The organism is Candidatus Bathyarchaeota archaeon (assembly GCA_025059045.1).
Classification (GTDB): domain Archaea; phylum Thermoproteota; class Bathyarchaeia; order Bathyarchaeales; family DTEX01; genus JANXEA01.
This window is the reverse complement of record JANXEA010000008.1, coordinates 57,672-173,014: the sequence shown is the minus strand read 5'-3', so window position 1 is coordinate 173,014 and position 115,343 is coordinate 57,672. Positions and strand designations below refer to the sequence as shown.

The 115,343-nt window shown below is 43.4% G+C and carries 107 protein-coding genes, 4 tRNA genes and 1 pseudogene (2 of these 112 cut by a window edge); 64 read left to right on the top strand and 48 right to left on the bottom strand.

All coding sequences use genetic code 11. The features are described 5' to 3' along the window. From NZ952_02945 to NZ952_02930, 4 genes are all read right to left on the bottom strand, one after another. A protein-coding gene (locus NZ952_02945) for a class I SAM-dependent methyltransferase (GenBank protein ID MCS7120144.1) crosses the window boundary here: on the bottom strand, positions 1-319 show its start. The gene continues 410 nt to the left of window position 1, outside the view; only the first 319 of its 729 coding nucleotides appear in the window; it begins with the start codon at positions 317-319; its stop codon lies off the left edge, out of view. Then, entirely contained in the window at positions 297-1,493 is a 1,197-nt protein-coding gene (locus NZ952_02940; GenBank protein MCS7120143.1) for a glycosyltransferase family 4 protein, read from the bottom strand. The genes NZ952_02945 and NZ952_02940 overlap by 23 nt, the downstream gene beginning before the upstream one ends. 28 nt (positions 1,494-1,521) lie before the next feature. Beyond that, the gene (locus NZ952_02935; protein ID MCS7120142.1) at positions 1,522-4,056 is read right to left on the bottom strand and encodes a 6-pyruvoyl-tetrahydropterin synthase-related protein; all 2,535 of its coding nucleotides are present in this window, start codon (positions 4,054-4,056) and stop codon (positions 1,522-1,524) included. Between the two features lie 125 nt (positions 4,057-4,181). After that, positions 4,182-5,219 carry a glycosyltransferase family 4 protein gene (locus tag NZ952_02930; protein MCS7120141.1) on the bottom strand — a complete coding sequence of 346 codons (1,038 nt, stop codon included), beginning with the start codon at positions 5,217-5,219 and terminating at the stop codon, positions 4,182-4,184. 463 nt (positions 5,220-5,682) lie between these two features. Here NZ952_02930 and NZ952_02925 point away from each other — a divergent pair. The 4 genes from NZ952_02925 to NZ952_02910 all read left to right on the top strand — a co-directional run bounded on the left by NZ952_02925 (position 5,683) and on the right by NZ952_02910 (position 8,225). Then, positions 5,683-5,754: transfer RNA gene (locus NZ952_02925), tRNA-Cys, on the top strand. Positions 5,755-5,882: 128 nt separating this feature from the next. Next, positions 5,883-7,142, top strand: a complete 1,260-nt coding sequence (gene pscS, locus NZ952_02920; GenBank protein ID MCS7120140.1) for an O-phospho-L-seryl-tRNA:Cys-tRNA synthase — start codon at positions 5,883-5,885, stop codon at positions 7,140-7,142. 38 nt (positions 7,143-7,180) lie between these two features. Further along, complete coding sequence (gene nadA / locus NZ952_02915) at positions 7,181-8,092, top strand: quinolinate synthase NadA (protein MCS7120139.1); 912 nt, start codon at positions 7,181-7,183, stop codon at positions 8,090-8,092. A 56-nt stretch (positions 8,093-8,148) separates the two neighbouring features. After that, positions 8,149-8,225: transfer RNA gene (locus NZ952_02910), tRNA-Gly, on the top strand. A gap of 84 nt (positions 8,226-8,309) precedes the next feature. Here NZ952_02910 and NZ952_02905 read toward each other — a convergent pair. Next, positions 8,310-9,032, bottom strand: coding sequence for a methyltransferase domain-containing protein (locus tag NZ952_02905; GenBank protein MCS7120138.1), 723 nt, complete (start codon positions 9,030-9,032; stop codon positions 8,310-8,312). Positions 9,033-9,248: 216 nt separating this feature from the next. Here NZ952_02905 and NZ952_02900 point away from each other — a divergent pair, with 216 nt between their 5' ends. After that, positions 9,249-10,706 (top strand): DUF5605 domain-containing protein, encoded by a 1,458-nt coding sequence (locus NZ952_02900; GenBank protein ID MCS7120137.1) that lies wholly within the window; start codon positions 9,249-9,251, stop codon positions 10,704-10,706. A gap of 47 nt (positions 10,707-10,753) precedes the next feature. On the opposite strand, the gene NZ952_02895 is transcribed toward NZ952_02900, so the two are convergent. Continuing rightward, complete coding sequence (locus tag NZ952_02895) at positions 10,754-13,015, bottom strand: alpha-xylosidase (protein ID MCS7120136.1); 2,262 nt, start codon at positions 13,013-13,015, stop codon at positions 10,754-10,756. Between the two features lie 289 nt (positions 13,016-13,304). Here NZ952_02895 and NZ952_02890 point away from each other — a divergent pair, with 289 nt between their 5' ends. Continuing rightward, positions 13,305-14,369, top strand: a complete 1,065-nt coding sequence (locus tag NZ952_02890; protein MCS7120135.1) for a hypothetical protein — start codon at positions 13,305-13,307, stop codon at positions 14,367-14,369. Positions 14,370-14,446: 77 nt separating this feature from the next. Here NZ952_02890 and NZ952_02885 read toward each other — a convergent pair whose 3' ends face one another. Continuing rightward, on the bottom strand, positions 14,447-15,598 hold the full coding sequence (locus NZ952_02885; GenBank protein ID MCS7120134.1) for a hypothetical protein: 1,152 nt from the start codon (positions 15,596-15,598) through the stop codon (positions 14,447-14,449). 199 nt (positions 15,599-15,797) lie between these two features. Between NZ952_02885 and NZ952_02880 the strand changes: the two genes are divergently transcribed. The 4 genes from NZ952_02880 to NZ952_02865 are packed head-to-tail and all read left to right on the top strand — an operon-like array spanning position 15,798 to position 21,900. Then, the gene (locus NZ952_02880) at positions 15,798-18,491 is read left to right on the top strand and encodes a glycoside hydrolase family 78 protein (protein MCS7120133.1); all 2,694 of its coding nucleotides are present in this window, start codon (positions 15,798-15,800) and stop codon (positions 18,489-18,491) included. Between the two features lie 29 nt (positions 18,492-18,520). Then, entirely contained in the window at positions 18,521-19,183 is a 663-nt protein-coding gene (locus NZ952_02875; protein ID MCS7120132.1) for an aspartate/glutamate racemase family protein, read from the top strand. 43 nt (positions 19,184-19,226) lie between these two features. Next, entirely contained in the window at positions 19,227-20,492 is a 1,266-nt protein-coding gene (locus NZ952_02870) for a RuBisCO large subunit C-terminal-like domain-containing protein (GenBank protein MCS7120131.1), read from the top strand. 7 nt (positions 20,493-20,499) lie between these two features. Next, the gene (locus NZ952_02865) at positions 20,500-21,900 is read left to right on the top strand and encodes a four-carbon acid sugar kinase family protein (GenBank protein MCS7120130.1); all 1,401 of its coding nucleotides are present in this window, start codon (positions 20,500-20,502) and stop codon (positions 21,898-21,900) included. 1 nt (position 21,901) lies between these two features. On the opposite strand, the gene NZ952_02860 is transcribed toward NZ952_02865, so the two are convergent. From NZ952_02860 to NZ952_02850, 3 genes are read right to left on the bottom strand one after another with little or no spacing between them, the layout of a single operon-like run. Beyond that, positions 21,902-23,065: a hypothetical protein gene (locus NZ952_02860; GenBank protein ID MCS7120129.1), complete on the bottom strand. Its 1,164-nt coding sequence runs from the start codon at positions 23,063-23,065 to the stop codon at positions 21,902-21,904. Positions 23,066-23,087: 22 nt separating this feature from the next. Next, positions 23,088-24,482 (bottom strand): alpha-L-fucosidase, encoded by a 1,395-nt coding sequence (locus NZ952_02855; GenBank protein ID MCS7120128.1) that lies wholly within the window; start codon positions 24,480-24,482, stop codon positions 23,088-23,090. A gap of 33 nt (positions 24,483-24,515) precedes the next feature. Beyond that, positions 24,516-27,659: a DUF4981 domain-containing protein gene (locus NZ952_02850; GenBank protein ID MCS7120127.1), complete on the bottom strand. Its 3,144-nt coding sequence runs from the start codon at positions 27,657-27,659 to the stop codon at positions 24,516-24,518. Positions 27,660-27,760: 101 nt separating this feature from the next. Here NZ952_02850 and NZ952_02845 point away from each other — a divergent pair, with 101 nt between their 5' ends. The 5 genes from NZ952_02845 (at position 27,761) to NZ952_02825 (ending at position 34,056) form a co-directional block, all read left to right on the top strand. Next, the gene (locus tag NZ952_02845) at positions 27,761-29,749 is read left to right on the top strand and encodes a glycoside hydrolase family 127 protein (protein ID MCS7120126.1); all 1,989 of its coding nucleotides are present in this window, start codon (positions 27,761-27,763) and stop codon (positions 29,747-29,749) included. 77 nt (positions 29,750-29,826) lie between these two features. Next, entirely contained in the window at positions 29,827-31,149 is a 1,323-nt protein-coding gene (locus NZ952_02840; GenBank protein ID MCS7120125.1) for a hypothetical protein, read from the top strand. 74 nt (positions 31,150-31,223) lie between these two features. Further along, on the top strand, positions 31,224-31,868 hold the full coding sequence (locus NZ952_02835) for a hypothetical protein (protein MCS7120124.1): 645 nt from the start codon (positions 31,224-31,226) through the stop codon (positions 31,866-31,868). Then, positions 31,865-32,929 (top strand): aldo/keto reductase, encoded by a 1,065-nt coding sequence (locus NZ952_02830; protein MCS7120123.1) that lies wholly within the window; start codon positions 31,865-31,867, stop codon positions 32,927-32,929. The genes NZ952_02835 and NZ952_02830 overlap by 4 nt, the downstream gene beginning before the upstream one ends. Before the next feature lie 152 nt (positions 32,930-33,081). After that, entirely contained in the window at positions 33,082-34,056 is a 975-nt protein-coding gene (locus NZ952_02825) for a sugar kinase (GenBank protein ID MCS7120122.1), read from the top strand. Between the two features lie 66 nt (positions 34,057-34,122). Here the strand turns inward: NZ952_02825 and NZ952_02820 are convergent, their stop codons facing one another. Continuing rightward, positions 34,123-35,334, bottom strand: coding sequence for a 2-oxo acid dehydrogenase subunit E2 (locus NZ952_02820; GenBank protein ID MCS7120121.1), 1,212 nt, complete (start codon positions 35,332-35,334; stop codon positions 34,123-34,125). Between the two features lie 137 nt (positions 35,335-35,471). On the opposite strand from NZ952_02820, the gene NZ952_02815 reads away from it, so the two are divergent. Beyond that, complete coding sequence (locus NZ952_02815; protein MCS7120120.1) at positions 35,472-36,524, top strand: alcohol dehydrogenase catalytic domain-containing protein; 1,053 nt, start codon at positions 35,472-35,474, stop codon at positions 36,522-36,524. Positions 36,525-36,634: 110 nt separating this feature from the next. Then, complete coding sequence (locus NZ952_02810; protein MCS7120119.1) at positions 36,635-36,835, top strand: DUF6485 family protein; 201 nt, start codon at positions 36,635-36,637, stop codon at positions 36,833-36,835. 111 nt (positions 36,836-36,946) lie between these two features. Here the strand turns inward: NZ952_02810 and NZ952_02805 are convergent, their stop codons facing one another. Together NZ952_02805 and NZ952_02800 are read right to left on the bottom strand one after the other, a co-directional pair. Then, on the bottom strand, positions 36,947-38,392 hold the full coding sequence (locus NZ952_02805; GenBank protein ID MCS7120118.1) for an amidohydrolase: 1,446 nt from the start codon (positions 38,390-38,392) through the stop codon (positions 36,947-36,949). Between the two features lie 323 nt (positions 38,393-38,715). Continuing rightward, positions 38,716-38,822: transfer RNA gene (locus NZ952_02800), tRNA-Ser, on the bottom strand. Between the two features lie 154 nt (positions 38,823-38,976). On the opposite strand from NZ952_02800, the gene NZ952_02795 reads away from it, so the two are divergent. Further along, the gene (locus NZ952_02795) at positions 38,977-39,801 is read left to right on the top strand and encodes a hypothetical protein (protein MCS7120117.1); all 825 of its coding nucleotides are present in this window, start codon (positions 38,977-38,979) and stop codon (positions 39,799-39,801) included. A gap of 52 nt (positions 39,802-39,853) precedes the next feature. Here NZ952_02795 and rpsJ read toward each other — a convergent pair whose 3' ends face one another. The 3 genes from rpsJ to NZ952_02780 all read right to left on the bottom strand — a co-directional run bounded on the left by rpsJ (position 39,854) and on the right by NZ952_02780 (position 40,753). Continuing rightward, positions 39,854-40,159, bottom strand: coding sequence for a 30S ribosomal protein S10 (gene rpsJ / locus NZ952_02790; protein ID MCS7120116.1), 306 nt, complete (start codon positions 40,157-40,159; stop codon positions 39,854-39,856). Between the two features lie 176 nt (positions 40,160-40,335). Further along, the gene (locus tag NZ952_02785; GenBank protein ID MCS7120115.1) at positions 40,336-40,524 is read right to left on the bottom strand and encodes a 50S ribosomal protein L37e; all 189 of its coding nucleotides are present in this window, start codon (positions 40,522-40,524) and stop codon (positions 40,336-40,338) included. A 10-nt stretch (positions 40,525-40,534) separates the two neighbouring features. Next, on the bottom strand, positions 40,535-40,753 hold the full coding sequence (locus NZ952_02780; protein MCS7120114.1) for an LSm family protein: 219 nt from the start codon (positions 40,751-40,753) through the stop codon (positions 40,535-40,537). 86 nt (positions 40,754-40,839) lie between these two features. Here NZ952_02780 and NZ952_02775 point away from each other — a divergent pair, with 86 nt between their 5' ends. Continuing rightward, on the top strand, positions 40,840-41,355 hold the full coding sequence (locus tag NZ952_02775; GenBank protein MCS7120113.1) for a DUF1947 domain-containing protein: 516 nt from the start codon (positions 40,840-40,842) through the stop codon (positions 41,353-41,355). On the opposite strand, the gene NZ952_02770 is transcribed toward NZ952_02775, so the two are convergent. Beyond that, the gene (locus NZ952_02770) at positions 41,348-43,264 is read right to left on the bottom strand and encodes a beta-CASP ribonuclease aCPSF1 (GenBank protein ID MCS7120112.1); all 1,917 of its coding nucleotides are present in this window, start codon (positions 43,262-43,264) and stop codon (positions 41,348-41,350) included. The genes NZ952_02775 and NZ952_02770 overlap by 8 nt on opposite strands. A 319-nt stretch (positions 43,265-43,583) precedes the next feature. On the opposite strand from NZ952_02770, the gene NZ952_02765 reads away from it, so the two are divergent. Then, positions 43,584-44,648: an NAD(P)-dependent glycerol-1-phosphate dehydrogenase gene (locus tag NZ952_02765; protein MCS7120111.1), complete on the top strand. Its 1,065-nt coding sequence runs from the start codon at positions 43,584-43,586 to the stop codon at positions 44,646-44,648. Continuing rightward, positions 44,648-45,115 (top strand): UPF0179 family protein, encoded by a 468-nt coding sequence (locus NZ952_02760; protein ID MCS7120110.1) that lies wholly within the window; start codon positions 44,648-44,650, stop codon positions 45,113-45,115. Before NZ952_02765 ends, NZ952_02760 begins: the two co-directional genes overlap by 1 nt. On the opposite strand, the gene NZ952_02755 is transcribed toward NZ952_02760, so the two are convergent. The 4 genes from NZ952_02755 to thrC (NZ952_02740) all read right to left on the bottom strand — a co-directional run bounded on the left by NZ952_02755 (position 45,042) and on the right by thrC (NZ952_02740) (position 48,979). Further along, a complete protein-coding gene (locus NZ952_02755) occupies positions 45,042-45,788 on the bottom strand; it encodes a peptidylprolyl isomerase (protein MCS7120109.1) in 747 nt (248 codons plus the stop codon). The genes NZ952_02760 and NZ952_02755 overlap by 74 nt on opposite strands. A gap of 47 nt (positions 45,789-45,835) precedes the next feature. Beyond that, positions 45,836-46,516 (bottom strand): metallophosphoesterase family protein, encoded by a 681-nt coding sequence (locus NZ952_02750; protein ID MCS7120108.1) that lies wholly within the window; start codon positions 46,514-46,516, stop codon positions 45,836-45,838. Between the two features lie 197 nt (positions 46,517-46,713). Then, complete coding sequence (locus NZ952_02745) at positions 46,714-47,445, bottom strand: ECF transporter S component (GenBank protein ID MCS7120107.1); 732 nt, start codon at positions 47,443-47,445, stop codon at positions 46,714-46,716. Between the two features lie 109 nt (positions 47,446-47,554). Beyond that, positions 47,555-48,979: a threonine synthase gene (gene thrC / locus NZ952_02740; GenBank protein ID MCS7120106.1), complete on the bottom strand. Its 1,425-nt coding sequence runs from the start codon at positions 48,977-48,979 to the stop codon at positions 47,555-47,557. A gap of 234 nt (positions 48,980-49,213) precedes the next feature. On the opposite strand from thrC (NZ952_02740), the gene thrC (NZ952_02735) reads away from it, so the two are divergent. Next, positions 49,214-50,473, top strand: coding sequence for a threonine synthase (thrC, locus tag NZ952_02735; GenBank protein MCS7120105.1), 1,260 nt, complete (start codon positions 49,214-49,216; stop codon positions 50,471-50,473). Here thrC (NZ952_02735) and NZ952_02730 read toward each other — a convergent pair. Genes NZ952_02730 through ilvD form a run of 3 tightly spaced genes read right to left on the bottom strand, consistent with a single transcriptional unit; the run spans position 50,470 to position 53,644 of the window. Next, on the bottom strand, positions 50,470-51,471 hold the full coding sequence (locus tag NZ952_02730; protein ID MCS7120104.1) for a homoserine dehydrogenase: 1,002 nt from the start codon (positions 51,469-51,471) through the stop codon (positions 50,470-50,472). The genes thrC (NZ952_02735) and NZ952_02730 overlap by 4 nt on opposite strands. Positions 51,472-51,484: 13 nt before the next feature. Beyond that, positions 51,485-51,958, bottom strand: coding sequence for an ACT domain-containing protein (locus NZ952_02725; GenBank protein MCS7120103.1), 474 nt, complete (start codon positions 51,956-51,958; stop codon positions 51,485-51,487). An 18-nt stretch (positions 51,959-51,976) separates the two neighbouring features. After that, a complete protein-coding gene (ilvD, locus tag NZ952_02720; GenBank protein MCS7120102.1) occupies positions 51,977-53,644 on the bottom strand; it encodes a dihydroxy-acid dehydratase in 1,668 nt (555 codons plus the stop codon). Between the two features lie 113 nt (positions 53,645-53,757). Between ilvD and NZ952_02715 the strand changes: the two genes are divergently transcribed. The 10 genes from NZ952_02715 to NZ952_02670 all read left to right on the top strand — a co-directional run bounded on the left by NZ952_02715 (position 53,758) and on the right by NZ952_02670 (position 64,956). Then, the gene (locus NZ952_02715; GenBank protein MCS7120101.1) at positions 53,758-55,308 is read left to right on the top strand and encodes a 2-isopropylmalate synthase; all 1,551 of its coding nucleotides are present in this window, start codon (positions 53,758-53,760) and stop codon (positions 55,306-55,308) included. A 292-nt stretch (positions 55,309-55,600) separates the two neighbouring features. After that, positions 55,601-57,280, top strand: a complete 1,680-nt coding sequence (ilvB, locus tag NZ952_02710; GenBank protein MCS7120100.1) for a biosynthetic-type acetolactate synthase large subunit — start codon at positions 55,601-55,603, stop codon at positions 57,278-57,280. 4 nt (positions 57,281-57,284) lie between these two features. Beyond that, complete coding sequence (ilvN, locus tag NZ952_02705; protein ID MCS7120099.1) at positions 57,285-57,797, top strand: acetolactate synthase small subunit; 513 nt, start codon at positions 57,285-57,287, stop codon at positions 57,795-57,797. Positions 57,798-57,805: 8 nt separating this feature from the next. Then, positions 57,806-58,795, top strand: coding sequence for a ketol-acid reductoisomerase (ilvC, locus tag NZ952_02700; protein MCS7120098.1), 990 nt, complete (start codon positions 57,806-57,808; stop codon positions 58,793-58,795). A 23-nt stretch (positions 58,796-58,818) separates the two neighbouring features. Next, positions 58,819-60,087: a homoaconitase large subunit gene (gene hacA / locus NZ952_02695; GenBank protein MCS7120097.1), complete on the top strand. Its 1,269-nt coding sequence runs from the start codon at positions 58,819-58,821 to the stop codon at positions 60,085-60,087. Then, on the top strand, positions 60,084-60,584 hold the full coding sequence (locus NZ952_02690) for a 3-isopropylmalate dehydratase small subunit (protein ID MCS7120096.1): 501 nt from the start codon (positions 60,084-60,086) through the stop codon (positions 60,582-60,584). The genes hacA (NZ952_02695) and NZ952_02690 overlap by 4 nt, the downstream gene beginning before the upstream one ends. After that, positions 60,581-61,612 (top strand): isocitrate/isopropylmalate dehydrogenase family protein, encoded by a 1,032-nt coding sequence (locus tag NZ952_02685; GenBank protein MCS7120095.1) that lies wholly within the window; start codon positions 60,581-60,583, stop codon positions 61,610-61,612. The genes NZ952_02690 and NZ952_02685 overlap by 4 nt, the downstream gene beginning before the upstream one ends. Before the next feature lie 15 nt (positions 61,613-61,627). Beyond that, positions 61,628-63,130: a 2-isopropylmalate synthase gene (locus NZ952_02680; protein MCS7120094.1), complete on the top strand. Its 1,503-nt coding sequence runs from the start codon at positions 61,628-61,630 to the stop codon at positions 63,128-63,130. Positions 63,131-63,178: 48 nt separating this feature from the next. After that, complete coding sequence (hacA, locus tag NZ952_02675) at positions 63,179-64,450, top strand: homoaconitase large subunit (protein MCS7120093.1); 1,272 nt, start codon at positions 63,179-63,181, stop codon at positions 64,448-64,450. Next, positions 64,447-64,956 (top strand): 3-isopropylmalate dehydratase small subunit, encoded by a 510-nt coding sequence (locus NZ952_02670; GenBank protein MCS7120092.1) that lies wholly within the window; start codon positions 64,447-64,449, stop codon positions 64,954-64,956. Before hacA (NZ952_02675) ends, NZ952_02670 begins: the two co-directional genes overlap by 4 nt. A gap of 81 nt (positions 64,957-65,037) precedes the next feature. Here the strand turns inward: NZ952_02670 and NZ952_02665 are convergent, their stop codons facing one another. Then, the gene (locus NZ952_02665; protein MCS7120091.1) at positions 65,038-65,520 is read right to left on the bottom strand and encodes a hypothetical protein; all 483 of its coding nucleotides are present in this window, start codon (positions 65,518-65,520) and stop codon (positions 65,038-65,040) included. Between the two features lie 120 nt (positions 65,521-65,640). Between NZ952_02665 and NZ952_02660 the strand changes: the two genes are divergently transcribed. From NZ952_02660 to NZ952_02645, 4 genes are all read left to right on the top strand, one after another. Then, positions 65,641-66,030, top strand: a complete 390-nt coding sequence (locus NZ952_02660; protein MCS7120090.1) for a hypothetical protein — start codon at positions 65,641-65,643, stop codon at positions 66,028-66,030. A gap of 45 nt (positions 66,031-66,075) precedes the next feature. Further along, positions 66,076-67,362, top strand: coding sequence for an HD domain-containing protein (locus NZ952_02655; GenBank protein MCS7120089.1), 1,287 nt, complete (start codon positions 66,076-66,078; stop codon positions 67,360-67,362). Between the two features lie 40 nt (positions 67,363-67,402). Next, complete coding sequence (locus NZ952_02650) at positions 67,403-67,804, top strand: DUF126 domain-containing protein (protein MCS7120088.1); 402 nt, start codon at positions 67,403-67,405, stop codon at positions 67,802-67,804. A gap of 108 nt (positions 67,805-67,912) precedes the next feature. Further along, positions 67,913-69,097: an aconitase X catalytic domain-containing protein gene (locus tag NZ952_02645; protein MCS7120087.1), complete on the top strand. Its 1,185-nt coding sequence runs from the start codon at positions 67,913-67,915 to the stop codon at positions 69,095-69,097. On the opposite strand, the gene NZ952_02640 is transcribed toward NZ952_02645, so the two are convergent. The 5 genes from NZ952_02640 to NZ952_02620 all read right to left on the bottom strand — a co-directional run bounded on the left by NZ952_02640 (position 69,098) and on the right by NZ952_02620 (position 73,551). Further along, positions 69,098-70,453 carry a UbiD family decarboxylase gene (locus NZ952_02640; GenBank protein ID MCS7120086.1) on the bottom strand — a complete coding sequence of 452 codons (1,356 nt, stop codon included), beginning with the start codon at positions 70,451-70,453 and terminating at the stop codon, positions 69,098-69,100. Between the two features lies 1 nt (position 70,454). Then, the gene (locus NZ952_02635; GenBank protein ID MCS7120085.1) at positions 70,455-70,805 is read right to left on the bottom strand and encodes a proteasome assembly chaperone 4 family protein; all 351 of its coding nucleotides are present in this window, start codon (positions 70,803-70,805) and stop codon (positions 70,455-70,457) included. A gap of 79 nt (positions 70,806-70,884) precedes the next feature. Beyond that, positions 70,885-71,676, bottom strand: coding sequence for an aldolase/citrate lyase family protein (locus NZ952_02630; protein MCS7120084.1), 792 nt, complete (start codon positions 71,674-71,676; stop codon positions 70,885-70,887). Between the two features lie 86 nt (positions 71,677-71,762). Further along, entirely contained in the window at positions 71,763-72,785 is a 1,023-nt protein-coding gene (locus NZ952_02625; GenBank protein MCS7120083.1) for a Clp1/GlmU family protein, read from the bottom strand. Positions 72,786-72,954: 169 nt separating this feature from the next. Next, positions 72,955-73,551: a hypothetical protein gene (locus NZ952_02620; GenBank protein MCS7120082.1), complete on the bottom strand. Its 597-nt coding sequence runs from the start codon at positions 73,549-73,551 to the stop codon at positions 72,955-72,957. 85 nt (positions 73,552-73,636) lie between these two features. Between NZ952_02620 and NZ952_02615 the strand changes: the two genes are divergently transcribed. The 3 genes from NZ952_02615 (at position 73,637) to NZ952_02605 (ending at position 75,729) form a co-directional block, all read left to right on the top strand. Then, entirely contained in the window at positions 73,637-74,320 is a 684-nt protein-coding gene (locus NZ952_02615; protein MCS7120081.1) for an AAA family ATPase, read from the top strand. A 61-nt stretch (positions 74,321-74,381) separates the two neighbouring features. After that, complete coding sequence (locus tag NZ952_02610; GenBank protein MCS7120080.1) at positions 74,382-75,032, top strand: phage Gp37/Gp68 family protein; 651 nt, start codon at positions 74,382-74,384, stop codon at positions 75,030-75,032. A gap of 190 nt (positions 75,033-75,222) precedes the next feature. Then, positions 75,223-75,729 carry a CDP-2,3-bis-(O-geranylgeranyl)-sn-glycerol synthase gene (locus NZ952_02605; protein ID MCS7120079.1) on the top strand — a complete coding sequence of 169 codons (507 nt, stop codon included), beginning with the start codon at positions 75,223-75,225 and terminating at the stop codon, positions 75,727-75,729. Between the two features lie 14 nt (positions 75,730-75,743). Here NZ952_02605 and NZ952_02600 read toward each other — a convergent pair whose 3' ends face one another. After that, positions 75,744-78,800 (bottom strand): glycosyl hydrolase, encoded by a 3,057-nt coding sequence (locus tag NZ952_02600; protein MCS7120078.1) that lies wholly within the window; start codon positions 78,798-78,800, stop codon positions 75,744-75,746. Positions 78,801-78,986: 186 nt separating this feature from the next. Here NZ952_02600 and NZ952_02595 point away from each other — a divergent pair, with 186 nt between their 5' ends. After that, positions 78,987-79,775 (top strand): radical SAM protein, encoded by a 789-nt coding sequence (locus NZ952_02595; protein ID MCS7120077.1) that lies wholly within the window; start codon positions 78,987-78,989, stop codon positions 79,773-79,775. A gap of 12 nt (positions 79,776-79,787) precedes the next feature. Here the strand turns inward: NZ952_02595 and NZ952_02590 are convergent, their stop codons facing one another. Further along, the gene (locus NZ952_02590) at positions 79,788-81,929 is read right to left on the bottom strand and encodes a GTP-binding protein (protein MCS7120076.1); all 2,142 of its coding nucleotides are present in this window, start codon (positions 81,927-81,929) and stop codon (positions 79,788-79,790) included. Positions 81,930-82,433: 504 nt separating this feature from the next. Here NZ952_02590 and NZ952_02585 point away from each other — a divergent pair. Next, complete coding sequence (locus NZ952_02585) at positions 82,434-83,339, top strand: ARMT1-like domain-containing protein (GenBank protein MCS7120075.1); 906 nt, start codon at positions 82,434-82,436, stop codon at positions 83,337-83,339. Here the strand turns inward: NZ952_02585 and NZ952_02580 are convergent. Further along, entirely contained in the window at positions 83,336-84,097 is a 762-nt protein-coding gene (locus tag NZ952_02580; protein ID MCS7120074.1) for a TatD family hydrolase, read from the bottom strand. The two genes, NZ952_02585 and NZ952_02580, sit on opposite strands and share 4 nt — an antisense overlap. A gap of 124 nt (positions 84,098-84,221) precedes the next feature. Here NZ952_02580 and NZ952_02575 point away from each other — a divergent pair, with 124 nt between their 5' ends. The 8 genes and pseudogenes from NZ952_02575 (at position 84,222) to NZ952_02540 (ending at position 88,938) form a co-directional block, all read left to right on the top strand. Next, positions 84,222-85,226, top strand: coding sequence for a Gfo/Idh/MocA family oxidoreductase (locus tag NZ952_02575; protein ID MCS7120073.1), 1,005 nt, complete (start codon positions 84,222-84,224; stop codon positions 85,224-85,226). A 50-nt stretch (positions 85,227-85,276) separates the two neighbouring features. Further along, a complete protein-coding gene (locus NZ952_02570; GenBank protein ID MCS7120072.1) occupies positions 85,277-86,125 on the top strand; it encodes a F420-dependent methylenetetrahydromethanopterin dehydrogenase in 849 nt (282 codons plus the stop codon). Positions 86,126-86,173: 48 nt separating this feature from the next. Further along, positions 86,174-86,434: a 50S ribosomal protein L14e gene (locus tag NZ952_02565; protein MCS7120071.1), complete on the top strand. Its 261-nt coding sequence runs from the start codon at positions 86,174-86,176 to the stop codon at positions 86,432-86,434. 50 nt (positions 86,435-86,484) lie between these two features. Next, a pseudogene (locus NZ952_02560) lies at positions 86,485-87,525 on the top strand (RNA-guided pseudouridylation complex pseudouridine synthase subunit Cbf5). A gap of 75 nt (positions 87,526-87,600) precedes the next feature. Further along, positions 87,601-87,743 (top strand) — tRNA-Ser (locus NZ952_02555). Positions 87,744-87,855: 112 nt separating this feature from the next. Beyond that, positions 87,856-88,224, top strand: a complete 369-nt coding sequence (locus tag NZ952_02550) for a hypothetical protein (GenBank protein MCS7120070.1) — start codon at positions 87,856-87,858, stop codon at positions 88,222-88,224. Next, the gene (locus NZ952_02545; GenBank protein ID MCS7120069.1) at positions 88,221-88,688 is read left to right on the top strand and encodes a hypothetical protein; all 468 of its coding nucleotides are present in this window, start codon (positions 88,221-88,223) and stop codon (positions 88,686-88,688) included. Before NZ952_02550 ends, NZ952_02545 begins: the two co-directional genes overlap by 4 nt. Before the next feature lie 13 nt (positions 88,689-88,701). Then, positions 88,702-88,938, top strand: coding sequence for a hypothetical protein (locus NZ952_02540; protein ID MCS7120068.1), 237 nt, complete (start codon positions 88,702-88,704; stop codon positions 88,936-88,938). A gap of 48 nt (positions 88,939-88,986) precedes the next feature. Here the strand turns inward: NZ952_02540 and NZ952_02535 are convergent, their stop codons facing one another. Then, complete coding sequence (locus tag NZ952_02535; protein MCS7120067.1) at positions 88,987-89,325, bottom strand: divalent-cation tolerance protein CutA; 339 nt, start codon at positions 89,323-89,325, stop codon at positions 88,987-88,989. 200 nt (positions 89,326-89,525) lie between these two features. Here NZ952_02535 and NZ952_02530 point away from each other — a divergent pair, with 200 nt between their 5' ends. Beyond that, on the top strand, positions 89,526-90,185 hold the full coding sequence (locus NZ952_02530; GenBank protein ID MCS7120066.1) for an adenylate kinase: 660 nt from the start codon (positions 89,526-89,528) through the stop codon (positions 90,183-90,185). Here NZ952_02530 and NZ952_02525 read toward each other — a convergent pair. The 3 genes from NZ952_02525 to NZ952_02515 all read right to left on the bottom strand — a co-directional run bounded on the left by NZ952_02525 (position 90,163) and on the right by NZ952_02515 (position 93,234). Beyond that, the gene (locus tag NZ952_02525) at positions 90,163-91,839 is read right to left on the bottom strand and encodes a beta-propeller domain-containing protein (GenBank protein ID MCS7120065.1); all 1,677 of its coding nucleotides are present in this window, start codon (positions 91,837-91,839) and stop codon (positions 90,163-90,165) included. The two genes, NZ952_02530 and NZ952_02525, sit on opposite strands and share 23 nt — an antisense overlap. A 292-nt stretch (positions 91,840-92,131) precedes the next feature. Continuing rightward, positions 92,132-92,449 (bottom strand): hypothetical protein, encoded by a 318-nt coding sequence (locus tag NZ952_02520; protein ID MCS7120064.1) that lies wholly within the window; start codon positions 92,447-92,449, stop codon positions 92,132-92,134. A gap of 668 nt (positions 92,450-93,117) precedes the next feature. After that, positions 93,118-93,234 (bottom strand): hypothetical protein, encoded by a 117-nt coding sequence (locus NZ952_02515; protein MCS7120063.1) that lies wholly within the window; start codon positions 93,232-93,234, stop codon positions 93,118-93,120. 200 nt (positions 93,235-93,434) lie between these two features. Here NZ952_02515 and NZ952_02510 point away from each other — a divergent pair, with 200 nt between their 5' ends. From NZ952_02510 to NZ952_02495, 4 genes are all read left to right on the top strand, one after another. Then, the gene (locus NZ952_02510; GenBank protein ID MCS7120062.1) at positions 93,435-94,223 is read left to right on the top strand and encodes a prepilin peptidase; all 789 of its coding nucleotides are present in this window, start codon (positions 93,435-93,437) and stop codon (positions 94,221-94,223) included. A gap of 103 nt (positions 94,224-94,326) precedes the next feature. Continuing rightward, positions 94,327-94,599: an elongation factor 1-beta gene (locus NZ952_02505; protein MCS7120061.1), complete on the top strand. Its 273-nt coding sequence runs from the start codon at positions 94,327-94,329 to the stop codon at positions 94,597-94,599. Between the two features lie 83 nt (positions 94,600-94,682). Beyond that, positions 94,683-96,854 carry a CDC48 family AAA ATPase gene (locus NZ952_02500; GenBank protein ID MCS7120060.1) on the top strand — a complete coding sequence of 724 codons (2,172 nt, stop codon included), beginning with the start codon at positions 94,683-94,685 and terminating at the stop codon, positions 96,852-96,854. 37 nt (positions 96,855-96,891) lie between these two features. After that, on the top strand, positions 96,892-97,125 hold the full coding sequence (locus NZ952_02495) for a hypothetical protein (protein ID MCS7120059.1): 234 nt from the start codon (positions 96,892-96,894) through the stop codon (positions 97,123-97,125). A gap of 37 nt (positions 97,126-97,162) precedes the next feature. On the opposite strand, the gene NZ952_02490 is transcribed toward NZ952_02495, so the two are convergent. The 6 genes from NZ952_02490 to NZ952_02465 all read right to left on the bottom strand — a co-directional run bounded on the left by NZ952_02490 (position 97,163) and on the right by NZ952_02465 (position 101,703). After that, complete coding sequence (locus tag NZ952_02490) at positions 97,163-97,870, bottom strand: CTP-dependent riboflavin kinase (protein ID MCS7120058.1); 708 nt, start codon at positions 97,868-97,870, stop codon at positions 97,163-97,165. 51 nt (positions 97,871-97,921) lie between these two features. Then, the gene (locus tag NZ952_02485) at positions 97,922-98,251 is read right to left on the bottom strand and encodes an Rpp14/Pop5 family protein (protein ID MCS7120057.1); all 330 of its coding nucleotides are present in this window, start codon (positions 98,249-98,251) and stop codon (positions 97,922-97,924) included. Next, positions 98,236-98,976: a hypothetical protein gene (locus NZ952_02480; protein MCS7120056.1), complete on the bottom strand. Its 741-nt coding sequence runs from the start codon at positions 98,974-98,976 to the stop codon at positions 98,236-98,238. Before NZ952_02480 ends, NZ952_02485 begins: the two co-directional genes overlap by 16 nt. Then, the gene (locus NZ952_02475) at positions 98,973-99,422 is read right to left on the bottom strand and encodes an exosome protein (protein ID MCS7120055.1); all 450 of its coding nucleotides are present in this window, start codon (positions 99,420-99,422) and stop codon (positions 98,973-98,975) included. The genes NZ952_02480 and NZ952_02475 overlap by 4 nt, the downstream gene beginning before the upstream one ends. Positions 99,423-99,571: 149 nt before the next feature. After that, positions 99,572-100,990, bottom strand: coding sequence for a cysteine--tRNA ligase (gene cysS, locus NZ952_02470; GenBank protein ID MCS7120054.1), 1,419 nt, complete (start codon positions 100,988-100,990; stop codon positions 99,572-99,574). A 62-nt stretch (positions 100,991-101,052) separates the two neighbouring features. Further along, positions 101,053-101,703: a VTT domain-containing protein gene (locus NZ952_02465; GenBank protein ID MCS7120053.1), complete on the bottom strand. Its 651-nt coding sequence runs from the start codon at positions 101,701-101,703 to the stop codon at positions 101,053-101,055. Between the two features lie 167 nt (positions 101,704-101,870). On the opposite strand from NZ952_02465, the gene NZ952_02460 reads away from it, so the two are divergent. Both NZ952_02460 and NZ952_02455 read left to right on the top strand, forming a co-directional pair. Beyond that, positions 101,871-102,521 (top strand): N-glycosylase/DNA lyase, encoded by a 651-nt coding sequence (locus NZ952_02460; protein MCS7120052.1) that lies wholly within the window; start codon positions 101,871-101,873, stop codon positions 102,519-102,521. Positions 102,522-102,551: 30 nt separating this feature from the next. After that, positions 102,552-102,980: a secondary thiamine-phosphate synthase enzyme YjbQ gene (locus NZ952_02455; protein ID MCS7120051.1), complete on the top strand. Its 429-nt coding sequence runs from the start codon at positions 102,552-102,554 to the stop codon at positions 102,978-102,980. Between the two features lie 5 nt (positions 102,981-102,985). Here NZ952_02455 and NZ952_02450 read toward each other — a convergent pair whose 3' ends face one another. Continuing rightward, complete coding sequence (locus NZ952_02450) at positions 102,986-103,684, bottom strand: thymidylate synthase (protein MCS7120050.1); 699 nt, start codon at positions 103,682-103,684, stop codon at positions 102,986-102,988. 198 nt (positions 103,685-103,882) lie between these two features. On the opposite strand from NZ952_02450, the gene NZ952_02445 reads away from it, so the two are divergent. From NZ952_02445 to NZ952_02420, 6 genes are all read left to right on the top strand, one after another. Next, positions 103,883-104,479, top strand: coding sequence for an Hsp20/alpha crystallin family protein (locus NZ952_02445; GenBank protein ID MCS7120049.1), 597 nt, complete (start codon positions 103,883-103,885; stop codon positions 104,477-104,479). 166 nt (positions 104,480-104,645) lie between these two features. Then, the gene (locus NZ952_02440) at positions 104,646-106,013 is read left to right on the top strand and encodes an Nre family DNA repair protein (protein ID MCS7120048.1); all 1,368 of its coding nucleotides are present in this window, start codon (positions 104,646-104,648) and stop codon (positions 106,011-106,013) included. 92 nt (positions 106,014-106,105) lie between these two features. Then, a complete protein-coding gene (locus NZ952_02435; GenBank protein ID MCS7120047.1) occupies positions 106,106-107,497 on the top strand; it encodes a TldD/PmbA family protein in 1,392 nt (463 codons plus the stop codon). Further along, positions 107,494-108,846, top strand: a complete 1,353-nt coding sequence (locus NZ952_02430; GenBank protein ID MCS7120046.1) for a TldD/PmbA family protein — start codon at positions 107,494-107,496, stop codon at positions 108,844-108,846. Before NZ952_02435 ends, NZ952_02430 begins: the two co-directional genes overlap by 4 nt. 150 nt (positions 108,847-108,996) lie before the next feature. Beyond that, a complete protein-coding gene (locus NZ952_02425; GenBank protein MCS7120045.1) occupies positions 108,997-109,194 on the top strand; it encodes a hypothetical protein in 198 nt (65 codons plus the stop codon). Positions 109,195-109,434: 240 nt separating this feature from the next. Continuing rightward, the gene (locus tag NZ952_02420) at positions 109,435-110,103 is read left to right on the top strand and encodes an ABC transporter ATP-binding protein (GenBank protein ID MCS7120044.1); all 669 of its coding nucleotides are present in this window, start codon (positions 109,435-109,437) and stop codon (positions 110,101-110,103) included. Between the two features lie 78 nt (positions 110,104-110,181). Here NZ952_02420 and NZ952_02415 read toward each other — a convergent pair whose 3' ends face one another. After that, entirely contained in the window at positions 110,182-110,814 is a 633-nt protein-coding gene (locus NZ952_02415) for an FtsX-like permease family protein (protein ID MCS7120043.1), read from the bottom strand. Between the two features lie 200 nt (positions 110,815-111,014). Here NZ952_02415 and NZ952_02410 point away from each other — a divergent pair, with 200 nt between their 5' ends. Then, positions 111,015-112,901 (top strand): aldehyde ferredoxin oxidoreductase family protein, encoded by a 1,887-nt coding sequence (locus NZ952_02410; protein MCS7120042.1) that lies wholly within the window; start codon positions 111,015-111,017, stop codon positions 112,899-112,901. Between the two features lie 137 nt (positions 112,902-113,038). Here NZ952_02410 and NZ952_02405 read toward each other — a convergent pair whose 3' ends face one another. Both NZ952_02405 and NZ952_02400 read right to left on the bottom strand, forming a co-directional pair. Further along, entirely contained in the window at positions 113,039-113,365 is a 327-nt protein-coding gene (locus tag NZ952_02405; GenBank protein ID MCS7120041.1) for a hypothetical protein, read from the bottom strand. A gap of 5 nt (positions 113,366-113,370) precedes the next feature. Further along, complete coding sequence (locus NZ952_02400) at positions 113,371-114,105, bottom strand: ABC transporter ATP-binding protein (protein ID MCS7120040.1); 735 nt, start codon at positions 114,103-114,105, stop codon at positions 113,371-113,373. A 284-nt stretch (positions 114,106-114,389) separates the two neighbouring features. On the opposite strand from NZ952_02400, the gene NZ952_02395 reads away from it, so the two are divergent. Continuing rightward, positions 114,390-114,878 carry a CdvA-like protein gene (locus tag NZ952_02395; GenBank protein MCS7120039.1) on the top strand — a complete coding sequence of 163 codons (489 nt, stop codon included), beginning with the start codon at positions 114,390-114,392 and terminating at the stop codon, positions 114,876-114,878. 132 nt (positions 114,879-115,010) lie between these two features. On the opposite strand, the gene moaA is transcribed toward NZ952_02395, so the two are convergent. Then, positions 115,011-115,343: the end of a GTP 3',8-cyclase MoaA gene (gene moaA / locus NZ952_02390; protein MCS7120038.1), read on the bottom strand. 582 nt of this gene lie beyond the right edge of the window; only the last 333 of its 915 coding nucleotides appear in the window; its start codon lies beyond the right edge, outside the window; it ends in the stop codon at positions 115,011-115,013.

Below are 115,343 nucleotides of genomic sequence, written 5' to 3'. Positions count from 1 at the left end.
ATGGAAATGGAAGGTGCTTAGCGTCAGCTATTACGAAGAAACTATTCTGAATTTTTCTCCTTTTAGCCATGGTTAACATCCCGCGTGATATGTCAACTCCATAAACAAAGGCGCACCGGCGGATTATTATCTCAATATTTCTCCCTGTTCCCGTTCCAACATCCAAAACAGTTTTGATGTATGATGGTATCTCTGAAGAGATGAAGCTTCTCTCAATCCAACCTAAATAGCGTAGGCCGATGGTCTCTTTAAACGTTTTTTGTTCATAAATCGATGCATTGTTATCAAATGTCGCTCTAACAATTTTTTCTTTTTTCAACGTTTTTGTTAGTCACCTCTCTGTATATGTTTTCGATTTTTTCTACTACAACTTCCCAATCGAGCGACTTGACTTTTGTTTGGGCGTTGAATCCACATATTTTTGCGAGCGAATCGTCTAGAAGAAATTTTAGTATGGCCGAGGCAAGATCGTCCCTTCGCCCGGCCTTAACTACTAAACCATCCACCTCATTTTTGAAACTAAAGCTTGAGCAAGCAACATCAGTGGCGACAATGGGCTTGCCAGATGCCATAGCCTCTAATAGAACAAATGGTATTCTGAGGGAGTCCTTGAATCTATAAGGGACAACAACAACATCTGAAAGCCAAAAGTAATGCTCAGGATTGTAAACCCATCGCGCTACAATTTTTACCCTATCTGTAAGATTATATTTTCTGATAATTTTTTGAATGTACCCCAAATAAGATGTGGGAGTAACTACTAGTAACAGTTTTGCTTTTGGGGTCTCTTTTTTGATTATGTGGAATGAAGCAATTAAATCGTCCAATCCCCTGCTTGGTGAACAATGCCCAAGGTACAAAACTATCTTGTCGTTTTTGCAGAAACCCATATGAGCTTTTAAACTTTCTGCATATTTGAGGTTGTATTGAGCGAATTTATAATAATCAACCCCATGCGGAACTATTGTGGTCTTCTTTGTGAGAAGTTTTGAATCAACCCTTTTGTCATCTCCAAGAAGTATTATTTTTTCAATTTTTCTCAGATGAATGCTAACAAGATATGAAGGAATTGCAGAATTAAGCAGGGAATGCAGTGTGCTTAGAGAGCTCCAGCACAGGTCTTGCGTTGTTAGATTGAACATGTCATTAATTGTCAAAGGATTGTCATAAATGCCTACGATAGCAGTTCCACTAAAATCGTGGAAGAAATGAGAAAACAATATTGCTCCTGATAAGCTTCCATAAAAGTGGCATAAATCCAAGTTTAAATTTCTGACAATATTTTGGGCATCGGAGAAGAAACCAAATGATGATTTTGAAGCCAATCCATATACTTTGACCCCCAATCTTTCGTATGATGGTACATATGTGTCAGTTATTATTGTTACTTCATGCCCTCTTTTTTTTAGTCTCGAGTTTATCTCCCAAACTGAACGATTACGCGCATCTAATCTGTCCGGATGAAAACCAGAAGTCAAGACTCCAATCTTCATACAACGACTTTCCATTAATTAAATTGAATTATAGTTTTTGTTCACCTAATTGTCGACTCAGACTCGAACCAATATGTCTTGTCTTCGTCCATCCTTTTGGGATTTTCCACTTTGAGGCTAAGAGCGATGCCGGTATCATCAGTAGCCCAATAACGGTGGCTGTTTCTCCAATTTGTTCAAGAAGCGATTTTCCATAAATTAGTTCTATAGTGTAATCGCCGCTTTTCATGGGAAAGATTAACATTGTTCCCGGTCCGGCCTTAATTATTTTGCAACCCACACCATTCATGCTTGCAGTCCATCTGGGATCATAACTTATCTTCACCCAGATACCAGTCTCATTTGTCGCATCTTTTACGTTGACCGTCACCCGTTCGTTTTCGAGAGTAAAAGTAAATTTTGCCCGTTCATTTTTGGGAGATGAGGATACGTATCTAAGTATTTGTGATAACATTTTTGAGGCTTCGATATTGCCTTGCAACATAGCCAGGTATGGGAGGTTCAATCCAGACCATACGACTTTTCCACGACTATAATTCCATCCGACGATAATTGGGCGGTCTTCGTCTCTTAGAATTATGTCTGAGCCTTGCCTTAACTCTTGAGCATAGACAATATGGGCGTCTAATCCAGATTTAGAGAAGGAGGCCAGGTTGATGCCGCTTACAATTTTATTGTTACTGGCTGCTGTTAGATTAAAAGTCGCCTTGATGGTGGATGTTTTGCCGACCGGAAATAATGGTGGGATATCGCCCGGCTCAAGAGATTCTAGTATTATGCCGCCTCCTGAATCAAGGAAATCCTGAAGCATAGATGTGAAAGTTTGTATATTTCTGTAGTTGAGGTCTGATAGATAAATGATGTTGAAGTGACGTAGAATTGCCGAGTCAAAGTCCTCGAGAAACTTCCCCCCGTAAACTAGGAGAACGTCAAGTGATTCTGTCTGAGATATGGCTAAAAAGAAATATTCTGTATAGTATTCTTCTTCTCCAATATATAGTATAAGTAGTTTGCCCTCTGTGGACTCAACGAGAGAGGAATTGATGTTTACGATTTCGTAGATCCCATGGTTAAGCTGCCTGAGATATGGAGTATCAAATGGTTTTCCCCAGAAGTACTTGACGTTAAAGTTTTTTGCGAAGAATGGTAGGCGCTCAGCTGTCTTGTTTATGAACATGAAGTACCAGAACTTGTATGAGAACTCATTATTCGACATTCCGCCGTAAGTTTGCCAAATGTCTGAAAAAACGTTTATCCAATTGTAAGTTGATGTTGCAAGCCTCTCTCCTTTTTTCATTTTTGCAGATAATAAATCGACTAAAGAGCCTCCTGTAGCATTTTTTATCATACTAAATTGCGACACCTCACCAATAGGTTGAACAACAATACAAGTGAGCAGCAAAACCAGTGCGACGAATACTCCGTATCTTGACCTAAATGATTTTTCATAAAAATCCTTGCAAGCCTCAATGAAAAGGCCGCAAAGCAACGCCATTGACTGAGCAAGATATGGACCAAATCTTATTGGGAGACCGATAGGTATCCTCAAATATGGAGAAATCCCTCCAACTACACATATTATAAACCATATAAAGGGTAGCGTCTTGATTTCGCGAATCCTTTGTTTTCTCATAATCCTTATAATTGGGACAGAAAACGACGCCAATGACAAGATCGTGTGTCCTAAACCAGAGTAGTAAATTGAAGGGGTAAACAGGCGTAGAAGATTTAATCCCCCGGTCTCAGGTCCTACACCAATTACCCCCCATCTTGCCTGCGTCTCAAGATAGATCATTAGGTCAGGTAGAAAGGGCAAGTACCACCAAGAAGATATGGCGAGGGCTTCTAGAAGACTTAGAAAGAGCACCTTTGGGAGGCGCATGGTATACCTCGGCGGCTCCATCGGCCCTCTAGATATGTAGAGAAGTTCAGGGTTGATGACTATGAGGAAGAGTCCAGTAAAAATCAATAAGACACCTAATATGAAAGTGTTCATAAGGTGCGACAGAAGCACAGGCGTATAAAGTAAACCGGCTAGAAAAATATCTTGGGCAGTGTTCTTTCTGACCGCTCTCAAGAATCCATATAATGCTAGAGGCGTAAACATAACGGCAGTAATATTTGGAACAGAACCTAACCCAATCCAATCATAGAGGCTATATGAAGCCATGAACAGAACTCCGGAAGAAAAAGAGCCAAATCTCCCAATACTAATCTCCCTTCCTAGTATGTACGTGGAGAATGAGCCAACAAATAATATAAAGATGAGATGAAATTTGCAAGCGTCAAAAAGGTTTATTTTAAATGCCCAAGATGTGAAGGCGATCATAATATGGCTTAATGGAGGATAGGTGTGCATGAAGGGCGATCCAAGACCCATTCTTGGATCCCATCTAGGAAGATTAGGCAGATTATCCGCAATGAGTTTTATGTTAGAGAGATGCGTCGGCCAATCTGATCCTCCTGGTATGACGCCTTCATCATACATGTAGAAGATGATGGTTGTTGACAACGCGAATAGAAGTATGCATGCAAAGATATCATATGCGACCTGTCTACCCAATTCGGACACTCCAATCTTTAAATTCGCGAAAACCTAATATCCTTCTCTATAAGATAAGGTCTTCGTTATTCTCAACTCTTCAAGGCAGATTCTTCGATCTCACTTAACTTGACCCACATAATTATCTAACGTAATGTTGTTAAACTGTTTATCACTTTCCGATATTTGGATGATGTAACATCCCAAGAGAATTTCTCTGCATGCTTTCTGGCACTCGAACCCATCCTACTACGCAAATCTTCATCAATCCATAACAACCTTATGTAACTAACTAGTTCCTTCATATTATTGTACAGGAAGCCTGTCTCCCCATGCCTAACCACCTCAGGTATCGCTGAACAATTCCTTGCGATAACAGGCTTCCCGCATGCCTGAGCCTCCAGCAGATTAAGACCAAAAGCTTCATGAAATGAGCCTGAAACTAGGAATGAACACCGTTGATAAAATTTTATCAGATCATCATCTGATATAACCCCTAAAAACTCTACGTCGGCGCCAATCTTTTCCGCCAATATTTTAGAGTCCTTAGGGCACCCTCCTGTAACCTTTAATGGGACTCTAGCCAACCTTGACGCGATTATTGCGAACTCTAAACCCTTGTGTTTACCGCCAACCCCAGAGAACAAAATGAATCCCTCATCCTCCCATGTAGGATGAAACAGCTCCAGATCGCAGCCATTATATATAGTTAGAGCTCTCCCTCCATATCTCCTAGCCTCTTCGGTAACAAACCTTGAAACGCCTACTATACAGTCCATTTTGGGAAAAGTGATGCTCGCTATAACCCTATATATTTGCATCCGAAAATCACGAATCGTTCTAATACCATGAAATGTGTATAAGATTGGAATGCCCATTTTTCTAATCCTAAGCGCTGATAATGTTGAAGGCACCGAGTGAATCCATATGAGGTCATACTTTGAGAGCTTCGTAGAATTGAGAAGATGTTTTATAGTCAAGGAAACCAGTAAGGAATCATAGCTTTGAAAAATAGGCTTTCTGTAAAGAAAAACACCGATATCTTTAGAGATAGGAAGATCGCACATAAACGTATAAACATCTATCTTGTGCTCTTTGCAGAGGCGCTTCGAGATTTCATAAATTACTCTTCCCACACCAGAACCCTTAATGATGAGTGGATAAACAATAGCAACCTTAGCCATTAAAATCCACCTTGCAATATACTGTTCTACCTTGAAACATTATGGCTTGCACACACTGTAAAACTGTTTGTATTAGAATCTGAAATTATAATTTTCTTATTTTAATATTTAATAGGCATTCATTCTCTTGATGAGACTTGATGGCATTGGTCCCTAGAATTACCCATTTTAGCCTTTAGTATAGCCGCCCATATGTGCTCAACTGTCCCGCCCCTCCATTCTGCTGGTCAGAGATTCTTTAAAAAAGTCAAAGGATAATTTAGTAATATTTAAAAGAGTCATTTTCTACCCTAGATATTCGTCGTGGGATGCATGGTGGCGATGATGAGGGATAACCTTTGTCTACTGGTATGAACTTAATCTCTTAATGACTACTTACAAGCATCAACCTGAAAAAGTCGATTTAATTTTTCATATAACCCTGATAAATTGTTGTTGTCAGCATTATCATCTGGATAATTAGGCCGGGATGGCCGAGTGGCATAGGCAAGCGGCTGCAGACCGCTGCACGAGGGTTCAAATCCCTCTCCCGGCTTCAACAAATCTTCAAAGTTGCTTGCAAAGGGAAGCCATGTCTCATGCTTTGGTTAACCGTCTGCCCGATCACAGAAAGATTAATGATTGTGGAAGAGTTGTTTCATGAAATAAAATTTGGTGGTCTGTTTGGCTAAAGCTCAGAGGTTAGAGAGATATTCTAGGCTGGAAAATCCGTACAAAACAGCAATCATTGTGAATCCCATCATGAGGGGTGGCATCGTACCTGAAGCCGTACAAGAGAGACTCATTGAAGAAGGATGGATGAAGGTAGGCTACTCCATCTGCTTCGACTGTCTGCATGGAAGGTCAAGCTTGGTTTCGAAGCCTCCAGTCGACGAGTTCCTAAAGGATGTAGCAGAGTTCTATGGTGGATCATATGCAGAGCATACTTTTGGCTGCAGGTCGGCCCAATATGCCGTCATGAGGACTATACGCGAGTATGCTAACAGTTCTGGAGAGTACGCGAGTGTAGTTGTGGCGGACCCATTCTGCCATTACACAACGCTCATCGCCGCGGAGCTTGCGGGCCTAAATATAGTCGAAGCCCCCCAAACGGGTCAACCCGAATACCGCGTGGATCCAGATGGCTTCAGATCTAAGATCGAGGAGGTTAAGAAGAGGTTTGGGAAGAAACCTGCACTTCTCTTGGTCACGCATGCTGAGCCATACTATGGGAACCTGAATCCGGTCGAAGAGGTTGGCAAAATATCTGAAGAGTATGGCATACCATATATGGTTAACGCCGCCTACACGGGAGGCGTCATGCCAGTTAACATGAAAAGCATTGGAGCCGACTTCTTAACAATCTCAGCGCACAAGTCAATGGCGTCTCTCGGCCCACTCGGCTTCCTAATCTTTAGTGAAGAATGGGTTGAAAGTGTCTTAAGAGGATCCGAAATCATCGCTGAAGGAAGCGGCAGAAGCTTTAGAGGAAAGTTTCCCAATTTCTTCGGCTGCAGCATTGGCGGTGTTCCCCTCATCTCGGCAATGTACTCATTTCCATATGTTGTGGAGAGGGTTAATAGGTGGGATAGTGAGCTAGAGAAGGTGAACTGGTTTGTAAGAGAAATGGAGAAAATTGGAGGCATATTTCTAGAAGGGGAGAGACCGCATAGGCATCATCTTATGCATTTCGAGGTCCCGATCATCTGGGAGATCTCAAAATACCACAAGAGGCGAGGTTTCTTCCTGGCCGAAGAGATGATGAAGAGAGGGATAGTTGGTCTTCAAAGGGGGATAAGTAGATACATGAAAATATCTTTATATGGGCTGCAATGGGGCGAAGTTGAAAAAGTGAGAGATGCATTACAAGAGATAGTAGAAAAATACATAAAAGAATTCGGAATTGAAACTGGCAAGATTTCAGAAAAATCAGCAGAGAGATGAAGATATTATGGAGTCGTACAGAAAAGTGGGGGATTAACATGGATCAGCAGGTGATGATTGAGAAGATAGAGAAGATGAAGAAGGAAAAAAGAGCGGTGATACTTGCCCACAATTACCAGAGGCCCGAAGTGCAAGACATCGCTGACTTCGTAGGGGATAGCCTAGAACTCTCATTATATGCGACAAAAACGGATGCTAAGATCATCGTGTTTGCAGGGGTCAGTTTCATGGCGGAGACAGCAGCTATCCTGAATCCGGACAAGACAGTCCTTCTTCCAGATAGGAACGCTCTATGCCCAATGGCCTCCATGCTCCCTGCAGAGTTAATCAAATTATATAGGGAAAAATACCCGAAGGCAAAAGTTGTCCTCTACATAAACACGTTAGCAGAAGCGAAAGCCCAGAGTGATGCTATCTGCACATCCGCAAACTCCGCCGAGATCATAAATAGGTTAGATTCTGACACCATCCTCTTCGGACCAGACTGGAACCTAACACACTATACAAAAAAGTCAGCCAAAAAGGATATTGTGCCTATACCCGCCTACGGTTTCTGCCCCGTCCACATACTCTTTAACAAAGAGGGAATCCAGAAGCTTAAAAAGATCTACCCACAAGCCGAAGTCATGGCCCACCCAGAATGCACACCAGAAGTATGCGCCGCAGCCGACTTCGTAGGCAGCACCTCAAAAATGTGCAGAGAAGCCAAAATGAGCCACGCCAAAGAATTCATAGTAGCAACCGAGATCGGATTACTGCATAGGTTACGGAAGGAAAGAAGCGACGCAGTATACATACCAGCATACGAAGATGCGGTCTGCGTGAACATGAAACTCATAACACTAGAGAAGATCTACAGATCACTAAAGGAAGAGAGGCACAAGATTAAACTGCCGCCAAAAATCGCTGAACAGGCAAGAAGGGCCATCGACATTATGCTAGAGAAATAGGCTGAAGGCCTAGAGCAAAAACATTTTAATAGATTAACACCTAACGATCTCTAGTTGCGGCCGTAGTCTAGTTTGGCTAGGACGCCAGCCTGCCACGCTGGCGACCCGGGTTCAAATCCCGGCGGCCGCACCATATTTTGGACAAAAAATTCTAAATTAGGTCTTCTATCCACCTAAAGGAAAAGTTGTCTACAAATAACATTACTTCTCTCCTTACTTATCTCTTTTTGCAGAGAATGATCACATGACCAGCAATCGACGGAAATCTCGATAGAAGATTATCTAAAATCAAAGGGAACCTTCCCAATTTCTCCCTTATTTTTGGAATATGCTCCGACGGTCCGCCAGCTATGGCTAATACTTCGAAACCCTTCCTCTCTAATAGATGTCTCAATGCGCGCAGAGTAAAAGCTCTGATATGCCCATTCGCACCATCTAACTCTATGATCGTACCCACATGATAATGAAAGCTTACTTCACATTGATATGGCTGAAATCCCAGGAGTAGACTGATTCTGCTGTGCCATGCGGCAAGATTTGGAACACTAATTAAGAAGAAGCCATTACGCTTCAATACTCGCCATATCTCAGATAATGCATGATCAGTATCGTAAAGATGCTCGAGAACCTCAGTTGCTGTTACTAGATCGAAGAACTCGTTCTCAAATGGAAATGTGTCTTTATTTATATCACATAGGAAGGTTTTAATGCCTCTTCCTCTAGCAGCTTCGACAAACGAGGGGTCAATATCGATACCGTAAACCTCATATGCTCTGCAGAAGCGCGCATACAACAATGTGATTTCACCATTATTACATCCGACATCCAACAACCTACCGACGGAAAGTTTGGAAAGAAACTTTTCCTTATGCTTAAGACCGATCTCTGCTTCTCTAGATAATTTGGGCACAACTATTACATTTTTATTACTCGTAGACAAACTCTGCACCAGACCAATAAGGATCTAACTGATTTTACATCAGATATTAGGGTAGATTTAATATTCATTATGGCATATTTGTATGCGATGGGAATCTAATGATTCCAAAACATTATCCTTGGTAGACATTTGGAGTCAGGTTGCTGAATAGACGAAAGGCTAAATAGGGATGTAAATATCACCTTATCTCAAATAGGGTGCGTTGGAGGTTCAGGTTTGGAGGTTCCTAAGGTTGAGCAATGGGGAATTTTCGAAGTATCCTATAAGGGACCTGAGAAGGGAAATCCCTTCCTAGATGTAGAGATAATGGCGGAATTTACCCAAAAAGACAGGCGACTACTCATTAGAGGTTTCTATGATGGAGAAGGTACCTATAAGATCAGGTTCATGCCAGATAATTTGGGCCCATGGAAATATGTGATAAAAAGTAATATTCCGGAATTAGATGGGAAGTCAGGGCTTCTCGAATGTGTTGATCCATCACCTGAAAATCATGGACCAGTTAAAGTTAGGGATGCTTACCATTTTGAGTATGCTGATGGACAACCCTTCCTGCCAGTTGGAACAACTTGCTACGCATGGATTCATCAAGGAGAAGATCTCGAAAGAAAGACGATTGAGACATTAAAAAAATCGCCATTCAACAAGCTTCGAATGTGCGTCTTTCCAAAGCATTACGTCTTCAACAGTAATGAGCCAATATACTATCCTTTTGAAGGAAATATTTCAGATGGATGGGATTACACCAGATTCAACCCAAAATTTTTCCAACACCTTGAACAAAGAGTAATGGATCTTCTTAATCTAAGTATCCAAGCAGACATTATCCTGTTCCACCCCTACGACCGATGGGGATACAGCAAGATGGGAAGTGAGACCAATGAACGTTACCTGAAATACATAGTCGCCCGATTATCCGCATTCCGCAACGTCTGGTGGTCCCTAGCCAACGAATATGATCTTATGCAATCCATGACGATGGATGAATGGGACAGATACTTCAAGATAATAGTTGAGAATGATCCCTATGGCCATCTAAGATCGATCCACAACTGCAGAACATTATATGATTACAGTAAACCATGGGTCACACATGTGAGTGTTCAGTATCAGGATCTTGACTTAGCATCTAAAATAAAGGAGTGGAGGAAAGAGTTTGGAAAACCAATCATCGTGGACGAATGTGGATATGAAGGAGACATTCATCGTGACTGGGGAAATCTTCCGCCTGAAGAGGTTGTTCGAAGGTTTTGGGTTGGATACGCAAGCGTAGCCTATGTAACGCATGGAGAGACGTATTGGAACCGTGAAGAGATATTATGGTGGTCAAAAGGAGGAACGCTTCATGGTGAAAGCCCGAGGAGAATAGAATTCCTACGCAAAATAATGGAATCCATCCCATATTACGCATTAAAACCGATAGATTTCAAGACTGGTAGAGCAGTAGGTTGTTACACAGAGGATAACCGCTATTTCCTCATATATTTCGGCATTAACCGTCCAAGATTTAGGATTCTAGATTTTCTGCCAGAAGGATCACAATATAATGTGGATATAATTGACACATGGAACATGACTATTGAACAGCTAGGAGAGAGATTCGTGAAAGGTAGTAAAGTCGACCTACCTGGCAAGTCATACATGGCGTTGAGAATAAGACGTATCGAGCAGTAACGATCCATTAAACGGCCTAAAGACATTTACGGCTATCTGGGTTAAAGTTACTCAAGCCCAGTAACCCTCCCAAGAATGGAATGAGAGAATCCAGTGTAGGAGGAATCGAAAGCAAGATCAACCGCATCCGAAAGGGTCATTTCATCTGTACATTGAACAATCTTCGGATACACCTTGATTGTTGAGCCTGTTTTGGCATAAACAGGTATCCTTGATAGAGGACACTTGACATTCTTCAGCAGGATTGGGCCTTGGATTGTGCTCCCTGTCCAGATGTCTGTCCATTCGCCAGCTGGCAAATAGACATCTCTTATCCCCTCAGGGTTCAGAATCGGAGCAACAAGTAAAGAGTCTCCACAATAAAATTCATCGTCGATGAACCATGAGAATGGGTCATCGCTATGATGGAATATTAATGCGCGAAAAATTGGAAGACCTGTCTTAATAACTTTTCTACATTCATTAAAGAGGTACGGGATTATGGCGTACCTAAGCCTAAGCCACTTTCGGACAAGGGAGGCCACCTCGGGATACTCATATGGCTCTCTAGGGGAAGTGCCGTGATATCTAAAGTGGGATGTAAATGTTGCTACTTGTGTCCACCTCAAGTATAATGTGCTGTCAGGCCAGCTGTTCATGAAGTTTGGCACCCCGTGAAATCCTGGGACATCATGGCTCCAGAAAGCGAAACCTGAAACCCCAAGATGTAAACCGCCTCTAATTGTACCCGCAAGACCATCCCATGTGCATGCGCTATCACCTCCCCAATGAACAGGGAAACGTTGGCAACCAGCCCAACCTGCTCTAGCCCAAATAATCCCCTCACCCTTCACCTTCTCGGTAATCTCGAACGCCGCCCTTTGGTAAAGCAGGCAATAGATGTTGCGTAAGAGATTCGCTGGCATTCCATGATATTCGGCATCCATATCGATTGTCTCCCCAAAGTCAGCCTTGATCACTGAAGCGCCCATCTCGAGAAGATTCCTTAACAAACCCTGATACCAGACGATCGCCTCTGGATTTGTGAAGTCTATAGTGGTGGAGAAGTCTTCAGCACCTTCAAGATTCTTTCGCTTTGGAGGCAAGTATCCATTCTTCGATGCGAATTCAAAAAGTTCAGTATCCCGTCCAACTGAGGGGAGCTGCCATAATGATATTCTAAACCCAAGTCGACGCATCTCATCCATAAACTCTTTTGGATTAGGAAACCTTTCGGGGCTGAACTTCCAATCGCACTTCCAGTCCCTACTGAACCATCCTGTATCTAAATGAATCACATCACATGGGAATTCTTCACTTCTAAGTCTTCCAGCCACTCTTCTGACCTCATCAGCTGAGAAGTAGCTCATCCTACTCATCCATACCCCAAGAGACCACAGGGGAACTGGTCTAGGAAAGCCTGTGATGCGGCGATAGTTTCTAACAATACTCTCAACACTGCCGCCGCCAATAAAGAAGAGATCGATCCAGTCATCCTCAAGGAGAGCTTGGACCGCCCTAGTTGAAATGTCCGCAAATGATAAGCGCATACTTGAAGTGGTAGCCGTGAACAATCCATATGGTCGGCTTGAAACATAGAAGGGCACATTTTTATATGACCTCCTATTATTCACGCCTAGGGCATCTACATTTTCCAGTACGATAGTTTTTCCTGCAAGATTCATTCTTGAAAAACGTTCTCCTGTTCCCGCAAACTTTTCATCGTTTTTGGCATGCAATGAAAAGAAAGAACGATGAGCGGATCCGTTACGTTCAATAAATCCCAGACTAATAGACTCCCATTGATCAGGTGTGAATAAATCCCAAGCCATGAATGGGACGGAGACATTTCCATCAGGGAAAATGGTTGCTTCAAAAGACTCTGGAGGCGGACCTATTAGATTACTCCACTTTTTGACAGGTCTCTCAAGCGTTCTAATTGACATCCTCAACATACCATTAGAATCAAATATGTCCCATCCAAATTCAGTCGCAACAGGAAACAAGTCCTCCTGTTTTAAAGAAGGATCCCACTCAAACATTGGGTTATCCTCATCCCGAGGCAGTTTCCCACCAAATGCGATGGAAACGCGAACTATATCGCTACCGTAAGCCATGACTCGCAAATTATAACTCCTGCGATTTACTCCCTCCATAATAGCGAGACCGTTTTTTCTTCTTTCCATTGCTTCAAATGGGACGCTAAGGGTCACTACACCGCTCCTGGCATGGATAGATACCGGTCTACATGCATGCCAAACTATGTCCTTTGAGGCCAACGGATCATCAAGATCTAAAAAATCGTATACGAAATAGTTCTTCTGCTTCATCCTGAATCACATCCGCAAATAACAATATCATGTACATCTTAAAAATTAGGTTCATGCTTAAATATAGTCAATCATACAAGCGGCAAGTGAAATACCATTTATCTTTAACAGCAATAAATACTAATTTACCTAGCAAGTTTTTACATTAGGTAGGTCTGTCTGAAGATTCATCAAAGCTCGTCCTGAAACAGTTTCAAGGTAATCATGATAATTTTTTGGTTGAGACGTTTGAGATAAAATAAATTAGTAGGCGCGTTTTTATTCGTTATCATTTGCCACGGTGACCCCATTGCTCGAATTTAAAGAAGATTGGAAAGAAGCAAGAGATAGGCTTTCAGCTTGGTGGCTCGGCGAGGATATTAATCGACCAATCTTAGCAATTTATGCGCCAAAAGAGACAGTGGTGAGAAAGAAAGTACGCGCACCTAAAACATTCATGGAAAGGCGAACTAATATTGATTATAGGATCCGTAATTCTGAAATCAGGATGAGAAACACATTTTTTGGAGGAGAAGCATTTCCATTAATCAATACTGAGATTGGACCAGGAGACTTAGCGCTCTACTTAGGAGCAGAACCTATCTTCCGAGAAGATGCAAAAACTGTTTGGTACAAACCAGTAATCTCAGATCTTGACCTAGATAAACACCTTGAATTTGACCCGGAAAATAAGTGGTGGAAATTTCATTGCGATTTTATTGTTCAAGCCTCCAAGCGTAGTTTTGGGCGATACCTAATAGGAATGCCTGATTTAATAGAGGGTTTGGACACTCTCGCCCAACTAAGAGGACATGAGAAACTGTTAGTCGATCTATTTAAACGTCCAAAATGGGTGCATGCGAGGCTAGAGGAGATCACGGAACTCTATTTCATCTACTACAATCATTTTTATGAAAAGATTAAGGATGACGTTGGAGGCAATGCGTTCTCTGTTTATAGGATCTGGGCTCCTGGAAGAACAAGTAAGGTTCAAAGCGACATAAGCGCGTTCCTGTCTCCAAGAATGTTTAAGGAGTTTGTGGATCCATACCTTCGCAGACAGTGTAGCCAATTAGACTTTGTTCTTTATCATCTTGACGGCCCAAATGCTATTCAACATCTTGATATTTTGCTAAAGATTCCGGAAATCACCATGATTCAGTGGGTTCCGGGAGCTGGTGAAGAGCCGCCAGAATCCCAAAAATGGAGACCCTTGTACAAGAAGATCCTTGAAGCTGGCAAATCTATCTGGCTTCACGTTCCATTCAACTGTGTGGAAAATATGATTGCTACGCTTAATAGTAAAAGGCTCTTCATAATAGCTGATGCACCGACAGAAATGGAGGCGAAAAAGCTACTCCAAAAATTATCATGAAAAACTGTGAAACCATAGAACATTTTTCTGGTTCAACTAACCTTGCATTCTCGTGGCGAGCATTTTTTTACTTACTTTCATCGTGTTGTCCATCCACAGATTTCTTTTAGCAGAGAAACTAGGTATACAAAGTTTTCGAATGGTACATCAGGTGGGACAGCATGATCTACTCCTGGAAAATATCCCTTCCTCTTAACTAAAATTGGAACTTTCGAGAGAACTTCCTCTTCTAAAGCATCCTTAGTTTGAGAGAGTTTTCTTTTGTCGATCCCGCCGCTCATAACTAGAGATGGATATTTCTTGCCCAGCTCTACTACATTAATGCCTGATGCCGCTTCGCAGGGCTTAACCCATGATATGCCAAAATCCAGCCAAACTGGTATAAGACTATCAATATTTCCGTCACTATCAACACCAATAATCTTTGTTCCGTGGTCTCTAAAGAATTTTGTGAGTTCTCTGTATGCTGGACCCATATACTTTCTTGCGGCATCAGGACTTATCATTGGGCCCTTCTTATAGGCTATATCCTCATTCATCATTACATAATCAATTTCTAAATCCTCAAACGCTTTTCGCAATGTTTCAATATGAAACTCGGCGCACATATCCATTATTTCTTTAATGAATTCGGGCTCGCGATATATTCCGACGGCGATACCCGTAAGTCCAATCAGGTCACGTGTCCACCAGAAAGGGCCTCTTATAGTAGCGCTAAGAAGATAATTTCTTTTCTTATGTTTTCTTACGAATTCATCCCAGTCTTTTGGATATCTTCTAGGATCCCGCGGATAATAGCGTTTCTTGATTTTTTCCAGGTCTAATCTATTTTTGACTGGGAAGTCGATGAAAACTCTTGTAGCAAATCCGCTCCATCCATCCTCCCAATCTTCTTTTAATCCCATCTGAGTTATGCCTAAGCTATCGACCCAAAACCTGTATCTTTCATCCTCTTTAACTTTCCTAAATCTAAAAGGTGGGATAGGTCCAATGTTGACCTTTGAAGGGTTGGGTTCCCATTTGAACCCTTCGCTTGGGAACGAGCATATCTCAACAGACTTAAGAATACAATCCTTTAATCCTAAATATTCAATAACATTTGCATTTTCCGGTAATCCCTCTCTAACCCATCTATTTTTCGTCGCGGGTCTAGCGTCGCCTATAGCGAGAGGAATCTTATCAGGGTTGCCAAATAAGGCGACTTCGAAGAATCTTTCCCTTTCATTCATGTTTTTACCGAAGAATCAATTTAATGATAATGATATAAATATAAACTTTTCAATTCAAAAGCAAATTCGCCTAACAATAAATAATTTACATTTACATGAATGTGAAAAATGAAGATAATTGCAAATGAAATATGATAAAGCCGCTTGATTGGCATAAGCCTTTTATGTAATAGACATTTAGTCTCATCGGTGAATCTCTATGGAAGAAAATAGTCTCATACCTCCTCCAACTGAACTATTCTGCGAATACGCTGTGAATCCTCTCGGAGTAGACGTGGCTAAACCTCGTTTATCGTGGACATTGAACCATGAAGAACGTGGTCGAATGCAATCCGCTTACCAAATATTGGTCGCCTCTTGGCAGGAGAACATATTCAATGATGTTGGAGATATGTGGGATAGCGGAAAGGTTTACTCAAATAAATCTACTAATATTGAATATGGAGGAAAACTTCTTGAAAGTTGCAAAACCTACTACTGGAAAGTAAGATGGTGGGATGACAAAGGAAGGATTAGCCCTTGGAGCAAGATTGCAACTTTTGAGACAGGCATACTTCATCAAGAAGAATGGAAAGCTAGATGGATCTCTGGCGGAAATCTTCTTAGGCATAGGTTTATTTTGAATGGAAAGGTGAAATCAGCAAGAGCCTACGTCAGCGGCCTGGGATACTATGAGCTGAGAATAAATGGTGAAAAAGTAGGCGATAGACACCTTGATCCAGCCTGGACTGATTATGAAAAAGTTGTACTATATTCAACATATGATGTTTCAAACATGTTGAGAGATGGAGAAAATGTTGTCGGTATAATTCTTGGAAATGGAAGATACAATGTCAAGCCTCATAGAAGAAATTCATTCAAACACTACGGAGACCCTAGAGCTATACTCCAGATGAGAATAGAATTGACCAATGGAGAACAAGTGCTTATCACGACTAACGAGGAATGGAGAGCTGCTAAGGGTCCGATTCTTGAAGATGATATTTATGACGGTGAAACCTATGATGCAAGACTGGAACCCAAAGGCTGGGATCTGTGGGGGTATGATGACTCAGAATGGGATCAAGCAAAAATTGTAGACCCCCCTGGCGGTAGATTAGTCTCGCAAGCAACCTTCCCGCCCATAAGAGCTATTAGGACCGTACAACCGGTAAACATAACTAATCCGAAGCCTGGAGTATTCGTATTCGACTTTGGACAAAACTTTACAGGATGGGTAAGAATCATAGTATCAGGTGCCAGAGGGACTGTGGTCAAATTAAGGTTCGCTGAGATCCTAAATTCTGATGGAACAATAAATACGGCACCGAATGTCAGAGCCGCATGCACCGATACCTATATCCTGCGCGGTGAAGGTCTAGAAGTTTATGAGCCAAGATTCACCTATCATGGATTCAGGTATGTTGAGGTCACCGGTTTCCCAGGTGTACCAAACATCTTCACTCTTCAAGGAATAGTTGTCCACACAGACGTTAGACCTAGTGGTAGTTTTCTATGCTCAAATCAGCTCGTAAATAGCATTCATAAAAACATACTGTGGAGCCAATTAAGCAACTTAATGAGTATCCCGACGGATTGCCCACAACGGGCCGAGCGAATGGGCTGGCTTGGAGATGCACAGCTAACAGCGGAAGAGGCAATTTACAACTTCTATCTTGATATGGCGTCTTTCTATACAAAGTGGCTTAGAGACATTGCGTTATCGCAGAAGGAAGATGGTAGCCTGCCTGATGTTGCCCCTCCATATTGGAACTTTTATCCAGCAGATCCAGCCTGGGGAACCGCCTGCATAATCATACCATGGAACTTATTCCTCTACTATGGAGATGTAAGAGTCCTCCAGGAAAACTATGGAGTCATGAAAAAATGGGTTGACTTCCTGAACAGTAAGGCGGAAGACTATATATTAAAATTCAGTAAGTACGGAGACTGGTGTCAACCAGGACAGGTAAGATCGTCAATTACACCTGGAGAGGTTGTGTCAACACTATGCTATTATGAAGACATATTATTGCTGTCAAATATTGCGAGAATAATTGGAAAAGAGGACGAATCGAAAAAATATATGGAAATGGCTGAAAAGATCAAGGAGTCATTCAATAAGAAGTACCTTAAAGACGGATATTACCAACCGTTAAAAGAGATTTTGGAATCTACCACTACCGCCGCGTTCAGCCAAACGGCAAACTGCATCCCTCTATTCTTAGACATTACACCCCCAGAATTTAGAGAATCGGTGCTTAAGAAGCTCATCGACGATATAACTAGGGTTCATGACTACCATATTAACACAGGGATAATAGGCACAAGATACTTGTTAGAGACTTTAACAAAATTCGGACATGCTGAAACTGCATACAGAATTTTAACTCAGACCACATACCCGAGCTGGGGGTACATGATCAAGGAGGGAGCGACAACACTGTGGGAAAGATGGGAATTTCTTGCTGGTGCAGGAATGAACTCACACAACCATATAATGTTTGGCAGTATAGATGTATGGCTTTATAAAGCAATTGCTGGTATTAATGCTGATCCAGAAAATCCCGGTTTCGAAAAAATAGTTATTAAACCACAATTTATCAAAGACCTTAATCATGCTGGTGCCTCAATAAATACGCATAGAGGTCTAATTGTTTCAAAATGGTGGCGAGATGTTAACTCGCTAATGATGGAGATATCTATTCCAGTAAATAGCAAAGCTGAAGTTCACATTCCGTTGTTAGACAAGAATCAAATAATTAAAGAAAATGAGAAAGTAATCTGGAGAGAAGGACAATTCATATGCGACCTGCCAGAGATAACGTTCAACAGGATTGAGACGGACCGCATCGTTCTAAACGTCGGCTCAGGAAACTACCACTTTAAAATTGAGTGCTTAAGCAAGTTCTGACTTTCCAGAGTGAGGGGGCGAATGAATATTTGGTATGCGTTGCCGCGATCTATACTGGCCAAGGGCTTATGGAAATTATGCGGAAGATCTTCGCTGAAGAATTTCCGGACTGCCAACTCATTAACATTTTAGATGACAGCATTATAAGAGAAGTGATGCTTCACGGCGGTGTGACACCATTCATCGCTAGGCGTCTAATATCATACTTCTTTCTTGCAGTTGATGCTGGCGCCGACATAATACTTAATACATGCTCATCTGTAGGCGAGGTGGTGGATATTGCAAGACCAATCATTGAGAAACCAATAGTGAGAATAGACGAACCCATGGCGGAAGAAGCTGTGAAAAATTTTTCAGTGATAGGTGTCTTGGCTACAGTGAGATCTACACTTACCCCAACGATCAATCTGCTAAAGAAAAAGGCTCTCGAAGAGAACAAGGATATCTCAATAATCCAGGGGTTGGCTGAGGGAGCATATCAGGCGCTGATGAATGGTCTTCCAGAGATGCATGACAAACTTATAATGGAGACAGCTTCTCGGATTTCCGAAAAAGCTGAAGTAATAGTTTTGGCGCAGGGATCCATGACGAGAATAGAGAGAGTGCTCGCCGAAAATACTGGAAAACCAGTATTGTCAAGCCCTAGGCTTGCAGTTAGGACAATAAAAAATATGGTTAATTGTTCCAAATAAGTGCTGATTTTTATATTCATCCAAGTTGGTGAGTGGTGGCGAATTGAGGATAATAGATGAAATAATTCTGCCAGAAGATCCTGAAATAGAGAAATATGTGGTTGCAACCTACTTCGTAAGAACCAAGGAGCGATCTGTAATCGAGCTCGCATACAAAATGGCTAATGAGCAGACTGTAGGTGAATGGATAAAACTATCGACTGCGGAAGAAGACGTTGATTTAAAACCCTTTAAGGGTAAAGTCTTAAGCGTATGGGAGTGCCCTGATATAGAGAATGAAAACTTTAGAGAGTCCGACATAAAACAATGCATAATTCAGTTGGCTATCCCCAGCAAAAACTTTGGAGGGCAGATTCCAATGCTTCTCTCATCTATTTTCGGGAATATCTGTCACCTAGGCAGCATAAAACTAATTGACATCGCATTACCAAGAGATCTTGTAGATCAACTTCCAGGACCCAATTTCGGAATAGATGGTTTAAGGGAACTGCTGGGAATTTCAAAACGGCCCTTATTAAGTACTACACTTAAACCGCCAACTGGATACTCGCCGAAAGTGGGTGCACATCTACTATACGAAGCCGCGGTCGGCGGATCCGACATTATTAAGGACGACGAGGTTATGGGCGATACTGTTTTTTCGCCGGTAATAGAGAGGGTTAAAGTGTATGCTGAGAGCCTGAAAAAGGCAATTAAGGAGACTGGTGAAGAGAAAATTTACGCAGTGAATGTTACAGATCACCCTGAGAGATGTATCAGAAAAGCTGAGAAGGCAGTTAAAAATGGCGCCAGCGCGCTGATGATTAATTTTTTGTCAGCTGGCATAAGTCTCATTAGCTCATTAGCCCGGAACAAAAAAGTGAATGTTCCCATACTAGCTCACCTTAACTTTGGCGGAGTCTATTATGCCAGCCCATACCACGGCATAAGTTCTCATCTCGTCTATGGTAAGATTGCACGTTTAGCCGGGTCAGACATGGTGATGCTTCCGAACCCATATGGTAAGTTTGGGGTTCAATATGAGAAGTTTGCTCGGGCAGTCGCGGGTCTCCGAGGTTCGCTTTTCAATAAGAAACGTACATTTCCATTCGTTGGCGGATCAATTAAAGCTAATTTGCTTCCAAAACTTTTCGAGATTCTCGGATTTGACTTTGGGATAGGTGTGGGCGGAGCGGTCTTTCATCATCCACTAGGCGTAACCGCAGGTGCAAAGGCTTTTAGACAGGCTATTGACATCCTGGTGGAGAAGGGAAAATTTGACGGGTCGGAGAAAGATTTCGCCGAGCTAAAGGCTGCACTCGAGATGTGAGGCTGCGATGGATCCACTCTTATCATTTTACGGTGACGATTTTACGGGATCCATGGCATTGGCGGAAACCTTGACGGTTTCTGGAATGCCAACTATAGTCCTAACTGATGCAAAAGAGGCGAATTTTATACGTGAGCATTTTCCAAAAGCTAGAGCCATAGGCATAGCTGGAACATCGAGATCCATGCGCTCAGATGAAATGAGAAGTCATCTTCCACCCATCTTCGAAAAGATGAAGTCCTATGGCACCCCAATTTACATATATAAAATATGTTCCACCTTTGACTCATCTAAGGAGATAGGAAATATAGGGTTAGCTATAGAGATTGCTATGAAAATTTTTTCCCCTGATTTTGTACCTCTGATACCAGCGGCGCCAAAATTTAATAGGTTTACAATTTTCGGAAACCATTACGCTGCGTTTACAAATGGACAAATTTATCGGCTTGATAGGCATCCTTCATTGCGAAATCATCCAGTTACCCCCATGCATGAATCAGATCTAAGATTATGCTTATCAGAACAGACGACGATAAAAACCGGATTGATAAACATTTTAGACATTAGGAAAGGAAAAAAGCACATACTTCGCCAAATAGATCGATTAAAAGAATTATCCGCATCAATCATCATCTTTGATTGTTTATCAAATCGTGACATGAAGATCATTTGCGAAGTACTCTGGAGTCTACGGCGCGATAAACCATTGTTCATAGTTGGGTCTCAAGAACTCGGTTATGGATTCGGGAAAATCTGGGCTGATCTTGGGATAACTAGGATGGCATTAGAACAGTCTAGGCATCGGCTGTCTGCAAAGAAGCCTATTCTGGTTGTATCGGGAACATGTTCGCCTAATACTGAGAGACAGATTGATTATGCTGTAAAAATGGGTTTTAGAGAGATACCATTATGCCCGACAAGTATCCTTGACGCATCCGAAAGGGAGCGTGAAATGAATAGGGTTGTTCAGGAAGCTATCACCTTCTTAAAGCGCGGTGTATCAGTTATCATACATTCAGCGAAGGGAATGAAGGATCCGAGAATAGAGTTTATGAAAAGAAAAATTGAGGAAGCATGCATAGAGTATAGTGAGGCTAATGAATTGCTGGGTTTGGGGCTCGGCGAAATCACTTTAGAAATCATAGAGAAGACTAAAATCAGGAGAATCGTGATATGTGGTGGAGATACAGCTGGTATGATACAAAGTCGACTAGGTATCAAAGCACTTCAAATAGCTAAGCCAATTGGAATAGCTGCTCCGCTCTGCTATGTATACAGCGACAGCGACGTTATTAATGGACTTGAGATAGCATTTAAGGGGGGTCAAGCGGGCGACATTGATTACTTTAGCAGAGTATTAGCCGCAAAGACAGTTGACTTTGGTGAGGCAACTATCGGTTCCATCTAGCCTATAATGGTATATCGTACTCGCCTAGATTAAGCGGGTATTTGCCGTATTTTCGAACAAGCTTTATGACAAAATCGTATCTCCATCCTGAAATATTACTGGGGACCGAGTGATCGGACTGGAAGATGTATCCGCCTCCTTTTGCGGCATTCAGCTTTCGAAGCACAATTGCTTTCAATTCATCTGCGCTTTTGGTCGCCCAATCAATCACATCCATGTTTCCACAAAAACCAATTTTATGCCCGTATTTCCTCCGTAGTTCAATAACATCTAATCCGGCCTTCGCTTCAAGCGGATTCAGCGCATCAACCTTTATTTCTATAAAATCTTCTATTACTCGTGATATGTTGCCGCATCCGTGATAGATGACTGGTAAGCCATATTTGTGGCAAAGATCCACTATCTCCTTTACTCCTGGCTTAAAATACTCACGCCAATATGATGGAGAATAGAACATGTCCTTTGTATAAGCGAAGTCACCCCATATTACTATTCCATCCAGTAAACCTTCTGCAGCCTTGATTTGCGCTTCAGCTATTCCTAGAGCAAATTCATTTGCCCTTTCTATTACTCGCCCAAATCTTTCAGGGTATCGCGCAATCCAAAGGAGCATATTTCTCCTTCCAACCAAACGTGTCAAGAGCTCGTTCGCTTCACAAACGCTTCCGTAAACAGGAAAGTGTGTGTATAAAGATCTAACCGTCTCAATCCAAGGAGGCAAATTCGTCTGAAAGGTATCCCCGACACCTGCGATCTGATTGTCTCCGCCCGAAAAGTATCTTCTTTTGTCCCATGGATCATCATACTCGAATTTTTCAGCCTTTTCAATTGTATCAATACTAAACTCTAGGAAGGCGGGCATGGGATCCGCAAACTTTTTACGTATAACAGCTTCAAAACCAGTTCGAACAGTTACCCCTTCATTATCCATTTGTATTATCTCAAACTGCTTTATGTGTGGATCCATGTTAGGTATTGTTACGATCCAGTCTAAGTCGTAGTATCGATATATATCTGTGCCGTCTGGAAGGTTAAATTCTTTACACCATCTTTTTATGAAGCTGCTCCAAAATGAGTCGCTTATGGGTACTCTGTCAGGCTCTTCATGATGTAGGCACTTATCCATCCTCTTCTTTTTTAGTAGACATTTTTTGCCTCGTCTCATCCTAAATTTGTCTCCCTAAACTCTAGAGGTAGTCTAATAAAATTTTTAAAGTATACGCATAATTGCAAGGTTTTACTCTTGGCATACACACGTTTAATCCTTCATCATTCTGCGTCCACCTCAACTTTTTGTCCAGACCAAGCAAAGTGACTTCATGAACCTTAACATCAGACTTTTTCAATGAATTAATCGTAATATTGTGTCCAGGCCATTCCAAAAGGATCGCGTATAATGTGTTAGATTTGCGGGTGAAACGTATATCACCAGGTTTGTAACTGCCAATGGTCTCCTCCCTTACGATATCGCCCGAGAACTGTGTTGGGCCCTCCCCATATATACGCCATGGTCTAGATCCGTAAATGGCCTCTCCATTTATTCTTAACCATTCACCAATTTCCAAAAGTATTTTCTTAACTTCCTCTGGAATCTCGCCATCAGATTTTGGCGTAATATTTAATAGTAATACGCCATTTTTGCTTACAACATCGACTAGCTGAGCAATTATTCTCCCTGGATCCTTAAAATTTGGATTCTGAACGTAGCACCAGGATTTCCAATCGATCGAATCGTCTTCCATCCAAACATACTCTTTTAGATTGTTCATTCTCGATCTTTCTACGGTTACAACCCCGACACCCGCTGGAAGATCCTGGCACTTATATGTGACAACACCGTGCTGGCCTAGTCTTCCAATTCTATCATAATAATATTCAACTACCTCCTCTCTATATTTTTCGTCAATAATGTTAAGCCTGCTGTCAAAGTATATGATGTCTGGAGCATATTTGTCTATAACCTCCATAATTTTCTTCATCCATAGTGTCTGAAAATTGTTGTCGGGCAGAATTGAAGGGTTTATTCCAAAGGCACATCTAGGCGCTCTAGGCCCGTAAAGTCCAGAATAAATTGGGTTTGAGGCATCTACTGTCTCATCGTCTGTTGGGTACCACCCCCAATTCCAGTGATGGTGGAAAGTTGTAATGAATTTTAGCCCCATTTTTTTAACAGCGTTGCACACCTCGCTTACGATGTCCCTTTCTGGCCCCATTTTGCCTGCGCACCAATCTGTGTGGTCGCTATCCCACATTGCAAAGCCATCAGCATGTTCAGCTACAACTCCGGCGAATTTTGCGCCTGACTCAAGAAAGATGTTGCACCATTCATCGGCATCAAATTTCTCCGCTTTAAAAAGAGGAATAAAATCCTTATATCCAAACTTTGATGGATGCCCAAACTTCTCTATATGATACCTGTTCGCTTTATGCCCATCAACATACATGTTATGTGAGTACCATTCATTATCAAATGCAGGTACACAGTAAACTCCAAAATGGCAATAGATGCCGAATTTGGCATCTTTGAACCATTCTGGCACTCTCCAACTTATGGAGGACCAGTTGAGTTTGAAGGTTTCCATATCTCTCGTAGGGCATTTGAACTATTACTCTATTTAAGAATTGTCGGAAAAGGAGATTCTTTGCTTACTTAAAACCATTGGATCATCAGTTGGTGATAGAGGTCTCATTCTAAGACTAAAATATGTAGGCTCAGGCTTAATTAGATACTTTGGCAACGTATCTGGACCGCAACTTCCTCCACCAACACCCGACTGCTTATAGTCTAAATTCACTGTAATATCCTCTCGCCTAACAAGATCGCAGGTGCGTTTTGCATTAGCTAAGTCCTCTGTCCTATAGTGGAGAGCTGTCACCTCAAGAATTGGCATGCCCACGATAAGAAGACCGAATCCAGACTCATCTGTAAATGATACCCACCTTACATCTGTTTTGTTACCGTTCTCCTGCGGCTTTATATAAGGAACAAACTGTTCATCAACCGTACTTCTATATACGCCTATGGCGGCTCCCTCCTTTCTGTCCCAATAATTCTCGTGGGGTCCGCGGCCATACCACGTCATGATATTATATTTACCGGGAATTTCGGCCTGTAGCCCTATTCTAGGTAGGTGTGGAGGTAATCCGTGGAGGGGGTTAACCTCTACATCAATTATCACGTCGCCGCTCCCACAAATATTATAATTGTAGATGCATTCGAACCTTTCAGAACCTTCTATAGTTCTAAGTAATGTTTTAGCCTCTATTGTTAAACGTCTTTCAGAAGCTGTCTTAATTCTAACATATTCAGTTACGTGTCTAAGATTTTCAAGACCAGCAGCGCGCCAAGCAACTGCCAATCTTGGCGCATCATTATCCAATGGAGCCCGCCAAACATTAAGCTTGGGTCCACGCCTGATTAATTCAATGTTGCGGTATTGGAAAGAGGAGATGGTCGCTTCACATTTATCGAAGACTAAAGAGAAATTTCTTCCCCGTGCTATTATTGTGTCTTCAGTCTCAACGAGTTCCAATGGCGGCATAGATTCGACAGATATGCATGGACCGGGTGACTCGAGTGGTAGTTTAAACTGATCCCAACCGACTTCATGACCCTTGTCAGCCCAGAAAGTAGGCTCCCTAAGTTTAAATCGTACAGTAAGCCAATACTCAGCCCCCGGAGTTACATTAACAATCTTGTATGGAACTCTGACAATTACGCTTTCATGTGGCTCCACATCTAATTTGGGTAGACATCCGTTTTCCAAAAGATTGGCATCCTCATAAAGTTCCCAAAAACAGTCTAAGACATTCAGGTTCAGAAAATCGTACTCATTGGTTATCTTCAGTAATCCGTCTTTGAGGTCTACCGGTTCGACAGCTATAGGTTGCTGTATCTTTTTGCATTCCCAGAGTGCTGGGTGAGGTTCGCGGTTAGGCCAGACAAGACCATTAATACAGAAATTCTTATGAGTCGGTTTATCGCCGAAGTCGCCCCCATACGCCCAATATTCAATACCTTCTGGAGTTTTTCTCTTCAATCCTTGATCAACCCAGTCCCATATGAATCCCCCGCAGATCCGACTATATTTTCTAATTAATTCCCAGTATTCTTTCAGATTGCCAGTGCTATTTCCCATTGAATGGGCGTATTCACACATTATTATTGGTCTCTCATCCTCCGGGTCCTCGGCTAACTGTCTTAGATACTCAAGAGTTGGATACATCACGCTTATTACATCAACTATTCGGGGAATTTTCCCTCTTGCATAAACTGTTCTCTCATAGTGGACTGGTCTTGTGGGATCGTATTCATGTACCCAGGCCGCCATTGCTGTATGGTTAGCCCCTATACCAGACTCGTTTCCAAGAGACCACATTATAATACATGGGTGGTTCTTGTCTCTTTCAACCATGCCTACTACTCGGTCCATAAATGCCGGCAGCCATTCTGGATCATCAGCCGGATCCTTCCATGAATACGTCCTCAACCTTTTACCATGGTCGGCTAATCCGTGGCATTCGATGTTAGCCTCGTCAATAACATAAATGCCGTATTCGTCACACAGGTCATACCATATTGGATGATTAGGATAATGTGATGTCCTGACAGCGTTAAAATTGAATTGTTTCATCAATTTGATGTCCTTGATCATCGATTCGACGGTGATTGCGTGACCGCGCTCATCGTCATGCTCATGTCTGTTTACACCCTTTAATGTAATTGGCTTACCGTTTAACAATATTTTACCATTCTTTATCTCAACCTGCCGAAATCCGACTTTACAACTTTCATATTCAATAACCTGACCAGATGAATCTCTTAACATTATTACAAGTGTGTAGAGAACCGGGGTTTCAGCAGACCACTTTTCAGGATTTTTTACCTCCTTTTCCACATCGTAAATTATTTCTCGTTTCGGAGTGATCTTTTCTATGGTACATCTCAGAGGTTCGGTGAAAACATTTTTTCCGTAGGGGTCGATAAGCTTAAATTCTACGATGTAATTATTGACTTCTAGATCTGAATAGTTTTTAATGTTGACACGTAACTTTAAGGTTGCATTCCTGTACTCGCTGTCTAATTGTGTTATAACAAAAAAGTCACGTATGTGAACCTGGGGGCAACAGTAAACGTAAACGTCACGGTATATTCCGCTTAATCGCCACATATCCTGATCTTCTAGATAGCTTCCGTCGCTCCAACGAAAAACTTCCACAGCTACCACATTTTCTCCATCATATACATAGGAGGAAATATCGAACTCTGCGGGCAGACGACTGTCCTGACTGTACCCTATAAATTTTCCATTAATCCACACGTAGAAAGCCGAGTCAACGCCCTCAAAGACTAGGAAGATTTTCTTGCCAACCCACTCTTTTGGGATGTTGAAGACTCTACGGTAGAGTCCCGTGGGGTTCCAGTCCTGTGGAACATGAGGTGGATCTGGTTTAAAAACGTATCCTGATGCAACATAATATGGTTTGTCGTAACCTAACATTTGCCAATTACTCGGAACCGGGATTTCGTCCCACTCATCTGTTTTAAACTCAGGCTTGTAAAATCCGTCAGGAACATTTATCGGGCTCTCATATAGCCTAAATTTCCATAGACCATTAAGAGAAAGAAACCATGAAGAATTTGTCCGTTCACATTTAATGGCTTCCCACTCATTTGGGTATGGCATCAATGTTGCATGTGGCGGCTCTTTGCCCCTGTCAAAAATCTTCTGATTTTCCCAGTCATGTACTCCTTTCATGAATTTCCCGTTCAATTTTCAGAATATTTAAATCTTTGTCCATGCGACAACATCGTTTTTAATATAATAAAAAACTCGAAATAATATGAGTGTGTAGTTATATGAACAGGTCTAATCCTGTGGATGGTGCGGGCGAGTTTGCCGTAGGAATCAAAGAAGAAAAAATAAGCCCATATGCCCGACTTAAGAGCCCAAAGATTGGAGAAATAAGATGGACTGGTGGCTTCTGGGGCGAAAAATCTGAGAAATGCTTCAGTGTTATGATTCCTAATATGTGGCGGCTGTTAAATGATCCTCAAATTAGTCACGCATATGCCAACTTCCTAATAGCGGCTGGTATCGAAGAGGGAAACCACAGAGGTCCTCCATGGCATGATGGTGACTTTTATAAATGGTTTGAAGCCGCAGTATACGCATACGCGTATACCAGAAATGAGGATCTGCGCAGACAATTGGATAAAATAGTAGGTGTGTTTTCGAGAGTTCAAAGGAAAGATGGGTATATCCACACTCCAGTCATAATAAAAAGTCGCCGCGGGGAGAAAGTTGATGATTTCCCTGATCCGGATCATTTTGTAACATACAATATGGGGCATCTGATGACAGCGGCGTCTGCACATTTTCTAGTTACTGGAGATAGATCATTTCTGGAAATTGCTGAAAGAGCATGTGAATATCTCTACGATATATGTTGCAAGGATCCGGTTAAACTTGCTAGAAATGCCGTATGCCCTTCACATTATATGGGCGTCATTGACCTTTACCGCGTAACAGGCAAGACAAAATATCTTGAACTGGCAAAAAGGTTAATTGAGATTCGCGACATTGTCGGAGATGGGACAGATCAGAATCAAGATAGAAAACCGTTACGTATGCACGAAAGAATTGTGGGTCATGCTGTCAGAGCTAACTATCTCTATGCTGGAGTCGCAGATATATACGCTGAAATTGGTGACGAATCCCTTTTAAGTATGCTTGAAAAGGTTTGGCAGAATCTTGTGAACACAAAGATGTATATTACAGGTGCTTGCGGAGCCTTATATGACGGTGCATCACCCTATGGCGGAGAAGTGCATAGAGAGATACAGCTTGTCCATCAGGCCTATGGTCTTGAGTACCAGCTACCAAATGCAATAGCGCATAACGAAAGCTGTGCCGCTGTCGGAAACATTTTATGGAATTGGCGCATGCTGAAGATACTCGGTCAAGCTAGATTTGCCGAAATCTTGGAATTGACTCTATATAATGCCATTCTCGCCGCCATCAGTTTAGATGGAACCAAATTCTTTTATACAAACACACTAAGACAAGTTGAGTTACCCTATAGATTACGTTGGTCGAGAGTTAGAGAGCCTTATATAAAATGTTTCTGCTGTCCACCTAACATTGTTCGCATAATCGCGCAGTCAGCCATGTATGCATATCTGTTGTCCCATGATGGAGTATGGGTAAACCTCTATGGAAGCAACATGCTTATGACCAAACTAAATGGCGATGAGATTGTTATAAGACAGGAGACAGAATATCCGTGGGAGGGGTATGTGAAACTTTGCATAGATAAGCCATCTGGCAAGAAATTTACGCTCTATCTCCGGATCCCTGAGTGGTCAGACAGAACAATAATTAAGGTTAACGGACAAGAGATTTGTGATGAAGTTCGGCCGGGAACTTATATGCCTTTCACTCAGGTATGGCAAAAGGGTGATGAAGTCGAAGTCTACATGTCTATGAGACCAAAACTTATTGAAGCCCATCCGCTTGTTGAGGAATGCAGAAATCAAGTGGCAGTGAAGAGAGGACCGATAGTATATTGTCTTGAATCAATTGATCTGCCGGACTATGTGGGAATAAATGAAGTCTTTATCCCACGTGATATCAGTTTCTTAGAGAAAGAGGATGCCGTTGCAGGCGAGAGACTAATCAGCTTGGAGGGCAGGTTCCATGTGTATCGGGAAGGCGACTGGAAAAATAAACTTTACCGTGAACGTGTAATTAAGGAGCCGGAGGAGATAAACGCAAAATTAATTCCATATTATGCCTGGGGAAATCGGGGACCGTCGGAGATGTGCGTTTGGATTCCTTTGGATTAGAAGGTTAGGACTAAGACTTGATGAGGGCAACGACCAAAATATGCTCTGAAGTTTCAATAAATTGGTGATGAATAAATTTGGGATACACTGAAAATTTCAAGTTCAGGTTGTTAATGATATTAGAGGCATTTTTCGCCGGCTTTTATACATCCCTTACAAAAGGTCTATTCGTTGTATATTTGGTCTCTGTTCAACAGAAGGTTAACGAGATATCGTTTATAGTGTTTCTTTCAGCAGTTGCGTCCCTAATTACGGGCATATCGATCTACAAGAATCCAAGATTTGTTCCGGAAAGATTGAAAGTCAAGCTGCTGGCTTTTCATACATTGGAAAGGGCGATGTGGCTGCTAATGCCATTCGCCAGAAATACTTTGCACATCTCGCTCTTGTATGTCTTTCACGTGATCTTTTCATCTCTCGTCAGCATCTTTCTAACCTTTATAATATATAGTGAATTAACAGAGGATCATGTTAGGAAGATAACGGCTGAAAGGTCGGCTGCTAATGGTGTTTCCAGCATAATGGGTTACGCGGTCGGGGTCTTTTTGCTTGCATTTCTTCCTGATGGAAGAGAATTCGATTTTATTTTTCCACTTGGCTCCGCTATTGGGTTTATTTCCACATTTCTCCTTCTATTCCTGAGTTTGTCCGATCTTGAGAGACATTACTTTCCGCCAGTCATCACTCAACCGGAGAAGTTATTCTCGACTTCGCTCTTTTTTGTTACACTAACAGCCTCAAGTAACTTTATGGGAATAATCTGGACACCATATCTTATGAACTGTTTGAATGCGCCCGATTTTCTGACCGCCTCAATGAGCCTCATGGGTACTCTCTCTAGCATCATCGCCTCCCTGTTTTGGAGAAATAAGTCTTTTAGGAGTCTCCGCTTAGGCCTCGCGCTAAATGCCGCTGGACCTATAATTGTATGGATTACTCCATGGCCGCTTTTACATCCAGCAATAAACGCTTACACATCCTTTACATTTGCCGGTGCAAACTTTTTGGGAATATTTCTCTTTGCAAGGTACAAAGAGATATTTGGGGCAGTAAGATCAGGTATTCTTCTTACGATTCTTGGAAATTCAGCTCAAATAATCTCAAGCATCTTAGGATATGCGGTTGACGGAAACTTTATGCTAGCATTCTTGATTACTATGCTAATAAAGGTGACAGCTACAATCCTTGCCCTGTCCTTAATCCCAGAAGTATCTGTGGTTCCAGAAGATGCCGCTAGAACGTACTCGCAATTATTATACAGTCAGAGCTTGGCTGGATATAGAATGAGTGTTGAATTTTCGAGAGAAACACTGCTAACAATATTTAGAATACTATCCCTTTTAGTAGTAATAGCCACACTTTACATTATATATCGTTCTCTATGGATCGTTATTCATTGAAAACTTTGCTGGCTGAGGGATTATAAGCAAGATTTATCAATGGAGACGCGTCTTTTTTCAAAAAGAGGCTTTGGGTGTTGCAAGAGGAAACGGTCTTTGATATATTGAATAAATTATTCATGCAGATCTCAACAGAAATTATTGGCCTTTTGCCGAAGATATTAATAGCCATAATTATGGTATCACTTACGCTTGTCGTGGTTAAAGTATTGAACCTCTTTTTAAAAAGGTTGATGAGAGTTGCAAGGTTAGAAATAATAGTGAAACAGTTTATCCCCCTCCCTTTCTCATTGGAGAACGTCATAATATTTTTAGCTGATCTAGGTCTTGGATTGATAGCATTCCTGAGTATTGCAAATCTCTTCTTAGAACAAAGATATATGGAAATTGTGGCCGATGCCCTCTATTACGGTGTACGTGTCGCAAGTATAGTGATAATTGCCATCATCATTTTCGCTATATTTGACCTGCTGATTGGTCGTGTAAAAGTTGAAACCCGCCTTAGAAGCTATGCAATGCTCATAGTCTTGCTTCTTATAACAGCAATGCTCATTGATATTACCGCATTAAGCGATCAGGTGAAGGGTGCATTGACGCTTGGCTTATCAATTGGAGTGGGATTAGCGGTGGGCGTATTTGCAATATGGTTCTTCTTTCATGACTATTTAGACAAGATTTTCAAGGTTAAATCATCACAGAAAGGCGAGGATGATGAATGATTAAGAGAAGGCTGGGGCGGACTGGACTTGAGGTTTCAATAATAGGCTTCGGCGCCATCAAACTGCCGTTAATAGATAAAGCGACAAGTAGCAAGGTATTGAATAGAGCTCTGGACCTTGGGGTCAACTTTATCGACACGGCTAGAGCATACGGTGACAGCGAAGAGAAGATTGGAGAGGCTGTGAGTGAAAGAAGAGAGGAGTTTTACATTTCAACTAAGAGTACAGCAACAACTGCTGAAAATATGAGAAAAGATATTCATGAAAGTCTTAAACTATTACGCACAGACTATATAGATCTTTACCTTTGCCATAACCTCAGATACGAGTCGGACTATCAGAAGGTTATGGGTCCTGGTGGGGCAATGGAAGCCCTTGTAGAGGCCAAGAAAGATGGTGTGATAGGACATATTGGCTTCAGTTGTCACCGCTTTCACGAGACGATGGAAAGAGGAATAAGATCCGGCATCTTCGAGGTAATAATGGTCTCATATAACATTTTGAATGATGAGCTTGTTGACGAAAAGATCCTGCCTCTAGCGAAGAGTTTGGATGTTGGCGTAATCGCAATGAAGCCTCTTGCAGGCGGAATCCTAGCAAATCCTCCACCCGAGCTAAGATCGTACTCAAAAATTCCAATTACAGCGGAGAATGCACTCAGGTTTGTATTATCAAACGACGCGGTAAGCATAGCTATCCCCGGAATGATGAGCATATCCGAGGTTGAAGAGAACGTTAGGGTAGGTGAAACCTTCTCCAAGATGACTGAAGAAGAGAGGAATGAACTTGTCAAAGCTGCGGAGTCGCTTGGCAAGAGCTTTTGCCGCGGTTGCGGATACTGCCAACCTTGCCCGCAGAAGATACGTATTCCAATAATCCTTCGTCAACTAGCTTACTTCAAGAATTATGGATTAAGAGACTGGGCTAGAGGTAGGTACAGGCATATGGAGGTGAAGGCGGATGCGTGTGTCCAATGTGGAAAATGTGTGGAGAAATGTCCATACAGCCTAGATGTTCCAAGAATGCTTAAGGAAGCACATATGCTTCTTGCTTCATCCTAGACAAAATTTTTGTTGTCTTATGTTATCCCATCACCCTTGGCAGCTTAATCTCATTTCGGTCTCCACTTAAAAAAGACTGAAATTATTATGCAAGTATTGTATTATATGATGCTGCAAAACTATTCCTGCCGAGAAATTTGTGGAGGAACCAAATGAGTGTCGATGTAATCGGAATTGGAGAGAGTGTAGTAGACTTAGTCTCGGCAAAACCTGGACCCTTAACAAAAGCAGCGATTTTCGAGAGATGCTTTGGCGGGGCTCCGATGAACACTATAGTAGGGGTGTCCAAGCTCAACTTATCTGCTGGTGCAATAACCGCTGTTGGAGAGGACCCGTTTGGAGATTATATAATAAAAGAGTTTCAGCGTAATGGCGTAGATACGTCGCAGGTTAAGATAAAGAAGGGAAGAAGAACAACTCTCGCTTTTGTTATGAATGAGCCTCTCACAGGTGAACGAAGCTTCATTTTTTATAGGGAACCATGGGTTGGTAGAACGGCTGATAGTATGTTATCTCCGGAAGATATCGATCCGAAGTATATTGCCGGGGCTAAGATTCTGCATACTTCTGGTTTTTCTCTGTCTCGGAATCCGTCTAGAAGAGCTGTTTTAAAGGCTGTGGAGTATGCTAAAAGAGCTGGTGTAAAGGTGTCATTCGATCCGACATTGAGAATTGATGTCTGGGACTCTATCTCATCGATTAGAAGAGTGTATACGAAGATCCTTAGGTCATGTGATATAGCGGCATTTTCGATTGATGAGGCCGAATTTATGTTTGGGACAAATGACCCTCATGAAGCGGCGAAAAAAGTGTTAGAATTTGGAGTTGAAGTAGCGGGAATAAAGATGGGTTCAAGAGGATCGCTTATAATGAGCAAAGATGGCGAAGAGGTTTCAGCTCCAGCTTTTAAAGTTAGGGTGGTGGATACAACTGGGGCTGGTGATGGTTGGAACGCGGGGCTCATTGTAGGTTTATGCAGGGGATGGAGATTGGAAGAGTGCATTACAGTGGCGAACGCTATTGGAGCTTTAATAGTGACGAGAAGAGGGGCAATAACAGCTATGCCCCGAAAAGATGAGCTGGAGAAGTTCTTGAGGCGAATGGGTGTCTTCATCGAAGTAGGTTAAAATAAAAAATATGAACAGTCGGCACTGTGCAACGCTCTATTTATCTATGCTCAAAGACCGTACCTTCTATCCAGGGATTAATAGATTATACGGGGCCTCTAAAATCTGCTTTATTCTGTTAAGGAATTTGGCAGCGACTGCTCCATCGACAACCCGATGGTCCACGGATAAGGTGGCGTTCATTATTTTTCTTATCGCTATCTGACCGTTCAAAACAACTGGTTTATCTGAGATCCTTCCCGTAGCTAGGATCGCTGTTTCGGGAATATTAATTATGGCGATGAAAGACTCAACTCCTAATGTTCCCATGTTTGATATGGTGAATGTTCCTCCTGAGAATTCTTCTTCTCGTAATTTCTTCTCCCTTGCCCGCGTAATAAGCCTATCAGCCTCTTGAGATATCTTAAAGAGATCCATCTTGTCAGCTCCTCTTAACACTGGCACCAATAGTCCATCATCTAGGCTTACGGCTATACCTATGTTTATTTCACGCCAGATCTTTATGTTTTCTCCATTAATCGTGGAGTTAAGTTGCGGATACTCTTTGAGAGCCATGGCCACAGCTTTTATGATCATGTGGGTGAAGGATAACCTGGTTCCGGCTTTAGCTTCAAACATTGGCATGAGATTGTCTCTAAGCTTAGCGGCTTCGGTCATATCTATCTCGACACTAACATAGAAATGTGGGACATGCATTTTGCTTTCCGTCATCTTCCTGGCGATTGCTTTACGCATGCTTGACATGGGCAATAATTGATATTCCGACGACGGTGCCGCCGGCGCCTTTTCAATCGAAACTGGCGGGGCAGTCATGCTTGCCAAATATGCTAGGACATCCTCCTTAGTTATTCTTCCATCGGGACCTGTTCCCTTAACATTTGTTAAGTCGACACCTTTTTCCTCCGCGATTTTCCTTGCGAGAGGAGAAACCTTAATTCTCCCTTCATCCCCTACTTTAGGCTGCTCTCTGAAAGCTTCTGCAGTTAGTTGGGCTGTCGCTAAGTTGGTTATTCCCCCAACACCTTCAGGTAGAGGCTCATCCTCTCCACCTATATAGGCGATGGTCGTCGCTATTGGCAGCTCTTCTCCCTCTCTGGCCAATATCTTCTTAAGTATGCCTGAAGCTCTCGCCTCAACCTCTATTGTTGTCTTGTCAGTCTCTATCTCTAGTAGAGGTTCTCCCTTCTCAACTCTTTCTCCCTCTTTCTTAAGCCACTTAACGATTTTACCCTTTTCCATAGTCTGGCCCATCTTTGGCATTATGACCTCGACGACCATTCTAGCATTTCTCCTCCGAACCTCATCCAATCAAATTTTTTAGGCATCTTTTAACTTTGATTCCTGCCTTGAAACGAATGTTAAACCAATAGAAAACTTTTTCTCCATATTGGCATGTAGTTTCGTTGTGAGGCAGTATGAAAGCAGCAGTACTTGTCGGAAAAGAACGTTTTGAGATCCAAGAAACTGATAATCCCAAATGTGGGCAAGGGGAGATACTGGTAAAGGTTAAGTCTTGCGCAATCTGCGGAACAGACTTACGCATATTTCGCGGCGAAAAAAGAATAGATGTGCCAATCACCGGTCACGAGATTTCTGGGGTCATAGAAGAAGTCGGAAATGGTGTGTCCGGTTATTTCAGAGGCGAAAAGGTAGCGATAGAAACGGTGATAGGCTGTGGAAAATGCGATGCGTGTAGAAATGGTGAGGAGAATAGATGTAGGAATAAGTATAAGGCAATAGGCTACCAGTATAATGGAGGCTTTGCCCAATTCCTTCTAGTGCCGAAAGAAGCTGTTCGGCAAGGATGCGTTCTAAAGATTCCTGAGCATGTGTCATTTGACGAGGCGTGTATTGTCGAGCCCCTCTCCTGCGTAATTAATGGCTGGCATCCATTCAAAAAGCGCACTAAAAACTTTGTAGTCGTCATAATAGGAGCAGGCATAATCGGCATGCTTCATACAGAATATGCAAAGCATTTGGGAGCCAGGGTAATCCTCGTGAACAGATCATCCCCGCGTCTCATATTGGCTAAGAAAATTGGGCTGCAGGCTGACTTCTTTGTGGACGCTAGCAAAGAAGACCCGGTGGAAAAAGTGCTTGAGTTGACGGATGGGGTAGGCGCGGATGTAATCATATGCGCGACATCAGATAAAGATGTTCAAAAAATGGCTCTGGAAATGGCAGCTGTAGATGCGGATATAAGTTACTTTGCAGGTGTCTCAAAAGATGATCCGTACGTGCAGATTGATTCAAATCTTATTCATTACAATGAACTTCATATACATGGCGCGAATGCATCCAATAGACGGCAATATCTTGAGGCCATTGACTTAATTGCTTCAAGAAAAGTGAATGTTAGGAAGTTTATAACGCACAAGTTTCCACTAGAAAAGATTGAAGAGGCTTTTAAGATGCTCGAGGATAGAGGATCTAATGCTCTAAAAGTTATTATTGATCCTTGGATGTAATTTTAAAATGGGGGTAGGAGCAATATTCTTAGAGTAGATTAAGCGGCGGGAGTTTCCCAAAAAGTTATCTTGGTCCAAGCGAAGAGAAGATTTGGGAGGATTGAAGAAAGATGGGCAGAAGGGAATGCCCAAATATAGAGGTTAACCTTCGGAATTGCATCTGCACTTATCCATGCGACATAAAGGGGAAATGCTGTGAATGCATAAGAAATCATCGAACTCATGGCGAGCTGCCGGCTTGCTTCTTCCCGCAGGAAATCGAGAGAACATATGACAGATCAATCCGAAGGTTTCTCTTATTGCATAAATAGTTTATAAGGTCTGGCAATGGGGGACGCTGATTACTTAAATTCGATGTGTTGTTGGCAGGGTAGTGGAGAAACTCGAAAATTATTGATATAGGCGTTAATGGTAACCCCTTCTCAACTCTTCTTATTATATAGTTTTTGCCAGAAGTCCAGCGGTGGCTTTGCATACTCTGGCAAAGGTGACTCATAATTTCTTGATCCTAATCTCTTGCTGTGTTCCATTCGTGCCTGTTCAAGTAGATGATTGTCGCTTAATAAGTCTAAGGCGGTTGTAGCCATTACCTTGGCTGCGAATATCAGGGATTTATGCCCCAAACTAGTGCCGCTCTGTGCTACGGCTTGCCAAGAATGGGCTGGTGTTCCTAGAACCCATGCAGCAGTGTTGAACTCGACTGTTGGTACCTGCCAGCTCACGTCGCCGACATCAGTGCTTCCATGACTCCACTCTCCATCTCCCCAAGGATCTGGGACTTCGTCATCTATGATCTTGTCAACCAGTCTATCCCACCCTGGACGGCCGGACTTCTTCAGCTCTTCAATCTTCACTTCTCTGCTTATTGACTTAGCGACTTCTTCGGCGATTCTCATTTCTTCGTCTGTGTAACGAGGTAGACCAATTTCCCTCATATTCTTGACTATGACTTCAGCTATGGTCCTGTTCGGAATTAAATTATATAGTCCGCCTAGGGGTTCCACTCTTAATTGCGTTCGTGTCATCTTTGCAGCCCCTTCAGCGATGTCCAAGACCCAGCTGTAAATGAATTTTAGTTGATCAATTTCTGGGGCCCTTAAGTAATACCAGCTCTGTGCATATGCGGGTACAATGTTTGGCTGCTCCCCGCCGCTTTGAATTATGTAATGGATCCTAGCATCCTGTATTATGTGTTCGCGAAGATAGTTGACTCCAATATTCATTAACTCCACCGCATCCAATGAGCTTCTACCTTGCTCAGGTGAGACAGCTGCATGTGCAGCCATACCGTAGAAATGAAATTTAACCGAACTTACGCATAAGCTGCTTTTTAGACTGACTGCATTCATTGAAGAAGGGTGATGACTTAGAGCAACGTCCACATCTTTGAAGTAGCCGTCCCTCACCATGAATACCTTGCCGCTGAAGTTCTCCTCAGCCGGGCAACCATAAAACCTTATAATTCCTTTCAGACCAAACTCGTCCATTGCATTCTTCAACGCTATAGCAGCCGCCATACCGCTTGCACCATGAATATTGTGGCCACATCCGTGACCGGGTTTTCCGGGCTCTAGGGGCGACCTGACTGGAACTCTGTCTTGGGAGAGACCTGGCAAGGCATCATACTCACCTAATATGGCGATTATCGGTTCACCCTCTCCCCACTCTGCCAAGAAGGCCGTTGGCATCCCAGCAATCCCCTGATCAACTTTGAAGTCATGTCTTTCCATCTGCTCGATCAGAATCCTTGATGATTTAAACTCAGCTAGTCCTAACTCAGCGAGCTCCCAAATCTTGTCGCTGACCCTTATGATCGAGCCCTTATTAGTATCTATCCAAGAGCAAACAAATTCTTTATACTGGTCCATTTAACTCTCCTATTAACAATAATTAATGAATTAAAAAAATTATGTACATGAACTAGCGGTATGAAAATCCTTTAGACCACAACTCGCACCGCTTACTTTTAATGCTTAAAAAAATGTTCGTAGCGGACGAATACCAAATGGCTTCTCCGGCTGAGTTGAAATCTGATGTAGCAGAGAATGGGCTGTATCAAGGCTACAGGCTGTGGGCGACTTATCGAAGTCTCGTCGTTGATACCCTAATAGTCTCTCTCATTAATCATAGATTTCGCTCTTCATACTGAGCATCTCAGACTTAAAAGGAGAGTATATGGCGGCGGAGTTGCTGGCGCCGGGGATGGGATTCGAACCCATGCGGCCCTCGAAGGGCCACAGGCTATCTTTGGCATCTTTCTCTCAAGGCCTGCGCCTTAATCCACTCGGCCACCCCGGCTGCGAACATGGCTGATCTGTTAACGTTGCATTTTTCTTTTTATTTTAATTTTACCTCACGATACTTAGGGTATTATGTCCATTTAGGCTTTTAAGTTATTATTTAAATAATAGTCCTCATGATAGACGCAAAATAAATTCAGGTTGGATGCTAATTGAGATGCGACTTCTGCGGTAAAGAGGTTGCTATTCCCTTTAAGTGTCCATTCTGCAGTGGATATTTCTGCCCTGACCACAGGTTACCGGAGATGCATTCATGTCCCGAAATATCTAGGGTGAGATCACGTAAATTATCGTTAGAGAAACCCCCAAGTAGAGGCGAACAGGGCTTTCGCGAAATAGAGGTATCTTCTCTAACCCCCTTCAAATTCTTGAGACCAAGACTGACGAGCACGACTGAACTTGTTCATATTTTATTAGGAACCATAATTGTCATGGCCGTAGGGCTTTCCCTTTTTGTAAACGCCTCGAAATGGGCCGAAACTCTCTTTTATAACCTAGATAGACTGGTCGCTCCAGTTTCATTATTCGCGTTCTTGTTTATTTCACATGAGCTCGCGCATAAGATCACCGCGAAATACTTTGGATTGTGGGCTGAGTTCAGACTGGATCGTATAGGCACGCTATTATCAATCATATCAATCCTGCCGATACCAATAAAGTTCATTTCGCCCGGCGCAGTCGTGATGATCGGAGCGGCCACAAGAAGAATAGTAGGCCTTGTTTCTCTCGCCGGTCCCTTCACAACAATCATGATCTCCTATACATTGCTTATTATGCACTTCTATATTGTAGATCATTATTTGGCGGTTACGCTTCTTAATGGCGCGTTCCTCGGAGCATGGCTTGCTCTGCTAAATATTTTGCCCTTCGGTATGATGGATGGTGCCAAGATCTACCATTGGAATGTAAAGGCTTGGCTGTCAATTTTTCTAGCATCTCTCTTCTTATTTCTGGCGATCGTGAAGATCATCCTATAATGAGTGAAATATGAATTCAGTCGTCATTATTTTTGAGAAAAATGAAATGACTCTAAATCAGTTCTATGCTGATAAAAACTTCTTCCGGAACCCTCATCCTCATTATCCGTCTCATAACTCTTTCTTCAGCCTCAACATCTATGAGTCTCTTGTGAATTCTAAGTTCCCATTTATCCCAAGTCTTTGAGCCCTCGCCGCAGGGAGATTTCATCACGGGAACCTTCAACCTTTTTGTGGGGAGATGAACAGGGCCGTTCGCTTTGACCCCGCTCTTCTCCGCTATTGTCTTAAGCTCTCTACATATATCATCGAGTTTTCGGTAGTCGGTGCTGGTCAGTTTTATCCTTGCTTTTTTCACCATGCTATGGCCCCGCGGCTTTCGTTATCTTTTAAAGCGGTATTATTTAAATGCTTCTTTAATGATCATGTATGCTTATCTTTAACGCCTAGAAGTCTTCATATAGATATTGATTGAAAATCTGGTCGGAAGCATGTAATTTCGAGGCAGTAATGCCGGTGTGAGACCTGAGAACATCAAATTATTCTTTGTCTCGTCAACTTTTTCGTCTGCCAAGAATAGCGTCTAATTCTTGGAGACTCACCGAACCCGCAGGCGGCGCACCTCTTTTTTGAAACATGATAAGATCTTCTTCCGCATCTTCTGCAACGTATGTGAACCGTCTTTCCCATTCTTTTCCCAAAAGAGGGTGTTCCTTTCCCCAATATTTACACCTCATCTGGGAGGCGGCGATATCATGACGACATTATCTCCTCTTACTATAATTAACCCGAGCTCCTGTACACTCTCCATATCCGTAACATCCTCTGCTTTTTCAAGTACAAGGTTCAAATGCTGATCAAAACCCTTAAGTTTCCCCCTTATGCTCTTTCCTCCCCTAAGCCTGATTAGGACGGTTTTTCCAAGACTTTCCTCGAGTATTTGTAGCGCCATTTTCCTCAGTTTTCCCCTTGGTTAAACACTGCTTTCCCATAATAGAATCCGCAGATTTATATTTATTGCTAACCAACTAAGAAGTGATGTCTGAGAGTTTTCGCCGTTTTTACCTCGAGAAAAGAGACGTAAGGAGTTTAATGCAGACTCTTTCAAGAAGACTTGGAATTGACACGGTGCGGTTATTCGGCTCAAAACCCAATGTGGAAGTCTTCGAAACTTCGAAGAGCCGAGTCTATATTATAAACGGTGCCCCACTCGTGGCAAGCGTCGAAGAAGAAGTTTTTCCAACACTATTTTTCAAGGATTATCTTACATCGCTTCCGGTAGTTTATGTGGATATGGGCGCAATACCTCACATATGTAATGGGGCTGATGTGATGGCCCCTGGCGTAAGAATAGTTAATGAAGATTTCGAAGAGAACGAGCTAGTTTTGGTTGTCGATGAAAGGAACAAGATGCCAATTGCCGTGTCAAAATCTTTAGTAAATGCTGAGGCTTTGAGGAAACTCCGGAGGGGCAGGGTGCTCAAGACGCTTCATTATGTCGGCGATGACATATGGAAAATTGCGAGAGAAGCCCGTATTAAGAAATCTATCTGAGCCTAAGGGTTTCTAGCATGCTCGGCGCTCTTGAATTGATTTTGTATTTCTCTGCGAAATAGTTGGCTAGACCTATGCACTTTGTTTTTTCACCATGACAAACAATGATATTTTCAGCGTTAGGAGAGATACGGCGTATATAACTTATAATTTGCCTCCTATCAGAGTGACCTGAAAATCCATCTACAGTTTTAACGTTGAGGTTGCACTTTATCACCTTAATTTTCCCCTCAGAATTAAGTATTGAAACTTCAGATGCGCCTTTCTGCACTCTTCTGCCCAGTGTCCCTTCGATCTGGTAGCTTACAAAGACTAATGTGTTCTTCTTGTCCTGCGCCAAATTCTGGAAATAGTCTATTATTGGTCCACCCTCAAGCATCCCTGCTGTAGCTACGATTATGCTCGGTTCACCTTCTATTATCTCCTGCCTTGCACTTGGATGCTCAACAACTGTAAAGTAATCAGACTCGAAGGGGTTAACATCCTCATTTAATATTTTGTTTCTAACTTCCCTTGAAAGGTACTCTGGATGCGCGGTATGAATCGCCGTAGCTTCAGATATCATCCCCTCAATGAAGACAGGCGCCTCTTTCAGCTCCCCCCTCTTCATATACTCATCGAGGATTAACATAATCTCCTGGGCTCTTCCCACAGCAGGCACAGGGATCATAACCTTTCCGCCAGCGCTTAACGTCTCATTTATAATCGAAACCAGCGTCTTCTCTGCTTCTTCTCTGGAGGGCATCACATCCCCTGTGGCGCTATACGTTGCCTCCGTAATTATTGTCTCAACCCTTGGAAAATTTACAGCAGCGGCCTCCAATAGCATCGTCTTCCCATATTTGAAGTCACCCGTATAGACGATATTATGATAGCCCTCACCAATATGCAGGTGAACAATCGAAGAACCTAAAATATGACCTGCATTATGCAGCGTCAACCTGATGTCTGGAGCAATATCCGTCACAACGCCGAATCGAAGCGGAATGGTGTGCAATATCATTTCACGTACGTCTTTCTGGTCATAGGGGAGAGCCAATCCCTGCTTGGTCAGTACGTCCAGATAATCAAGCTGGAGCAACGTCATGAGACTCAAATTTGGAACAGAGCAGTATGTAGGCCCATCATAACCGTATTTATACAAGAACGGTAAGAAGCCGCAATGATCTAAATGAGCATGACTTATAATAACGGCGTCTAAGGAATCCAGATCGAACTGCGGTGCATCCAAACGTGGAAAAGACTCGAAGGGCCTCGTCGAACCTGGATTTATACCACAATCAATCATAACGTTGCTCTCTCTTGTTTGCACTAAAACACATGACCTGCCAACCTCTTGTGCTCCCCCAAGCAAAGTTATTCTCGCATCGCCAACTTCATAAACTAGTGGTCTAAATATTCTCTCGCCTACATTACGTAGAATTCTCTCTCTTTCTCTGCTGCCTGAGTATAACAAATGCCTAACATGCGCCATTATCTTTGAAAGTTTAGGCGGGCTTCTTAGGATTCTTGGAATCCACCTAGTTTTTACGACAATTTCCTGGAGAATCGCGCCGTCCTTCCCAATAGCAAGACCTGGTTTTTTTGCTTCAATGATCACTTCGCCAAGCGTTGGGTCGAAAAGGATGTTTGTTATTTCAGCCTCCTTTGGAATGATTTCCGTGATGATCCTCTGGGCCTCCGCCTCCCGAACTCTGACGGATGGATCAGAACGGATGACGATCCTCTTCTTTATCAGGTCTACGATGTCGGTTATTATGCGACTATTTGTAACTCTTATCTCTGGTTTCTTGGTGTAGATGGCCAGAGCTGGCCCCTCGAATTCGATCCGGGTGATCTCCGCTTCCTTAGGTATATGCTCGAATATTGTTTGTCTTATCTCGATTTTGCTCTTCTCATTTGATGTCAATTCCATCAAACTCCAAAGTTTACAATCGCCTTATCGACCTGTATGGCTACCTGAGAACTGAGGTAGACAATAACACGTCAGGTACAATGTATCCTTTATGTTTCACACCATGCCACGGATTTCGAATGATCTTATGCATCCTTTGAAGGTCCTCTTAGAATTGTGTCGCTGCTATTTTCCTGTTCTCTCTCATAAGATTAGCAAGTAGAATAACGAGAGGTTACATTTAAGGCTTTTGAAAGTTCGCTCAATAAGATAGATGGAATACTTAAATCTGAACTTGCAATAGTCTTTACTCATCACTAACGAGATGAACCATTTGGAATCGAACATTCACTGGATGGAGCTTCCAAGGCATGTTGTGATTGGAAAAGGCACCTTAGTGCAGGTTGGAGATGTCTGCCTGAAATTAGGCTTCTCAAAGAAAGTTTTCGTTGTAACTGGTACCAGAACCATGAGGCTAGCGGGACAAAAGGTCATTGGCATACTGGAAGATGAAGGTATCGAGGTTAACCATTATATTGTCTCTGCTAACCCACCAACGCTTTTGGATGTAAGACTGGTTGAAGAAAAGATAGGGGAGACGAAGCCTCAGGCCGTATTAGGCATAGGCGGAGGCGCGAAAATTGATGTTGCAAAATTAAGTGCTGCTAATCTGGGTATTCCCTTTATAAGTATTCCAACAACCGCTTCACATGATGGAATGGCCAGTCCCTTTGCATCGGTGAAGGGCTTAGATAGACCATACTCAATGACAGCGCGCTCTCCAATCGCGGTTATAGTTGATACTGACGTGATAATTAGCGTTCCATATCGTCTCATAGCAAGTGGCTGTGGTGACGTTCTTGCAAAATTCACTTCTACAAGAGACTGGAAGCTTGCACATGAAAGAAAAGGCGAGTATTACGCCGAATACGCTGCCAGTCTCGCATTACTAAGCGCTCAGCATGTCGTTAGGCATGCTGGATCTATAAAGCCTGGCTCCGAGTCTGGTTTAAGAGTCTTACTTGAGGCTTTGGTCAGCTGCGGCGTCGCAATGTGTATTGGTGGAACAAGTAAACCTTGCAGTGGCTCGGAACACCTTTTCAGCCATGCGTTAGACCTCATAACGCCCAAGCCCGCTTTGCATGGAGAGCAGTGTGGTTTGGGAGCAATATTGATGGCTCGCCTACACGGATTAGACTGGGAATCAATAAGAGATACATTGCGGGAGGTTGGGGCGCCAATAAATGCAAGGGAGATCGGAATCGATCCTAGTTATATAGTTGAGGCGCTGGTTTTAGCCCGCAATATTCGACCTGAAAGATACACGATTCTGAATGAGAAACCACTTACCCGCGAGACCGCTTATAATCTTGCCAGAGAAACTGGCGTGATAGATTGATGAGCATAAAAGGGCGAGAATGCAAGCTGATTATCACCTTAATCAGCAGGTCGCAAGCCAGAATTGGTTTGGAGTTCCTATTTCAAGGGCCAAGCGTAAAATGTAGTGGATGCGAATACAGAAAGGTGTGTATTGGCAGCATTAAGCCTGGACGTATATACAGAATTGTTAACATGCGAAATAAGATCCTTCACTGCCCTCTGACTGACGCGGATATGCAGGTTGTTGAGGTAGCCGCTGCTGAGCGCCCCGCAGCAATACTGGCAAAGTACGCGATTCGCTCGGCTATAATTGAATTTAAACGTCCTGATTGTACCGGGATTATGTGCGAGAACCATGAGCTCTGTAATCCAGTAGGGCTAAGTGATGGGGACAGGTGCGAGATTATCTCCGTTATGGAGAGCTTGCACTGCCCTTCTGGTCTTGCGTTGAAGAAGGCTCTCCTCCTGCCTTCTCCACCCTTGTGAAGCTCTCAATGAAAGTTACAGTTCTTATTTCAGGAAAAAACTTTTGAAAATCGGAGAATATGCCCCTCTTTGATATCTGTAAGCCATCAAGATAAAATGCCTCTTCTGGAATATTGATCTTAACCTCATCTCCGCTGACCTCTAAAGAGAACTTTTCAATGCTAATCTGAGGTATTCTTCTATGAATCAAGGCCAGCATCTTCTCTTCCGTCGCTTCTAATAGCTTTCTAACAGTAACTTCGTAGATCAGAGTTTTTCCAGCAAGAGGTGGATTAAAATCGAGTAGAACCCTGCCGGACCCAATGGTTCTAACTGTTGCAAGGCGTCCATCGACTTCAACGCGCATGCCGACCTGCGGCGTCACCCCCTTCGCCGTCAATTTTCTTAATGGATATAATTTCACTTTCTCCGCGTCACGATTTCCAAAGGCTTTCTCTGGCGGAATCTCAACGGTCTCCGTCTTTCCAATATCGAGGTTCATAACGCTATCTTCAAGCGCCTTAAGTAGCCAGCCTTCACCTAAAACCACCAATACTGGCTCATAAATCCCCCCTTCTCTATATATTCCGCTATTCCTCGCCACTTCTTCGAGTGTAGTATCAAAGACCTCTTTAGTTTCCGAGATTCTTCCAATGTAGTCGACGAGAACGAAATCGCCTTTCTTAAACGGCATCAGATTTTCCACCCGTTGAAGTTAAGTCTTAAACTCATCAACCCTTTTTAAATATTGCCCCTAAGCGCACGTGGGCTGAATTCCAATGAGACATCATTATTATTTAATCTTGCCAAGACAAAGCTACCATGTCTTGCTGGTCCAGGATTAACCAGAACTGTTCCATCAATCTGATCTTTTCCCCTCGCCTCATGGATGTGCCCGCAGAAGACCGCCAAAGGCCTTTTTTCCTCTATGAACCTTCTAATGCTTAGGCTGCCAACATGAATGCCTAGTGAAGTTCTGTCCAATCTCGTGTTAAATGGTGGAGAGTGAGATACTAGGACAATCGGATTAACATTAATGATAGAGCCTACAGCAGCATCCAAGACGCGGCTAATCTCTTCCTCAGTCATCTCCAAAGGGGTTCCAAACGGGGTCTTTGGGCTTCCACCTAAACCTATGAAATTGAAGCCTTGAAACTCAAAAGATGTGCCATGTATACAATAAGCACCATCCATCTTCAATTCTGTCAATGACGGTGGATCGCAATTTCCTGGAACAAACAGAACTAGTCGATTTATGACTGTAACGGTTGCCATAAGCTGCTTCGCATCTTCTGGGGTGCCAAAATTTGTAATGTCGCCGCAGACAATTATGACATCAACATCTTCTTTTTCAGCCACATTAGCGAAACTTTTGAAGGAGCTCTGGTCCCCGTGAAAGTCTGTTCCTATTATAGCTTTCAAACCACCCACCATCTTTAAAATCTTCTAACTGTAAGCTGTCCTTTATATTATCTTTAATCTGCGCTGAACTTTTAATATAACCTATCAATGTTTATTTGGGCTTCCACTACATGGAGAAGGAAAAGTAGTGTTGAAAACAGGTAGACACTAGTAGGAGAATGAACATTTACTGATCAAAAAATGTTTGGGGCTCACATTTAGTTTTGAGGAAACGCTCGCCCAATGATCCTTGCTGCGGGAAGAGCGATTGTTGCGCCGACTATCATCTGACCAATATTAATGGGTATTTCTGCTAGTCCCCAAACTTGTACGCCAAAGAGCCACCCGATAAAGAATGTCTGATAAATGAAATAACCTGAAACCATCACAAACCCGCCGCACAAAACTGAGAACACAGTCCACCCGAATTCAGGTTCAGTCTTAAATCCGACAGTAGCTATTGATAGTGTGAGAATGGTGCCTAGAAAGATCCAGAACTCTTGAGGTACAAACAATGAAAAGCTTGTATTCCCTAAAGATATGTCCATGTGGCCGCTATAGTACATAGTTCCTATCAATGTAAGGAGGCCTCCAGCTACTAGGCCGAAAATGAGGGTAAAAATCTTCCAATAAATAATAGATCTGAATTTAGGATTATTCTTTTTTATGATGCCGACCACAAAACCCTCAGCCGCTTTAATGATAAGAGTGCCGGGGGCATAATGGGGATAACCAAGAAATAAATCTGCTAGCATCGATCCCACCCCGCCCGCAAAGGCTCCTACTTTTGGGCCGAACAGTAAAGAAGTTAGAAATATCATTGACTCGCCTATATTGAAAAACCCCTGAGTTGCGGGTACACTTATAGAAAATACTACGGTCGCGACTAGGACAAGGGATGTTGATATCGTAGCTATGGAGATGATGGTAGCAGAAAGCTTTTTATGCATATCGTTGAACCATCTTCCGTAGTCAAGTTATAACTTTACTATCTCCGGTATAAAAATATTGCTAGAGGCTAGAGAATACAAGTTTTAAGAAACCAACTCCACTTGTATGCTATAGTATCGCTTTAACATCCTCAATGGCTTTAAGAATTCTTTTCCCCTTCTCTGTTATTCCAAAATACTTTCGTCCCTCACTAATGGACACATGGGTCAACCCGCGTTTACTGAGATCATCTAAATGCTGATATACTGCTGATCTGGTCAATGTCCTGCCAAGCTCCTTCCAAATCTGATATCCATATGCATCGCCCTTCTCCAGTATGCGAAGAATCTTCTCTTTCGTACTAAGATCTGCTCCAACAAGCGCAGTCTTGCGTCTCCTAGAAAGGGCCTGCAACACGTCTGTAGCTTTCAATCCGCTTCCGCCTATAACACAAACTACTTTTTCATCTCGTTCAATGAGAGATGCATGTACAATCTTCTTAATCGCGGCGACGGTTCCTGAGCTTGCAGGTTCGGCAAATAGTCCTTCAAGCCTTGCAATTTCCTGCTCTGCCGAGAATATTTCTTCGTCCTTTACAGTAATTGCCGAGCCTTGTGATTCTCGAATCGCTTTGATTGCTAAATCTTTAAAGATCGGTTTTCGCACAAATATTGCAATAGCGTGGGTCCGCGGCTTTCTTCTTTCTCTATCTATCCTATAATAGGCATCTACTATTGGTGAACATCCATCCGATTGGACTCCCAAGATCCTTGGCAGATTATCTATTAAGCCAATCTCTAGAAGCTCCAAAAATCCCTTCCAAATTGAATAGAGGGTTCCCCCGCTTCCCATGGATATTACGATCCAGTCTGGAACGCCCACCTGCTCGAATATCTCAAAGGCTATTGTCTTTTGGGCCTCAATGACTAGCGGGTTCAGCTCAGGGGTTGCTTGATACCAGCTATTTTCTACAGCCATCTTCTCAGCTTTGAGAATTGCATCATCAACAGTCTCACCGCATTCCTCTATATCTGCATCGTATACAATCATCTGCGCCATCTTCCCAATATCTACAATTTTAGGGACTATAAGATGGCAACTAATTCCGTACCTTGCAGAGTAAGCTGATAATGATGCGCCCATATTGCCGTTAGTTGCACATACGATGGATGCGAGCCCCAGATCTATAACATTTGAAATTATGAGAGCTGCGCATCTGTCTCGGAATGAACAGGTTGGATTTCTCGTCTCATCTTTGAAGTAAAGGTTATGCAGACCGATCTTTGTTGAGAGCCGTTTTGCCTTGTAAAGTGGGGTCCCTCCCTCTTGCATAGTTGCCGTGAACACCACACTCGGCAGAAAACTTCGATATCTCCAGAAGGTAAACTCGCCGCAGAATCTCAGCATATCGATATTCGCGGGGTCAATTACTTTGTATTGGAGTAGACCGCCGCACTTGGGGCACAAGTAAATTGGACGGTCAGATTCCGATAAGTTGCCGCAGTTCGTGCATTCAAGAGTATTCAACGGTCTTCTATCCTTTTTTTTACTCATAGGAGTTTTCCCGTTCCCAACATCTTGAAAGTAGAAAAATCGTTGCATTTAAGTCTAAATTGTTGAATTCGGAGTTTAACCGACAAAAATTTTGAAAGCAAAGGATATCTTTGTATAAATACCCGAAAATCATTATCGTCGCCTTCACCACTCAGGGATGCATAGGCGGCAATATTTTTAAATCTTCTTTGAAGAATAAAACATCCACATCCTATTCGAAATGGAGTTGCAACTTTGCATAACAACCATTATATTCTCAGATGCATAGACTGTGGAGCCGAATACGATGGCAGGCTTATTGTTTATACGTGTATGAGATGTGACGGTCTACTTTCAGTTGAATTCGATTTTTCATCCATCGCTAACCACCTTGAAGAAGTCTGGATGAAGAGAGCCTTCAATGTCTGGCGTTACCGCGAGCTTCTCCCTATAGATAATTCCGCGCTGATTGTAAGCCTTGGTGAAGGTGGGACAAGCCTGAATCGATGTCATCGCCTCTCGGGGAAACTTGGCTTAAGATGGGTATACGCGAAGAATGAAGGTGAGAATCCAACAGGGTCATTCAAGGATAGGGGCATGACGGTCGGTGTTACCAAGGCACTGGAACTTGGGATGAAAAAAGTTGCCTGCGCATCTACTGGCAATACTTCTGCGTCACTTGCCGCATATGCCGCCAAAGCAGGGCTTGAGTGTCTTATTCTTATACCATCCGGTAAAGTTGCGTTCGGAAAATTGGCCCAGGCTCTGATTCACGGTGCGAGGGTAATCAGGATAAAGGGGAATTTCGATGAAGCACTGGCGGTCATAAGGAAAATTTGCATCTCTCATCCCATATACTTACTGAACTCTTTGAATCCATTTAGGCTTGAGGGTCAGAAAACCATCGCCTTTGAGATTTGGGAGCAACTCGCTTATGAGGTTCCGGATAAAGTGATAGTTCCCGTTGGAAATGCGGGGAACATAAGCGCGATATGGAAAGGTTTCAAGGAGCTTTATCATCTAGGATTGGCTGAGGATCTTCCATCCATGATTGGAATTCAAGCGGAAGGCGCCGCGCCTATCGCCAGATCTATGAGGGAAGGATTAGATTATGTTAGGTTTATAGAGAATCCGGAGACAGTTGCCACGGCTATAAGAATTGGGGCACCGGTTAACTGGAAAAAAGCGGTTAAAGCCATAATAGAGTCGAAAGGAATTATTGAAACCGTATCAGATGAAGAAATACTGGAAGCTCAAGCCACTCTTGCAAAGACTGAGGGCTTATTCGTCGAGCCTGCAAGCGCAGCATCTATTGCCGGACTGAGTAAACTTGCAGATAGGAGATTGATTGAAAGGGATGAAAGAGTCGTGTGCATCCTAACTGGTCACGGGTTAAAGGATCCTGACATAGTTATGAAACAATGTCCAGCTCCAGTAGAGTTAGAAGCCTCGATTGATACTATCGTCCAAGTTATGACTTCGGAGAGGGTTGAATCTCCGCTAATAGTGGCCTAAATATTGCCTCCTCTCCTCCTCAATACGGTGAGGATATCGTTAAGGACTGCTGAGACGGTTTCTTTTCCAGCCCCGTGCCCTATTAGTGTTATTTCTCTGGCCAAGTCTGTTTCGATATGAACAGCGTTTAGCGTTCCATGAACACATAAGGGATGGTTTATAGGGACTAGTTTCGGCGCAACTTCAAGGTTTTTTTCGATTGTGCCGACAAGCTTGATCGCGAAATTCGATTTCTTGGCCAATGCTATGGCTTCCTGTGTAATTCCTCTAATCCCAACTCTCTCCACATCCTCAAATCTAGCTTCTTTATTCATTAAAGCATTTGCAAGAATAACTACCTTACATGCGGCGTCTATACCGTCAATGTCATATGAAGGATCCCTTTCTGTTATGCCCCTTTCTTGCGCTTCTTTAAGTGCCAGTGAGAAGCTTGTCTCCTCAAAGTGCATCTTAGAAAGAATATAATTAGTTGTCCCGTTGAGTATGCCGGAGATTCTGATTACCCCGTCTCCTGCCAAGCATTCCCTGACAAGGGAGAAGATCGGAATTGCGCCAGCTACTGTTGCCTCATAGAGAAACTCGCAATCATTCTTTGCGGCTAGGGCTTCAAGTTCTTTAAATGCGACAACAAGTGGACCCTTATTTGGGGTCACAACACTTATACCCTTTTTTAGCGCGCACCTAATGAATGTGACTGCTGGTTCCCCATCTTTTATGTTGGTTGGGGTTGCCTCAACCATTAAGCCTGCATTGCTTCTTTCGATCAATTCGATTGATGATCTTCCAGGCCTGTAATTGTCTCCATACTCTGAAATATCTTTCAAACCGCATAGTTTTTTTATATCCAAACCTTTCTCATCGAAGACATAACCTCTGCTCGTAGAAACACCTACAATCCTAAAATTTCTATCTAGCCCCCTGATTACCTCGATCTTATCATATATAGCTTTTACAAGTTCTTTACCGATAAAGCCGTAGCCGATGATGATGGTGTTCAAGTTCCCCACCGCCTTAGAGGATAGGTGTTATCAATAATGCATTTTCTTCTTTCGCGAGACGCTTCAATTCGATCATAACATTATCTAGAATTGATGAGGGGACTTCTAGGTCGATTTTGAAGCTTGAATCTTCTGATGCTGGGGCTGAGGCTTCAAAGCCTGCAATCCTTACACCATTTATGCGGCTATCAATAAATCTTTTAATGTCAATCTTTCCAACCAAGATAACCGTGAGCCTCTTTGTGTCAACAACCTCTTCAGACTTGATTATTGTCACACCAATAGCCTTCAAGTCGCTTAGCGCCGCCATCAATTTTTCCTTGGAAGGAAAATCAACTACCAGGCTTACTGGCACGTAGCCTTCAGCGGGCCTTTCACGTTCATGAACGATCGAGATGATGTTTCCACCATTTTTTGCAATTGGCTCCAAAGCCCTGAGAAGTTGACCAGGCCTATCAGCTAAGGCCAGAGTTAAGTCAAACCTCAAACCAATTTCCCCGTATTCTCATCCTAATTGAGGCCGCTTAAATGTTCCTCCCTTATCTGCTGATTGGACCATTGACCAGTATCTAGCTAGGTATCCTCTTGAGATTTTCGGCGGCCTAGGCTTCCATTCAGCAAGTCTTTTATTTATCTCACTCTCTGAAATATCGACACTTAATCTTCTTCGCGGAATATCAATCTCTATGATATCACCGTCCTTAACAGCTGCTATGGGCCCGCCAACAGCCGCTTCCGGTGACACATGACCGATGCATGGTCCCACAGTTGCCCCTGAAAATCTACCATCGGTTATTAGAGCAACGGACTCGCTGAGGCCCATACCCGCTATCGCGGCTGTTGGCGAAAGCATCTCTCTCATTCCAGGTCCACCTTTTGGGCCCTCATATCGTATAACAAGAACTTCTCCTCTATTAATCTCTCTGTTAAGTATTGCTGCCATCGCTTCCTCCTCGGAGTTAAAGACTCTTGCAGGTCCACGATATACAAGCATCTTAGGCGAGATCGCAGTCACCTTTGTTACTGCGCCGTCAGGCGCTAGATTCCCAGTCAGCACTGCTATTCCCCCTTCCTTATGTATTGGTTTCTCAAGCGGTCTAATGACCTCGGAGTCGTAAACAACTGCACCCTTAATATTTTCGCCGACTGTTTTTCCAGTTACTGTAAGAGCATTTAAGTGTAGTTTATTTTTTAGTCGGCTCATCAATGCTGGCAATCCACCAGCCACATCTAGTTCTTCTAGATCATGGGGGCCGCTTGGACGCATATCGCATAGGTGAGGCGTTTTTTTCGAGATTTCATCGAAGATCTTCAATGGTAGGTCGACCCCCGACTCTTCTGCTATAGCTTTAAGATGTAAGACGGCGTTGGTTGAACCGCCGAGAGCCATGTCAACCGTTATCGCATTCTCGAAGGCTTCTCGAGTCAATACTTTTGAAGGCCTCAAATCCTCCTTCACCATTTCAACTATCCTTTGACCACTTTTTTTAGCAATTCTGGCCTTTAGTGAAGAGACAGCCAATGAGGTTGCGCATCTCGGAAGGGATAGACCCAACGACTCTGTGATGCATGCCATTGTATTTGCCGTGTACATTCCGTTACATGATCCGCATCCTGGAAAAGCTCTCTCCTCGATCTCTTTAAGATCCTCCGCGCTTAACTTTCCAGATATAACCGCTCCCACGGCCTCAAATACCGCAGTAACGTCAACCTTCCTTCCTTTAAAAATACCTGAAAGCATAGGACCTCCTGTCACGACTATCGAAGGAATATCAATTCTAGCCGCAGCCATAACCATTCCAGGCGTAATCTTATCGCAGTTTGTCAGCAACACCAATCCATCAAACCTGTGTGCCTGAACCATAACCTCAATGGAGTCGGCTATCAACTCCCTAGATGGTAACGAGTAATGCATCCCCTCATGACCCATTGCCAAACCATCACATATGGCTATCGTGTTGAACTCGAACGGAACCCCGCCTGCTGCACGGATTCCTGCCTTAACGAACTCAACAAGCTTATCAAGATGCATATGGCCTGGAACTATTTCTGTATAGCTATTTGCGATACCGATGAATGGCTTGTCAAAATCCTCGTCCGTAACGCCTAGGCACTTCAATATGGCCCTATGAGGTGCTCTCTCAATTCCAGACTTAACAGCATCGCTCCTCAAGCCTTTAGCCACCCAAACTTGTTGAACCATGGCCCCTTAAATCTTTTTATTGTCAGGATATGGAATCTGCTCCTATGAACCAAAAGGCTTTTATATCTCATGCTCATGTGTAAATGATCCGAGGTTCACTGAAATGGGGTATCGCTTTATCGAGTAACTTCGCAGAAAGGATCTTAATTTTTGATACCACTCTAAGAGATGGTGAACAGACACCTGGAGTCTCTCTGACCCCTGAAAAGAAACTTCTTATAGCAAAGAAGCTCGATGAGCTAGGTGTAGATATTATAGAAGCAGGTTTTGCAGCGTCCTCAGAGGGTGAAAGAGAGGCGATCAGACTAATAGCTAAGGAAGGTATGAGGGCTGAAGTCTGTAGCTTTGCAAGAGCGGTAAAAGATGACATCGACATCGTCCTAAAATGCGATGCGACCTCGGTCTTCCTTGTAGTTCCATCATCAGATCTTCACATTAATTATAAGTTGAAGAAGACAAGAAGCGACATACTTAAACTTACAGAGGAATGCGTCCAGTATGCTAAGAATCATGGCCTGATTGTAGAGCTCGGCGCAGAAGATGCGACCAGAAGCGACCCTGACTTCCTAAAGAGCCTAATAGAGACAGGTATCTCTGCAGGAGCAGATAGGGTAACCCCATGTGATACAGTTGGAATCCTTACTCCAGAAAGAGCTTATGAATTATATTCAGATCTTAGGAAGGCATTTCCGAAGGTTCCAATAGGAGTACATTGCCATGATGACTTCGGCATGGCCGTTGCAAACTCCATAGCTGCCCTAAGAGCCGGAGCGGACGAGGTTCACGTCACTGTCAATGGTCTTGGGGAAAGGGCGGGGAATGCGGCTTTAGAAGAGATAGCAGTATCACTGAAGCTTCTCTACAACGTGGAAACAGGAATCATAACTGAGAAACTGTATGATCTTTCATTGCTAGTTTCACGTTTGACAGGCATCCCAGTCCAGCCGAATAAAGCGATTGTAGGTGAAAATGCGTTTGTCCATGAATCTGGTATTCATGCAAAAGCCATATTGACTGAACCATCGACGTATGAACCTATACCGCCACAGCTGGTTGGGCGAACAAGAAGAATCGCGGTTGGAAAACATGCGGGCTCAGGAGGAATCGAAGCTGCCCTGAAAGAGATGGGCATCAATCCGACAGGTGAGCAGTTAAGAGAGATCATGCTCAGAGTTAAAGAGCTTGGGGACAAAGGCAAAAGAGTTACAGACGCAGACCTGCAGACCATAGCGGAGACAGTAATGGGGCTTCCAAAAATCCGAGCGATAAAACTAGAAGAATTGACAGTTGTAACTGGAGATCACGTTACCCCCACGGCTTCGGTTAGACTAAACCTTAACGGGAAGATCTTGACAGAAGCTGCGACAGGGATCGGTCCCGTAGACGCTGCAATTAACGCGATAAGGAAGGCGGTTTCAGCTGTTGAGCCGATACGCTTAGAAGAGTATCATGTTAAAGCCATAACAGGGGGTACAGACGCCATGGTTGAAGTAATTGTCAGACTTAGGAAGGGTGACAGGGTTGCGACAGCGATGGGTGCGCACGGGGATATCGTCATGGCAAGCGTTGAAGCCATGATTAGTGGGATGAACGTACTTATAACAAATCACGAAAAAACAGCAAGATCACGCTAGTCTTGAAGATCTCTAAACTGATGCGCTCCAAGATTAAAACACAATCTGATTCAAAAAGCTTATATTCAACCATTTGATATTAGTGGTTGCTTCATTCCTTCGGAGGGCATAAAGTGAGGGATACACGGGTACGGAGGGATTATTACCTCCAGAGACACACATCGATCTCCTAAAAATTTTATAGCTTATGATAACAAGCTTGTTCCAGTATCTGTTGAAGTCCCATCCCGCTTCGAATGGTCTGATTGGACCTTAGCATCATCCATCATCTGCATTGGAGGGGTTTCTACTAATGGTAAAGATGACTGGAGCTAAGGCGCTGATTGAATCTCTCAAGAGAGAGAAGGTCGAAGTAATCTTCGGGATCCCAGGAGGAGCTATACTTCCAGTCTACGATGAACTTTACGAGGCATCAATACGGCATATACTCATGAGACATGAGCAATGCGCAGCTCACGCAGCAGATGGGTATGCAAGAGCTAGTGGACGAGTAGGAGTTTGCATGGCGACTTCTGGTCCTGGAGCAACAAACCTTGTAACAGGAATCGCTAATGCATATATGGACTCTTCGCCAATCGTAGCATTTACGGGACAAGTTCCAAAAGCCTTTATTGGAAAAGATGCCTTTCAAGAGACAGATATCATCGGAATTACAACACCAATAACAAAGTGTAACTTCCAAATAACCGCGGCTTCTCAGATTCCGAAGATAGTTAAGACAGCCTTCCATATTGCTTCCACTGGAAGGTGTGGGCCAGTACTAATTGACATCCCAAGGGACACCCAGACAGAAGAAGCTGAAATGAATTTTGATGTTAGAATTGATCTTAGAGGTTATCGCCTAAATCATGATCCGCATCCACTGCAAGTGAAGAAGGCCGTGGATTTGTTGATGAACGCTGAGAAGCCCGTAATACTTGCAGGAGGCGGAGTAATAGCGTCCAATGCTTGTTCTGAACTACTATCAGTGGCCGAGCTGCTTCTAGCGCCGGTGGCAACAACATTGCTCGGAAAGGGATCCATACCTGAAAATCATCCGTTGTCCTTGGGTATGGTGGGAATGCATGGAACAATTGCGGCGAACAAGATAATACAGGAGGCGGATGTACTGTTAGCAGTCGGAACAAGATTCGCCGACAGGACAACAGGCTCGGTTAAGAAGTTCTGTGTAGATGCAAAAATAATACACATTGATATTGACACATCTGAGATCGGGAAAAACATAAGACCACACATACCAATCGTCGCAGATGCAAAGAAAGCACTCAAAAGCATATACGCCAATCTAGTTCAAATCCTGCAGAGGAAAGAAAGAACAGAGTGGATGAGAAAAATCAAAGAATTTAAAGATCAGCAAGAGGGTATTGTGAATTCAAAGGAGGGGTTGAGCCCACCCCGTCTCCTTTCAGAGCTTCGAAAGATACTTCCAGAAAACGCCATAATAACTACTGAAGTTGGGCAAAATCAGATGTGGGCAGCGCTATACATGAAGGTCTATAAGCCCCGAACATTTATTAGTTCTGGTGGCCTTGGAACCATGGGCTTCGGTTTTCCGGCAGCGCTTGGAGCTAAGACAGCGTGTCCCGATCAACCAGTTATTGACATCGCAGGTGACGGAAGCTTCATAATGACCGAACAGGACCTTGCCTCCTCTGTAGTATGGGGAATCCCGGTAACAGTCATTGTTCTGAATAATTCTGTACTCGGAATGGTCGCTCAATGGCAAAGACTTTTTTATAACAGACGGTACTCAGCAGTCAATTTGGGTAAGGTCCCAGACTTCGTTAAGCTGGCTGAAGCTTATGGGGCTCAAGGCGTTAAGGTTGGCTCCGTTGAAGAGCTCAAAGAAGCGGTCATGAAAAGCTTAAAGAGTGAAGTTACAACCGTTATTGATGTGCCGATTTCCTCAGAAGAAAACGTCTTTCCCATGGTTCCTCCTGGAGGAGAACTAGATAAGTTTATGGTAGGCTAGAAGAATGAGCCAAGATGAAAAATTACACATAATCTCAGCGATAGTTGAACATAAGCCTGGTGTTCTGCACAGCGTCTCAAACATGTTCAGGAGAAGAGGGTTCAACATAGAGAGCATATCAGTCGGCGTTGCAGAGCAAGAAGATCTTGCAAGAATGACGATAACGATTAAGGGGGACGAGAGGACTGTGGAGCAGGTAGTTAAGCAGCTTAAGAAGATCATAGATGTTGTGAAAGTTAGCATACTGAATCCAGCGCATACGGTAACTAGAGAACTGGCCCTAATAAAAGTCAGCACCCCTGACGCTCAGGCTAGGTCCGACATTATAAACTATACGGAGATATTTAAGGGTCACGTTGTTGACGTTGCCCACGAATCCCTCATTATCGAAGTAACGGGCGACTCTGACAAGATAAATGCCTTCATAGAGCTTATGAAGCCTTTCGGTGTCAAAGAGATTGCGCGCACTGGGATAACTGCCCTTCCGAGGGGAATGAGATCTATAAAAATGGAGTAGAAATTAAATTGGTAAGGGTCTATTTTGATAAGGATGCCTCAATCGAGCCGATTAAAGGCAAGAAAATCGCCGTTATGGGTTATGGAAGCCAGGGATATGCCCAAGCTAATAACCTAAGAGATTCGGGACTTGACGTTATAATAGGGTTAAGACCAGAAGGAGATTCATGGAGGAGAGCTGAGAAAGATGGCTTCGAAGTCTTCACGTTCTCAGAAGCCGCGAAAAAAGCTGATATAATAATGATGCTAATTCCCGACATGGTTCAACCACAAGTATATAATGACGCAATAAGCCAGCATCTGAAGAGTGGGAAAATACTGGACTTTGCCCACGGTTTCAACATACATTTCAAGCAGATAATACCGCCAAAGGATGTTGACGTAATAATGGTCGCACCCAAAAGCCCAGGCGCCAGACTCAGAGAAACATATCTAAGTGGATTCGGCGTCCCGGCACTGATAGCCATTCAACAAGACTGGTCGGGTAAGGCAAAGGATATTGCACTTTCAATTGCAAAAGCATTGGGGTGCACAAAAGCAGGGGTATTAGAGACCACATTTAAGGATGAGACCGAAAGCGACCTTATCGGAGAACAAACAGTACTCGTCGGCGGCCTAATTGAACTTATTAAAAATGGTTTCGAGGTTCTAGTCGAGAACGGTTATCCGCCTGAGCTCGCCTATTTCGAAGCCTGCAACGAAGCCAAATTGATAATGGATCTGATCTATCAGAAAGGGATCTCAGGTATGCTTAGAGCAGTATCGGACACCGCCAAATATGGCGGGCTAACAGTCGGCCCACGCATCATCGACGAGCATGTCAAAGAGAATATGAGAAGTGCTGTGAGAGACGTACAGAGCGGAAAATTCGCTAAAGAATGGATTGAAGAACACAGATCCGGAGAGAAGAAATTGAAAAAACTCATGGAAGAAATAGAAGAACATCAGCTTGAAAAAGTAGGGAGATTTATACGCAGGGCTTCTGGAATAGAAAGATGACACAATAAAGCTGGGGACATCAAATGAACATCAGCGAAAAGATCCTCGCAGCTGCATCTGGCAAGGACCAAGTTAAGCCAGGAGAAATAGTAGAGGCAAAAGTCGACATGGCTATGGTCAACGACATAACAGGACCACTTGCAATTCAAGCTTTCAGAAAAATAGGAGTCAAAAAAGTTTGGGATAAAGAGAAGATAGTAATGGTTCTAGATCATCAGGTTCCAGCTGACACAACAAAATCTGCTGAACTGCATAAGATCATGAGAGAATTCGCTAAAGAGCAGGGGCTCCCCTTTCTCTATGATGTAGGCTTTGGGGGCATTTGCCACCAAGTCATGGTTGAGAAAGGGCATGTGAGACCCGGCGAATTAATAGTTGGTGCAGATTCGCATACCTGTACATATGGGGCCTTAGGCGCCTTTGCAACCGGCATAGGATCAACCGAGATGGCCGCAGTATTTGCTACTGGCAAATTATGGTTGAGAGTACCATCATCCATTAGAATAAATGTGAAAGGGCGCTTTAAGAGATTCGTAACACCGAAGGATCTGATACTACATCTAGTGGGCAATCTTGGGTCAGACGGGGCAATTTATAAGGCGATAGAGTTTGCAGGACCTACAATAACCTCTATGAGTGTCGGCGGCCGGATGACTCTGTGCAACATGACCGTCGAAATGGGAGCAAAAACTGGGATAATAGAACCTGACGAGACTACCTTCGCCTATGTTGAAGCTCGAACTGATAAATCCTTCATGATTCTTGGTAGTGACTCAGACGCAAAATATGAGAAGAAAATTGAGATGGATGTTGATGATCTGGAGCCGCAGATAGCCTGCCCCCATTCCGTTGATAATGTTAAAAAGGTTAGGGAAGTTGAAGGAGTTGAGATAGATCAAGCATTTATCGGGTCTTGCACTAATGGGAGACTTGAAGATCTAGAGATCGCTGCGGAAATTCTTAAGGGTAGGAAGGTTAGCAGGGGGGTAAGGTTGATCATAACTCCAGCCTCACAAGAAGTCTACATGCATGCATTACAGTGGGGCATTCTCGAGACCATGGTAAAGGCTGGAGCCTATATAACCAGTCCAACCTGCGGTGCATGCTTTGGCGGTCACATGGGGCTCCTGGCAAACGGTGAGGTGTGCATAAGCACTTCCAATCGAAATTTTGTTGGTAGAATGGGTAGCCCAGACGCCAAGATATACTTAGCCTCACCTGCAACCGTGGCTGCTTCAGCAATTGCTGGAAAAATAATCGATCCGAGAGATTTTTGGGAGGCAAAATATTGAGGATTCAAGGCTTAGCCATCGTATACGGAGACAATGTGAATACCGACTTAATCATTCCAAGTAAATACTTGACCACTCTTGATCCTATGGAGCTAGCTAGTCATGCAATGGAAGGGTTGGATAGAGACTTTGCGAAAAAAGCTGAGAAAGGAGTAATTTTGGTTGCTGGAAGGAACTTTGGATGCGGGTCCAGCCGCGAACAAGCTCCAATTGCGCTCAAGTATGCTGGTGTAAGATGCGTGATAGCGGACTCTTTTGCACGTATTTTCTATCGCAACGCAATTAATATTGGCTTGCCAGTTCTTGAATGCCAAGGCATATCTGGACATATTGATGACGGAGACATATTGGAGGTCTATCTAGAGGATGGAAGGATCATCAATAGGTCGAAGAACGAAACTTTCACGGCAATCCCGCTCCCAGACTTCATTCTCCAGATTCTCAGTGATGGTGGGTTAATTGAGCATTTAAAAAAGAGGATGGGCGGAAAAGGTTGAAATACAACGTCGCGGTTATTCCTGGGGATGGAATCGGACCTGAGCTGACAGAAGCAACAATGAACGTTCTAAGTGCCATTCAAAGAAAATTTGGTCTTGCATTCTCCTTTCTTGAACTTGAGGCCGGAGACACCTGCTACCAGAAGAGAGGTGTTGCCCTTCCTCCCGAGACAATCGAGGCAATAAAAAATTCTCATGCATGTCTCAAGGGGCCAGTTGGTGAGACCGCGGCCGACGTTATCGTTAAGCTAAGAATATTGTTTGACCTATATGCGAACATACGCCCCATAAAGTCATATCCAAATGTTCCTTGTCTCAGAAGTGACATAGACCTTGTAATCGTTAGGGAAAATACGGAGGATCTTTATAAGGGGTACGAATTCATGATTAATGATACGGCGGTTGCCCTAAGGGTTGTTTCTAGGAAAGGTTGCGAGCGAATTGCAAGGATGGCGTTTGAGCTGGCAAGGAGAAGAAATGGGAAGAAAAAAGTGACATCGGTCCACAAGGCAAATGTTTTACGTGTTACATGCGGCCTATTTGCTAGTATCTGTCGGGAAATTGCCAAGCAGTACCCTGATGTGACATATGAGGAACAGTACGTCGACGCTATCTCTATGAGACTTATTAAGGAGCCTCAAAATTACGACGTGATAGTTACGACTAATATTTTTGGCGACATCTTATCCGACGAGGCGGCACAATTGGTCGGAGGTTTGGGAATGGCTCCCGGAGGGAACATTGGCGATAATTTTGCAATCTTCGAGCCCGTTCACGGATCTGCACCTACACGTGTCGGAAAACATACTGCCAATCCCTGCTCCATGATACTTGCCTCAAAGATGATGCTTGAATGGCTAGGTGAAAGATACAGCGATCCAAAATGTTTACGCGCATCTGAAGCAATAGAAAAAGGAGTTGTTGAAGCCTTAAAGAAAGGTCTGTCAATCCCTGATCTTGGCGGAACCCTAAAGACTATTGAGATGGGCGAAGCTATCGCACAGGAGATAATATGCAATCAATCTTGAGGAGTGATAAGTATTATGGTTGAATATGTTAGAATCTTCGATACAACTCTTCGAGATGGCGAACAGACGCCTGGAGTATCCTTCACACCCGAAGAGAAAATGGAGATAGCTGTTCAACTGGACAAGCTTGGGGTGGACGTAATCGAAGCTGGTTTCCCATCAGCATCTCGCGGCGAGCAAGTGGCAATTAAAGAGATCGCCGCAGCTGGCTTAAGAGCAGAGATATGCGCGTTGACAAGGGCGCTTAAAGAAGACATCGATGTAGCTCTCTCATGTAACGTGAATTCCATCCATACGTTCATTTCCACTTCAAAGGTTCAGATGAAATATGCGCTAAACATGACGCCTGAAAAGGTTTTGGAAGCCGCCGTCAGCGCCGTCCAATACATTAAGGATCATGGTGTACTTTGTGAATTTTCTCCCATGGACGCAACGAGATCTGACCTTAACTTTCTTATAAAGGTGTGTAAAGCAGCTGAAGAAGCAGGAGTTGACAGGATAAATATACCTGACACCGTCGGCATCATGGCTCCCCAGAAAATGGAGAATCTAATCAAGAATCTAAGGTCAGAACTTAAAGTGCCGATAAGTGTTCACTGCCATAACGACTTCGGCCTGGCTGTGGCTAATTCTCTGGCAGGCGTCCTTGCTGGGGCATCACAAGTGCATGTGGCCGTAAATGGCTTAGGAGAAAGAGCTGGAAACGCTTCCCTAGAAGAAGTTGTGATGGCCCTTCATCTTATATATAAAAAGAAGACAGGTATAAACACTAGGCTACTCTACCAGACTTCAAAGCTAGTCTCTAGATTAACCGGGATCGTTGTCCAACCGAATAAGGCTATTGTCGGAGAAAATGCCTTCGCCCATGCGTCAGGGATACATACCAGAGGGGTTACTGTGAAGCCTCTGACTTTCGAGCCATTTAAACCTGAGGTTGTAGGCAGACGGAGAAGAATTCTTTCAGGCAAGTTATCAGGTAGGCATGGTATAAAAGCTGAACTGGAAGAAGCAGGGATCTACCCCACTGAGGCTCAGCTAAAGGAAATAGTGAATAGGGTGAAGGATCTTGGCGATAAAGGAAAGACAGTGACGGATGCCGATCTTTACGCAATAGCTAGGACGGTTATGGGGGAGGTAGCCGAAGAGAAGATCGTCGAATTGACAGACTTTGCCGTTACTACGGGCATAAGAGTAATCCCAACAGCTTCGGTGAAACTATTAATAGATGGAAAAGAATATGTAGCCGCCGAAACTGGCGTCGGACCTGTAGACGCAGCCATCAAAGCCATACAAAAGATTACGGATCAGCTAGCCAATGTGAGACTGACAGAATATAGGCTTGAAGCATTAACAGGGGGATCGGATGCGGTAGCCGAGGTAATAATAAAGGTTGAAGATAGAGATGGAAACGTCGTCTCAGCGCGCGGCGCACGGGAGGATATCGTTATGGCAAGCGTCGAAGCCATGATAAACGGGATAAACAAGCTCCTGTTAAAACGCAAGAAACAAGCTTCTTAACATTAAAGACTGGAAAAAATCTTAAGCAGTCTCGGTAGAGGTCTAAAAATGGGCAAGACAATATCTGAGAAGATTCTAAGCAAAGCCTCAGGCGTCGATGCATACGCAGGAGACATTGTAGTAGCAGAGGTGGACGGCGCTATGATTCATGATGGAACAGCGCTCCTTGCCATGCAGGCCTTTCAAGAAATGGGCGGCGATAGACTTTGGCGACCCGATCGAATTTTTATCGTTATAGATCATGTTGCTCCAAGCGCCACTGAGACGTTTTCGAAAGTGCACAGCACAATGAGGAAATTTGCCGAAAAATTTGGGGCGCCCCTTTATGAAGCTGGGTCTGGAGTGTGCCACCAGTTAATGGTCGAGTCAGGTCTAATTCTTCCCGGAAATCTCATTGTTGGTGCAGATTCGCATACCTGTACATATGGGGCCCTAGGCGCCTTTGCAACCGGCATAGGATCAACCGAGATGGCCGCAGTATTTCTATCTGGAAAGCTCTGGTTCAAGGTTCCGGAAACCATGAGGATCATAATCGAGGGTTGTCTTCCGCCAATGGTCCTACCAAAGGATATCATTCTAAAAATTGTTGGAGATATAGGAGCTGATGGAGCAACGTATAAGGCGGTGGAGTTTTGCGGATCAACCGTTAAGAATATGGACATTGAAGGAAGACTGACCTTAACGAACATGGCTGTCGAAATGGGTGCTAAGACAGGTATTATTGAGCCTGACGAAAAAACATTCGACTTTCTCACTACACTCAAATGCAACTTCAAAACTATTATTCGAAATGATGAGGATGCCGCTTTTTCAGATATTCTGAGGGTGGATGTTTCCAAGCTTGAGCCTCAAATTGCTTGTCCACATTCAGTTGACAATGTAAAGCCCGTTGCAGAGTTGGAGGGCAAAGAGGTAGATCAGGTTTTTCTAGGATCATGTACAAACGGGCGTCTCAGCGATCTCAGAGTTGCAGCTAAAATTTTGAAGGGAAAAAGCGTAAAGAAGGGTGTGCGAATGATAGTTGCACCGGCTTCGAGAAGGGTTTTCATCCAGGCATTGAAAGAAGGTCTAATAGAAACCTTTCTAGATTCTGGTTGTATATTATGTAATCCTGGATGCGGGCCCTGCGCTGGGGCTCATCAGGGGCTCTTAGCTCAGGGTGAAGTTTGTCTATCAACGTCTAATCGTAATTTCAAGGGTAGAATGGGCAGTCAGGAGGCGGAAATATATCTTGCCTCTCCTGCAACTGCGGCTGCGACAGCAATTGAAGGCGTGATAACTGATCCGAGAAAATTCTTGAAGGGGGTCGAAAGAGTTTGAAGATCTATGGAAAGGCTTGGAAGTTCGGCGATAACGTCAACACCGACCTTATAATTGCTGGAAAGTATAAGCTCAGCATAACGGATGTTGATGAGCTCTCTAGGCATGCTATGGAGGCTATAATGCCAGACTTTGCAAAGAAAGTAGAAAAGGGGGACATCCTAGTAGCTGGCAAAAATTTCGGATGCGGATCCAGCCGTGAGCAAGCACCTCTCGTTCTAAAACATTTAGGAATAGGCGCGGTTATTGCACAATCCTTCGCGCGCATCTTTTTCCGTAATGCAATAAACATTGGTCTTCCAGCAGTCGAATTTCGGCAGGTTAATGAGATAAATGAAGGCGATTTGTTGGAAATCGATCTAGTTCGCGGCTCATTAAGAAATGTTTCGAGCAATAAACTTTATTCAATAAAGCCGATACCAAGCGAGCTATGGCAGATACTCTCTGAAGGCGGGCTTGTCAGCTACGTAAAGAAATATGGTAGGCTGCCCTGGCAGCAAGTTTAAGTTCCATAATCCACGCATCACTGCAGTAGTATCGCCAACATTCCTAAAAAATATTTTATTTTTTCATGGCACCTCATGCAGTCAGCCCGACAAAAAAATTTCGTGCATAAGGTCTCCTACAATGTGGGCTAGTATTATAACGAGTATGACAATTGTGAGATGCTCGCCTACAACCTTGTAGGGGTTTTCCCCTTGAGATATAGCCATCCTAAAACTGAAGACACCTATCAAGCATAGCCCCCATCCTAAGCTAACAAGAATGCTTAGAGGCTCCTCCAAAAGAACAACTGGCAAGACAAAGGACATAGCAATAAAAAACTTTGAGAAAAACGTGAAAAATGAGGATTCCCATATCTCTTTCGAAGTATGTTCGTTTTCAGCCTCCTCAGATATATGGATTCCCATACTGTCTGAAAGTGCGTCTGCTATTGCTAGAACAACGATGCCAACTATCACAGCGATCTTCGATTGAGTGCCAGAGTGAAGCCCGATTATGAGGCCCAGCGTCGTAATAACTCCTGATGTGAGCCCAAACCCGACACCCTTCCAGAAACCCGCCCTCAACTTCTTACCCGCCAAACGAGAATAGCAATTGAATAGAAAGGCGAGAGAATTAAGACTTTCGTTCTTCTAATAGACAACCTTAAAACGTTGATCTCTCAATATTTTGTTGAGGACAAACCGATGGAAAAGTTCCTGCCAATATTAGGCTTTTTGCAGACAAGACTTAGAGAGATCTTGACTAGGAATGAAGGCTATATGCTTTCATGGGATATTACTAAACTCAGATTGATCGGAGAAGAACTTGTCTCCTTAGCTCAAGAGATTTCACCACAATTGATAGAGGTTGAGCATAGGATACTTTACCTTTCGATTAGAGAGGCTGGACTGGGCATCAGGCATCGCGCGTTATCCATTCAGAAAAGAAAGATTATGGAATCTGACAAAGAATACTTCAGGAATGTACATGAAGCGCTGGGAAATATATGTAACAAAATCGAGACAGGCGAATATTATAGGGCGCTATTGGAGATTGCTGAGAGAAGGGAGAAGGAGATGCAAAAATTGACATGACGCATTATCGGGATAAGATTTCCTTGAGAGTGATTGGTGAGACGTATGAAAACGCGCAAATACTGGGGTGAGATTAAAGACCCTATATATGGCTACATTTACATTACAGAAGATGAAAAGGAAATAATAGATTCTTATCCGTTCCAGAGGCTGAGAAGGATTAGGCAGCTAGCCGGCGCAGAGTTTGTATATCCAGGAGCCAATCATACAAGGTTTGAGCATTCATTAGGAGTATTATGCTTAGCCGACCGTTTGACAAGCAATCCGAGAATATCACAATTAATCTCTGAAGATGAGACACGTACAGTCAGGATTGCTTCTATGCTCCACGATATAGGCCATGGACCCTTCTCTCATGTCTTTGAGCATCTTTTGACTAAATTCCTTGGCAAGACGCATGAAGATATGACGAGTTGGATAATTCTTAACTCGGAGATAGGAGAAATCCTTAGTAAACTTGGGTATGATGCGAAAGACATAAGCATGCTTTCTGTTGGCCTATTAAATAGGCCTGGGAAGACGTATATTGATCAGATAATCAGAAGCGCTGTTGACGTAGACAAGCTTGACTTTGTTGTCAGGGACACTTATCATACAGGGGCGGAGTATGGATATGTCGATGTAGCTAGATTAGTGGATACGATGGACGTTACGGATGGGAATTTGACCGTTGATATTGGAGCCCTTTCTGCCTTGGAGTCATTCATTCTAGCTAGGATCGAATCCTTCAAGAGTATATACTTTCATCGCGTCGGTAGAGCCGTCCAGATAATGCTTGCATCTGCATTAGAGCTGGCAAAGGATGAATTAGGCCTCACAGACTTCAGTTCCCCAGAGGAATACTTGTCTCTAGATGATTATGTATTATGGACAAAGTTGAAGGAAAACGAAAAGTCAAGAGAAATTATAGAGAGGTTAGAGAGAAGGAGACTGATTAAATGTGTCTATGACCCTCCCCCATTTTATTTAAAGGACAGAATTGTGCCAAGCATATTCAATGTTGAAGGGATCCGAAACATTATGAGGGATGAGATTGCCGAGGAAGCCGGCGTCGATCCTGAAAAGGTTATAATTGATGTTCCCACACTTCCCTCTGTTCCATACCATAATGCTTTTCCAATGGAGCCTATGGAGATACCGATATCGAACACCACGAGAGACGGAAAAAAGTTTGTTTGTCGCCTCAGTGAGTTATCGGGAATATTTGATGTGCTCAAAGGCTTCATGAACATCATAAGAGTCTACACGGAGAAAGAGTGTATGGAAAAAGTTCAGAAAGCAGCTGAGAAGCTTTTCGGAAGTCTCCCCTTCTCCGCTAAAATTTCATATTAGATGAACAAAGTTTCATTGCATTATGTCACGTGGTGGAAAGATGGCTTTTGTTCTTAAAGGTCGACCAGTAGTTTCAGGGCATGCAAAGGGAGTGGCATTAGTCTCGACCAAACCCCTTAGTTTCCTTGCAGGAATAGATGTTGAGACCGGAATAATTGTTGAAAAAGGTCACGACCTCTACGGCAAAAGTGTCTCTGGAAAGATCCTATGTTTTCCGCACGGTCACGGGTCCACGGTTGGAAGCTACGTTCTTTATTCTCTTGTCAAAAAGGGTCTAGGACCCCGAGGAATCATTAATGAGACTGCAGAGCCTATTGTAGTAGTCGGTGCAGTGATTGCAGAGATACCGATGATCGATCAGATTGAAATAGCCAGAATAAGGTCTGGAGATTTGATAGAATTGGATGGGGAATCTGGCATGGCAAGAATTGTTAGAGCATGATATTTAAACCTTGAAAACATCTCCTCTATACTGTTTGTTAAAAGTTGATTTCTCTTCCAGAAAGATAGATAAGGTTTCCAGCTCTCTTCTTTCCTAAAGGAGGAGGCAATGGTGCATCTAACCACCGAGGAAGAGAAGATATTAAATGGGGAGAGGGGGTGGGCCTATCAAGTAGCGATGAAGATCCTCGTCAAGCTTGGAGACCTGTATGGTGCGAAGAGACTAATACCCATACGGTCTGCCCATGTTTCAGGCGTCTCCTATAAGACTATAGGCGATGCGCCGATCGAATTTCTCAGAAACCTATTTGAGTCCGGAGCCATTGCTGAAGTTGAGACCACAACTAATCCAGCAGGCTTTGACAGCATGCGGTTAGATGAGTTCAATTTTTCAGAATCGATACTTGAAAAGCAGCTTGAGGTAATCAGAGTATATGAGGGAATGAAGTTTCTTCCAGTTTTAACCTGCACACCATATTACTTGAGGAGACCCAGAAAGGGTAGCCACCTTGCATGGGCAGAGTCATCCGCCGTAGTTTACGCGAACTCTATACTTAACGCATGGACTAACCGTGAGGGTGGACCGAGCGCGCTTGCAGCAGCTCTTATTGGAAAGACGCCGGACTATGGTTTACACAGGCCTGAAAATCGGAGACCGGAAATAGGCGTTGATGTTAACGTAAAACTCTCAAATGAGGCTGAGTTTGGTGCTCTTGGAATACTCCTTGGAAAGGTTGTAAGGGACAAGATCCCGGTGTTTAAAGGCCTTCCAAGTCTAGAAGAGTTCTGTCTAAAGCAGATGGGGGCGGCGTTGGCTTCTTCTGGAATGGTCTCATTCTTTTACCCCTCATACTTACAGGTCGAAGAGTTCTCAATATCAGATACTCTGAGTGTTGAGGCCAAAGAGTTGAATGAGACTTTCGAGAGGCTATCAACAACTGATGAGGAACCTGACATGATATTTATAGGATGTCCTCATTCTTCGTTGCATGAACTAGAGACGGTTGCATTTCTTTTAAGAGGCAGAAAAGTGAAAAGAGGTGTTAGGCTATGGGTATGTACTTCTAGGTACATCAAAAATGCCGCGTCAGCATACGTAAGCCAGATCGAGGCTGCTGGCGGAAAAGTTATCTGCGACACATGCGCGGTCGTAACATGGCTTAAAGAGATGGGTGTGCAAACGTTGATGACAAACTCTGCCAAGACGGCATACTATGCACCAAATATGTGTAAGGTTGGGGTTCGTTTTGCCTCGCTCCAGGAATGTATAAATAAGGCATGTAGCGGGTCTTGATTAATCGTTTTTCGCCATTCCGGTCTTGATTTTTTCTATACACGCCCTAATCTTGTTGGATAATGGGATTTTGGCCTTCAAGAACTTTTCCGCCGGATCGCTGAGTGGGCGGGTGGCATCTATGCCAATTTTAGCCGTCAATCCATCCCTCTGATTTCCCGAGGGATCCAAGGTTGATCCCCTAGCTCGCGTGATAACGATAAGATCCTCATCAGCTTGGAAACGGGTCGCTATCGCCCACTCAACTTCTTCCATGTTAAAAACATCTACGTCCCCATCCACAATAACCACGTGTTTTAGGCTTGGGTGCCCAGCGAACGCCGCTAAAATAGCATTCTTTCCATCACCATCCGTCTGCTTCTCTATCGAAATTATAGCATGTAGCCATCCGCAGCCGCCGCTAGTAAGGTTCACAGCATTCACTCTTGGAACAACATTTGAAACTGCACTGTATATGGCGGCTTCGCGGGGAAGCCCCATAAGTAACTTATGTTCCGAACCACCTGGCAAGAGGGCTTGATAAATATAATCCTCCCGATGTAGAATATTAACTACCTCGACAACTGGCTGCTCTCGTTGGATATCATATGTCCCTACAATATCAACAAAGGGACCTTCTAAGGCAGATTCTGCAAAAGAAATTCTTCCTTCCAGTATAAGCTCAGCCTCCGCTGGTGCGAAGACATCAACCTTGCTGCATCTTACAAGCTCTAATTTGTCTCCTAGTAAACTATTTGCAATACCGAACTCGCTTATTCCAAACGGAGGGGAAGAAGCTGCGGCTAAGAGAACTGCTGGATGGAGACCGATGGATATCGCGATTTCAAGGTCTCTCTTTTCACCTCTGGCCATAGACCACAGTCTATAGAGATGTCTCGGGACAAGTCTAATCGCCAAATGTTTTTCATCTAAGACCTGGAGACGATGAATGGAGACGTTTTCAACCTTTTTATCAGGGCTTCTTGCAGAGATTACAGCGGAAGTGATATAAGGTCCCGCATCCCCTTCAAAATGCTTCAAAACCGGAATTTTATGGAGGTTAGGCTTTTCCTGCACCTCTTTTACTGGCCCATCATCAACAATCCTTGGGGACACGGGTTTTGACATAGCGTCTAACAGTCTTTGGCACAGCAATCTACTGTCAACACCAATTGATTGGGCGATCCTTGATCGTGTGCCACAAATATTACCAACCACCTTTGTCGTATAGCCTTCTACATTATCGAATAATAAAACGGGGCCGTCTTGAAATTCTTGCAAGACCGCAGATATCTCAAATCTTGTTGATAATCCATCAGTTATATGTATGACTTCACCTTTATCCTCAATCTCGGTTAGAAAACTTCTGAGACTCAAATTATGTCTTCCTCCTCAAAATTTCTTCTAGAAGCCTCCAAAAGATGGTCGCCGCCCTTTTTTCATCTGTCATGTTTAAGAAAACTGAGACTAGAACAACCCTCTTTAAAGTTGCGGCCAAGCGCTCTGCCAAAATTCTGGCCAGAGTCTTATCCTTATCTCCCAAAAGAATGGATGAGAGCGGCGGACCCAGCATATCTCCTCCACTAGGCACGGATATAGCCAACGTTCCAAGAGAATAGTCTCCCTCACACAGGAAGATTATGTATGCGTTTTTCATGTCGATAAGCATTCCGCTAAATGTTATACCGTACTCGACTACTTTTTCCTCTATAATTCTCACTTCTGACAATATGATCATTCCTGCTATAATCAATGATTCTTTCCTTTGAATATTTATCAGTTCACCGTGAAAACTAGAAGTCTCAGGCTTAAATCCTGGAGAGTATTTGCCTGAGTTCTCCGCCCTTGCTTTTCCACCAATTATAGAGGATAGTTACGTCCGTGCCTATGCTGAAGTTACGTACACCCATATCTATGTATCTCTTTGCCTCATCAACGTTTCTTATCTCAGCTCTAGGCGTGACTCCCATCTCAAGCGCGGTCTTTATAACCTTGACCTCTGCCTCTCTTACTTTTGGGTGATTAACTTCTCCCGGTAATCCTATGCTGATAGAGTAATCGGACGGTCCGAACTGTACCATGTCGACGCCTTCAACCGAGAGGATCTCATTTAAATTTTCAACAGCCGATTTCTTCTCTATCATCAATGCGACTACGGCATCTTCACATATCTTAACAACATCTGCAGCAGTGGCCACTGATGAGACGTATCCAACCCTTCTATCCATCCTAAAGCCGCTGAGACCCTTAGGTTCAGTTCTTACAGCTTTTACGGCTTCCTCCGCATCTTCTACAGATCTTATATCAGCAAATAATATGTTCTGTATTCCTGATGCTAAAGCTCTGCCAGCTAAATAGATTCGCGGTTCTTGGTCGATCTTAATCATCGTCGATATATTCACGAGTTCCGCGGCTCTAGCTAAGTTGTCAAGATCGTAAAGGTCGTATGGACCATATTCACTTAAGAATTCAACATAGTCGTAAACGCCGCTATGTCCTATTATCTCAACTAATCCGGGCCATGCAATAAGGATTCTTGTTCCTATCGAGGGTTCCCCTTTACGTATTAGCTGTCTAAGTCGGTTTTCCCGCAAACCCATTTTCCTTCCTATAATTTGACATGCAAAAAGGATACTCTATAACATAAATGCTTTGCTTCAAGCTGCGCAATAGTTTTAACAGAATGTCAAATCAACCCGATTTCATTTCCATATCTATCTAATCGTACCTTGCCGAAAGCGATCCTGGAGACGGCGTCTTTCACAGATGTAAATATCCTTATCACATTCCGCCTAAGATCAACTTCAAGTACTGTTCCAATTCCGAGGACTTTACCATTGTAATCTTTTAAAGCAACTAATGTGCCTCGCGTACTACGGGGTGATGAAATATCATCTTTATTTTCCGGCACAAGGTTTTTCAATACGGTCATCGATGAACTGGCATTTCTCGCTTTTCCTGAATAAATGTTATAGCCTTCCAGTATTACCCAGTGCAGAGGAAAAGATCTGATCTTGGTGTTCCGTAGATGCTTCTTATAGGCCAATCCTCTCAGAAATTTTCTCACTTCTTTATCTCTTTTTCTAATATTCTCTGGTTGATCAATTTGTATGATTTTCGCTGTACAAACATTACTTATTCTGGCTTGTAATTTCTCGTCAGCTCCAATTAGTATAATATAATCAGGAGAAACACTCTTTATCAATTCAGACTTAAAATTTAATGCTTCTTCTCCTTCAATCCACCCATCAGTATTAATCACTATGAAGTTTGCTCCTGCTCTTGAGGCCTTTTCTTTTAGTGCTGCGGTGCCGCTAACAACAGAATTGGTTGCTAGGCTAGGTGTAGTCACACCTATAAAAATTAGATCATCGGGCATTATTTTGAATAAGTCAAAGACTGATTCCCTAATATTTGCTAAACTTAATGTTCCAGGCGGTCCAACATCGGATTGGCCGAGATCGCTATCGACGAAAGCAACATTAAACCCGGTTCTTAGCGCAGAATTAATTAGATATATGCTGAAACTTGTTTTGCCAACATCTACGCCTCCCAATATGAGAACAGTCTTAGCCCTTTTTTCACTCAATAAGGTTTGGGCGGCGTGTTTCCACGAATTTGGTATCGGGTCGCTGTCGATTTCTGTGAAAGAAGCAGTTTCGCCCAAAGATAGGCTGACAGTGGTATCGCGAATAGCTTCTAGCGGCATACGTTTACCCCGACGAATAATTATTTCACCCTTCTCAATTATTGCGCCAAACACTGAAACACTTCCGGAGACTACTCTTATGCTTGATGGCCCGTCAACGAGAAGAGTTTTCCCCTTAACGATGGTCCTAGTGATCAGATTCAGATCACCTTTAACATGCTATAAAAGTCTATCTTTGAGCAATTTTCACCGCTGAATCCGCATCACTTACTTTCTTTCTTGAATCCCCGCTCTTATGCTTACTGGTCCAGGCTTCAGTAACTATGTCTATAGTAACATTTTCAGGAAGAGCCATCTTCAGTCTTCTAACAATTTCTTTTGCTAGCTCAGGAACGCCGTCTCCAACTTTAATCTTCTGGGATTTTGCAGGCTTATTCTTAAGTTCTGTTATGACCATGTCAACCGACTTTTCAAGGCTTAAACCCTCAAACTTACTTAGGACTTTACCATCGCCTAAAACAGCTAAACCAAAAGTTTTTCCCGGATCTACACCGATCACAACCTCACAATATCTCTCTTTATTCTGTGCTATACGTATGGCCTCTTCAATTATTGATGATGGATCCTCATCACAATTATATACTAGGATGTTCGGATGTTCAATCTGGCCTCTTTCTTCATACGTTGTTATTATGACTTTTATGTAGCGTGGAATCACCTCTCCTGGAATCAGACTTAAGAAGGGTATATTTCTATCCTTCAGTTGACTTACGATTCTATAGTACGCTTTTCCAGAGACTGTTACAACAGCTATATTAGCCCTCATAATCTGCCACTTAATAAGCTTAACATGATGGTGGACTAAAATTTAAGCCTTACATACGCAGATTATTTTTGTTGGAAGCATCGTCTTGACCAGATGGATACCTACAGGGTCTGTTCTTCTGGACAAAGTGCTGGAAGGAGGTTTTCCTTCTGGCATGATTAGTCTGGTTTATGGAGAAGCCGAGACTGGAAAGTCCACCTTAGCCATGCAGAGCGCGTTAAGTTGCGCCACTATGGGCTTTAAAACCTTGTATGTGGATTCTGATGGGACTTTTTCTCCAGAGAGACTGTTGCAGCTGGGTGCCTACAACTATAGAGAAGCTTTAGACCTAATCATGATTGTTCGACCTTCATCATTTGATGAGCAAGCGGAAATCATTGATAGTCTAGACAGATACATAAATGAAAGGTTCGCTCTATTGGTCTTTGACACAATAACCTCTCTATACCGACAGGAGGTGGCAAATACAGGGGAGAGTTTTCATGTTAACCGTGAATTAAACCGTCAGGTAGCAACTATAGAGCAGATTGCGAAAATTTTTGATCTGGCTGTTATACTTGTGAGTCAAGTGCGAGGCTTGTTTGGAGAGAGAGTAATGCCCGTGGCAACAAGAGTTCTGAAATTCTGGTCGGATAATGTTTTGAGTCTAAATAAAACAGGTAGGTCTAACGTCATTAGAGCAGTGGTAGAAAAGAAGAATGGTGCCGAGACCGATATCACTTTTCTTCTGGCAATTGAGGAAAATGGAATCCGTGATCATATTAGTTGAATATCAATTATTTTTATGAATGGAGCCTATGGTGTAAACGTTAAGGGAATGTGAAGAAGATATGAGCACGTGGAATCCGATCACAGGCTGTCTGCATGATTGCACTTATTGCTGGGCTAGAAGATATGCTGAAAAGCTTGCCTCTTGGAAAGTTGAACCATATAAGACTCATGGGTTCAAGCCCGCATTTGCAGAATGGAGACTTAAGCAAAAAATACCGAAAGAAGATTTTGTTTTTGTTTCGGACATGGGTGACATGTGGGGAGATTGGGTTCCAAAGGAATGGATCGAAAGAGTTTTGGAAGTTTTGAGGTCTAAGCGTGGGCAGGACTTCTTTTTTCTAACAAAAAACCCGAAAAGGTACAGAGACTTCATTCACTTGTTCAGAGATAACATGATATTAGGGGTCACGATTGAAACAAATAGGGATTATAACCTCACTAAGGCTCCGCCCCCACAGGAGAGATATGAGGTGATGAGAGCCTTGGATTGGAGAAGAAAAGCCGTAGTTATCGAACCAATCTTGGACTTTGATATTGTCCTCATCGACTGGGTTAGGAACATAAATCCGGAGTTTATTCGTGTTGCATATGATAATTACGGTCACAGATTGCCTGAGCCTCCACTTAGTAAGGCTGAAATACTAGTAAAAGAATTGCGTAAGATTGCAGATGTGGATGGATCAGGATTACGAAAGGCATGGTTCGAATAGGCTAACAAGAGAATAGACTAGAGTCTTTTCTGAAAATCGGTTCCTCTTTTCTTTCAATTCAATCATTTATAATCCATTCGAATGCTCCTTAGAATTAGTCTTCTGGACTACTCAAGTTCAAAATGTAGAGGGCTTATGCTCAAAAGTTCTATTAGCGGCTTTCTCAATATTTTGTGAGGGGTAGGATTTGATGATACTAGAGGTCTTAAGTTCGTTATATTACATTTTTCCAGCATACTGTGCAAACGCTGCACCTGTAATTTTTGGAGGTGGTCATCCAATAGATTGTAACAAAAAATTCTGCGATGGAAAGCCTATCTTTGGTTCTCATAAGACTATAAGGGGATTTTTGTCCGGTATTGTGATCGGGGTGTTAGTTGGTTGGGTGCAAGAGTCTCTTACCCCAATTATCGGAGTACATGGAGGCGGTGTTATCCTCGGTTTGGCGCTTTCGTTTGGAGCATTAGTTGGCGACCTGCTCGGTTCATTCATTAAAAGGAGACTCGGCATGGAACCTGGTTCTCATTTGCCAGTATCAGATCAGATCGATTTTGTTCTGGTGGCATTACTTTTTGGTTATCTAGTAAAACCTATCTCTCTGACGCAAACAATTATTATTATTGTATTAACAGGCCCTATACACGTTATAGTCAACTTTTTTGCCTATTTGCTGAGATTAAAAGATACGCCGTGGTAGATAATTCAGATAACTTACTCATCCATTATTGTCTCTTTACGAATCAGTACCTGGGCACCTTTAATCAATCCATAGGGTACGATCTGGTATGAATCTGTCCAGTTGGCCTCGTCAGTGAAAGATGCAGGTCTTACCCAGAAGATGTCGCCCAACTTATTATGAAGCGGTCCAAATGTGTTTCTTAAGGTGCTCACGACATCTATGAGAATTTCGTTTTCTCCTTCTTTGATCCCGTCTGTAATGTCGCATTCTAAGGGTTGCCAGCAAATCGGATATGGTCCTTTTCCGTTAATGTGAACTAGGAATAGTGAGCCCTTGGCATCTGGCAATCGGATATAAACTTTTCCATCATTTTTTAATTGCTGATCAATTTGAAATTTGGCCTTATAGCGCATTATGCCTGAATAGAAGGGGTATCCCTGTTGTGTCCAGTCACCGCTTGTTAGAGTTTTCGGCTCATCGGTTATGATGTAATCCGTTTCTGTGACTTTTTTAACAGCGAAGTCGCCGATGAGGTAGATGTCCTCGATTGGAACATCTATGTCGAATTTGCAGGAGAGTTCAATTATGTTTTCGCCTGTTCTCACATTATCCGTGATTTCTATCTTGTTAAATTGTTTGTCCCAATGCCAATCACTGACATTAGTTGAGACGTGAAACCCGTTGACAGTCAAAGTCCATAGGGAAGCACGTTCAATTACAAGAAATGTTCTCTTGCCTTGGATCTCCGATTTGAAGTGTGCTCTTAGGTTGACTGTAACTGGTTTAGGTGCCACCTTCATTTTATTGAGTACCCAAGGTTGAATTCCATCATACCGCTCAAGCCCAGATTTTTTCCATATTTCCTTCCTGATCTTCCATATGGGTGTGCTCTCTCGCCATTCTTCTCCATCTAGGGAGTATTCGCATTTATCGAGCACTAATACGTTTGGATCTAGACGAACAAACTCCCAATCATTAAATTCATTCAATATTCTTTCCTCAACCTTTGTCCTAGCAATTTTTCTGTAATGAGGAGTGGGCTTTGACGTGTCTATGACAAATGCGTGGCTTCCAGCTGGATAAAAGACTGTTTTTATAATCATTTTGTCATCACCATCCTGTGAAAGTGTTTCGACGCTGGATATAGAGCCACTGAACATATCCCACTCTGTCACTTCACCCACTTGGTAAAATTCTATTATAGCATCGTAGGTTTTTGTTCTGCTCTTATTTGCCAAAAAATAGATGTGAAGTGGTCCGTCAACTCTATGATGAACAAGTATATCTTCGATCTCTGTTCCTTCATTGTCCTTAACCGTGACGGATCTTGGCAATACCTTATCAAGTGCTTCAGCTAACACCTCTCTTTCAGATGATATCCTTATAACATTCGAATTCTCCAAAAGCCTAAGCCACCTAGCTTCCGCATGTTTGCCATCTATTAGGCTAGGAGTCTCCCCAACAAATATGACCTTTCCCCCCTTTGCTACAAATTTTCGGAGAAGATTGTAGGTCTCCGAAGACCAGGTGAGCGACGCTGGAACTATGACAACTTTATACCTACCCTCTTTCACGGTGAAATCTTTTCCAATAACCTGTCCATAACGCGAAATTATGAATTCATCTCCGAGATCAAAGTCTCTGTGCAACGCGAGAAGGTCATCTATAAGTTTGACTAGGGCGTTATTATATCTACCGGGAGGCGTATCATTTCCCATGGGTAAAGGAGAAAATGTTGCCCATGCGCTGCCGATAGGATGAAGTAATAATATATCTGCGTAAAATCTTCCTTTAGAACATAAATAACATGCGCGGGCGAAATAATCGTTAATCAGTTTATAATACTTCCAGTATGGTTGATGATAACTTATAGTAGGCGGATAATCCCTCTTCGCATCACCCTTCATCGTGTAGAGCGTGAGATGGGGGCAGAAGAAGGTTATGCCTAAAGCAAGATGGAAGTCCCCGATCCACTTTTGATCCTCAAAAGTCATGCTATGTCCGCTACATCCGAAAAGTTCTGAGAGCACGCGTGTTCGGCCAAACTGATGCGCTACGCTGGAGCATTGTTTTAATGTGAGGGGATTATCAATGTTTCGGCCAAGGTGATCGATGCCAGGAATCTGCATATACTCGTAGTGAGGCATGGCTGCGCCTATAACCTTTACCTGCGCCCCTAGACTGTCTTCGCTTAGGAAGTGGCCAGTTAACTTAAGCCTATAACGACTGCTTCTCATCGCATATATCTTGGTAAATGACTCGATGAACCTTTTGGTTATGGTTCTCCAAAAGTCATATCTCACTTTTCTATTGCCGCTGGCTTCAAAATATAAAAGGGGAAGTTTTTCTATGATATCATAGCCGTTTTGTTTTTTGAAGTATTTTGGGAGGTTTTCTGACCAAGGAATGTTAGTGCGACCTTGGTAGTTAGGCTCGTCTGTAAAAATCCCGGGTATAGATTCCCCGAAATCTTTTTTGAAATGTTCTGCATAGGCATCCAATGTTACCCTCAGAAATTCTCTTGTAACCTTTGGGTTCAGCAGATCTACATATGTCTCACCGTTATAACGGTTGCTACGCTGCTGAATTTCTACCCTGAATTGGAGAAGGACGCCTTTCCCAGTTATGTCCCTTATCTTTCGGATACGTCTGAATCCTCCAATCCTATAATTGGGTAGGAGATGAGCTTCAAAAATCGCGATCACTGAAGGATCCTTTAATGCTTGTCTTACTTCCTCATGTCTTATCTCGGACATACGCAATGAACGTGCCCTATATTTATCACTCTTCGCAGGAACTAATCCTCCGGCAAAACCACTCGGCCATTTATCCTCATCATATAACCAAGCCTCCAAGTCTAATTTCTTTGCCTCCTCTACACAAGCTCTGACGCATTCCATCCATTCATTTGAAAGGTAAGGTGTTACAAGTCCAACTCTTGAGTGCATAAAGTATCCGCCAAATCCTTTTTCTGCAAATTCTCTAACCTGCCATTTCAGTTCTGAAATGTCCAATGCATCATTCCATGACCAAAAAGGAGAAGGTCTATAAGTCTTCCCGGGACATTTAAACTCCTCTGGACTTAACATTTCGATCACTTGAGGAGAGGCAAACCTCGATACTTTATTGAAAAGATTCTAAGAATAATTGTTTATAAAAGATTGGATTGTTCACTTAGTGGTTAGAAGATGAGGCTGCCAGTTTTTAACGTGGTCAAGTCCAGCTTTTGCACATGCTTGCCGAAATATAATATCAATCCTTATCTTGGAAGGTGCATGCACCGATGTGTTTACTGCTATGCAATCAAGTTTCCAAGTTTCAGAGGACCTATTATCCCTAGATTTGAACTTAAGAACCTTATTTTAAAGATGATAAAAGGGACGGAAAAACGCTATCCCGTGATGTTAAGTGATTCGACTGATCCTTACATGCATATAGAGGCTAAATGTGAGATAACTAAGAAATGTGTGGAGGCTTTGGCTGTGAATGGCTTCCCACTTCTTATAGTAACTAAGTCTGATCTAGTTACAAGGGACATAAATCTCTTTAAGATGACCCGCACCGTGGTTACAATGACAGTAACATCTCCGGAAGAGAATGTAGCGAGATTGATAGAGCCTAATGCCCCCCCTCCTAATGCACGATTCAGGGCTTTGGAGAAAGTTGTTGAAGCGGGATTGCCTGCGGTGATTCGGATTGATCCTATAATTCCAACATTAAATGACGACCCAAAGGAACTCGATGCCATAGTCAGACGGGCTGCTGAGATTGGCGTGAAGCAGATTACAGGTTCAACATTGAAAGTTGTTCCTGGACTCTTACCCTCGATGAAGATGGAATGTAAGAGGCTGTATGACAGGCTGATTAAGGTCTATTCTGACGGTGAATGGGTTGGTGGATATAAATATCTGAGGGTGGATAAAAGGCTCAAGATTTTGACTGATCTAAGAAATTTAGCCTTAAAGCATGGATTGGAATTTGCTACTTGTCGCGAGGGCTTTCCTCAACTTAATACCACAGTATGTGATGGGACCGCATATTGCAGAAGCGCCCCACAACTTTAATGTCTTATTTTCTTATGAAAGTGGAGGTAAGCCCTTACGTTTTCGAATTTGCTCGATTGTCTCACGCATCATTGTCTCTGGAACCTTCTGCCAATGATCAAATTGGATCTGCCAAAATGCGTACCCAGAAGAGGCTGATCTAAGCTCTGAGGCTAGACCTAACGTTTGAGCGTATGGCAAGTGTGCATGGACTATTGAGAGGTGACCTCTTGGTAATATTTTAAGGATCTTTCCATCTCTCCTTGTTATGATAGGAGTTATGTTGCCGAGCATTGCTGTCGGTATAGATACTTGAAGGCGGCAAACAGGCTGCAACAGCACTGGATTGGCAGTCAGTATAGAATTTAGGATTGCACTTTTTATTGCTAGAGCCATTTGCCCGGATTTAGTATTAACTGTCAGGCCATCAGGTTGTGCATCAACTAATTTAGCAATAATGCATCTTAATGGTTCGTGACATAACGGTCCAGCTTGGCATGCCATTTTGAAGCCGAGCACTACCTCCTCTTGGATTGCCTCTCCTATAAAGCATTTCTTGGTCATGTTAATCAAGATGTTATTATTCTTTTCAAAAGCCAAGATGCTGGAAGGTAACTGAAATTTCTGCGATCTATCATCTTTAAGAATCCTTTCAAAATCGTTTTTATGGACAATTTCCATAGCAATGTTACCTGAGCCTCTCTCATAATATTCCCTTTCTAACGGTACAACTTGAACGGCACATATTACCCCCGAATCTTGGTCGAATACGGTGACAGGTTTACCGACTTTTCCTACAGTCTCTCTATAAGCAATTATGGGTTGAGATGATATTATCTCAAGACTTGGATCATACTCTTTGATGGCGTTGATAGCGATTTCTAGGTGGAGTTCTCCAATTCCCGAAAGTAAATACTCCCCTGTATCCTCATTAAATGATACTGAAAGATCAGGGTCCTCAACGCATATGCGTTGCATTAAATTGATAAGATGTGATAAATTTTTGGGGTCTTTTGGCTCTAGCGCAATGGTTATCACTGGTTCAGAAACATGCTGAAAGTCTGAAAAATAACACTTCTCATTTTTATGCATCGCATCTGTAATTGTTTCTCCAGCTCTTGCGTTTTCAATCCCCCCTAAAGCCGCGATGTTTCCAGCTTCGATGCTGTCGACTGGGACCTTGGTCGAACCCATTAGAATATAAATTTGACGTACGCGACATGTCTTTTCACTATTCATTAAGTAGACTTCTCCGCCCCTAACGATTTTGCCGGAAAAGATTCTGACTACAGTGATAATTTCGTCCCCTTCGTCCAAAAAGGTACTGGTTACAGCCATGACCAAGGGTCCATTTGAGTCGCAGTTTAACATTGCTGTATAGACATCAGATGTAGGGTCTCCTTTACATATCTTTGGAATTCTATACTTCTGTGCTTCAGACGGGCTTGGTAACTGAGAAGTTATCATGCTCAGGATCGTATTCCCAAGAGGAAGAAGATCTTCAAGATTTTGCCACTTTTCATCTCGGTACGCACTAAATATGTCTTTGAACCTAACACCGATCCTATACGCTTCTTCGATTGTTAATCCCCATTTGTGGAGGGCCGACCCGAAAGCGACAGTGCCCTTAGAAGGGTTAACTTTCCATTTATCTTTGATTTCAGGCTCAGAGTAGATGCTGATCAAATTGTTGAAGTCGCTGATAATCGTTGTAAGTCTATCTGCTATTTCTCTCAAGGAAAATTTTAGCTCAAGAATCAATCTATCTACCTTATTAATGAAAAGTATAGGTTTAACCATCTCATTTAGGGCCTGCCTTATCACGGTCTCAGTCTGAGCCATTATGCCCTCCACGGCGTCAACCACTACGACCGCTCCATCAATCATCCTTAATGCGCGAGCCACTTTTCCAGTGAAATCTACGTGTCCCGGTGTGTCCACTAAATTGATCAAATAGTATCCTTGATGGCCCCTGTAGGGAAGCATGATGTTTGCCGTCTTTATTGTGATCCCTCTTCTCTGCTCCTCCCTTAGATAATCTAGGACTTTCGCCTCTCCCGCAACACTTCTCGGAAGGAGACCTACAGCAGATAACATGGAATCAGTTAATGTTGTCTTGCCATGATCTATATGGGCTATTATTCCTACGTTCCTAATGCGATCCCTTTGTCTCATTGTGGTGGCAATGTTCTCTACGAATTTGGTTGAAAACATATTAACTCTACAACATTAAATTAAGATGTAATCTATATATTGTTGATCAAGAGGTTTTAGGCTAATCTTCTTTATTTGTATCTTGCGCGCCTTTTCTCCCTTTTCTTCTTCTCGCGGCGCATCCGTTTCTTCTTCCACTTGGCTCTCATTCTAAACTCTCTTCTTTATGAATATACATTTTGGGATGTTCTCAGCATATATTTCCCTGAAGACTTACAGAACTTCTATTTTTTTCCTTTTAAACCTTTTGGGCCGCCTAACCCTCATCTGTTTTCTAATACTTAAGCGTTACTATAGTCTATACAGCATCAAAATTTGCTGAGGATTTTGTAACGCCTGACACCCCGCAGATTAGATGTATGATATTATGTTACATTTGCGGTGTAATTTGGCGGCAAAGTTAGCATTTATAAATCCCTTACCCACCTTATTGCTGTCTCGGTTAAATTAGAATGGTGGATGAGAATGAAGTCGCATCTCCTTTGCTTTCCCTGCACTGTTAGAGCAGCCTTTGACATAGCGTCAAAATCTACGGATAATGAAGCGCTTAGGCGGAAGGTGATTTTTGAGACGGTCAAATGGTTGGCCGATAATCAAAGTGACTTATTGGAATGCGAACCCACCGTCTTCCACACCCATGTCTTCAAAATATGCCAGAAGATCACTGGGAATACGGACCCATTTAAACCATTGAAGAAAATGTCAAATGAAACTGCAATGAGAATTTTACCCGTTCTGGAGCAGCGGTGCAGATGCAAGAATTATGAGGAACGCTTTAGGCTGGCAGCTTTAGGAAGCATTTGCGGCAACGCCATAGACTTTGAGGTTGAAGGTTACAGCGTTTCGACTGCTACAATTGAATCTTCCCTCCTGAGCTGTCTCAACGGTGATCTGGCGATAGATGATACTCCGAAGATTATGGATGCGTTAGAGTCTTCAAGCAGAATACTTTACTTGCTTGATAATGCGGGCGAGATAGTCTTTGATAAATTCTTTATTAAAACTATTATGGAACGGTATTCTGTGAAGGTGTATGCGGCAGTGAAAAGCGGACCGATATTGAATGACGCAACAATTGAGGATGCGATGCAGGTTGGCCTAGACGAATGCGCTGAGGTAATTGAGACGGGAAATGATCATATCGGATTAAAATTAGATATGGTCTCTAAAGAATTTCTGACCAGCTTGATGGAGGCAGACCTTATTATCGCAAAGGGTCAAGGATATTATGAGAGTTTGACTGAGAATGAGCGTATATTGTCAAAGCCGATTGCTTATCTTCTTCGGGCGAAATGCATCGAGGTTGCAAGGCATCTAAATGTTCCTTGGCTTGGGAATGTCATCAAGTTTGTAGCTCGATCAGGCAATTAAGGAATCTTGAAAAGTTTTTTCGCATTCTCTGTTGTAACCTCGGCGACCCGAGTAATCTGCTCATTCTTTATCTCAGCAACCGCGGAAAGGGTTTTAGTGATGTGTGCTGGCTCGGCCGGCTCCCCCAGATATTCAACAGGAGAGTCAGTCTCTAATAGAATCTGTTCCAAAGGTGTCTTTGAAATTGCTGTCCTATGAGCTTTGCGGTAAGCCGCAGCTGGCGTAGCTGAGATATAGTAGCCCTCGTCTAGCAGTTTTTTCAGGACATTGAGTGGTCCGCTGAACCAGTGGAAGACAGCCTTCTTCACACCTTCTTCTTTTGTAATCTCTAAAGCTTCTGCCCAGGCTCCCCTGCTGTGTATCGAAACTGGCTTATCATTATCTTTAGATAATTTTAAAAGCCTTCTAAAGATCCGTCTCTGGAATTCTGTAACTTCAGAGCTTTTACGAATGTCTGGGTGCCAGTAATCTAGGCCGATCTCTCCTATCGCGTATGCCTTTCTGATATTGTCTTCTATGAATTTTAATTCCAATTCTGCCTTTTGCGGTTCCAAATTTTGTGGATGAAGCCCGATGCATGGATAGATTCTTAGCTTCATATTACAATGCTTAACTCCTTCATGAAGAGACCACATATTTGTCTCTTTATCAGATCCCATAGTTAAGATGGCGATAACGCCAACCTCCTCCGCCCTTCTTATGGCCGCGTCAAGATCCTCGATTTCTTCTAGGTGAGAATGGGTGTCAACAAGTTCCAACAAACTACACCATCCTGTCTCATAAATAAGATGTTCTTTGAAGATAAAAGTTATCGCGAGCTATGAAAATTCCTAAATAATCGAATCTTTAATTGTCTAAGGAAGATTTGTGAGATGAAGTGTTATGGCATTTAGAAGTGTTGGTGTTGCCGTTGTAGGTGTCGGGTTCGTTGGCGGTCAGGCTCACGTGCCATCGTTTAAAAAGATGCCGGGGGCTGAGTTGGTTGTTATAGGCGCGAGAACGGAGTCCAGGGTTAAACCGTTATCAGAAAAATATGGTGTGCCGTACTGTCTCGATTACGATGCGATATTGGATAATCCTAAGGTGGATGCAGTTGTCATTTCAGTTCCTACCCCATTTCACTATGAGGCTACTATTAGGGCGGTGGAGAAGGGAAAACATGTACTATGCGAGATGCCACTTGCGCCTAAGATCTCGCAAGTGCGGGAGATGAAGAGAGCAGCGGAGAGGAATGGGGTCCTGTTAATGCCAGTCTTGAATTTCAGGTTTGCACCAGTGTACGTCAAAGCTAAAGAGATGCTGAAAAATGGAATCATAGGAGAACCCATCGCTGTCCACTTTAGAGAGTTTATTCCAGCCAAAGCTTTAGCAGAGCAATGGCCACCAGGCTCTTGGGCATGGGATATCGAGAAGAGTGGGGGTTATCCAGACTTTACACTTTCGGTCTGGTCGATCGACATGTTACGGTGGATGCTTGAGGATGAAATAGTCTACGTAGAATGGGTAAGCAACTATAGTAAGCTTGAGAGGTTTGGAGGGATCATAGGCTATAATACAATTGGCGCAATAAGATTTTCTAGGGGAGCTGTGGGATCCCTTCATTATGGTGCAACAGTTGGGGAGTCTGCAAGCACGAGTAGGCTGGAAATATATGGAGACAATACAAATGTTCTTCACACGGTTTGGAACAACAAGATAATCCTTTATGGATCAGATCCTGAAAGAAGAGAGTGGGATATTCCGGTTTCAGGCACGAGAGTTTGGGGGCACTATCAGATTGACAGCCACTTTATTGATTGCATATTGGGAAAAGCTAAACCCCTGATAACTGTTGAGGATGCTATCAAGGCGCAAGAGATTGCCGAGAAGATGGTGCAGAGAACATAGTAAATTTTATCCTATTTAGTATGTGCCTTGAAAAGTCAGAGGTGTATCAAATGGGTAATGTTGTTAAGATCGGCATACTAAAGGTAGGATGCTTAGGCATTTTGCCATTGCTTGAGTTCATATTGGACGAGAGAGCTGATAGGATGGATATTGATGTGAGGGTTGTCGGGGCAGGTGCGAAACTCGGAGTGGACCAATGTAGAGAAGCCGCCGAATTCATGCTCAAAATTAGCCCTGACGTGGTTATTCTCGTAGGTCCAGGGCAAACTACCCCTGGACCCTCAGAGGCACGTAAAGTGCTCAAAACCGCTGGGCTTCCAACTATTATAATATCAGATAGCCCGGCTAAAAAGCTCGTAAAAGAATTGGAGGAGTATGGTATGGGTTATATCATTGTGGAGGCGGATTCTATGATTGGTGCTCGAAGAGAGTTTCTTGATCCTGCCGAGATGGTGATATTTAACTCGGATGTACTGAAAGTTCTGGCTGTAACTGGCGTGGTCAATGCGATAGTGAAAGTTATAGATGAGATGATTAAACAGTTAAGGTCTGGACAGAAACCGAGTATGCCAAGGGTCATACTTGATTCTGAAACAGCCGTCGAAGCCGCTGGGTTCTTGAACCCCTATGCAAGGGCGAAGGCAAAAGCGGCATACGAATTAGCTGCGCAAGTTTCGAAGATCACGACGGATGCATGTTTTAGGATAACCGATGCGAATGTGTATATTCCCATGGTTGCCGAGGCTCATGAGATCATGAGGTATGCTGCAAGGGTGGCTGATGAGGCTAGAGAGATTGAGAAGATGGGTGATCATGTCCTAAGAAGGCCTCACCTTAAAGATGGGTCTATGGGAGAAAAGCGTAAGCTAATGGAGAAGCCCTCAAGGATAAATCCTTAACATTTATGTAGAAGTCTCCCTTCTTGAAATGAATGGAGGTTTCTTATCTTGCCCGCGATTGAAGTCGGTAGGATATGCGTGAAGTTGAGAGGCAGAGAAGCCGGGAAAAAATGCGTGATAGTTGACTTAATTGACAAGAATTTTGCCCTTATAACTGGTCCAAAATCATTAACTGGGGTTAGACGTCGAAGAGTGAACATAAATCACCTTAGACCAATGGAAGAGAAGATTGAAATAAAAAGAGGTGCAACGGACGAAGAAGTAACAGAGGCTCTTGCCAAGCTTAGCGGATATTCTAGCCCAAAATAGGGCTGAGTTTTTATTTTTTTTCCACAACTTGCTTTCATGGAGGATGGTTTATGACAAAGATTGTTGCGCCATGGATGGTTAGGCGTGAGACTCTGATTAAGTCGGAGGCTGAGACCGATCCAAACTATGGATGCAAACCTTGTGAGAGGCCTGCATCGGACTTCATAAGGTTTGGAATAGTGAATCTTGACAAACCAGCTGGTCCATCAAGCCATGAAGTGACAGCTTGGGTGAGACGAATCCTGTCTGTTAGGCATGCTGGTCACGGCGGGACCTTAGAAGCCTCTAATATGGTTAGAGGCTAAGGATATCCCAAGGTGACTGGCGTCCTGCCTATAGCCTTAGAGGAAGCGACCAAAGTAATCCAAGCCCTATTAGTCTCTGGAAAAGAATACGTTTGCGTGATGAGACTTCACTCAGACATTCCTGAAGAACGGGTGAAAAATGTTCTCGAGGAATTCCAGGGTAAAATATTTCAGAAGCCTCCTGTCCGCGCCTCTGTGAAAAGAAGGGTTAGAGTTAGGAGAATATACTATATTGAAACCTTGGAGATTGATGGCAGAAATGTCCTATTTAAGGTTGGATGCGAGGCCGGAACATACATACGTAAACTCTGCCATGACATAGGAGACGTGCTGGGCTGTGGGGCCCACATGCTAGAACTAAGGCGGACAAGATCCGGTCCCTTCACCGAGGATGAACATAACGTGACACTTCACGACGTTTACTACCTTTATAGCAAGTGGAAAGAAGAGGGGGACGAAAAAGCGTTAAGGAGCTTTATACTACCTATGGAAACCGCCTTGGCGCTCCTGCCTAAGATAATCGTGAGAGACTCGGCGGTCGACGCTTTATGCCACGGTGCACATTTAGCGGCCCCGGGTATTGTCTCATTAGAGGACGGCATACTATCCGGAAGCAAAGTTGCCATTTTTACTTTGAAAGGTGAGGTAGTAGCGTTGGGCACGGCTGTGGCAAGCAGTGAAGAAATCATGAAGATGGATCATGGAATAGCCGCAAAGAATGAGAGGGTCATAATGCCTAGAGGTACCTATCCAAAACTTTGGCGTTCAAAAACAAAAGGCGAATAAGAGCTTGCCTAGCTTCGTTCATTACGGAAAGAATAAAAACTTCGGAGATCGTAGAATCTAAAGTAGGCATTGCAAGCCGGGGTCTCCTAGAGCTAACAATGCGGGAAGTCAGGTAGGGAGCAGACCTCGAGAACATAGGAGCTCAAGCCTGGAGAGAAAAACTGGCTAGCCTGTGACCCATCTGGGTCGCGTGGGTTCAAATCCCACCCCCGGCGCCAAAAACAAACTTTTACATTCGCTTCTTTTTCTGAAGAGTTTTGGCGGCAAATATCTCTCAGCCGCTAGACACAAATTATATGTGCTGAGATGACCAAGGTTTAAGTGGGTGTTTTGCTTAAAAATAGTTTTGATGTTAGATGTTATCTGGTTAAACCGAATAGCTTACTTCTACGCGTAGATGCCGATGCGGGGATCGCCGGATGGGGCGAATGCAGCACAATGAATACTCAGGTTATAGCGGCTCACGTCAGACATTCTCTAGTTCCGTTTATAATGGGCTGTGACCCATTCGATATAGAATCTCTCATGGAGCGGATTTTCATAAAAACCTATAAGATCGCAGGTCAAAGTCAGGCCATTGCTATTAGCGGCATAGAGATAGCTCTTTGGGACATAATCGGCAAGGCCCTCGGCGTACCTGTCTATAAGCTTCTAGGTGGCGCGTACCGTAAAAAATCCCCATGTATGCTTCCAGTATGAGGAGAGATACAACGCCTGAGGAAGAAGCAGAGAGGCTGATGAGGGTGGTTGAGGAGAAAGGATTTAAAGCCGTTAAGGTTAAGGTCGGCAACCCCTTCGGCTTTGATAAAGATGCCGCGCCGGGCCGAAGCGAATCTGTTGTTAGGGAGGTCCGGGAAAAACTAGGTGATGAGATCGAGATAATGGTCGATGCTAATGGAGGCTTCGCGGCGCCCAAAGCAATCCAGCTGGGAAGGAAGATGGAAAAATATGATATATTTCACTTCGAAGAACCCTGCCCTTACTACGACATTGATTCAACAGCGAAGGTGGCTAAGGCCTTAGATGTTCCAGTAGCCGGGGGTGAACAGGACTGGAGCATCTACAGATTCAAAGAAATGCTTGAAAAGGAAGCGGTTGACATTGTTCAGCCTGATCTGATTAAGGCTGGGGCTTCTCGGCATGTAAGAAGATTGCAGCTCTAGCCGAGGCCTTTGGCTGCGTATGCACGCCCCATCAAACCCAACCCCTAGGCACCATTGCAACACTACACTTTGTTGCTTCCACACCATGCTGCCGATACTACCAAAAATATATAATATTGACCATCGCGTAGGCGATAAACTGCTTAAAAATCCTGTGCCCATAGTTGACGGTTACATGGAAGTGCCGGATGAACCGGGGCTCGGTGTTGAGATTAATGAAAAAATATTGGCTAACGCAGAAGTCCTTTAGTTGAATCATGGATTCTAGTGTTCATCTAATAGACCGCTAATGAATATCTTATTTATTATTACTTCTCTCTTTTTCAAGCGACCCGTGTAGCCAATCGAGATATTCTTTGCTCCCACTAATTATTGGGATGGCGACAATTTCAGGAACTTCGTATGGATGGACACTTTTTATGGCTTCCTCTACATGTTTGAATAGAGTCTCTGTGCTCTTGATTAGGCATAACCATTCTTCCTCAGTCTCTACCTCTCCCTTCCATCGATAAATGCTCACGATAGGTCCAACGATCTGGACGCATCCGGCGAGACTCTTCTCAACTAGCAGCTTAGCAGCCCTAATTGCATCCTCGCGTCTTGAAAAAGTTGTGTTTATCTGGATAATCTTATCCATTTTGACTTTCCCCCAGACTGGTTGCTACGTAGTTAATTATTACCTGTATGCCCATTTCTATGATTTTATTTTTCTCCCAAAGTTGGAAGTGTAGAAATCAGGTAGTGAGCGATGAAAGCCTACCATAAGACTTTCCGCCTTCCTGTAAAGATATTTAAGATACAATATTTATGGAGAAAGCTAAGTAAGGGTGAGATTAGATGAGAATAGTGATGTTGGGTCCTCCTGGATCCGGGAAGGGGACATATGCTTCAAGACTGACTGGAATTCTCGGGGTTCCGCATATATCAACAGGAGACATGGTGAGGGAGGAGATTAGCGCGAAAACCGAGATTGGGAAGTTGATCAAAGGTTACAGTGACAGGGGTGAGCTTATACCAGACGCAATTATGTTAAAGATGCTTGAGGATAGGTTAAAGAAGCCTGACGTGGAGAGGGGCTTCATACTTGACGGTTTTCCAAGAACTCTTGCTCAAGCAGAGGCGCTCGAAAAGATTTCAAGGATCGATTTGGTGCTTAATTTGAATGTTCCAGACTGGATAATAATTAAGCGCCTGTCGAACCGTGTTGTTTGTAGGGGTTGCGGCGAGATATATAACCTTTTGACATTGAAACCGAAAAGAGAAGGCGTATGCGACAAATGCGGCGGCGAGCTGTATCAGAGGGATGATGACAAACCTGATGTAATACAGGAGAGATTGAACGTGTACCGGCAGAAGACCGAGCCGCTAATAAGGTACTATGCCGAGAAGGGTCTTCTTAGAAATGTTTATTGTAGCAGCCTGGAGACTCCGCCTGAGGTCATTGTGGAAGAGATTTTGAAGATAATTAGCCAAGTTAAGGCAAATAGATCCTGTTGACATCTTCTAGATTATCTAGACTATTTATTTTGATCATTCCTTTTGATATTGTGTACAGGAAATTCTCGATGTAAATTGCCCTCTCAACTGAAAATCGGGAAGCAAGCAAGCGATCGCCATCTAAATATCCTTGGTTGTTCTCTAAATGCGTGATTCTTCCCCTCACTACAACATTATTCTCTGTTGTTGTGAATACATAGACGCCCTGCCATGTATAATCCCCATAAACATATGGTGGGACGCCGCTTGGAAATTTCTTTTCATCGACCTCAGCAAGCAAGATTGGGATAACTAAGAGTTGCCGATCCGCATCGAATAGTAGGGCTTTGTGGTCGTGGAGAACGGGCGATTCGGTTCCTCTATGACCTATCTCATATTTTGCAATTTCAAGCGGGTTCTCAACGTCACTTATGTCAAATAATGAGATCTTTACGCCCTGGTACCATGCGAAATCGCCTTGCTCAGCATCCTCTGTCTCTTTTCCGATGCCGATCAGTAGGGTCTGTCCATACGGATGAAGGTAATTTGAATAGCCTGGGATCTTGAGCTGACCGAGAATCCTTGGATTAGCCGGGTCTTCAAGGCTGATCACGAAGAGCGGGTCTACCTTCTTAAATGTTACTAGGTAGCATTTATCGCCCATAAACCTTGCAGAGTATATGGTCTCTCCGATTGCAAGATTCTCTAGTCTCCCAATAATTGTAAGGTTCATATCAAGGACATACACATTGTTGCCTGAAATACCGTTCCATACATCGCCCGTTGTCGTGGCAATTCTGAAGAATCCGCCATACTCGTCCATCGAAAACTGATTAAGAATTCTGCCCAGAACATTCCCATTTGCTTCGGGCAGAATCAATTCACCATCAATTTTGATACGGTAGACTTCGGTTACCATCGCGTAAGACTTAGGGATGTAATGAGAGGTCGCCAAGTAGATATTGTTCAGCGACACATAGATACCGCTACTATAGCCCACCAATAATGTTTGATGCGATGGACTGATGGATTCATTCTTTATGTTCACGGAGAGCACTGTTACAAACTGATAGGAGTAATCTGCCACGTCAACATAATATATGTCTCTCGCATCAATCTCCTCTAATTCACCGTCTTTAATTACCGTTGGCAGGGGCACATCTTCCCCTATTCTATAGGCTCCTCTTGAAGTAATCAGGTACATGTAGTCCCCAATCATTCTGGAAGCAAAGTATGAGCCATCACATGAGATCTTCTTGACAAGAGACGGTCTTTCTCTATCCGCCACATCATAGATCAATATGTGAGTAAACGGTACGTCGAGAAAGCCAATTTTTTCAGATGCCCGGCTGCTGAACTTTTCATAATTTGATTCAAGGACTACTAGCCGGTCATTATTTATAAAGATGCCAACAATCGTTCCGTTAACTGTTATATTCGCAAGAAAGTGCGCTGTCTCCGGCGGATAGCCCCTCACAATTAGGATGTGATTGTCGCGAACTATGTAAATGTAAGACCCATCACATTTTACAATGTCCGCTTCATCAATGCCTTCAACCTGAACATTTGTTCTCGAATAATCAAGCGTGCTTTTTGCGGAGTAACCTACGGAAAAGATGCTTAGTTGTCGCTCTAAGTAGTATGATGGATAGTTAGCGGTGCTATTAAGAAACATTTTAAGTTCCATGTATGATGAGAACTTCTTAAGTTCTATACTGCTGGGATAAGTTAAGAAATTTGGGGGGTTGAGAAAGCAAAAAAGAGTGAGGGATGGCGAGACTATAAAAATCGTTAGTGATAGAAGAGTTGACCATCTGGAAAGGATTCGACGGCTTTTCATATGGTTCCCTTATCAGTGATATGGAAATGTGAATCTCTTAATTCTATGGATTAGAACAAAAGACGAGGAGGTATGTCTAAATTTTAGAACATGAGTTAACGTGTAATACTTTTGCTTGTCTCCTGGTTCAGGCTTGCGTTATAAATGTAGCGGCAAGCCCATGCTTCTCAGGTAGCATTGCGTCAAGCATTGGATAGGAGCTTGAGATGTGCTTTCCTGAAAGGTGGGCCAACTTAATAATGAAGTTATTGTACGCATATTCATCGACATATTCAATATTCGTTGGTATGCTCTCATACTTTCTATGCCAAACATAAATGGGCTTATTTAGCCCATTGCATGAAATGTCCTCAAGATTTGGGTCCATCATTATCGAGTGAAGACTACCATAGCCCGCTAAATCGAGGACAACATAGTAGAAGATATTTCTCCAAGACTCATTCACTAAACTTTCCAAGCGAACTTCGGTACTTTCTTGCAACCCTGCTTGCTTCCTGAGACACATAAGTTTGCGCATCCGTTGAGATTGCTTCTGGCGGTCTCAGCTCTCGACTGATGATTGAGACTAACTTCCTATACGCTTGTCTCTCCCTAAAGTCTAAGGGTTCCTCTTCAACGAAGTATTTCAGGTTTCCCTCCGACTCGAATACTTCGGCGATGCTGACCTTAGATAGTGGGTTGTGAATCCAGCAACTCTCGACAATCTTGACTGATGTGTCTCTTGGGTGGACAATTATGCCCTCTTCAGCGATCTGCCCCGTATACCCATCTCTAATTTTTTTTCGCCAAATGTTTTCCTAAATAGGCCCATTAGCTCCCTCCCTAGGATGGGGTCATCCAGAAGTAAAGGCTGAAAAAAGAAGGAGCGATGAAACATATGGTAGCGATAGCATTACTGGATAGTCTTTTCCAGAGGCCGTGTGAAGCTGGATGTTAAGAGTAGTCCCTGACGCAAAGTGAGTGGCGTTGAAACCGATATATATGCTGTCTTCCCGATCTGAATTGTCATCGGATTTACGGATTGTTATATTATAAAATTGGCCATTATCACTATCACTTTTACTGCGTATCAACTTGTTATCTCTAGGTTCTTGAACCCCGTGTATAAACCTGCTATTCCCCCATCCAATAGGCAAATGCGACTGCCACGACAATCGTTACCGAGACGAGTATAACCGTCGCAATTGCTGGGCTGATGCCTTTCTTACTTCTCGGCGAGAGTCTCGCCACTTCCCCTGCACAATGAGAACGTTACATGGAAAGTTTACATAAATCAATTATGAAGAACCGTTACTGTTTAGGCATAAATATTCATAGTATGAAAAGGCGTCTTCTTAGTCCATAAGAAAGATAAGATAAAGGCTGTTCAATGATAATGCAGCAAACCTAAACGGATCTATAGATGTCTTCGTAAGAAGGAGTATACGACGATGAAAGGATTAGAGATAGATATAGAAATGGCGAGGATATTTTGGGCTCTCATATTTCTCTCAGTATCTTCGTTGTATGATCTTAGGAGTAGGGAGGTGCCTGATAAGGTCTGGGCCGTCTTCGCTCCGGTTGCTTTAGCCTTACTGTTTTTCCAATATTACGTGAGTCAACTACCTGTCTTCTCGCTGATGTTGTCCGTTGCAGTTACAACAGGTGTAGCACTTGCGCTTTTCTATTTTGGGTTCTTTGGGGGAGCGGACGCCAAAGCGTTGATCTGCGTCTCTCTCGCTGTTCCACTATATCCTGAGGCATCTCTGTATAAACCCTTATTGCCAGAATATCCTTTTCCGCTATCGGTTTTGGGAAATGCTGCTGTGGGCTCCTCTCTCCTCATACTGGTCATGATTATACGGAATTTCTCAGAGCTTGTTGTGGGTGAAGAAAGAATATTTGAGGGTTTCGAGGAGGAACCATTTTGGAGAAAGATTATTGTCTTCATGACCGGGATGAGAGTCGACGTTAAGAAACTGGGGTCAGGATCTCACTACATACCACTCGAGTATTTCATTAATGAAGCAAATGGTACGGTTAGCCGGCATCTACGATTGTCATGGTCTCTCGATGAAGAAGAATCCGGAGAAGTTGGCGACATTTTGAGATATGTGGAGGGAAAGGTTTGGGTGACACCGGGTCTTCCATTCATCGTCTTCATTACAGCTGGTTTTCTCTTCGCCCTCATTTTCGGGGATATTATAACATGGATCATCATTTTCTTTACGGGTCTCTAAGCATGATGAATGATGGGAGCAATCTCTTTGCAAGCGACATTATTAGCAAAATTTTAAAATACTTCCTAATACTCTTAAGAGGCATTCAAATGGTGCATTAACATTGGCTAAGAAGGTCCTAATCTCATTAAAAATCTTCCCTGCTGAAATTGATGTTGATCGAGAGGATCTCAAGAGGAAGATAGAGAGAGCTCTTCCAGAATATGCTTCAATCTACGGATTCGAAGAAGAACCGATTGCATTCGGCCTCGTTGCCACCATAGCCCATATACTGGTGCCGGAAGATAAGGAGGGCGCGATAGACGGGGTAGAGTCATGCCTAAAAGAGATTAAAGAGATAAGCGATTTCCAAACCTTGATGGTGAGAAGGGTTTAAACGTATTAAATCCCCGTTCATTATGTTTATATAGGAAATGTTGTTCTTCATTCTGAGGGGACACGTTAGACGTGGTGGCCACCGTGAAAGAGGTTCAGCTGAGAGTAGGAGACGCAAAGCAGAGGGATGTGGCTAGGGGTATTGCAAGAATAGACCAGAAGACTATGGAGGATTTAGGGGTCTCTGCTGGTGATGTAATCGAAATAATCGGTAAAAGGAGAACATCTGCAATCGCCTGGCCTGCCTATGCGGAGGACCAGGGACGAGGAATTATCAGAATAGATGGTTTCACACGTAAGAATGCAGGGGTCTCAATAAATGAGTATGTAATTGTTCAACGTGCTGATGTTAAGGATGCTCTAAGCATAATTCTAGCACCGATCGATATGCGCCTGAATGTGGATGAGGACTTCACAAATTTTGTGAAGAACCGCCTTATGGAGAGGACTTTTGTAGAAGGGGACACGACCCTAGTTATGATGCTCGGTCATCCAGTTCAATTCACAGTGATGAAGACTCGACCCCAAGGTGTTGTGAGATTAAATTATGATACCAAATTGCAGATATTGCCTGAACCAGCACCTGAAGCTAAGGGTCTCCCACGTACTACCTACGAGGATATAGGAGGTCTAAAAGAGGAGATCCAGCGTTTAAGGGAGATGGTTGAGCTTCCAATGAGGCATCCTGAGATTTTCCAGAGACTCGGCATAGAACCTCCTAAAGGCGTCCTACTCCACGGTCCACCGGGCTGCGGAAAGACGCTTCTTGCAAGAGCGGTTGCAAATGAGTCTGATGCGAACTTCTTCTCGATTAATGGACCTGAAATAATGAGTAAATTCTATGGGGAGTCAGAAGCAAGGCTGAGGGAGATCTTCCAGCAGGCGGAAAAGAATGCTCCAGCCATCATCTTCATAGACGAATTGGATGCTATAGCTCCAAAGAGGGAGGAGGTAACAGGCGAGGTTGAGAGACGCGTTGTTGCACAGCTATTAGCCTTAATGGACGGTCTGACTGGTAGGGGAAACGTGATCGTCATCGGCGCAACAAACAGACCGAACGCTCTTGATCCAGCCTTAAGAAGACCAGGGCGATTTGACCGAGAAATTGAGATAGGAATCCCAGACAAGCAGGGGAGATACGAGATTCTTCAGATACACACGCGAGGTATGCCATTATCCCAGAATGTTGATCTCAAGAGATTGGCTGAAATGACGCATGGGTATACCGGCGCGGACTTGGCGGCTCTAGCCAGAGAGACGGCTATGAAGGCTTTAAGGCGATACCTCCCTGAAATCGATCTTGAGCAGGAAAGGATCCCTCCAAGCGTTCTTGAGAAGATGGAAGTGACGATGGAAGACTTCCTGAATGCATTCAAAGAAGTAACACCGACCGCGATGAGGGAGGTGGCTATTGAAGTGCCGACAGTTCATTGGGACGAGATAGGCGACCTAGAAGAGGTTAAACAGAGCCTGCGCGAATCGGTTGAGTGGCCTATTAAGAATCCTGAGGTATTCAGTAGGATGGGGATTAAACCGCCAAAAGGTATTCTGCTGTATGGCCCGCCGGGCTGCGGAAAGACGTTGCTTGCGAGGGCAGTCGCGACTGAGAGCGAAGCAAACTTTATATCGATCAAGGGGCCGGAGGTTTTCTCTAAATGGGTCGGCGAATCGGAGAAGGCTATACGCGAGGTCTTTAGAAAGGCAAGGATGTCGGCACCCGCCATCATATTCTTCGATGAGATTGACGCGCTTGTTCCCAGAAGGGGCTTAGGAATCGGCGACAGCGGTGTGACAGACCGTGTAATCAGTCAACTTTTGACGGAGATAGATGGCATAGTCGCATTACAAGATGTCGTCGTGATTGCCGCAACTAATAGACCGGACATAATAGACCCAGCTGTTCTAAGGCCGGGAAGATTCGATAGGTTAATCTATGTTCCGGAACCTAATGACGAGGGCAGACTGCAAATCTTCAAGATTCACACCAAAGGTATGCCGCTTGCCAAGGATGTAAACTTAGAAGAATTAGCTAGGATAACTAAAGGATATTCTGGAGCAGACATAGAATCCGTCTGTAGAGAAGCCGCTCTGATAGCTCTGCGGAGAGACATAAATTCAAGCGAGGTTACAATGGCGGACTTTCAGGAAGCCCTCAAGAAGGTAGGTCCAAGCATATCCCCGGAGATGGAGAACTGGTATAAGAACTTCATGAAGCAGGTAAGGAGAATCCAGAAACCGGCACCTTTGGTCGCATAAACTGGTGATGAACCATAACCATGAAAAGGAGATGACTATGAGCACGTGGAATATGCAGCCTCTCTATTCGGCTATACTAAATATTCTAAAGCAGAAGGGATCGTTAACCGACGAAGAGCTATTTGACATGCTGAAAGATAGCTGCGAGAACATAGGGTTCGGCGAATTCAACAAGGCGCTTATGCGGCTTGAGGTTACTGGGCTAGTATCAGTTTCAAGTCTCGCAAAAGATAGGAGAATCATCCAATTATTAAAAAATAATAATAGATGAAAGAAAAGCCTGAAACTGGCCGATCTTTATCTTCTACTTAAATTTTTGATTTGATAAATACTTCTACTTTGAGTTTGCTGCCGTCCTTCAATCTGAGGCGACTGCGTAAACAGTATGGCGATATGATCTCAAGAACAGAGTCATCGTAGTGGGTTCGCAGGGCGAAAAGAACTGCACCATCTTCTTTGTTACCTATCTTGGCTTGGAAACATTTAACCGGACCGAAGGTTCTGTTTTCATTCTGGAAGCCTTCAATTTCGATCCCCGCGCATGTTTCTAGTTCACGTCTCAATCTCCTATTATAATCGTCTACAAGCTTTAAGTTTAAGGTTCCTGGATAGGGATCGAAGCCTAGCTTCTGGATGAACTGGTCTCTATAAGGCTTACGGGTAACATAATATGCGCCCTCGCCGAGACCGGAGAAGACCAGCCCCTCCAATGTAACAGAGAGTGGAACATGCTCTTCGAATATAATGTTTAAGCCGCTTTGGATTTTTCTTAGCAGTCTGACACCCTGGTCGGAAATTTTTACGTAGGTTCCATCACGTGCAACAGACCTGAGTACCAGACCCTTCCTTTCAAGATCAATTAGCCTTCTCGAGAGTGTCTGCTGAGAAAGGTCCATCTTTTCAGCTAAGAACTTTGTCGAAATCTTTAGGGTTCTGTTTACAGCTCCCATCTCAGCCAATCTGTAAAGTAGAAAGAAGAGATTTTCAACTTCCCTATCGGTGATTGAGTCCCTCAAGACCTAACCTCAAACTTAAACTAGAAGACTTAGCATATAAGCAGTTTGATTCTAAACCTCATGTCCATAGATTTTTTTTCTAAGCGACTTTAACGTCCCGGAAACGAGCTGTATCTGTATCGCCGCGTCATGTTTTCCTATTCTTGTAATTGACGCAAGCGAAGCTTTCACGCAATCCAATGCTATGTGAGAGCAGCGCACTATACCCATTCTTCTTTTTCCATCATACTCGATGAGGGAAAGATGAGTGAGACTCGCCCCAAATTCGCCGAATAATTTTAGAGTGGTCTCCCATATTGCTTGATTAAGATCTTTTTCATCTAATTCCCCGTTACAGTCAATTTTGAAAGAGATGTAGCGTCTCCTTACTTCCCGCGGCAATCTTCTCCCCTCTTAATTATGTATACTCCAGGCGCCACATAGTTCGGACCAAGTTTCCTAGCGTTACGTTCTACTATTGTTTGAGGATTGCTCGACAATGCTTTTATTGCGTCATGCCAACTTAAACCGAAAAGGAAGGCCAAGGATGCATAATCTTCAGGTTTCCTCAAAAGGTTGACGTTCGAAGTTCCGCTTGCGAGCACTATTGGAACATTGAACTTTTTGGCGTAGAAGACTTCTCTTCTAAGTTTCATTAAGAGAATAGATCTTTGCAGACCGCTAGTGGACAGAATCTGAGACATGTCAATTTCAAGTGAGGCGCCAGCGCTGGAGGCCAATTCTGCTTCAGCACGGTCGAAGAAGCATTTGCCGGATCCGTTGAAAGGGAAGGATAAGAGGTCAACTCTTTTATCTTTCGCAGCCTGCCTTGCGACCGCTTCAGAGTAGCACTGAACCGCAACTATCACAAACCGTCGCCGAACCCTCCTTAGATATTCAAGCAATTCTCTAACCGTTCTTGGACGTAAGTCAACTCTTGTCACATACCTTATTTTTGCCGCGTCGCATATCGCACCGATCTGTTCGATCTCTCTCCGGTCAACCGCTGGTGTGAAAGTGATGCCCAAAGCCGAGTATCCAAGTTCGGATGATTTTCGAATGAGCCGCTCAGTGCTAGTTAGGTCACGGAGGAGTGGACATAGGTGAATGTCAAAGTAAGTTTTCATGGTAGAATCCCGATTTCTCTACATTTCTCTTTCAGTTCTTCTAACCTCGATGTGTTGAAACGTATCCTTATGCGTATTGGATCTGCTCTACAAAGCCTTGTTTCTCCGAGGAGAGCAGCCTGCTTATCGAATCTGAGATACAGATTGCCCCTTTCAACGTGATGCTCGAACTCATGCTGGAGAACTTCTCTGTCAGTCAATAGAAGATTTGATGAAAGATTCCTAACTAAAGCTTCGGCGGCTGCGTGGTCCCTTATCTGCGCTTTGAATAGGGTAATCGGGTTTCCATACTCTCCTTTCATTTTGCTTTTGATGAATGTGATGTTATCAATTTGCTCCTGCGGAAGTATATTTCTTACAGCTTGGAGAACTTTATCCTGGTCTTCTGTTGCATGAGCAAGAAAGCTCAGCTCAACAGATACTATTCTTCTTTTACTTCCCTGCAACACAGGCACTTCTCGATAGGATATGATGTTTATAATTGTCTCTCTCTAGAATTTAAACTTGACATGTTACACTCCTTCTTTATACTCACAGTGTATTCCGATGGCATGTTGTATGAATAGAATTGATTTTTAAACCGCACCCCATTTCGCTAATCAAGCGAAACCTTCGGGCCTTCAGGGGTATCTTCTATTTTCACTCCAATTTTTTCAAGCCGTTCTCTTATCATGTCAGCTGTTTTCCATTCTTTTCTTCTTCTCATCTCTTCTCTTACATCTAGTATTAAGGCTACAAGATCATTCAGATATTTAGGCGTTGGAGTTGCCGCTTCCTCCTCTGGGATTCCTATGCCTAAAACATCTAAGAGGCGAATGAAGGTTTTCAGCACTTCTTCTTTAATCTTCTGGCTTACCACTTTATTTCTGTCACAGTAACTGTTTATTGCTCTAACCACTTCTAGGATCGCCATGATGGCCAAATGAGTGTTGAAGTCATCATCCATAGCCTCTTCAAACTCTCTCTTTGCTTTTTGGATACTATCTAGTAACTCATCTTCACCATCGAGTGGCAAGACTGATTCTTCAAGCGTCTTGAATCTTATGAATGAATCCACTATCTTACCTAGCTCCGCCCTTGCTTCTTCAAGTTTCTCTTGATTAAAATCTAATGGAGCTCTGTAATGCGTTGAAATCAGAAAAAGTCTAAGCTCCATCGGCTTGCATATCTTTAATGCATCTCTCACTGTGATAAAATTTCCAAGAGATTTCGACATTTTCGCTCCATTCACTGTTACCCACTCATTGTGAAGCCAGTATCTCGCGAAAATCCTGCCTGTTGACGCTTCTGCCTGCGCTATCTCATTCTCGTGATGTGGAAATATTAGATCCTTTCCACCCATATGAATGTCTATTGTTTCGCCCAAATATTTCATTGCCATGGTTGAACATTCAATATGCCATCCTGGTCTTCCAGCCCCCCAAGGGCTTTCCCAACTGATTTCGGTGCCAGCCTTAGCTTTCCAGAGGGCAAAATCCGCTTGGTTCCTCTTTTTCGGATTAGCCTCAATTCTGGCACCCATCCTTAATGCCGCCGCCCTGTTTCCAGACAATTTACCATAGTCTCCAAACTTTGTTACGTCGAAGTATACGTCGCCGTCTGCTTGGTAGGCATATCCCCTCTCAATTAGTCTTCTAATCGCCTCTATAATCTCGGGAATATGCTGTGTTGCTCGTGGATTGACATCCGGCTTAATAATGCCGAGTTTTTTAGCATCCTCGAAGTAAGCATCAGTATATTTTTCAGCTAGCTCTTGGACGCTCAATCCCATCTCTTCCGCCCTTTTAATGATCTTATCGTCGATGTCTGTTACGTTGCGGACAAGTCTGACTTTGTATCCTTTGTATTCCAAGTAGCGGCGGACCACATCTGAGAAGATAAACGCTCTCGCGTTGCCTATGTGAATATAATCGTAGACGGTTGGTCCACAGACGTATATTCTGACTTCCTTTTCCCGTATAGGAACAAATTCTTCTTTCTTTCTCCCAAGAGTATTGAAGACCATTAGAACCATGAAGCGTGTCCTGCCTTAACAATCCTTTCATTCAGTAGTAATTAATGCTTCTAATAAAATACTCAATGAAGAATCATTCTTAACAGTTTAAGAACTTTCTCTCTTCCTTTGTTCCATGATGCGATCACGCATAATGCAAGTGAAGCGGCAACGACGAGCGTGGAGAGAAGAAGCTCACCGAAAATGTCGCTTAATTGCGCGAAGATAAAGCCTCCTGCTGCGGCTGCGAGGGAATAGAATAATGTCTTGCCTACAATTTGTATCATGAGAAATTTTCCTATGGGAAGCCTAGATGAGCCGGCTAAAAGCGCGATAGGCGTGTCGGGTAGAGGTGAAGAAGCAACGATAAGAAGCGCAAGATTTCCATATTTCTTCATCCACCTGGTGAATTGGCTCTCTTCACTGCCCTTCTGGAACGTGTTGCTGATGCCTAAACCCCAATAGTAAGTTGTGACCTCACCTACCGCTGCTCCAATACCTGCAGAGAATCCAAGAATGACAGGATTATAGAATGGGGTCAGGCTTATGAATGCGGGTGCAAAAAGGTCTCTACCTATAATAGTTAAGTGGCTAAGCATGGATACCAGAAATATTCCTGAAAGCCCGATTTCCTCAACAATATTCCCAACGAATAATGTGTGATAAAGAATAACAGCTGATATAACGGCAACGCCTACTAGTGCTATAATGCTTATAAGATATCTTTTTTCCATACTATTCAAATCCCATAATATTTGTTGGCGGAAGGATTTTCTCCCTATTTTGGAAGATGATGAATTTAAAGTTTTATAGAAAATGGATCCTTATAAGATGATAAGCCAACGCGAATTGTAGTAGACCATTGGAGATTTTCTTATTAATTTCAAAGCCACAATTAATTATGAAAATGTTTGTAAAAGGCTCAGCAGACAAAGTCGTTGAATACGTTGAGAGATTGAAGGAGAGCCAAGTTAAGGTATTAGTAGATCACCGCATTAACGAGTTTATTGAGACTGGAAAGAAATCAGACACAGAGATCTTCAAGGAGCTATGTTACTGCATTCTGACCGCAAATTTTAGCGCTGAAAAAAGTATGCGCATCCAGAACGCTATAGGTGACGGGTTTATAACTCTCCCAGAGTGTGAGCTTACCTACGCGCTTAGAAGTCTTGGGCATCGTTTCCCATCCAGTCGCTCCAGATATATTGTTGAGGCGAGGAAACTAAAAGATGGAATAAAGGAATTGATAGCATCTTTCAGTGACCCATATCAATTGCGTGACTGGATTGCAGAGAATGTTAGAGGATTGGGATTGAAGGAGGCAAGCCACTTCCTGAGAAACATTGGTTTCCTAGATTTTGCCATACTAGACTTCCATATAATCGATCTTCTAGTCGAATGTGGGGTGATATCTCGACCTAAAACCTTGACGAGAAAGAAGTATCTGGAGATCGAAGAGATGATGAAGCAGCTCGCAAGCAAAGTTCGTCTCACTCTCGGAGAACTCGACCTCTACCTATGGTGGATCAAAACTGGAAAAATCCTAAAATAGTTACTTTCCAAACCATTGAATGGTGATATTTTGAAGATTCATTTCGGTTCCTTCACTATCTCGACGCAGACGAAACTGGAAATAAGAGACATAACATCCAACATCCAGAATGTCATCAGGGAAAGTAACGTTCTCAACGGTTTGGTTAACATATGGGCCCCGCATGCAACAGCCGCGGTAACGGTGAATGAAAACGACAGAGAGCTCTGGACTGACATCATCCATATATTTGAAAGGCTTGCACCGATTAAGGAAAGATATGAGCATAATCTCAAGTATGGTTGGAGTAATAGCGAACAGAATGCACACGCCCATATTCTCAGCTCCATAATAAAACCCTCTGTAACAGTGCCTCTGAGGAATGGCAGAATGCAGCTTGGCACTTGGCAATCAATTTTATTTATTGAACTGGACGGTCCGAGAATCAGAACGATTAATGTAGAAATAATAGGAGAATAAGTATTTCAATAAGGTTGGTTAGACCGTTTCGCAGCTACCTTTATGAATCGCTCGACATCTCTATAGGTTTTTTCGTATATATGCGCGCTGTTAGAGAAGTCTAGATATGGACCGACATCCACCCTCAATTTCTCCGCCAGCATTCTTTGAAGCTCTGTCATCGCAAGCATATTCATGTGCATAGCTCTAAATATATCTCGACTCCTCCAAGTTGTATGCATAACTAACCTTCCGCCTCTTATCGTGCACCAAATCCTTTGCAGGCAGGGTGGAGAATCAACCCAGAGATCCCTTTCAGGGTCCCAGACGATTGCCTGAGCCCTTCTAGAAAAACTGACTTGAGAAAGTTTCTTCAAAATGAAATCTATTTGATTGACTTTTGCAGGCGGGTAACAGAACAATCTCTCATGATATGTGTAATGAATCTTTCCCTCCTCGACAGCCCAGTCTAGGTTACCGTAGAGAACTTCGTTAATATACTTTTGCAATGAGTCCTTAGTGGCAACGTTGATGTCTCCCCTGTGGACCCTCGGCTCGTCAAAAGGTTTCTCCACAATGATCATGAGGCCGAGAATCTCCTTGCTTATCTCTCCATACTCCGTTGGGGCTTCATGTCCCTGAGTCCAACATCTAACAACGGCTCGTTCCCAAGCCTCCGAAACTGTTCTTGCCCTGATCGAGACACCAAATGAATCTATACTCAAAATCTCATACCTCAGCTAAATTAAATAGACTAAACCATAATTTAACATTCACCGATACATTGGTATCCCTTACATTTGGTTAAATTGAACTTATTGAATCCTCTTACCTAGACCCTTCAATAAATTTTTCAGGACGCATTTGCAGTCTCGCAATAAGTTTTTATATCCTCCCGTCTAATTTGCTCTTGGTGAGAAGATTTGTCTGAAGATGAATGGGACAGATGGTGGAGGAGAAGATTCCCATTCTTTAGAAGATCTTTCTTCGAAGATTTCGAAGAAATCTTCCGAGAAATGGAGGAGATGATGGAGCGAGAATTCAAGGAGTTTTCAAAGAGAGTCCCAAAAGATCTTATCCGCGAGCGCGAACTTCCAGATGGGACGAAGGTGCACGAGTGGGGACCATTCGTTTATGGATACAGCATCACCATAGGACCTGACGGTAAGCCCCAGATTAGAGAATTTGGCAATGTTAAGCCTGGCACAAGATTTGGGAAACCGGAGATAAGCATCAGAGAGGAAAGGGAGCCGCTTGTCGACATTATCTCCGCTGACGGAGAGATAAAAGTAATAGCCGAATTACCGGGTGTAGATAAGAAGGACATCAAACTGCATGGAACTGAAAGTACGTTGACAATATCGGTGGATACGCCTGAGCGGAAATATTATAAGGAGGTTGAGTTGCCCGCTAAGGTCGATCCTGATAAGGCAAGGTCGACATATAAGAACGGTGTACTGGAAGTCACGCTACAAAAGAAGGAGGAGAAGCCAAAGGGTTCGCCGATAAAGATTGAGTGACAAACATAGTTCTACTTTTTTTATTCAAGAAGATAAAACTGTTCTCCTTCAATATTCAACGTAGGGTCCGCTTGGATTTGATAATCAACTAAGCTGCAATGGAAAATTCCTCATTCTCAATTAATGTTTTTTCGCTGAACTTATGGCCTGACAGGCGAAAGAGTGAATGAAATCTAAAGCGGGGAAAAAGTTCATTAAAAAAGTTAAGATGAAAGTTCCTTGGGTAGGTCACATAATCGAGGATGAAAAGACAGCTGGGGATCTTAATGTCTCTGATGGCCTGGTCAGACTGGAGACATATGAAGGAAGCCTTTGTCTAGTATGCAGAGGGAGCAGGCTACTTTGCGGAAGAGTACGTTGCCCCGCTCTTTTACGTCTCTACTCCTTTTTAAAAGTGAAGAGCCTCACAGCCTCGGAAAAGATCAGAGGTTCTTCACCGCCTGGAATATTTGTCGGCCGAATAGGTTACCCATTCGTTTATGCTGGTCCGCTCATTCCACCCATCCTTGGAGACACGTCTCAATTTGACACGCCTGAAGTATGGGTTGGAAAATCAGTTGAAGAGATAATCGGTTTTAGGACCAATCTAATTCGTGGAAAGTTCAGAGTTAATGTGAATAGGCCGAAGCATAATGACCGCCTGATAGAAAAAACCTTGGAATTAGCCCTTTCCAGCACATCAGTAGATGCGGAAGTCGTATTCAAGAAGAAGCCTGCGAATAATTTCCTGATAGATGAGACTGTTCAGCCTATGGGTCCTTCAGCGTTACTTAAAAACATCGATGTTGGAAATGTAAAAACTGACTTGAGGATCGAGAAAGCCTACAGTGACAGAGACCTCAGGGCGGAAGAAGCGGTCTTGAAACTTTATCTAGACAGCGTCCCAGTTTCGGGAATTCAGAGAGCCTTCAGTTTCGGAGCCTTTGGTTTAAAGAAACAGAGGAGGCTGGTCCCTACAAGATGGAGCATCACAGCCGTTGACTCCATAATTTCAAGGAAGCTTATTGAAGAAAAGGTGAAAAAAAGGCCTGCAATAAATGATTACCGCGTTTACGAATTTGAATATCTAGGGAACATCTTCATAATATTGCTTATACCATCAACTTGGAGATACGAGTGGATAGAGGCATGGCACCCAGGAACAGCTTGGAACCCTGGGCAAAGGGATGTAGCGATGGGTGGTGACTGGGAAGGGTATAAAGGGCGCACAAAATATGCTTCCATTGGCGGCTGTTATTATGCGGTTAGACTGGCCGTAGCAGAATTCCTGGCAAGAGAGGGCAGGCAGGCCGGAGTCGTAGCGATGAGAGAAATTCACCCTAGCTATGTCACACCGCTGGGCGTATGGATAAATCGTGAGTCAGTCAGAGAGGCTCTAAGAAGGGGGTGCAGGAAATTCAGCTCCCTAAGCGAATCTCTCGATTATATAGGACGTAGGTTCTCTATTGGGCTGGATGAGTGGGTAAGAGCAAGCGTTCTTCTGAAGGACGAAATTTATCAAGAACGTATAACGGATTATTTGCCGCGGCGCTAATTTGCCTGAAAAGAATCTAAAGAATTAGCGCATAGGTCCTCCTCTAAACATATTTAGGAAACTCTGTGTATACGTTTGCAAAGTGATGCAAAATGAAGGGTCTCCTTGAAAAGGTTGTGCAGAAGGGTCTGGAGGCTGATGCAAGCTTCTGTGAGGCCCGCTTTTTTGAAGAGAGAAGTAGCAGCATTACATTAGAGAATGGTGTTGCTAAGAGCTTAAGCTCTGGAATAGTTAGAGGTGTAGGGTTAAGGGTTATAGTAAATGGGAGGTGGGGGTTCTCCTCTACGAATATTGTGTCTAAAAGAAGCGTTGAAAGAGCGCTTAAGGACGCCATAAGCGGTGCAAGGGCCTTATCCCTTCAACCTGGTGAGGAAGCAAAGATTATGGATGTAAAGCCTAACATTGATACTGTTAAACATAAAGTTAAAGTCAACCCTGAGGATGTTAGCGCCGAAGAGAAGGTTAAGGCACTACTTGAATTGGAAAAAGTCTCAAGAACTTATAGTGACAGAGTGAAAGATACTCTCTTGGCGTACCGAGATGTCATCACAACTGTCATCGTATGTAACTCTTTTGGGACGCTCGTTGAGGAGACGACTCCCAGAACCCATGCATACTGCCAAGTGATCTCAAAAAGTGGGGACAATATGCAAGTGGGATTTGAGGTAGTGGGCAACGTTGGGGGATACGAGATAATCGAAGATATCGAACCTGAGAATTTCACGGGAAAGGCTGCCAAGACAGCTGTGGATCTTCTCGATGCGCATGCCCCGCCTAGAGGCACATTTACGGTCGTAGTCGATCCAGATGTTGGCGGACTTTTTGTTCACGAAGCCTTTGGACACAACAGTGAAGGGGATCTGGTCTTTGGAGGTCAGTCTATAATCTCAGAGAAAATTGGAAAGAAAGTTGCAAGCGGTCTCGTCTCAATAATTGATGATCCCACCAGACCAAATTATGGAAGGTTCAATTATGATCATGAGGGTGTAAAGGCCGAGCCCCATGTGATTGTTAAAGATGGCATACTGACGAATTTCCTTCATTCATTAGAATCAGCTGCCAAGCTCGGTGGAAGGCCTCAGGGAAGCGCTAGAGCCCAATCTCATCATTATCCGCCAATAGTAAGAATGTCAAACACTTTTTTCGGTCCAGGAGAGATGACGCTTGATGAAATCTTAGAGGATATAGAACTGGGCGTGTACCTTTCAGGCTCCCAATACGGTTATGTTGAAACGCAGAAGGGTCAATTCACCTGCAAGGTAAAGGAGGCCTGGATGATTGAGAAAGGTGAATTAAGAGAGCATCTGCGAGATGTGGCAATCAGCGGGCTCGTTCTCGAGGCATTAGAGAATGTGACCGCAGTGGGTAAAGACTTAGAGATAAAGATGCCTGGAACATGTGGAAAATTCGGGCAGGGGATGTATGTGGACGCAGGGTCGCCGCATCTGAGGGTCGATGAGATAGTTGTGGGAGGGAGGAGATGAGAGCCGTGAATGAGTTGGATCTGATTACTCCTTGTGAGAGGGCAGCAAGTCTTCTTTCAAAGTCCGATGTAGACTTTTTTGATGTCTTTGCATCGTACACTCGCTCGCTTAACATTGAGATTCTGGGAAAAGGGGTCAGCGAGGCAAGAGCTAGGACGGATGTGGGATTAGGGGTTAGGGTCTTTAAGAATAAGGGGATGGGAATAGCCTTTTCACAGAGTCTAAAGGCTAGAGATGTAGAGAGAATAGTGAGAAAAGCGATCAGCTTCGCAAGGATGGCGCAGCCAGATCCATATTTCAGGTCTATTCCTGGGCCGTCTAAGGCGCCGAGCATTCCCGGATTATGTGATGAAGACATAATAAACCTCAGCCTAGGTGACGCTGCTAATTTAGCCGAAAGAATGATAAAAGCTGCCGCTGAAGTACAGGGGGGTGCTATGTATAGTGGCGGTTTAAGCGGTACCCATTCAAAAGGTTATCTGTTGACCTCAACGGGTGTGTCAGTAGTGACGGAAAAAACCTCAGTTATGGCTGAGCTGATGTTGAACTATAGAAGAGATGATGATGTAGGGAGCTCATATGAGTATGATTACGCCATTTCATTGACCGAAATCGATTTTGAAATGATCGGTCGGAATGCTGCCCAGAAGGCGTTGGAGCAGTTTGGATCCAAAAAACTGGAGAGCGGCGTCATGTCCGTCATACTAACACCTGAATCTACAAGTTCTCTTGTCTTTAGCTTGATGGCTGCAATATCTGGTGAATCGGCCGTTAAGGCCAGAACATTTGCATCCAGCTATCTTGGAAAGCAGATCGCCCCAGAGATGCTTGAAATCAATGATGATGGAACAATTGCTGGCGCGGTTGCGAGCAGTTCTTATGACGGTGAGGGGGTTCCGAGAAGACCGCTCAAAGTTATTAGTAGAGGGAGACTGATTTCATTCCTGCACAACTCATACTCCGCCGGGATAGCTGGCGTAGAGTCAACAGGTCATGCAGTAAGGAGAGGATATGGCGGAAATATTGGCGCAGGACCGACTAACATAAGAGTTGAGCCAGGAGACAGCTCTTTAGATGAGATGATAAGCGAAACGAAAATAGGGGTTTTGGCAACAAACGTTGGCTTCTCACCTAATATGGTTTCAGGTGAATTCTCAAACACAGTAGATGAGGGCTTCTTTATAAAAAACGGTGAGAAAATCCATCCCATAAAGAACCTGATGATGGGAGGACATTTACTCGACCTTTTCAGAAATATCGAATTGATCTCAAAAGAGGGGAGAACCATAGGAAAGGGCTTCTTTTTCCCATCCATAAAGATCGGCAACGTTAAATTTGCTGGTAGATGAGCGTTCATCCTGCTAGAGTGGAAACTATTGTCTGACTAAATAGCATTGATAGTTCCTCGATTTGAATTTTAACTTGTGTAATCACATCAGATCTTGACCCAAACGTTAAAATGTGACAGCCGACAATAAAGTATCTGGGGGAGAACATTTTTGAGTGTTGAACGTGTCTGCGAGTATATTAAAAGGGAAAGTGGGAGGATACAGGTCCACAATGTGATGCTCCACTGCGGTCTCTCTAGGGATGAAACTATAATGATACTGGAAGATCTTAAGGCAAAAGGAATCCTCGCTGGAAACGCTAAGGATGGCTATTGGTTAACTCGTGAAGGATGGTTGAAAATTAAGTAATTTGAAGACTGGGCTGAACGTAGAAATCTCTTAGAAAGAGTAGTGCAAAACTTAGTTAGCGGTTGTGGCATAGCCCTAATAGAGACCTGCTTATCCGGAATACGTACCCTGAATACATTTATCACCAAAAGTTTTAAAGAGTAGTTTATCTAATAATGAAAAAACTGTAGACAGTTGGAGGAATGGTATATCAGCTTCGAATATGTTGTGGAGACTGAGGATCTGGCGAAATATTATCAGATGGGACCTGTGACAGTTAAAGCGCTTGACGGTGTGAACCTGAGAGTAAAACGCGGCGAGTATATCTCGATTATGGGTCCCTCAGGATCCGGAAAGACCACGCTCTTCAACATGGTCGGCGGAATCGATCGACCTACACGTGGAAGAGTATTTATCGACGGCGTCGACATTGCGAAGCTGGATGCATATGAACTCGCATGGCTGAGATGTAGGAAGATCGGCTACATCTTCCAAACCTTCAACCTTATACCAGTACTAACAGCCATGGAAAATGTTACCTTACCTATGATCTTCGCAGGTGTTGACAGGGAGGAGCGAAATAGGAGGGGCAGAGAGATTCTTGAGGCCGTGGGGCTTGGTGACAGACTGAATCATAAGCCTGCAGAGCTGAGTGGCGGTCAGCAGCAGCGTGTAGCCATAGCAAGAGCGCTTGCAAACAATCCAGTAATCATACTTGCCGATGAGCCTACGGGAAACCTGGACTTACATACAGGTTTGGAGATCATCACGCTTCTTAGAGAGATGAACAAGGAGAAAGGCGTAACGATTATCGCGGCTACTCATGACTTAAAGATGATCGATGTCAGCGATAGAATAGTATATCTGCGTGACGGACTTATAGATAGATATGAGACGAGAGCAGAGGTCTATGTAAGAGCAGCGGAATAAAAAGTTCTAACTTTTAACCATAATTTTACGGCAAAAATAGATGAAAGATTTTTTGCTCATACCTGCTTTATTTTGCCCTTATATTTCGTATCTTAATGCTTCAGCAGGTTTTAGCCTAGCCGCGTAGAAGGCAGGATACGCTGCTGACAGAACGCTCAAGAGGGCGGCGACCCCTATGCCTAAACCTATATTAATGAAATAGTCCGGTGCAATTATCGGAAATTTCCCGAATCCGAATTGAGCCCCGTATATGCCAATAGCAGCAACCCACCCAGCCACTGACCCGATTACCCCTCCAAGTAGACCGAGGAGAAGAGCTTCTATCAAGAAGATCTCAAGAACATTAGTATCAGTCGCGCCCAAGCACTTTATAGTTCCAATCTCCTTAATTCTCTCTGTCACAGACATTAGCATGGAGTTGACGATTCCAACGCCGCATACTAGAAGAGCTATTATAACCATCAATTGCTGGTATGCGGCTGGAGGCGGCTGCCCTAGATAAATGAGCACTATACGCATAGTCAAGACGGTGACCATGAATGCTATGCCCAGAAGGATCGATAATGCTGTGATCAAAGCTCGCGTAAATCTCTTCCTAATGCTTTCAAGGCAGTAACGAAAAGCCTCGCTTATTGGAAAGGTTACGGTTCCAACTTTTTCTATGGCAATGGAACTTTTCTCGGTTTTTGGAGCTTCAGTCTCTCTCTTCATTGGTGAGACCCCGCAGATACTTTTATTTTATCAGCCATCACCTTTTAAATGTTTTCCATAAATGGATAGATCGGAGATAGCGAGCTCTCAAATTTTAGGTATTCTAATAACGTAAAATTTTTTTTGGAGCGTATCCATCCATACTGGCTAAAGCAGAGGATAACCAATATTGATCAAGATGCGGATTGGAGAAATGGAGAATGCCGTTTGGCTATAATGGAAAGATATTGCGTGTAGATCTTTCATGCGGAAGGATCCGGGTCGAGGAACCTGACGATATATTCTATCGGAGATATGTTGGCGGGGAAGGGCTCGTTGCATATTACCTCTTGAAGGAGCTGGAGCCTGGTGTAGACCCTCTAAGCCCAAAAAACAAACTAATCTTTGCGGCTGGACCCATAACAGGTGTTCCTGTTCCTGGAAGCGGGAGAAATAGTGTAGGTGGCAAATCGCCCTTGACAGGAGGCTTCGGGGAATCCGAGGTTGGGGGCATGTGGAGTGCAGAACTCAAGCATGCTGGATTCGACGCGGTCATCATTGACGGAAAGTCGAAGGATCCTGTATATCTATGGGTGCATGACGAGGAGGCTGAGATCATGGATGCGAGGCACATTTGGGGAAAGGAAACAGGGGATACGGAAAGTTTAATCAGGAAGGAGCTAAGGGACCCCCTTGTACGAGTGGCATCTATTGGTCCTGCTGGAGAGAAGATGGTTCGATTCGCTTGTATAATGAATGATTTAAAGGATGCTGCGGGCAGAACCGGGTTAGGTGCTGTTATGGGATCGAAGGGGCTTAAGGCGATTGCTGTGAGAGGCAGGAAAAAATTACTTGATGTTTACGATCGCCAAAAGCTTAAGGACTTAGCGGGCTGGCTTATAAAAAATCTTAATGAAGTTGCTGGTTGGGCTCACAATTATGGTACAGGGGTCGGCATGGACAGCGGGGTTGCATCCGGGAATCTGCCGACAAGAAACTTTAGAGATGGAAACTTTCATAATCCTCAGGCCTTGGATGCTAGGACAATAAAGGAAACGATAAGCATAGGTATGGATGGGTGCTATGCTTGCCCAATTAGGTGCAAAAAGGTTGTTAAGTTTGACGAACCTTGGCAGGTAGATCCAAAATATGGCGGACCGGAATATGAGGCGCTCGCTGCGCTTGGATCGAACTGTGGTATAGATGATCTGAAAGCGGTGACTAAGGCTAATGAGATTTGTAATAGGTATTCAATGGATTCCATATCCACTGGGTGCGCAATAGCGTTTGCAATGGAATGCTACGAGAATGGGATTCTTACAGAAAAGGACACTGATGGACTGGATTTAAGATTTGGTAATGCTGAAGCGATGTTGAGAATGGTGAAGATGATAGGGGATAGGGAAGGGTTTGGCGATCTTTTGGCGGAGGGTGTGAAGAGAGCGGCGGAGATTATTGGAAAGGGCTCCGAAAAATTTGCTATTCATGTTAAGGGGCTGGAGGTTCCTATGCATGAGCCTAGATTGAAGAGGGCGCTTGCAGTGGGGTACGCCGTATCACCCACAGGGGCCGATCACATGCATAACTTGCATGATACTGTACTTGCAGACGGTAGGGCATTAAAGAATTTCTCGGCATTGGGGATTCTTGAACCGATCCCCCTTGAGGATCTAGGCCCAAAGAAAGTCAGCGCCCTCATAAATTTCGTGAATTGGCGGGTCCTTGATAATTGCCTTCTATTATGCGACTTTGTGCCCTGGGACTTCCATCAAAAGACTGAGATTGTGCGGGCAACTACTGGATGGAACACAACTGCTTGGGAGCTAATGAAGGTGGGGGAGCGGGTCACCACAATGGCGCGTATATTTAATCTCCGAGAAGGTTTCACATGCAAGGATGACTGGTTGCCTGAGAGGTTCTTCTCTCCCACAACTTCAGGTCCATTATCTAACACGGCTCTGGACAGGGAAAAATTAAGAAGAGCTATAAGCATCTACTATGAAATGATGGGATGGGACGAGAATGGTGTTCCAAAAGAGTATAAACTAGAAGAACTGGGGATAGAGTGGCTGGAAAATTACTGCTCACAGTTTAGGTCAAACATTTAACAGTTTTTCTTCTTAAACACTAAATGTCTATCAGATTCTCTAAATATTCAATGTTGTGTTGATCGCAAAAATTCGACTCACAGCATCCACTATACTCAAAGATGTGTTTACGAAATCGAAAGGCATAATCACTGTCTTTACTTCTGTTTTCCTAGCCTCTCCCAATCTACCCTTTTCGCTATCTGCTTGAGATGCGACTTCAGTACCTTTTCAGCGTTTTCGAACCCTAGCCTTCCAGCATTCCACGTAACAAATGGTGGATAGAATGAGGCCTCTTTGAATTTCGCCTTCCCTTCCTCTACCTCGAATTTTATGTATCCAAGTTCTCTGAGATAGCAGGAATCATTTGGGCATAGAATGTCTATCTCTTTCATTTCATGTTTTAGGTATAGAACCTTATATTCTTCAGGATCTCCGATAATCCTTCCACATGGACATTGTATGCTTTCAGAACTTGACGGCATCATCATCACCCTCTCTCAAATTCTTCGGCTGTTAGGACAAGTCCCCTTCTCTGTTCAATGTTTTCGATAGCTCCGTCCCTTAAGAATACAACCCTGTCGCTAATATCAATCATTTTCAAGTCATGGGTTGCACAGATAATTGTCGTTCCTCGTTCAGCTTTTAGGCGGTACAAGAGCTGAACTATGGCGAAACCAGTATTAAGATCGAGGTTTCCTGTCGGCTCATCAGCAAGAATGATTGCAGGGTCATTTGCAAGCGCTCTTGCTATGGCTACACGCTGCTGCTGACCGCCGCTCAGCTCTGTTGGTCTGTGGTCGACTCGGTCGCCTAAGCCGACTACATTCAATAGTTCAACAGCCTTCTTTTGTCTCTCTTCCTTGCTTACCCCCAAGAAGATCATCGGCAAAGCCACATTTTCCATGGCTGTTAGTACTGGTATAAGGTTGAAGGTTTGGAAGATGTAGCCGATCTTCCGGCATCTCAGCCATGCCATTGCCTTTGAAGGAACCTTAGAAAGGTCAACACCGTCGATAAAGATATCGCCTTTCGTAGGTCGGTCGATTCCGCCGACCATGTTGAAGAGCGTGGTCTTTCCGGATCCTGAGGGACCCATTACGGAGAGATATTCGCCGCGAGGAATTTCGAGAGTTATCCCTCTTAATGCGTGAACCTCTTCGCCTTTCAAGTAATATATCTTGTGTACGTCGACAACCTTAACGGCAGGGACGCCTTCTCCCATTAGGGGGAACACCTCTTAAACTCTTTTAGTAATTGAGGGAAGATACTTATATAATTGATGCTAAGACGAGCCTAAAATTCTGGGCTTAAAGGAATTTTTGTATTGTTCTCTCCTAACTTGGATGCTGGAAAATGAAAATTGCCTTAATATGAAATTGCCTTAATATGATAACATATACATGCGTGATGGCAAAAGTTATCTTCTTCGTCTTCAACCTCTTCACGAGGTGTTTAGGTTTGAGTATATGGAGATATTCATTTGAGCTTGTTACTAAAGAGATGGAAATGACAAAAAAGAAGAAGCAAGTTCTGGAAAACCTTTTCAATAATGGCAAGATATCGAAGGCAACATATGAACAGTTGAGTGCTGAGGTTAATGAGGCTATAAATGAGTTAGAAGGTCATTTGAAGACTGTTATTGACAAGATGAGCCTAAGAGCTCAAGAATTGGAGAGGCAGATAAGCACGTTAGAGCTTTTTCTAGCCAGCCTAGAGATACATCATGCAGCCGGTGACATCGATGATGAGATCTATGAAAAACAGAGTAAAGCTGTTCTCTTAGGTTTAGAGGCGGCAAAGCAAGAGATGCGAAGAATAAAAGGTTTTTCGGAGGAATCTATGCCAAAATCTTCAACACCAGTCGACAAGAGCAATGTAGAATTTTCTAAAAATATACCGGAGGTTTCACATGGTCCTTCTGAAACCATCGGTGAAGACATTGCTGAAGAGGAAGCACCTAGCATACGCAATATAGAAGAGACGGTGCAATCGTAAGAGGTCCTTAAAAACATGGTGTGCTGTGACCTCGAATAGACGCGCTAAAATGTGTAAACATAGTTTGGTACGACTTCTTCACTAGCCGAATCCGTGGCATATTTACGTTATATCACCTTAACAAGCTCCATTCTACTTGAAGTAAGGTTCCCTCAGTTTTACTGCTTCGATGAAGATTTTTCTTAAGGCTTCTTCGCTAGCTCCTTTTCTCATGGGGCCTACTATGTCCACAAGATTATCATTGCGGAATAAGCATGGCTTTAATTTTCCGTCAGACGTAACGCGTAGGCGGTTGCAGTGACTGCAAAATTCAGTGTTATGCATCGGCTTGACAACCTCAACCTCTCCTCCGCTTGAGAGACGATACTTCTTCCGATGATGCATCCGTCTCACAGTTACTTTCTCAGCCATTTTCAAGAAGTATTCTTCAATCTTGTCTAGTTCAACATGATATTCCCTGTAAAT

Bases quoted from the DNA above. Each gene is read 5' to 3' on its own strand.
- NZ952_02855 (MCS7120128.1), bottom strand. From the start codon at position 24,482: ATGGAAACCTTCAAACTCAACTGGTCCTCCATAAGTTGGAGAGTGCCA.
- NZ952_02600 (MCS7120078.1), bottom strand. From the start codon at position 78,800: ATGTTAAGTCCAGAGGAGTTTAAATGTCCCGGGAAGACTTATAGACCT.
- NZ952_02590 (MCS7120076.1), bottom strand. From the start codon at position 81,929: ATGAGACAAAGGGATCGCATTAGGAACGTAGGAATAATAGCCCATATA.
- NZ952_02530 (MCS7120066.1), top strand. From the start codon at position 89,526: ATGAGAATAGTGATGTTGGGTCCTCCTGGATCCGGGAAGGGGACATAT.
- NZ952_02655 (MCS7120089.1), top strand. From the start codon at position 66,076: ATGAAAACGCGCAAATACTGGGGTGAGATTAAAGACCCTATATATGGC.
- NZ952_02570 (MCS7120072.1), top strand. From the start codon at position 85,277: ATGGGTAATGTTGTTAAGATCGGCATACTAAAGGTAGGATGCTTAGGC.
- NZ952_02895 (MCS7120136.1), bottom strand. From the start codon at position 13,015: ATGAAGCAGAAGAACTATTTCGTATACGATTTTTTAGATCTTGATGAT.
- hacA (MCS7120097.1), top strand. From the start codon at position 58,819: ATGAACATCAGCGAAAAGATCCTCGCAGCTGCATCTGGCAAGGACCAA.
- NZ952_02880 (MCS7120133.1), top strand. From the start codon at position 15,798: ATGGAAGAAAATAGTCTCATACCTCCTCCAACTGAACTATTCTGCGAA.
- NZ952_02435 (MCS7120047.1), top strand. From the start codon at position 106,106: ATGAAGGGTCTCCTTGAAAAGGTTGTGCAGAAGGGTCTGGAGGCTGAT.
- NZ952_02610 (MCS7120080.1), top strand. From the start codon at position 74,382: ATGAGCACGTGGAATCCGATCACAGGCTGTCTGCATGATTGCACTTAT.
- NZ952_02415 (MCS7120043.1), bottom strand. From the start codon at position 110,814: ATGAAGAGAGAGACTGAAGCTCCAAAAACCGAGAAAAGTTCCATTGCC.
- NZ952_02460 (MCS7120052.1), top strand. From the start codon at position 101,871: ATGAAAATGTTTGTAAAAGGCTCAGCAGACAAAGTCGTTGAATACGTT.
- NZ952_02810 (MCS7120119.1), top strand. From the start codon at position 36,635: ATGGGCAGAAGGGAATGCCCAAATATAGAGGTTAACCTTCGGAATTGC.
- NZ952_02605 (MCS7120079.1), top strand. From the start codon at position 75,223: ATGATACTAGAGGTCTTAAGTTCGTTATATTACATTTTTCCAGCATAC.
- NZ952_02860 (MCS7120129.1), bottom strand. From the start codon at position 23,065: ATGAGACGAGGCAAAAAATGTCTACTAAAAAAGAAGAGGATGGATAAG.
- NZ952_02440 (MCS7120048.1), top strand. From the start codon at position 104,646: ATGAAATCTAAAGCGGGGAAAAAGTTCATTAAAAAAGTTAAGATGAAA.
- NZ952_02780 (MCS7120114.1), bottom strand. From the start codon at position 40,753: ATGGCGCTACAAATACTCGAGGAAAGTCTTGGAAAAACCGTCCTAATC.
- hacA (MCS7120093.1), top strand. From the start codon at position 63,179: ATGGGCAAGACAATATCTGAGAAGATTCTAAGCAAAGCCTCAGGCGTC.
- NZ952_02825 (MCS7120122.1), top strand. From the start codon at position 33,082: ATGAGTGTCGATGTAATCGGAATTGGAGAGAGTGTAGTAGACTTAGTC.
- NZ952_02830 (MCS7120123.1), top strand. From the start codon at position 31,865: ATGATTAAGAGAAGGCTGGGGCGGACTGGACTTGAGGTTTCAATAATA.
- cysS (MCS7120054.1), bottom strand. From the start codon at position 100,990: ATGGTTCTAATGGTCTTCAATACTCTTGGGAGAAAGAAAGAAGAATTT.
- NZ952_02760 (MCS7120110.1), top strand. From the start codon at position 44,648: ATGAGCATAAAAGGGCGAGAATGCAAGCTGATTATCACCTTAATCAGC.
- NZ952_02400 (MCS7120040.1), bottom strand. From the start codon at position 114,105: ATGGGAGAAGGCGTCCCTGCCGTTAAGGTTGTCGACGTACACAAGATA.
- NZ952_02630 (MCS7120084.1), bottom strand. From the start codon at position 71,676: ATGGGTTTGCGGGAAAACCGACTTAGACAGCTAATACGTAAAGGGGAA.
- NZ952_02465 (MCS7120053.1), bottom strand. From the start codon at position 101,703: ATGGAAAAAAGATATCTTATAAGCATTATAGCACTAGTAGGCGTTGCC.
- NZ952_02395 (MCS7120039.1), top strand. From the start codon at position 114,390: ATGACAAAAAAGAAGAAGCAAGTTCTGGAAAACCTTTTCAATAATGGC.
- NZ952_02545 (MCS7120069.1), top strand. From the start codon at position 88,221: ATGAGGAGAGATACAACGCCTGAGGAAGAAGCAGAGAGGCTGATGAGG.
- NZ952_02410 (MCS7120042.1), top strand. From the start codon at position 111,015: ATGCCGTTTGGCTATAATGGAAAGATATTGCGTGTAGATCTTTCATGC.
- NZ952_02820 (MCS7120121.1), bottom strand. From the start codon at position 35,334: ATGGTCGTCGAGGTCATAATGCCAAAGATGGGCCAGACTATGGAAAAG.
- NZ952_02755 (MCS7120109.1), bottom strand. From the start codon at position 45,788: ATGCCGTTTAAGAAAGGCGATTTCGTTCTCGTCGACTACATTGGAAGA.
- NZ952_02595 (MCS7120077.1), top strand. From the start codon at position 78,987: ATGCACCGATGTGTTTACTGCTATGCAATCAAGTTTCCAAGTTTCAGA.
- NZ952_02865 (MCS7120130.1), top strand. From the start codon at position 20,500: ATGGATCCACTCTTATCATTTTACGGTGACGATTTTACGGGATCCATG.
- NZ952_02625 (MCS7120083.1), bottom strand. From the start codon at position 72,785: ATGCCGCTAGAAGCTATTCGCGATACCACTGTCAGCCTATCTTTGGGC.
- NZ952_02430 (MCS7120046.1), top strand. From the start codon at position 107,494: ATGAGAGCCGTGAATGAGTTGGATCTGATTACTCCTTGTGAGAGGGCA.
- NZ952_02405 (MCS7120041.1), bottom strand. From the start codon at position 113,365: ATGCCGTCAAGTTCTGAAAGCATACAATGTCCATGTGGAAGGATTATC.
- NZ952_02420 (MCS7120044.1), top strand. From the start codon at position 109,435: ATGGGACCTGTGACAGTTAAAGCGCTTGACGGTGTGAACCTGAGAGTA.
- NZ952_02805 (MCS7120118.1), bottom strand. From the start codon at position 38,392: ATGGACCAGTATAAAGAATTTGTTTGCTCTTGGATAGATACTAATAAG.
- nadA (MCS7120139.1), top strand. From the start codon at position 7,181: ATGGATCAGCAGGTGATGATTGAGAAGATAGAGAAGATGAAGAAGGAA.
- NZ952_02535 (MCS7120067.1), bottom strand. From the start codon at position 89,325: ATGGATAAGATTATCCAGATAAACACAACTTTTTCAAGACGCGAGGAT.
- NZ952_02480 (MCS7120056.1), bottom strand. From the start codon at position 98,976: ATGAAAACTTACTTTGACATTCACCTATGTCCACTCCTCCGTGACCTA.
- NZ952_02525 (MCS7120065.1), bottom strand. From the start codon at position 91,839: ATGTTTCTTAATAGCACCGCTAACTATCCATCATACTACTTAGAGCGA.
- NZ952_02650 (MCS7120088.1), top strand. From the start codon at position 67,403: ATGGCTTTTGTTCTTAAAGGTCGACCAGTAGTTTCAGGGCATGCAAAG.
- NZ952_02745 (MCS7120107.1), bottom strand. From the start codon at position 47,445: ATGCATAAAAAGCTTTCTGCTACCATCATCTCCATAGCTACGATATCA.
- NZ952_02885 (MCS7120134.1), bottom strand. From the start codon at position 15,598: ATGAATGAAAGGGAAAGATTCTTCGAAGTCGCCTTATTTGGCAACCCT.
- NZ952_02575 (MCS7120073.1), top strand. From the start codon at position 84,222: ATGGCATTTAGAAGTGTTGGTGTTGCCGTTGTAGGTGTCGGGTTCGTT.
- NZ952_02620 (MCS7120082.1), bottom strand. From the start codon at position 73,551: ATGAGGGCTAATATAGCTGTTGTAACAGTCTCTGGAAAAGCGTACTAT.
- NZ952_02715 (MCS7120101.1), top strand. From the start codon at position 53,758: ATGATCCGAGGTTCACTGAAATGGGGTATCGCTTTATCGAGTAACTTC.
- NZ952_02680 (MCS7120094.1), top strand. From the start codon at position 61,628: ATGGTTGAATATGTTAGAATCTTCGATACAACTCTTCGAGATGGCGAA.
- NZ952_02775 (MCS7120113.1), top strand. From the start codon at position 40,840: ATGTCTGAGAGTTTTCGCCGTTTTTACCTCGAGAAAAGAGACGTAAGG.
- ilvN (MCS7120099.1), top strand. From the start codon at position 57,285: ATGAGCCAAGATGAAAAATTACACATAATCTCAGCGATAGTTGAACAT.
- NZ952_02940 (MCS7120143.1), bottom strand. From the start codon at position 1,493: ATGAAGATTGGAGTCTTGACTTCTGGTTTTCATCCGGACAGATTAGAT.
- NZ952_02510 (MCS7120062.1), top strand. From the start codon at position 93,435: ATGAAAGGATTAGAGATAGATATAGAAATGGCGAGGATATTTTGGGCT.
- thrC (MCS7120106.1), bottom strand. From the start codon at position 48,979: ATGAGTAAAAAAAAGGATAGAAGACCGTTGAATACTCTTGAATGCACG.
- NZ952_02930 (MCS7120141.1), bottom strand. From the start codon at position 5,219: ATGGCTAAGGTTGCTATTGTTTATCCACTCATCATTAAGGGTTCTGGT.
- NZ952_02495 (MCS7120059.1), top strand. From the start codon at position 96,892: ATGAGCACGTGGAATATGCAGCCTCTCTATTCGGCTATACTAAATATT.
- NZ952_02815 (MCS7120120.1), top strand. From the start codon at position 35,472: ATGAAAGCAGCAGTACTTGTCGGAAAAGAACGTTTTGAGATCCAAGAA.
- NZ952_02850 (MCS7120127.1), bottom strand. From the start codon at position 27,659: ATGAAAGGAGTACATGACTGGGAAAATCAGAAGATTTTTGACAGGGGC.
- NZ952_02845 (MCS7120126.1), top strand. From the start codon at position 27,761: ATGAACAGGTCTAATCCTGTGGATGGTGCGGGCGAGTTTGCCGTAGGA.
- ilvB (MCS7120100.1), top strand. From the start codon at position 55,601: ATGGTAAAGATGACTGGAGCTAAGGCGCTGATTGAATCTCTCAAGAGA.
- NZ952_02585 (MCS7120075.1), top strand. From the start codon at position 82,434: ATGAAGTCGCATCTCCTTTGCTTTCCCTGCACTGTTAGAGCAGCCTTT.
- NZ952_02645 (MCS7120087.1), top strand. From the start codon at position 67,913: ATGGTGCATCTAACCACCGAGGAAGAGAAGATATTAAATGGGGAGAGG.
- NZ952_02660 (MCS7120090.1), top strand. From the start codon at position 65,641: ATGGAAAAGTTCCTGCCAATATTAGGCTTTTTGCAGACAAGACTTAGA.